102 protein-coding genes and 5 tRNA genes (1 of these 107 only partly in view) are annotated in these 113,634 nt (G+C 63.7%); 31 read left to right on the top strand and 76 right to left on the bottom strand.

All coding sequences use genetic code 11. From position 1 onward, the window contains the following. Positions 1 to 166: 166 nt before the first annotated feature. From AC0Z35_RS13385 to AC0Z35_RS13395, 3 genes are all read left to right on the top strand, one after another. Positions 167 to 412, top strand: a complete 246-nt coding sequence (locus tag AC0Z35_RS13385; protein WP_485132493.1) for a hypothetical protein — start codon at positions 167 to 169, stop codon at positions 410 to 412. Between the two features lie 489 nt (positions 413 to 901). Beyond that, on the top strand, positions 902 to 2,383 hold the full coding sequence (gene rng, locus AC0Z35_RS13390) for a ribonuclease G (protein ID WP_104143317.1): 1,482 nt from the start codon (positions 902 to 904) through the stop codon (positions 2,381 to 2,383). Between the two features lie 196 nt (positions 2,384 to 2,579). Next, complete coding sequence (locus AC0Z35_RS13395; RefSeq protein WP_046807765.1) at positions 2,580 to 3,281, top strand: DUF3053 domain-containing protein; 702 nt, start codon at positions 2,580 to 2,582, stop codon at positions 3,279 to 3,281. 11 nt (positions 3,282 to 3,292) lie between these two features. Here the strand turns inward: AC0Z35_RS13395 and AC0Z35_RS13400 are convergent, their stop codons facing one another. The 3 genes from AC0Z35_RS13400 to msbA form a co-directional block, all read right to left on the bottom strand. Continuing rightward, entirely contained in the window at positions 3,293 to 4,759 is a 1,467-nt protein-coding gene (locus AC0Z35_RS13400) for a sensor domain-containing diguanylate cyclase (protein ID WP_485132492.1), read from the bottom strand. Between the two features lie 493 nt (positions 4,760 to 5,252). Beyond that, positions 5,253 to 7,061 (bottom strand): monovalent cation:proton antiporter-2 (CPA2) family protein, encoded by a 1,809-nt coding sequence (locus tag AC0Z35_RS13405; protein WP_046807763.1) that lies wholly within the window; start codon positions 7,059 to 7,061, stop codon positions 5,253 to 5,255. Between the two features lie 225 nt (positions 7,062 to 7,286). Continuing rightward, a complete protein-coding gene (msbA, locus tag AC0Z35_RS13410) occupies positions 7,287 to 9,062 on the bottom strand; it encodes a lipid A export permease/ATP-binding protein MsbA (RefSeq protein WP_485132491.1) in 1,776 nt (591 codons plus the stop codon). 107 nt (positions 9,063 to 9,169) lie between these two features. Here msbA and AC0Z35_RS13415 point away from each other — a divergent pair, with 107 nt between their 5' ends. From AC0Z35_RS13415 to AC0Z35_RS13425, 3 genes are read left to right on the top strand one after another with little or no spacing between them, the layout of a single operon-like run. Continuing rightward, positions 9,170 to 10,141 (top strand): glycosyltransferase family 9 protein, encoded by a 972-nt coding sequence (locus tag AC0Z35_RS13415; RefSeq protein WP_120154584.1) that lies wholly within the window; start codon positions 9,170 to 9,172, stop codon positions 10,139 to 10,141. A 16-nt stretch (positions 10,142 to 10,157) separates the two neighbouring features. Next, complete coding sequence (locus AC0Z35_RS13420; protein WP_046807760.1) at positions 10,158 to 10,922, top strand: YdcF family protein; 765 nt, start codon at positions 10,158 to 10,160, stop codon at positions 10,920 to 10,922. Further along, on the top strand, positions 10,919 to 11,200 hold the full coding sequence (locus AC0Z35_RS13425; protein ID WP_411266418.1) for a YkgJ family cysteine cluster protein: 282 nt from the start codon (positions 10,919 to 10,921) through the stop codon (positions 11,198 to 11,200). Before AC0Z35_RS13420 ends, AC0Z35_RS13425 begins: the two co-directional genes overlap by 4 nt. Positions 11,201 to 11,291: 91 nt before the next feature. Here the strand turns inward: AC0Z35_RS13425 and AC0Z35_RS13430 are convergent, their stop codons facing one another. From AC0Z35_RS13430 to dnaE, 7 genes are read right to left on the bottom strand one after another with little or no spacing between them, the layout of a single operon-like run. Beyond that, the gene (locus tag AC0Z35_RS13430) at positions 11,292 to 12,446 is read right to left on the bottom strand and encodes a glycosyltransferase family 4 protein (RefSeq protein WP_319307969.1); all 1,155 of its coding nucleotides are present in this window, start codon (positions 12,444 to 12,446) and stop codon (positions 11,292 to 11,294) included. After that, positions 12,421 to 13,146 carry a polysaccharide deacetylase family protein gene (locus AC0Z35_RS13435; protein WP_120154577.1) on the bottom strand — a complete coding sequence of 242 codons (726 nt, stop codon included), beginning with the start codon at positions 13,144 to 13,146 and terminating at the stop codon, positions 12,421 to 12,423. Before AC0Z35_RS13435 ends, AC0Z35_RS13430 begins: the two co-directional genes overlap by 26 nt. A gap of 9 nt (positions 13,147 to 13,155) precedes the next feature. Continuing rightward, positions 13,156 to 14,280 (bottom strand): glycosyltransferase family 4 protein, encoded by a 1,125-nt coding sequence (locus AC0Z35_RS13440; protein ID WP_319307967.1) that lies wholly within the window; start codon positions 14,278 to 14,280, stop codon positions 13,156 to 13,158. After that, positions 14,277 to 15,029 carry a glycosyltransferase family 2 protein gene (locus AC0Z35_RS13445; protein ID WP_046807755.1) on the bottom strand — a complete coding sequence of 251 codons (753 nt, stop codon included), beginning with the start codon at positions 15,027 to 15,029 and terminating at the stop codon, positions 14,277 to 14,279. The genes AC0Z35_RS13440 and AC0Z35_RS13445 overlap by 4 nt, the downstream gene beginning before the upstream one ends. Next, on the bottom strand, positions 15,026 to 15,874 hold the full coding sequence (locus AC0Z35_RS13450) for a polysaccharide deacetylase family protein (RefSeq protein ID WP_485132490.1): 849 nt from the start codon (positions 15,872 to 15,874) through the stop codon (positions 15,026 to 15,028). Before AC0Z35_RS13450 ends, AC0Z35_RS13445 begins: the two co-directional genes overlap by 4 nt. Beyond that, positions 15,871 to 16,971: a glycosyltransferase family 4 protein gene (locus AC0Z35_RS13455; RefSeq protein WP_046807753.1), complete on the bottom strand. Its 1,101-nt coding sequence runs from the start codon at positions 16,969 to 16,971 to the stop codon at positions 15,871 to 15,873. Before AC0Z35_RS13455 ends, AC0Z35_RS13450 begins: the two co-directional genes overlap by 4 nt. Then, positions 16,971 to 20,462, bottom strand: coding sequence for a DNA polymerase III subunit alpha (dnaE, locus tag AC0Z35_RS13460; RefSeq protein ID WP_104143301.1), 3,492 nt, complete (start codon positions 20,460 to 20,462; stop codon positions 16,971 to 16,973). The genes AC0Z35_RS13455 and dnaE overlap by 1 nt, the downstream gene beginning before the upstream one ends. 161 nt (positions 20,463 to 20,623) lie before the next feature. Here dnaE and lpxO point away from each other — a divergent pair, with 161 nt between their 5' ends. Further along, positions 20,624 to 21,523, top strand: coding sequence for a lipid A hydroxylase LpxO (gene lpxO, locus AC0Z35_RS13465; RefSeq protein WP_046807751.1), 900 nt, complete (start codon positions 20,624 to 20,626; stop codon positions 21,521 to 21,523). 65 nt (positions 21,524 to 21,588) lie between these two features. Here the strand turns inward: lpxO and hrpA are convergent, their stop codons facing one another. Further along, the gene (hrpA, locus tag AC0Z35_RS13470; protein WP_485132489.1) at positions 21,589 to 25,620 is read right to left on the bottom strand and encodes an ATP-dependent RNA helicase HrpA; all 4,032 of its coding nucleotides are present in this window, start codon (positions 25,618 to 25,620) and stop codon (positions 21,589 to 21,591) included. A gap of 217 nt (positions 25,621 to 25,837) precedes the next feature. On the opposite strand from hrpA, the gene argA reads away from it, so the two are divergent. The 3 genes from argA to AC0Z35_RS13485 all read left to right on the top strand — a co-directional run bounded on the left by argA (position 25,838) and on the right by AC0Z35_RS13485 (position 29,668). After that, complete coding sequence (argA, locus tag AC0Z35_RS13475) at positions 25,838 to 27,196, top strand: amino-acid N-acetyltransferase (RefSeq protein ID WP_046805463.1); 1,359 nt, start codon at positions 25,838 to 25,840, stop codon at positions 27,194 to 27,196. A gap of 113 nt (positions 27,197 to 27,309) precedes the next feature. Further along, on the top strand, positions 27,310 to 27,582 hold the full coding sequence (locus tag AC0Z35_RS13480) for an oxidative damage protection protein (protein ID WP_006218476.1): 273 nt from the start codon (positions 27,310 to 27,312) through the stop codon (positions 27,580 to 27,582). Between the two features lie 136 nt (positions 27,583 to 27,718). Continuing rightward, the gene (locus tag AC0Z35_RS13485; RefSeq protein WP_485132488.1) at positions 27,719 to 29,668 is read left to right on the top strand and encodes a phosphocholine-specific phospholipase C; all 1,950 of its coding nucleotides are present in this window, start codon (positions 27,719 to 27,721) and stop codon (positions 29,666 to 29,668) included. 107 nt (positions 29,669 to 29,775) lie between these two features. Here the strand turns inward: AC0Z35_RS13485 and phoU are convergent, their stop codons facing one another. The 5 genes from phoU to AC0Z35_RS13510 all read right to left on the bottom strand — a co-directional run bounded on the left by phoU (position 29,776) and on the right by AC0Z35_RS13510 (position 36,151). Then, positions 29,776 to 30,498, bottom strand: a complete 723-nt coding sequence (phoU, locus tag AC0Z35_RS13490; RefSeq protein WP_046805464.1) for a phosphate signaling complex protein PhoU — start codon at positions 30,496 to 30,498, stop codon at positions 29,776 to 29,778. Positions 30,499 to 30,631: 133 nt separating this feature from the next. After that, a complete protein-coding gene (gene rpiA, locus AC0Z35_RS13495) occupies positions 30,632 to 31,312 on the bottom strand; it encodes a ribose-5-phosphate isomerase RpiA (RefSeq protein ID WP_046805465.1) in 681 nt (226 codons plus the stop codon). 39 nt (positions 31,313 to 31,351) lie between these two features. Next, on the bottom strand, positions 31,352 to 33,058 hold the full coding sequence (locus AC0Z35_RS13500; RefSeq protein WP_485132487.1) for an isovaleryl-CoA dehydrogenase: 1,707 nt from the start codon (positions 33,056 to 33,058) through the stop codon (positions 31,352 to 31,354). A gap of 20 nt (positions 33,059 to 33,078) precedes the next feature. Beyond that, on the bottom strand, positions 33,079 to 34,608 hold the full coding sequence (locus AC0Z35_RS13505; protein ID WP_485132486.1) for an amidase: 1,530 nt from the start codon (positions 34,606 to 34,608) through the stop codon (positions 33,079 to 33,081). A 112-nt stretch (positions 34,609 to 34,720) separates the two neighbouring features. Next, complete coding sequence (locus tag AC0Z35_RS13510; RefSeq protein ID WP_223264790.1) at positions 34,721 to 36,151, bottom strand: DNA recombination protein RmuC; 1,431 nt, start codon at positions 36,149 to 36,151, stop codon at positions 34,721 to 34,723. A gap of 134 nt (positions 36,152 to 36,285) precedes the next feature. Here AC0Z35_RS13510 and AC0Z35_RS13515 point away from each other — a divergent pair, with 134 nt between their 5' ends. Continuing rightward, on the top strand, positions 36,286 to 37,014 hold the full coding sequence (locus AC0Z35_RS13515; protein WP_223264789.1) for a PhoP regulatory network YrbL family protein: 729 nt from the start codon (positions 36,286 to 36,288) through the stop codon (positions 37,012 to 37,014). Here the strand turns inward: AC0Z35_RS13515 and AC0Z35_RS13520 are convergent. The 9 genes from AC0Z35_RS13520 to AC0Z35_RS13560 all read right to left on the bottom strand — a co-directional run bounded on the left by AC0Z35_RS13520 (position 37,011) and on the right by AC0Z35_RS13560 (position 45,907). After that, entirely contained in the window at positions 37,011 to 37,766 is a 756-nt protein-coding gene (locus tag AC0Z35_RS13520) for a DNA-3-methyladenine glycosylase (RefSeq protein ID WP_485132485.1), read from the bottom strand. The genes AC0Z35_RS13515 and AC0Z35_RS13520 overlap by 4 nt on opposite strands. A gap of 16 nt (positions 37,767 to 37,782) precedes the next feature. Then, complete coding sequence (locus tag AC0Z35_RS13525; protein ID WP_046805471.1) at positions 37,783 to 38,139, bottom strand: Spx/MgsR family RNA polymerase-binding regulatory protein; 357 nt, start codon at positions 38,137 to 38,139, stop codon at positions 37,783 to 37,785. After that, positions 38,136 to 38,945, bottom strand: a complete 810-nt coding sequence (locus tag AC0Z35_RS13530; protein WP_046805472.1) for an ABC transporter permease subunit — start codon at positions 38,943 to 38,945, stop codon at positions 38,136 to 38,138. The genes AC0Z35_RS13525 and AC0Z35_RS13530 overlap by 4 nt, the downstream gene beginning before the upstream one ends. Beyond that, on the bottom strand, positions 38,942 to 39,862 hold the full coding sequence (locus tag AC0Z35_RS13535) for an ABC transporter permease subunit (protein WP_054428121.1): 921 nt from the start codon (positions 39,860 to 39,862) through the stop codon (positions 38,942 to 38,944). The genes AC0Z35_RS13530 and AC0Z35_RS13535 overlap by 4 nt, the downstream gene beginning before the upstream one ends. Continuing rightward, the gene (locus tag AC0Z35_RS13540) at positions 39,859 to 40,986 is read right to left on the bottom strand and encodes an ABC transporter ATP-binding protein (RefSeq protein ID WP_046805474.1); all 1,128 of its coding nucleotides are present in this window, start codon (positions 40,984 to 40,986) and stop codon (positions 39,859 to 39,861) included. The genes AC0Z35_RS13535 and AC0Z35_RS13540 overlap by 4 nt, the downstream gene beginning before the upstream one ends. A 3-nt stretch (positions 40,987 to 40,989) precedes the next feature. Next, the gene (locus tag AC0Z35_RS13545; protein WP_104143288.1) at positions 40,990 to 42,093 is read right to left on the bottom strand and encodes a polyamine ABC transporter substrate-binding protein; all 1,104 of its coding nucleotides are present in this window, start codon (positions 42,091 to 42,093) and stop codon (positions 40,990 to 40,992) included. Positions 42,094 to 42,232: 139 nt separating this feature from the next. Then, positions 42,233 to 42,964: a 3-deoxy-D-manno-octulosonic acid kinase gene (locus tag AC0Z35_RS13550; protein WP_314364428.1), complete on the bottom strand. Its 732-nt coding sequence runs from the start codon at positions 42,962 to 42,964 to the stop codon at positions 42,233 to 42,235. Beyond that, complete coding sequence (locus tag AC0Z35_RS13555; RefSeq protein ID WP_082134514.1) at positions 42,954 to 43,376, bottom strand: group II truncated hemoglobin; 423 nt, start codon at positions 43,374 to 43,376, stop codon at positions 42,954 to 42,956. The genes AC0Z35_RS13550 and AC0Z35_RS13555 overlap by 11 nt, the downstream gene beginning before the upstream one ends. After that, entirely contained in the window at positions 43,376 to 45,907 is a 2,532-nt protein-coding gene (locus AC0Z35_RS13560) for an ABC transporter permease (RefSeq protein ID WP_104143285.1), read from the bottom strand. Before AC0Z35_RS13560 ends, AC0Z35_RS13555 begins: the two co-directional genes overlap by 1 nt. A 101-nt stretch (positions 45,908 to 46,008) precedes the next feature. Between AC0Z35_RS13560 and AC0Z35_RS13565 the strand changes: the two genes are divergently transcribed. The 3 genes from AC0Z35_RS13565 (at position 46,009) to AC0Z35_RS13575 (ending at position 48,900) form a co-directional block, all read left to right on the top strand. After that, positions 46,009 to 46,983, top strand: coding sequence for a TRAP transporter substrate-binding protein (locus AC0Z35_RS13565; RefSeq protein ID WP_046805478.1), 975 nt, complete (start codon positions 46,009 to 46,011; stop codon positions 46,981 to 46,983). A gap of 103 nt (positions 46,984 to 47,086) precedes the next feature. Further along, the gene (locus AC0Z35_RS13570; RefSeq protein ID WP_046805550.1) at positions 47,087 to 47,587 is read left to right on the top strand and encodes a TRAP transporter small permease; all 501 of its coding nucleotides are present in this window, start codon (positions 47,087 to 47,089) and stop codon (positions 47,585 to 47,587) included. A gap of 35 nt (positions 47,588 to 47,622) precedes the next feature. Further along, positions 47,623 to 48,900, top strand: coding sequence for a TRAP transporter large permease (locus tag AC0Z35_RS13575; protein WP_046805479.1), 1,278 nt, complete (start codon positions 47,623 to 47,625; stop codon positions 48,898 to 48,900). A 71-nt stretch (positions 48,901 to 48,971) separates the two neighbouring features. Here the strand turns inward: AC0Z35_RS13575 and AC0Z35_RS13580 are convergent, their stop codons facing one another. The 8 genes from AC0Z35_RS13580 to AC0Z35_RS13615 form a co-directional block, all read right to left on the bottom strand. Then, positions 48,972 to 49,970, bottom strand: a complete 999-nt coding sequence (locus AC0Z35_RS13580; protein WP_046805480.1) for an ABC transporter ATP-binding protein — start codon at positions 49,968 to 49,970, stop codon at positions 48,972 to 48,974. After that, positions 49,960 to 50,979: an ABC transporter ATP-binding protein gene (locus AC0Z35_RS13585; protein WP_046805481.1), complete on the bottom strand. Its 1,020-nt coding sequence runs from the start codon at positions 50,977 to 50,979 to the stop codon at positions 49,960 to 49,962. Before AC0Z35_RS13585 ends, AC0Z35_RS13580 begins: the two co-directional genes overlap by 11 nt. Next, positions 50,976 to 52,472, bottom strand: a complete 1,497-nt coding sequence (locus tag AC0Z35_RS13590; protein ID WP_485132484.1) for an amidohydrolase family protein — start codon at positions 52,470 to 52,472, stop codon at positions 50,976 to 50,978. Before AC0Z35_RS13590 ends, AC0Z35_RS13585 begins: the two co-directional genes overlap by 4 nt. 20 nt (positions 52,473 to 52,492) lie before the next feature. Continuing rightward, positions 52,493 to 53,686: an amidohydrolase family protein gene (locus tag AC0Z35_RS13595; RefSeq protein WP_485132483.1), complete on the bottom strand. Its 1,194-nt coding sequence runs from the start codon at positions 53,684 to 53,686 to the stop codon at positions 52,493 to 52,495. A gap of 27 nt (positions 53,687 to 53,713) precedes the next feature. After that, a complete protein-coding gene (locus tag AC0Z35_RS13600; protein WP_052946039.1) occupies positions 53,714 to 54,667 on the bottom strand; it encodes an ABC transporter permease in 954 nt (317 codons plus the stop codon). Continuing rightward, the gene (locus tag AC0Z35_RS13605; protein ID WP_046805483.1) at positions 54,657 to 55,649 is read right to left on the bottom strand and encodes an ABC transporter permease; all 993 of its coding nucleotides are present in this window, start codon (positions 55,647 to 55,649) and stop codon (positions 54,657 to 54,659) included. Before AC0Z35_RS13605 ends, AC0Z35_RS13600 begins: the two co-directional genes overlap by 11 nt. Before the next feature lie 83 nt (positions 55,650 to 55,732). Continuing rightward, positions 55,733 to 57,310 carry an ABC transporter substrate-binding protein gene (locus AC0Z35_RS13610; RefSeq protein WP_120154550.1) on the bottom strand — a complete coding sequence of 526 codons (1,578 nt, stop codon included), beginning with the start codon at positions 57,308 to 57,310 and terminating at the stop codon, positions 55,733 to 55,735. A gap of 95 nt (positions 57,311 to 57,405) precedes the next feature. Next, on the bottom strand, positions 57,406 to 58,134 hold the full coding sequence (locus AC0Z35_RS13615) for an aspartate/glutamate racemase family protein (protein WP_485132482.1): 729 nt from the start codon (positions 58,132 to 58,134) through the stop codon (positions 57,406 to 57,408). A gap of 274 nt (positions 58,135 to 58,408) precedes the next feature. Between AC0Z35_RS13615 and AC0Z35_RS13620 the strand changes: the two genes are divergently transcribed. Continuing rightward, positions 58,409 to 59,128, top strand: coding sequence for a GntR family transcriptional regulator (locus AC0Z35_RS13620; protein WP_104143274.1), 720 nt, complete (start codon positions 58,409 to 58,411; stop codon positions 59,126 to 59,128). A 120-nt stretch (positions 59,129 to 59,248) separates the two neighbouring features. Here AC0Z35_RS13620 and AC0Z35_RS13625 read toward each other — a convergent pair whose 3' ends face one another. Then, positions 59,249 to 59,539: a DUF3579 domain-containing protein gene (locus AC0Z35_RS13625; RefSeq protein WP_013392635.1), complete on the bottom strand. Its 291-nt coding sequence runs from the start codon at positions 59,537 to 59,539 to the stop codon at positions 59,249 to 59,251. A 200-nt stretch (positions 59,540 to 59,739) separates the two neighbouring features. On the opposite strand from AC0Z35_RS13625, the gene AC0Z35_RS13630 reads away from it, so the two are divergent. Together AC0Z35_RS13630 and argF are read left to right on the top strand one after the other, a co-directional pair. Next, positions 59,740 to 60,921: an acetylornithine transaminase gene (locus AC0Z35_RS13630; RefSeq protein ID WP_485132481.1), complete on the top strand. Its 1,182-nt coding sequence runs from the start codon at positions 59,740 to 59,742 to the stop codon at positions 60,919 to 60,921. Between the two features lie 56 nt (positions 60,922 to 60,977). Continuing rightward, on the top strand, positions 60,978 to 61,919 hold the full coding sequence (gene argF, locus AC0Z35_RS13635) for an ornithine carbamoyltransferase (RefSeq protein ID WP_046805553.1): 942 nt from the start codon (positions 60,978 to 60,980) through the stop codon (positions 61,917 to 61,919). Positions 61,920 to 62,046: 127 nt separating this feature from the next. On the opposite strand, the gene AC0Z35_RS13640 is transcribed toward argF, so the two are convergent. From AC0Z35_RS13640 to AC0Z35_RS13660, 5 genes are read right to left on the bottom strand one after another with little or no spacing between them, the layout of a single operon-like run. Further along, positions 62,047 to 62,898 carry an alpha/beta fold hydrolase gene (locus AC0Z35_RS13640; protein WP_082134519.1) on the bottom strand — a complete coding sequence of 284 codons (852 nt, stop codon included), beginning with the start codon at positions 62,896 to 62,898 and terminating at the stop codon, positions 62,047 to 62,049. 34 nt (positions 62,899 to 62,932) lie between these two features. Then, complete coding sequence (locus AC0Z35_RS13645; protein WP_082134516.1) at positions 62,933 to 63,496, bottom strand: DUF4286 family protein; 564 nt, start codon at positions 63,494 to 63,496, stop codon at positions 62,933 to 62,935. An 11-nt stretch (positions 63,497 to 63,507) separates the two neighbouring features. Beyond that, the gene (locus tag AC0Z35_RS13650) at positions 63,508 to 64,038 is read right to left on the bottom strand and encodes a carboxymuconolactone decarboxylase family protein (RefSeq protein WP_485132480.1); all 531 of its coding nucleotides are present in this window, start codon (positions 64,036 to 64,038) and stop codon (positions 63,508 to 63,510) included. A 2-nt stretch (positions 64,039 to 64,040) separates the two neighbouring features. Beyond that, on the bottom strand, positions 64,041 to 64,994 hold the full coding sequence (locus AC0Z35_RS13655; protein WP_120154541.1) for a Bug family tripartite tricarboxylate transporter substrate binding protein: 954 nt from the start codon (positions 64,992 to 64,994) through the stop codon (positions 64,041 to 64,043). 52 nt (positions 64,995 to 65,046) lie between these two features. After that, positions 65,047 to 65,913, bottom strand: a complete 867-nt coding sequence (locus AC0Z35_RS13660; RefSeq protein ID WP_485132479.1) for an amidohydrolase family protein — start codon at positions 65,911 to 65,913, stop codon at positions 65,047 to 65,049. A gap of 108 nt (positions 65,914 to 66,021) precedes the next feature. On the opposite strand from AC0Z35_RS13660, the gene AC0Z35_RS13665 reads away from it, so the two are divergent. Further along, entirely contained in the window at positions 66,022 to 66,930 is a 909-nt protein-coding gene (locus AC0Z35_RS13665) for a LysR family transcriptional regulator (protein ID WP_120154537.1), read from the top strand. Between the two features lie 124 nt (positions 66,931 to 67,054). Next, a complete protein-coding gene (argG, locus tag AC0Z35_RS13670) occupies positions 67,055 to 68,395 on the top strand; it encodes an argininosuccinate synthase (RefSeq protein ID WP_046805493.1) in 1,341 nt (446 codons plus the stop codon). A 77-nt stretch (positions 68,396 to 68,472) separates the two neighbouring features. On the opposite strand, the gene AC0Z35_RS13675 is transcribed toward argG, so the two are convergent. The 12 genes from AC0Z35_RS13675 to rnr all read right to left on the bottom strand — a co-directional run bounded on the left by AC0Z35_RS13675 (position 68,473) and on the right by rnr (position 81,148). Continuing rightward, a complete protein-coding gene (locus tag AC0Z35_RS13675; protein ID WP_046805494.1) occupies positions 68,473 to 70,401 on the bottom strand; it encodes a potassium transporter Kup in 1,929 nt (642 codons plus the stop codon). After that, the gene (locus AC0Z35_RS13680) at positions 70,398 to 71,423 is read right to left on the bottom strand and encodes a sensor histidine kinase (RefSeq protein ID WP_104143268.1); all 1,026 of its coding nucleotides are present in this window, start codon (positions 71,421 to 71,423) and stop codon (positions 70,398 to 70,400) included. Before AC0Z35_RS13680 ends, AC0Z35_RS13675 begins: the two co-directional genes overlap by 4 nt. A 156-nt stretch (positions 71,424 to 71,579) precedes the next feature. After that, positions 71,580 to 72,251 (bottom strand): response regulator transcription factor, encoded by a 672-nt coding sequence (locus AC0Z35_RS13685; RefSeq protein ID WP_006218435.1) that lies wholly within the window; start codon positions 72,249 to 72,251, stop codon positions 71,580 to 71,582. A gap of 65 nt (positions 72,252 to 72,316) precedes the next feature. Continuing rightward, positions 72,317 to 72,814, bottom strand: a complete 498-nt coding sequence (locus AC0Z35_RS13690; RefSeq protein ID WP_104143267.1) for an ExbD/TolR family protein — start codon at positions 72,812 to 72,814, stop codon at positions 72,317 to 72,319. Further along, positions 72,814 to 73,752 (bottom strand): MotA/TolQ/ExbB proton channel family protein, encoded by a 939-nt coding sequence (locus AC0Z35_RS13695; RefSeq protein WP_046805497.1) that lies wholly within the window; start codon positions 73,750 to 73,752, stop codon positions 72,814 to 72,816. The genes AC0Z35_RS13690 and AC0Z35_RS13695 overlap by 1 nt, the downstream gene beginning before the upstream one ends. 1 nt (position 73,753) lies before the next feature. Further along, positions 73,754 to 74,554: an energy transducer TonB gene (locus tag AC0Z35_RS13700; protein ID WP_104143265.1), complete on the bottom strand. Its 801-nt coding sequence runs from the start codon at positions 74,552 to 74,554 to the stop codon at positions 73,754 to 73,756. 374 nt (positions 74,555 to 74,928) lie between these two features. Then, positions 74,929 to 75,004: transfer RNA gene (locus AC0Z35_RS13705), tRNA-Val, on the bottom strand. A 169-nt stretch (positions 75,005 to 75,173) separates the two neighbouring features. After that, entirely contained in the window at positions 75,174 to 75,446 is a 273-nt protein-coding gene (locus AC0Z35_RS13710; RefSeq protein ID WP_003812968.1) for an HU family DNA-binding protein, read from the bottom strand. A 359-nt stretch (positions 75,447 to 75,805) separates the two neighbouring features. Further along, a complete protein-coding gene (locus AC0Z35_RS13715) occupies positions 75,806 to 76,486 on the bottom strand; it encodes a Fe2+-dependent dioxygenase (RefSeq protein ID WP_485132478.1) in 681 nt (226 codons plus the stop codon). A gap of 20 nt (positions 76,487 to 76,506) precedes the next feature. Continuing rightward, positions 76,507 to 77,751: a cystathionine gamma-synthase family protein gene (locus AC0Z35_RS13720; protein WP_104143262.1), complete on the bottom strand. Its 1,245-nt coding sequence runs from the start codon at positions 77,749 to 77,751 to the stop codon at positions 76,507 to 76,509. Positions 77,752 to 77,803: 52 nt separating this feature from the next. Then, complete coding sequence (rlmB, locus tag AC0Z35_RS13725; RefSeq protein ID WP_046805500.1) at positions 77,804 to 78,541, bottom strand: 23S rRNA (guanosine(2251)-2'-O)-methyltransferase RlmB; 738 nt, start codon at positions 78,539 to 78,541, stop codon at positions 77,804 to 77,806. A gap of 141 nt (positions 78,542 to 78,682) precedes the next feature. Next, complete coding sequence (gene rnr / locus AC0Z35_RS13730) at positions 78,683 to 81,148, bottom strand: ribonuclease R (protein WP_046805501.1); 2,466 nt, start codon at positions 81,146 to 81,148, stop codon at positions 78,683 to 78,685. A 274-nt stretch (positions 81,149 to 81,422) separates the two neighbouring features. On the opposite strand from rnr, the gene AC0Z35_RS13735 reads away from it, so the two are divergent. Beyond that, positions 81,423 to 81,507: transfer RNA gene (locus AC0Z35_RS13735), tRNA-Leu, on the top strand. A gap of 131 nt (positions 81,508 to 81,638) precedes the next feature. Continuing rightward, positions 81,639 to 81,723: transfer RNA gene (locus AC0Z35_RS13740), tRNA-Leu, on the top strand. 258 nt (positions 81,724 to 81,981) lie between these two features. Here the strand turns inward: AC0Z35_RS13740 and AC0Z35_RS13745 are convergent. Then, positions 81,982 to 82,593, bottom strand: coding sequence for a tRNA-uridine aminocarboxypropyltransferase (locus AC0Z35_RS13745; protein ID WP_485132477.1), 612 nt, complete (start codon positions 82,591 to 82,593; stop codon positions 81,982 to 81,984). Between the two features lie 161 nt (positions 82,594 to 82,754). On the opposite strand from AC0Z35_RS13745, the gene AC0Z35_RS13750 reads away from it, so the two are divergent. After that, positions 82,755 to 82,839: transfer RNA gene (locus tag AC0Z35_RS13750), tRNA-Leu, on the top strand. Between the two features lie 148 nt (positions 82,840 to 82,987). Here the strand turns inward: AC0Z35_RS13750 and AC0Z35_RS13755 are convergent. After that, positions 82,988 to 83,431 carry a GNAT family N-acetyltransferase gene (locus AC0Z35_RS13755; RefSeq protein ID WP_046805555.1) on the bottom strand — a complete coding sequence of 148 codons (444 nt, stop codon included), beginning with the start codon at positions 83,429 to 83,431 and terminating at the stop codon, positions 82,988 to 82,990. A 120-nt stretch (positions 83,432 to 83,551) separates the two neighbouring features. On the opposite strand from AC0Z35_RS13755, the gene AC0Z35_RS13760 reads away from it, so the two are divergent. The 5 genes from AC0Z35_RS13760 to AC0Z35_RS13780 all read left to right on the top strand — a co-directional run bounded on the left by AC0Z35_RS13760 (position 83,552) and on the right by AC0Z35_RS13780 (position 89,863). Further along, positions 83,552 to 84,451 carry a DMT family transporter gene (locus AC0Z35_RS13760; protein WP_485132476.1) on the top strand — a complete coding sequence of 300 codons (900 nt, stop codon included), beginning with the start codon at positions 83,552 to 83,554 and terminating at the stop codon, positions 84,449 to 84,451. A gap of 34 nt (positions 84,452 to 84,485) precedes the next feature. Beyond that, positions 84,486 to 85,430, top strand: coding sequence for an AEC family transporter (locus AC0Z35_RS13765; RefSeq protein ID WP_104143255.1), 945 nt, complete (start codon positions 84,486 to 84,488; stop codon positions 85,428 to 85,430). A gap of 9 nt (positions 85,431 to 85,439) precedes the next feature. After that, entirely contained in the window at positions 85,440 to 86,720 is a 1,281-nt protein-coding gene (locus AC0Z35_RS13770) for an arsenic transporter (protein ID WP_120157412.1), read from the top strand. Positions 86,721 to 86,883: 163 nt separating this feature from the next. Further along, positions 86,884 to 88,107, top strand: a complete 1,224-nt coding sequence (locus AC0Z35_RS13775) for a YeeE/YedE family protein (protein ID WP_485132475.1) — start codon at positions 86,884 to 86,886, stop codon at positions 88,105 to 88,107. Positions 88,108 to 88,222: 115 nt separating this feature from the next. Continuing rightward, entirely contained in the window at positions 88,223 to 89,863 is a 1,641-nt protein-coding gene (locus tag AC0Z35_RS13780) for an FMN-binding glutamate synthase family protein (protein WP_104143252.1), read from the top strand. Between the two features lie 54 nt (positions 89,864 to 89,917). Here AC0Z35_RS13780 and AC0Z35_RS13785 read toward each other — a convergent pair whose 3' ends face one another. Both AC0Z35_RS13785 and AC0Z35_RS13790 read right to left on the bottom strand, forming a co-directional pair. Continuing rightward, complete coding sequence (locus AC0Z35_RS13785) at positions 89,918 to 91,456, bottom strand: phospholipase D-like domain-containing protein (RefSeq protein ID WP_485132474.1); 1,539 nt, start codon at positions 91,454 to 91,456, stop codon at positions 89,918 to 89,920. Between the two features lie 12 nt (positions 91,457 to 91,468). Further along, on the bottom strand, positions 91,469 to 91,801 hold the full coding sequence (locus AC0Z35_RS13790) for an ElaB/YgaM/YqjD family protein (protein ID WP_046805506.1): 333 nt from the start codon (positions 91,799 to 91,801) through the stop codon (positions 91,469 to 91,471). A gap of 343 nt (positions 91,802 to 92,144) precedes the next feature. On the opposite strand from AC0Z35_RS13790, the gene egtD reads away from it, so the two are divergent. The 3 genes from egtD to AC0Z35_RS13805 all read left to right on the top strand — a co-directional run bounded on the left by egtD (position 92,145) and on the right by AC0Z35_RS13805 (position 94,688). Beyond that, on the top strand, positions 92,145 to 93,122 hold the full coding sequence (gene egtD, locus AC0Z35_RS13795) for an L-histidine N(alpha)-methyltransferase (RefSeq protein ID WP_046805507.1): 978 nt from the start codon (positions 92,145 to 92,147) through the stop codon (positions 93,120 to 93,122). Positions 93,123 to 93,157: 35 nt separating this feature from the next. Further along, entirely contained in the window at positions 93,158 to 94,474 is a 1,317-nt protein-coding gene (egtB, locus tag AC0Z35_RS13800) for an ergothioneine biosynthesis protein EgtB (protein ID WP_104143251.1), read from the top strand. A gap of 137 nt (positions 94,475 to 94,611) precedes the next feature. Next, positions 94,612 to 94,688: transfer RNA gene (locus AC0Z35_RS13805), tRNA-Met, on the top strand. 328 nt (positions 94,689 to 95,016) lie between these two features. Here the strand turns inward: AC0Z35_RS13805 and AC0Z35_RS13810 are convergent. Genes AC0Z35_RS13810 through AC0Z35_RS13825 form a run of 4 tightly spaced genes read right to left on the bottom strand, consistent with a single transcriptional unit; the run spans position 95,017 to position 96,806 of the window. Further along, a complete protein-coding gene (locus AC0Z35_RS13810; RefSeq protein WP_485132473.1) occupies positions 95,017 to 95,505 on the bottom strand; it encodes a hypothetical protein in 489 nt (162 codons plus the stop codon). Then, positions 95,502 to 95,963 (bottom strand): hypothetical protein, encoded by a 462-nt coding sequence (locus tag AC0Z35_RS13815; protein WP_485132472.1) that lies wholly within the window; start codon positions 95,961 to 95,963, stop codon positions 95,502 to 95,504. Before AC0Z35_RS13815 ends, AC0Z35_RS13810 begins: the two co-directional genes overlap by 4 nt. Then, on the bottom strand, positions 95,947 to 96,384 hold the full coding sequence (locus AC0Z35_RS13820; RefSeq protein ID WP_485132471.1) for a hypothetical protein: 438 nt from the start codon (positions 96,382 to 96,384) through the stop codon (positions 95,947 to 95,949). The genes AC0Z35_RS13815 and AC0Z35_RS13820 overlap by 17 nt, the downstream gene beginning before the upstream one ends. Next, positions 96,384 to 96,806: a M15 family metallopeptidase gene (locus AC0Z35_RS13825; protein ID WP_485132470.1), complete on the bottom strand. Its 423-nt coding sequence runs from the start codon at positions 96,804 to 96,806 to the stop codon at positions 96,384 to 96,386. The genes AC0Z35_RS13820 and AC0Z35_RS13825 overlap by 1 nt, the downstream gene beginning before the upstream one ends. Before the next feature lie 84 nt (positions 96,807 to 96,890). On the opposite strand from AC0Z35_RS13825, the gene AC0Z35_RS13830 reads away from it, so the two are divergent. Then, positions 96,891 to 97,976 carry an acyltransferase family protein gene (locus AC0Z35_RS13830; protein ID WP_485132469.1) on the top strand — a complete coding sequence of 362 codons (1,086 nt, stop codon included), beginning with the start codon at positions 96,891 to 96,893 and terminating at the stop codon, positions 97,974 to 97,976. A gap of 128 nt (positions 97,977 to 98,104) precedes the next feature. On the opposite strand, the gene AC0Z35_RS13835 is transcribed toward AC0Z35_RS13830, so the two are convergent. The 17 genes from AC0Z35_RS13835 to AC0Z35_RS13915 all read right to left on the bottom strand — a co-directional run. Then, positions 98,105 to 99,127 carry a hypothetical protein gene (locus AC0Z35_RS13835; RefSeq protein ID WP_485132468.1) on the bottom strand — a complete coding sequence of 341 codons (1,023 nt, stop codon included), beginning with the start codon at positions 99,125 to 99,127 and terminating at the stop codon, positions 98,105 to 98,107. 1 nt (position 99,128) lies between these two features. Beyond that, on the bottom strand, positions 99,129 to 103,001 hold the full coding sequence (locus AC0Z35_RS13840) for a TipJ family phage tail tip protein (RefSeq protein WP_485132467.1): 3,873 nt from the start codon (positions 102,999 to 103,001) through the stop codon (positions 99,129 to 99,131). A gap of 373 nt (positions 103,002 to 103,374) precedes the next feature. Further along, complete coding sequence (locus tag AC0Z35_RS13845) at positions 103,375 to 103,851, bottom strand: DUF1833 family protein (protein ID WP_448717267.1); 477 nt, start codon at positions 103,849 to 103,851, stop codon at positions 103,375 to 103,377. A gap of 1 nt (position 103,852) precedes the next feature. Then, positions 103,853 to 104,200 carry a hypothetical protein gene (locus tag AC0Z35_RS13850; protein WP_485132466.1) on the bottom strand — a complete coding sequence of 116 codons (348 nt, stop codon included), beginning with the start codon at positions 104,198 to 104,200 and terminating at the stop codon, positions 103,853 to 103,855. Then, on the bottom strand, positions 104,197 to 106,401 hold the full coding sequence (locus AC0Z35_RS13855) for a phage tail length tape measure family protein (protein WP_485132465.1): 2,205 nt from the start codon (positions 106,399 to 106,401) through the stop codon (positions 104,197 to 104,199). The genes AC0Z35_RS13850 and AC0Z35_RS13855 overlap by 4 nt, the downstream gene beginning before the upstream one ends. A gap of 265 nt (positions 106,402 to 106,666) precedes the next feature. Further along, a complete protein-coding gene (locus AC0Z35_RS13860; protein ID WP_485132464.1) occupies positions 106,667 to 107,032 on the bottom strand; it encodes a phage tail assembly chaperone family protein, TAC in 366 nt (121 codons plus the stop codon). Further along, positions 107,029 to 107,508, bottom strand: coding sequence for a phage tail tube protein (locus tag AC0Z35_RS13865; protein WP_485132463.1), 480 nt, complete (start codon positions 107,506 to 107,508; stop codon positions 107,029 to 107,031). The genes AC0Z35_RS13860 and AC0Z35_RS13865 overlap by 4 nt, the downstream gene beginning before the upstream one ends. A 61-nt stretch (positions 107,509 to 107,569) precedes the next feature. Next, positions 107,570 to 107,932 (bottom strand): DUF3168 domain-containing protein, encoded by a 363-nt coding sequence (locus AC0Z35_RS13870; protein ID WP_485132462.1) that lies wholly within the window; start codon positions 107,930 to 107,932, stop codon positions 107,570 to 107,572. After that, complete coding sequence (locus tag AC0Z35_RS13875) at positions 107,932 to 108,492, bottom strand: hypothetical protein (protein ID WP_485132461.1); 561 nt, start codon at positions 108,490 to 108,492, stop codon at positions 107,932 to 107,934. Before AC0Z35_RS13875 ends, AC0Z35_RS13870 begins: the two co-directional genes overlap by 1 nt. Then, positions 108,489 to 109,103 (bottom strand): class I SAM-dependent methyltransferase, encoded by a 615-nt coding sequence (locus AC0Z35_RS13880; protein ID WP_485133313.1) that lies wholly within the window; start codon positions 109,101 to 109,103, stop codon positions 108,489 to 108,491. The genes AC0Z35_RS13875 and AC0Z35_RS13880 overlap by 4 nt, the downstream gene beginning before the upstream one ends. Continuing rightward, the gene (locus AC0Z35_RS13885) at positions 109,051 to 109,896 is read right to left on the bottom strand and encodes a hypothetical protein (RefSeq protein WP_485132459.1); all 846 of its coding nucleotides are present in this window, start codon (positions 109,894 to 109,896) and stop codon (positions 109,051 to 109,053) included. Before AC0Z35_RS13885 ends, AC0Z35_RS13880 begins: the two co-directional genes overlap by 53 nt. Continuing rightward, positions 109,893 to 110,351 carry a hypothetical protein gene (locus tag AC0Z35_RS13890; protein WP_485132458.1) on the bottom strand — a complete coding sequence of 153 codons (459 nt, stop codon included), beginning with the start codon at positions 110,349 to 110,351 and terminating at the stop codon, positions 109,893 to 109,895. The genes AC0Z35_RS13885 and AC0Z35_RS13890 overlap by 4 nt, the downstream gene beginning before the upstream one ends. 34 nt (positions 110,352 to 110,385) lie before the next feature. Then, complete coding sequence (locus AC0Z35_RS13895) at positions 110,386 to 110,718, bottom strand: phage head closure protein (protein ID WP_485132457.1); 333 nt, start codon at positions 110,716 to 110,718, stop codon at positions 110,386 to 110,388. Beyond that, positions 110,718 to 111,074 (bottom strand): head-tail connector protein, encoded by a 357-nt coding sequence (locus tag AC0Z35_RS13900; RefSeq protein WP_485132456.1) that lies wholly within the window; start codon positions 111,072 to 111,074, stop codon positions 110,718 to 110,720. Before AC0Z35_RS13900 ends, AC0Z35_RS13895 begins: the two co-directional genes overlap by 1 nt. After that, a complete protein-coding gene (locus tag AC0Z35_RS13905) occupies positions 111,071 to 111,865 on the bottom strand; it encodes a FliH/SctL family protein (RefSeq protein WP_485132455.1) in 795 nt (264 codons plus the stop codon). The genes AC0Z35_RS13900 and AC0Z35_RS13905 overlap by 4 nt, the downstream gene beginning before the upstream one ends. Beyond that, positions 111,855 to 113,243: a phage portal protein gene (locus tag AC0Z35_RS13910; RefSeq protein WP_485132454.1), complete on the bottom strand. Its 1,389-nt coding sequence runs from the start codon at positions 113,241 to 113,243 to the stop codon at positions 111,855 to 111,857. Before AC0Z35_RS13910 ends, AC0Z35_RS13905 begins: the two co-directional genes overlap by 11 nt. 261 nt (positions 113,244 to 113,504) lie before the next feature. Further along, on the bottom strand, positions 113,505 to 113,634 hold the end of the coding sequence (locus AC0Z35_RS13915) for a phage major capsid protein (RefSeq protein ID WP_485132453.1). The gene runs 1,910 nt beyond the window's last position; the window shows 130 of its 2,040 coding nt (coding positions 1,911–2,040); its start codon lies off the right edge, out of view; it ends in the stop codon at positions 113,505 to 113,507.

Here is a 113,634-nt window from a genome sequence, read left to right on the forward strand (position 1 = left end):
CTTGTGAAGCAAGCCAAGGTTTAACCCCGGACTTAAATCACAGTGCATCGCATCAAGCGCCCACACTTATCGGTTGTTTAATTGTTAAAGAGCGGCACTGCAAATTCGGTACTACAAACTACTTACTGCTACCTGCTGATCCTGCCAGCGCTGCGCGGCTTTTGCCTTGCGTCGCTTGCTGTTTTCAGCAGCAGAGAGGCGAGATTATGAAGAAGTTTTTATCGCTTGTCAAGTCAGCTTCGTTCGCTTTCGCGCCACCGCTTTCTTGCCTGCGACCTCTTCAGGTCTGCTCTCTTTAGCAGCTATCGAAACATCAGAACCACCCATTCGGGTAAACCCTAAGTTTTCGGCAACTGCCAAGCCTGAAACTATAACACGACTTTTGCAGATTATGCAACTGGCTTTTGCCTAATTTGCATCCTATCTTGCAACCCCGCCACCGGCTTTCGCTAGGGCGACTCTGGAAACCAGAGGTCGGTTACTACTCAGGTGGCTTGCGATTTCGATCCAGGTAAACCCTTACTCGTCATCACCAGCCAAGCCCAAGACTATAGCACGATTTTTGCAGATTGTGCAACTGGCTTTTGCCTGATTTGCACCATTCCTTGCAATCCCACCTGACTGCCATCGCTGGCTACTTGGCGGCAGGCCGGAGCCCGTCGTACTGCTTGGCTTCGCCGTTCAAAAATGTCTGAACCGCGAAGGATCGAGACTATAGCACAGGTTTTTGGGCAGGCCGCCCGGGCTGGCAAGAAAGTTGTGTAAATCTAAATACGCATGAAGTCGGCATCGCAACCGGTGATGCCGCCGTCTATATAGATAGTTGGCGCCCGGGCTTGCCTAGGCGTAGGGTACGTTTACTATTCGCTGTACGCCGCACCTACTTGGAGACGAGCACGCTATGCCCCCCGCCATCGCCCAGCGCGAAGATATTCTGATCAATGTGACCCCGTTTGAAACCCGCGTTGCGCTGGTGGAACAAGGGTCAGTGCAGGAACTGCATGTGGAACGCAGCATCCAGCGTGGCCATGTCGGCAATATCTACCTTGGGCGTGTGGTTCGTGTGTTGCCGGGCATGCAAAGCGCGTTTATCGATATTGGCCTGGAGCGCGCCGCCTTTATTCATATTGCCGACCTACGTGAGAACCGCGGCGAACGTAGCCAGGGTTTGACGCCCACGCCCATCGAAAAGCTGCTCTTTGAGGGACAGACCATCATGGTTCAGGTGGTCAAGGACCCGCTGGGGACCAAGGGCGCGCGTCTGTCGACCCAGATCAGCATGGCGGGACGGATGCTGGTTTATCTGCCCCATGATCCCCATATCGGGATTTCGCAGAAGATCGATGCCGAATCCGAGCGCATTCAGCTGCGTGAGCGGTTGCAGGCGCTGATGCCGGCGGATGAGAAAGGCGGCTTTATCGTGCGGACGCAGGCCGAAGGCGCTAATGATGAAGAACTAACCGCCGACCTGGAATATTTGCGCAAGCTCTGGAGCAGCGTCCAGGCTGCCGCTAGAACCCAGCCCGCCCCCGCGCTTTTGCATCAAGACCTGACGCTGGCGCAACGCGTATTGCGAGACATGGTGGGGCCGACGATTGGCGCCATTCTGGTGGATTCGCGCACGACCAGCGCGGCGATGCTGGAATGGGCACGGGTCTACACCCCGTCGGTTGTCGACCGCATTCAACATTACAGCGGCGACCGCCCCTTGTTCGATACCGCCAACGTCGACGACGAGATCGCGCGTGCGCTGTCTCGCAGGGTGGATCTGAAATCGGGCGGGTATTTGATCATCGACCAGACCGAAGCACTGACGACGGTGGACGTGAATACCGGCGGGTTCGTAGGCGGCCGCAACTTTGACGACACCATATTCAAGACCAACCTGGAGGCGGCCCAGGCAATCGCGCGCCAACTGCGGCTGCGTAACCTGGGCGGCATTGTCATCCTGGACTTCATCGACATGGAAGAGCAGGAACACCGCGACACGGTGCTGGCCGAACTCAAAAAAGCCTTGTCGCGCGACCGCACGCGCATGACGGTTAATGGCTTCACGCAACTGGGGCTGGTGGAAATGACGCGAAAGCGCACGCGGGATTCGCTCGCGCATCAGCTTTGCGAGCCCTGCCCCATGTGCGAATCACGCGGCAATGTCCGCACGCCTCGTACCGTCTGCTACGAGATTCTGCGTGAAATTCTGCGCGAGGCCCGGCAGTTCAATCCCAAGGAGTTTCGGATCTTGGCGTCGCAGGACGTCGTGGATTTATTTTTGGAAGAAGAAAGCCAGCATTTGGCGATGCTCGGCGATTTCGTCGGCAAACGGGTATCCCTGGAAGTCGAGAGCACCTATACGCAGGAAAAATACGACATCATTCTCGTTTAATCTCGCCTGACACGCGCGTATAGCAAAAACCCATCTGACTTTCACATCAATCTTCGCAAATTATGTGACGTAACGATTCGATTGAAATGAAGTTTGAAACGGATGGCGGCGAGTAGCTTCAGCCGATAAGCTCGCGGGCGCTTTGACAGGGTTTACCCTGCCAAGCGCCCTTTTTCATGCTTTCGGAGGTTATTCAATGAAGTCCCTATTCCGTCCGTTCTTGCTGCTGGTTGCGGCGCTGCCGCTGGTGCTGGCCGCTTGCGGCGACAAGGAGCCCGAGCAGCGTGCCGCGTTCATTCAGTACCTGCAGACTCGCATCGTGGACAAGCCCGGCGTGCGCGTGCCCAAGCTGACGGATGAGGAACAGAAGTCGTTCGGCGACTACGCTGCCCATTACGCCGTGATCACCGATTTCAACGCCGGCATGGACGCGTCCGTAAAGCCGTTGTCGGGAATCATCCAAAAAGGCGCCCTGCGTTCGTTGAACGATATCGTGACGCGCCGCGAGGATATGAAAGCCGCGCAACAGTCCTTGAGCGATATGGGCGTTGCACTGAAAGATCAGCAGACCAAGGCGGACGCGGCGCACGCGCAACTTAAACAGCCGGCGGACTTGAAGACGGTTTACGACAAGGCCTATGAAAAGACCGTGAGCCTGCCCGCCGACACGTTCCGCGACGTGCTGCCGCAATTGAATGCCACCTTCGACAGCGGCTTGAAAATCGCCGACTACGTCGAGGCGCACAAAGCGCAGATCGAGATCTCCGGTCCGATCGTCAAGGTGAACGACCCGGCGGTGCAAACCGAGTTGAACCAGCTGCTGCAAAACCTGAATGAACAGGCCAAGAACCTGCAACAGGCGCATACCCGCATGCAGGCGTTGATGCTGGGCCGATAAGTCAGGGACCATCAAGCCGAGGCGATTCGATTGCGCCCGGCTTTTTTTGCGCGATACACGGCGGCGTCGGCGGCCTCAAGCAACATCGATGCCGGTTTTGCATCGGTAGGTCTGGCAGTTGCCACACCGATGCTGACCGTGACGATGCCGCCCACATTGTCTTCATGCGGAATACCAAATTCCGCAATCGCTCCCCGTATGGATTCGGCAATGGCCGTCGCGTCGCCGCGATCGGTATCGGGCAGCAGCAGCACGAACTCTTCGCCACCATAGCGGGCCGCCAGGTCGCGAGGCCGCCGGGCTTTACTCTCGAGCGCCCGCGCCAGCCGTTTCAACAGCTCGTCGCCCTCTTGATGGCCGTAGCGATCGTTGTAGCGCTTGAAGTGATCCGCATCCAGAAAAAGCAGTGAGATCGGCGTGCCATTGCGGCGGGCCGATGCCCACTCGCGTTCAAGCGTTTCGTCAAACGTGCGCCGGTTGGCGATGCCGGTCAGGCCATCCGTCTGTGCGCGCTCTCGCAATTGCTGTTCGAATGCCTGACGCCACCGCATTTCACGACGGAACAACACAATCTGCGCCATCACCGAGAAAAACAATGCCAGGGTAATGGGCACGATCAACGCCGCGCGCCGTTCCCAACGCGCCAGGATGTCGTCCACGGATAGCGCCACGTCGATCACCAGCGGCGTCTTGTCGATGGTGTCGAAGGTGTAAAGACGGTTCACGCCATCAGGCGCCCAGTCGCCCACGAAAGTGCTTTCACGCCGGATCAGGAATTGCTGGAATGCCAGCAGCCCGACCCCGCTACCCGCAACATTCGCAACGGAATAAGGATTACGCACCAGCACCACGCCGTCGTTGCGGAATATCGTGATGGCGTCGTTGTGGCCGATGGATAGCTCTGCGAATCGATCGCGGAAATACGCCATTCGCAACGAACCGGCAACGACTCCGGCGAAACTGCCATCCGCATTCACCAGGCGACGGCTGATTGCGATGCTTTCATCGCCCTGCCGCAGGCGGCTGATATAAGGGCGGCTGACGTACAAGCCCACATCGTGCGCATCGCGGTGCACGCGAAAGTAGTCGCGGTCGGCAAAATTCAACGGCGGGGGATTAATCGAGGTGGAGTCATAACGGATGTTTCCGTCGCGATCCAGCACCACGATGGCGCCCAGGTATTCGGCGGTGGACGACCGGTCAAACAGAAAGCGCTGTAGCGTAGGACGGCTGACGTCCCCGATACCGGGCTCGCCCAGCCGTTCTACGACGCCTTGCAGGGATAAATCGTAGATTTGAAGCGTGCGGCCAATATCAGCGGCAAGCACCCCAGTGATGTTACGTGCCGACTTGTGCGCGGTAGCCCAGGTGGCCTGACGGTCGATCCACAGCAACGCCACTGCCGCCATGCAGATGCCGATGGCCACCAGTCCGGCCAACGCGTACAAGGCGCGGTGCACAAAACTGCGAGACTTCAAACCGGCGCTCCTTGGCGATGCGTGCGGGTGTCGTGGCTGACGTCCTTGTGATATTCAGCAGGATAATGCCGCCGCCTGGCGCGGCGCGCAAGGCGGCAAACCCGAGCAACGCTCCGGGCGCCGTACGCCCGGCCTTAGCCGTCAAGAAACCGCCGCCGCGCCGATTCGGAACGGAAACGCGCCCGCGCCCCGGACCCGGTCCGTCTCGCGGTGTGCGCTGATCGCCCACGCAGGCGCAGCGCTGCCCCCTGGCGTGAGCAGCTGACGCATCGCGTCAGCCGAAAATCCGCACTGCAACGCCAAAGCCTGGCGTCGGGCAAGCTCAACCCCTACAGCGTGCGGTGTCAAAAAACCCCGGTCCGAATGCAGCATGGCAGCCCCCTGGCAAATGCTCTTCGTAAGTGAAGAGTCAGTGCTGATAAATCTACCGCAGCCGGGCCCCGCCGCGCGTGAAATGAACCGAAAAGTTGTGCAACGATGGCGATATACAGCGTTACGCCAGGGGATTGGTAGCCGCCTCGGCGGCTTCTCGATCCGGCTTGTCGTTTCGCCCGTCGGCAGGCCCCGTCATATTGCCGTACAGCAACGACCGGCCCGCGAACAGGCCGCCCGCCACTTCCAGGTCGAAGCGTTCGGTATCGCGCCGGCGCACGTCCTGCACCACCTCGGCGGCCTCGTCCGCCGGCACCCCGATGGCGCGCAATGCGGCTTCGCCGAATACCAGCGCCGATTCCAGCGTTTCGCGCACCTGGTAGTCGACCCCTTCCTTGGCGAGGGCCAGGGAATGAATGCGGTCATACGCCCGGACCACCACGCGCACCAAGGGGAATTCGGACTTGATCAGCTTGACCATGTGATTCACGGCCTGCGGGTTGTCGATACAAATCAGGATCGCGCAGGCATTTTCAGCGCCGGCCGTACGCAACATGTCGATGCGGGTACCGTCGCCGTAGTACACCTTCACGCCCCACTTCGCTGCCGCGCGGATGGCGTCGGTGTCCGTATCCAGAATCGAAACTTTCAGGTCGCGCGCCAGCATCGCCTGGGTGACGATCTGGCCGAAACGGCCAAAACCCACGATCAGTGCGCAGCCGTCCAGATCTTGCGCAACATCGACTCCGTCCATGGAAGGAACCGGCGCGGGTAGCAGCCACCGCAACGACAGTACACATAATGGGGTCAGAGCCATGGAAATAATGACGACTGCGGTCAGCACCGCACCGGTATGCGCGTCGAAAATGCCGGCAGCCGCAGCCGCCCCATAAAGCACGAACGCGAATTCGCCACCCTGCGCCAGCAACGCCGCCCGCGTCACCGCCTCTGCGTGCGAGGCGCGCAGTAAGCGGGCCACCACGTAGACGCCCAGCGATTTCACGACCATGAACGCGACGACAGCCGCCAGGATCAGCGGCCATTCGCGCACCACGGCCGACAGGTCCAGCGACATGCCGACGCCTAGAAAGAAGAGGCCCAGCAATATGCCCCGGAAGGGTTCGACTTCGGCCTCCAGCTGATGTCGAAACGTGGATTCGGACAACAGAACCCCGGCAAGGAACGCGCCCATCGCCATCGACAAGCCGCCAAGTTCCATCAGCAAGGCGGCACCCAGCACGACGAGCAGGGCCGCGGCGGTCATGACTTCGCGGGCGTGGGCGGCGGCCAACAGCCGGAACAACGGGTTCAGCAACCAGCGCCCGGCCGCCAGCAGCGCCAGGATGCAACCCAGGGCGATGGCAGTCTGCGTCCACGGGTTGCCGTGATCCGCCGTCGCGCCGCTGGGCGCCAGCAAGGCCACCAAGGCCAGCAGGGGCACGATGGCCAGATCCTCCAGCAGCAAAATGGAGACGATGCGCTGGCCCTGCGCGCTGGTGCTTTCGTCGCGCTCGCCCAAGATCTGCATCACGATTGCCGTGGACGACAGCACGAACCCCATCGCGGCCATGAAGGCGGCCGCGCCCGACAGGCCCGCCAGCAAGCCCACCACCGTCAGCAGCCCGCCGCAGGCCAGGACCTGGGCCACGCCCAGCCCGAAGATTTCACCCCGCAGCTTCCACAGGCGCGAAGGCTGCATTTCCAGCCCGATGATGAACAGGAACATGACAACGCCCAGTTCCGCCACGTGCAGGATGGACTTGGGGTCGGAAAAGAAACCGATGCCGAAGGGACCGATCGCCAAGCCGGCCGCCAGGTAGCCCAACACGGAACCCAGCCCCAGGCGCTTGAAGATCGGTACGGCGACGACCGCCGCGCCCAGCAGGACGACGACGTTCACAAGTTGATTGCCTTCGATAGGCGAAGCCATAAGGCGCTCCTGGTTATACGATGGGGCCGCCATGCAAGGCAGGGCCCGGCCACAGCAGAGGGGCCTGCGCCATTTTCCGGCTATCCGTCGGATTGGCAATCAGAAACTACGGGGCTTGGGCGGTGGACGGGGCGGCGCCAAGAAGCGCCCGCGCCGTGCCCCGGGCGGCACAAAAAAAAGCCGCCGCGCTGGTTGCGCGGCGGCTCGGGCCGATAAGGGTCGCGTTCAGTCGTCGCGAAATTGCATCTTGTACAGCGACGCGTACAGGCCATTGGCGGCCAGCAGCTCGGCGTGGGGACCCTCTTCGACAATTTTGCCGGCATCCAGCACGATGATCCGGTCGGCGTTCTGAACCGTGGACAGCCGATGCGCAATGACCAGCGTGGTGCGGCCCTTCATCAGGCGTTCCAGCGAGGCCTGCACCTGGCGTTCGGATTCGTTGTCCAGCGCCGAGGTGGCTTCGTCCAGGATCAAAATGGGCGCGTTCTTGATCAGCGCACGCGCAATGGCCAGGCGTTGGCGCTGGCCTCCGGACAGGCGGGCGGCATTCTCGCCGACCTGCGTGTTGATGCCCTGCGGCAGCCCTTCCACGAATTCCAGCAGGTTGGCGGCCGCCAGGGCGTCGCGCACTTTTTGCTCGCTGGACTTGCCCAGCGCGCCGTAACCGACGTTGGCCGCGATGGTGTCGTCAAACAGCACGACATCCTGGCTGACCAGCGACAGATGCGAACGCAGGCTGCGCAGCGTCAGCTCGTTGATGGGGGTGTCATCCACCAAAATCGACCCGGAGTCGGCCAGCACAAAGCGCGGCAGCATGTTGACCAGCGTGGTCTTGCCGCTGCCCGAACGGCCCACCAGCGCGACCGTCTGGCCCGGTTCCACCACGAAGGAAATGTCGTGGACCGTATCGCGGTCGGCATCGGGAAAGCGATGTTTGACATGGCGAAATTCCACCTTGCCGCGCACCGGTTCGGGCAGTTCCTTGGTGCCGGTGTCGATCTCGGGCGTCTGGTCGATCAGCGTGAACACGCTTTCGGCGGACACCAGCATTTTTTGCATGCGGGCGGCCACGTTGGTCAGGCGCTTGATGGGGTCGAAGATCTGCGCCAGCGCCGCCATGAACGACGCAAAACTACCCACCGTCAGCGAGCCGCTGTTGGCCTGGCTGAGGGCCACGGCAATGACCGCGCCCACCGAAACCGAAATGCAGACCTGGGTCAGGGGCGTCAGCGCGGCGTCCGCCGTGGCGGTGCGCATGGCAAACCGGCGCAGGCGGCGGCTGACGAAATCGAAGCGACCGCGTTCGACTTCATAGCCATCGAACAGCTTGATGACGCGCTGGCCGTCGATGCCTTCACCGACCACCCGGGTCAGTTCGGCGTTCATGTTGACCGTATCGCGGTTGATGCGGCGCAGGCGCTTGATGAAAAAGCGCGAGATCAGCACCGACACCGGCAACATGATCAGGATGATCAGCGTCAGCACCCACGACATGTACAGCAGGACGCAGATCAGCGCGATGACCACCAGCGTTTCGCGCACCAGCACCGTGATGACATCGGTGGCATAGCCGGTGACGTTGCCCGCGTCGATGGTGAAGCGGTTCAGCAGGCGCCCCGTGTCGCCGCGCTTGAAGTCGGCGTCGGGCAGGCCCAGCAGGCGCTCGAACATGTCGCGGCGCATGCCCAGCAGCACGTTGTTGGCCACCCAGGCCAGCAGGTAGTCGCTGAAGAAGTTGCAGATGCCGCGCAGCAGGATCAGGCCCACCACCGCCAACGGCAGTGCCCAGACATAATAGGGTTTGTTGCCGGAAAAGCCGCCGTCCAGCAAGGGCTTCATAATGACGGCCAGAACCGGTTGGGTCGCGGCCGCGCCCGCCATCAGCAGGACGGCCAGCAACAAGCCCTTCCAGTAGGAACCCACCCGGCTGTAGATCCGGCTCCAGAGTTCAGCCTTGACGGGGGTGGAGTCCGCGGGTGTGTTGCGTGCGGGAGAATTCAAAGGGAACACTCGCTTTTATACAATTGTGCCCAGGATTGTACTGGCTACGCGCCGCCGCGCTGAGCCGCCCTACCCCTAATAAGACTAATTTGCCTTCCCACCCATCCATGTCCGATATCAGCTGTTTATACGTGCGCCTGCCCAATTGGGTGGGCGACGTCTGCATGAGCCTGCCCAGCTTGCGCGCATTGCAGGCCAGTGGCCTGCCCCTGGTGATCTGCGCGCGGCCATGGGCCCGCGACCTGCTCGATGGCGTGCCGAAGAAGGATTTTGTTCCCATGCGCGGCAAGGTCGGCCCGGACCGGGCCGCCGTCAGCGCCCACCGCCGCTCGCTGGGCGCCATGGGCCGCCGCGCGCGGGGCCTGCTGCTGCCCGATTCGCTATCCAGCGCCCTGGTGTTCCGGCTGGCCGGCCTGCCGTGCGCCGGCTACCGCGACGATGGCCGCAGCTTTCTGCTGCGCTGGCCGGTGACCAAGCCGGATGAATCTTTGCACGCCGTGCAGTCCTGGCACCACCTGACCCGCCAGGCCTTGTCGCTGTGGGGCCTGCCCAGCGGCCCGGCGCAGCCCGGCCCCACGCTGGACCTGCCGCTGACCCCGTCGCACCAGCAGGCCGCCAACCAGGCCATGCAGGCCGCCGGGCTGAGCGCGCAGCGTTTTGTCCTGATTGCTCCCACTGCTACCGGCCTGCACAAGGGCAAGATCAAGGTCTGGCCGGGGTTCGATACACTGACGCGCGCCTTACAGGCGCAAGGCCATACCGTGGTAATGTGCCCCCCTCCGGCCGAAACGGACGAGGCACGGCGCAACGCCCCAACGGCGCAATTGTTGCCCGCCTTGCCGCTGGGCGCGTTTGCCGCGTTGACGGCGCGCGCGGCGCTGGTGATCTGCAACGACTCCGGGGTCTCCCACGTTGCCGCCGCCGCGTCCGCCCGGGAACTTGCGCTGTTTGGCGTGACCCGGCCGGGCCGAACCGGTCCGTGGTCGCCTCGGGCGGTATGCGTCGGGTCGGAGCATGCATGGCCGACCGTCGACGAAGTAGAACAGCAGGCGATGTCCCTGCTGGGCGGGACGATGTAATCAGGATTGTTTTGACATGACCTTTTCCAGCTACCTTACGAATCTGATCATTCCCTACAACTTGTGCGTGACGCTGGTCATCATCGGTCTGGCGCTGGGATGGTTCCGGCTGCGCAAGACCGGCGCGGCCATCATCGCCGCCGGCTTGCTGTGGGCGCTGGCCTGGTCCCTGCCCGCGACCTCGCTGTGGCTGGGCGGCGCGCTTGAAAACCGATATCCGCACTTGCCCCCCGCGGACTCCCCCACCGCCGACGCCATCGTCGTGCTGGGCGGCAATACCGCAAATGGCCGCGCCAACTGGTTCCTGCCCTATGACAAAGACACCGCCGTCGTGCGCGTGGACACGGCCGCCCAGCTGTATCTGGCCGGACGCGCGCCCAAGGTCGTATTGTCCGGTGGCGCGCTGGAAGGCGACGTCAGCGAAGCGCGCGGCATGGCGCATGCCATCCGCCAGCAAGGGGTACCGGAATCGGCGTTGATCCTGGAAAACAGCAGCCGCACCACCTACGAAAATGCGGCCTTGACCGAAGACGCGCTGAAATCGCGCGGCATCGCCAAGGTGCTGCTGGTGACGTCCGCGCTGCACATGCCGCGCGCCATGGCGGCGTTTTCCAAGCAAGGCGTGGAAGCCATCGCCGCGCCCGCGCCGCCGCAAATCGTCGCCCCGGCCGACGGTTCGCTGTCGCCGTGGCTGCCCGACCAGCGCACTTTCGACGCCAGCCGTTCCATCATCAAGGAATACGCCGGCCTGTTCGTCTATTGGCTGCGCGGATGGGTATGAGCCTGACGGCTTCCGACCTGGATTGCCGGGCGGGCTGCGGCGCATGCTGCATCGCCCCGTCTATCACTCGGCCGATTCCCGGCATGCCCCAGGGCAAGCCGGCCGGCGTGCCCTGTATTCAGTTGCTGCCGGACATGCGCTGCGCGATTTTCGGCCAGCCATCCCGCCCCGATTTCTGTGGCGGGCTGCAACCCCAGCAAGAGATGTGCGGCCCGGACCGCGAGCACGCGGTGCGATGGCTGGCGGACCTGGAACGCGCCACCGCGCCCGGCCATTGACCGTCAACGGCCAGCGGTCAATCGCCCGCCGTCAATCGCCCGCCGTCAATCGCCGGCCGTCAATCGCCAACTATCGAACGCATCCCCTGCTTCAAGCCTGTTGCCGCGCTTCAAGCACCTTTTCATATAGCGCCTCGTAGCGCGCAGCCACGGTTTCCCAGCTTTGGTCACGCGCGATCGCCAGGCCGCGCTCGGTCAACGCCGCCCGCAGATCCGGTTCCGAACCCAGCCGTTCCAGCGCCTGTGCAAGCTGTGCGCCGTCGCGCGGGTCTTGCAGGATCAGCGCGTCTTTACCCGCGGACAGGTATTGCGCAAACCCGCAGTAAGCCGGCGAGCTCACCACCACGGGCAAACCGTGCGACATGGCTTCCAAGGGCGCCATGCCGTAGCTGTCGTTCAGGGTGGGATGCGCATAGATATCCGCCGCGCTGAAATACTGGGCCACTTCTGGCGTGGGGTCGATCAACGTTACGCGGTGGGCAATGCCGCCCGCTGCGCGCACGCGGTCGCGGGTCGCGTCATCGGCGCCCACCACCAGCAGCTTGTATTGCGCCGGCAGTTGCGCCAGCGCGTCCAGCAGCGCCGGCAGGCCCTTGCGTAGCGGGTTTCTTGCCACCAGCAGGCAGCCGATGGTGTCGGCATCCCAGCCCAGACGGGCGCGGGTCGCTTCACGGCGAAGCGCCAGATCAGGCGATGGCAGCTTGACGCCCGGCGCGATGATGTCCACCTTCAGCTGTGGGCCATAACTGCGGTGCAGCTGGTCCATGATCAGCCCGGACACGGCCACCACATGACGCGTGGGCGACTGGCGCACGCGCAGCTTCTCCAGCAGCAGATAGGTGGCCAGGCGCGGGCTGAGCCACGCGCGGAACCCCTGCACCGGGTTGACTCGCGCCACGCGGTTATAACGCACCGGCGTCACGTGCATGACCTGGATTTCGCCTGCCCAGCCGTTCATGTGTGAATGCACGATGTCGAACCGGCCGCGCGTCAGCCGATCGGCGCGCCAGGCAAAATACAGCACCCGCATCCAACTGGGCAGCCACCCGGGAAACCGCACGGGCAGAAACTCGAACGGCAGATCGCTATCAAAATCGCGCGCAACGACGGACACGTCGTGACGCTCGCCCAGCACCCGCATCAGCTCCACGCCGTAAGCCTCGGCGCCACCGAAGCGGTTACCGAAACGGTCCACCAGCAGCGCGATGCGAAGCCGCCGCTCAACGGCGCCGGCGGGTGTCTTCATACCGGGTCAGGCACTTCTGCAGGAAACGGATGATGTTGGTGGAACGCGCCACCGTCACACGCGGCAAGCCGAAAGGATCATCCGAGGCCGCGGCCAGGCCGCGTTGGGTCAGCGTGGCGTTGTCGTAGCCGGCCTCGCGCGCCATGGCGCGATGCTCGGGGCCGTGGTCGCCATAGGGGTAGCAAAACGCGGTGACCGGCGCGCCCAGCGCTTGTTCCAGTTCATCCTTGGATTCCACGATCTGGCGGCGCGCCTCGTCGGGCGCAAGCTCGGGCAGATGCACATGGTCCAGCGTGTGCGAGCCCACTTCGTTGCCGGCCTGCGCCCATTCGCGCATTTCGTTCACGGTCATCAGGGCCGAAAAAGGAATGCCTTTTTGCAAGTCCCAGACGTTGCCGCCGTCGAATTGGCGCGCAACAAAATAGTTGGTGGCGGTAAAGCCCAGCTCGCTCAAGATCGGCATCGCGTTCTGATGCACGTTGCGGTAGCCGTCGTCAAAGGTAATGCCGAATACCTTGCCTTGCCGTTCACCGCGCACATAGGGCATCACGTCGCGCATCGACAAGCCGCGATAACCCAGCCGACGCATCCAGCGCATCTGGCGGGCGAAGCTGTCGGGGTGCACCGTCAGCCCACGAAACGGCGTGCCCTTGGGATTGGGCTCGCCGATCTGGTGGTACATGAGAATGGGAATAGACATAGGACCGGATTATAGAGCCCGACGTCCATCCAGCGTACGCTGGTAGACGTCCACTGTGGCCGCCGCGAAACGTTGCAGATTGAAGTCGCGCAAGCTGGTTTCGCGCGCCCGCGCGCCCATCTCGCGCACCGTGTCCGGATGGTCCAGCATGAAACGCAGTTTGGCTGTAATGGCGGGCACGTCCCGCACCGGCACGATCCAGCCGTCGACGCCGTCAGTCACGTTTTCCGGCAGGCCGCCGGCATCGCTCACCAGCGCGGGCAGACCCAGCGCCATGATCTCGCGGCAGGCGAAAGACAGGGCTTCGCGATACGACAAGACGAAGCCGGCGTGGCAAGACGCCAGCGACGCGCGCACGTCGTCCAGCAGGCCCGGAAAGCGCACTTGATCGATCATGCCCAGCTCGCGCACCCGAGCCAGCTTGGCTTCGTTGGGCGGGTCGCCCGCCACCATCAGCAGCACGCGCGCTTTGTCTTCGGGCGGCAACGCGGCCACGGCGGCCACCAGGTCCAGCCAGCCCTTGTCGTAGTCAGTGCCGCCGGCGCTACCCAGCAGCAGCTTGCCCTGCCAGTCTTCCCCGAAGATCAGCGCACGCAGCTTGTCCAGACTTTCGGGCGGTGGCGGTGCGAAGAAGTCAGTGTCAACGCCGTGGCGTATCGTGGTGATGGGGCGCTTGCTGTAGGGCGAGCGCTGCATCAGTCCATGCACGTAATCGCTGACGGCGATGCCGTGGTCCGTGGCCAGCGCCACGCGCAACTTGTGGCCAAAGCTGGAAAGCGGGTGGTCATTGTGCTTGGTAAACACGATGCGAGGCCGGCGCGCCATGCCCAGCGTCGCCAGCATGACCTGCTTGTGATCGGCCGAACCGTTGGCGTGAATGATGTCGAAACGCCCGGTCTTGATCAGGCGGCGCAACTTTGCGCGGTCCTTGAACCAGGACGACGGGCGCGTCGTGTACAGCATGTCCACCACCGTCACGCCGGGAATCGCGCGGGCGTAGCGATACAGCCGGCTGGTGGGCGGCGCCGCCACGGTGATGTCGTGGTCGCGCGCCAACGCCTTCGCCAGATTGATGATGTAGGTGACGTGCCCCCCGCCGTTGTTCGCGTGGAAGTTCGTGTACAGGATCTTCACTTTTGCTTCTCGGCCAGGAACATCAGCTTGGAATAGCGAAAGAAGCTGCCCGCCGCGGCCGTCACCGCCAACACCAGGCCGTGCCGGCCATCCAGGAAACCGCGCCGGATCAGGTAGATGCGCACGAACGTCCAGAAGCCGTGGCCCAGCGCGCCGAACACCGACGTGCGGCGCCCCTTGGCGTACATCATGGCGGCGGCATCCGACGAATAGCGATTGACCTTGTTGATCAGCGCGTCCAGGTTGTCGTAGGGATAGTGGTTGAAATAGCCCTGCAATTTCAAGGGTTGGCCATTGGCCGGCACCACCCGTTCGTGCACGGCGGCATCGGTGAAGCGCGCCGTGCCGCGTTTGAACAGGCGCAGCACGTAATCCGGCCACCAGCCGCTATGTCGAATGTCCTTGCCGCAAAAATTGGACAGACGGGCAATCTCGTACGCATCGGCGCGCGGGTTGGCCAGCACGTCCTGAATCTCGCGGGCGAGTTCGGGGGTCACGCGTTCATCGGCGTCGATCGACAAGACCCAGTCACCCGTGGCCAGGTCCAGCGCGCGGTTTTTCTGCGGGCCGAAGCCGGGCCAATCAGCCGTGACTTCGACGCGCGCGCCCAGCGCCTGCGCCAGCTCGACGGTGCCGTCGGTGCTGCCCGAGTCAACCACGATGAATTCGTCGGCAAAGGACACGGACTTCAGGCAGGCGGCGATGTTGGCCGCTTCGTTCTTGGTGATGATGATGACTGATAGCTTCATCCGCGATTCCTAAGACGCTTTTTCCAGGCTTTCCAGGCGTGGTAACGCGGGCCCCAAAAAGGGTCGCGCGACAACCAGATGCGCCGGTTTAGCCAGCTTCCGCCCTGATTGCGCACGGCGAAGCGATAGATGTGTTCGGGGTCCGCGCCGGGCGTGTTCTGCCCGAAAGGGTCGGTGGTGTACAGGTGCGCAAAACCCGCCTGGCGCGCGGCGGCGACGTAGTCGGCGTCAAAGTAGCCTTGCGGCCAGCACAAGTGGCTGCTGACCGAGCCCAGACGCTGCACCAGCGTCTGGCGGGAATCGTGCAGCTCGCGGGCGATGTGCTCGCACTTGGTGTCCACATCGTTGCCGCAGATTTTGTCCCAGCGCGTGTGCGTATGCGTGTGCGAATGGAATTCGAACGTGCCCGCCGCCTGCATCGCCTCGATTTCGCTCCAGCGCAGCATGGCGTCGTCCGTCCGCCCGGCCGCCACCCATTGCTTGCAGGTGTCGTGGTCGGGCGTGGCCGGCAGCACGCCGCCCTGACCGGCGTGCGCGCGCACAGGGCCGTCGCCGATCCAACCCGTGATGGTGAACAGCACGGCGCGCATGCCGTGGCGCGCCAGAACCGGATGCGCGTGCACCCAGTTGTTCAGATAGCCGTCGTCGAAGGTGATCAGCACCGAGCGCTCAGGCGCCGGCTGCCCCGCCAGGTAGGCGGCAAACTGCGCGGCCGTCAGCGATTGATAACCCGCGCGCGCCAGGCGCGACACCTGCGCTTCAAACACGTCGGGCGTCGCCGCGATCATGCCGCCCGCGGGGGTGACATGGTGGTACATCAGCACGGGGACGTTGGGCGCGTTCATGCGGCGCGTTCCGCCAGCCATTTCAGGTAGACGGCTTCGGTGGTTTCGGCCAGGCGCACGGGCGAAAACACGGCTTCTTCCCAGACCATCTTGCGGCCGGCGTCGCCCATCTGGCGGCGCAGGGCCGGGTCATCGATCAGGCGCTGCAAGGCGTCGACCAGGGCTTGCGGGTTCTTGGGCGGGACCAGGATGCCGGTTTCGCCATTGCGGAACATTTCGGATACGCCGCCTACGTCGGTGCCCACCACCGGCAGGCCGCTGGCCTGGGCTTCGACGTAGACGGTGCCCGAGGCCTCTTGCTGCGTAGCCAGCGCAAACACGTCGAACCCGGCCAGCAGATTGGGCACGTCGCGCCGCATGCCCATCAGGTGGATGCGGTGTTGCAAGCCCAGCTTGGCGACGTATTCCTGCGTTTGCTCAAACACCGGCGAGCCGCCCCCCACAAACACCAGGTGCAGCTTGGGCCGGCTTTGCATCAGCGGCGCCATCGCGTCGATGAGGTCCTTGTGGCCCTTGGTGGCGCGCATGACCGCCACGCAGCCCACGATCACGTCGTCATCGGACAAGCCCAGCTCGTCACGCAACGTGGACCGTTCGACAGGGGCCGGCAGCACGATGGGCGAATAGACGGTGGCGATCTTGTTGGCGGGCACGCCGCGCTGGATCAGGTACTTGCGCACGTGGTCACTCACGGTCGTCACGCGATGCGGCAGCCACGTGTAGGACCACATCGAACCGACCTTGTTCGACAGGTGCCGCGTGCGCACGATCAGCGGCGTACCGACCAGCCGGCCGGCCATTGCCGCAATGACGGTATCGCGCCGGCTGTGCGTATTGAGCACGTCGAACCGCCCCTCGCGCAGGATACGGCGCACGGCCGCCACGCCCTTGAAGTAATTCACCGGCCCGTCCATATCGACTTTATGCACGGTAAAACCGGCATCCGTCAGACGTTCGACCAGCATTGCCCGCGATTGGACGATGGCTTCAACATGGTGACCACGCGCGCGCATGGCCGTCATTTCCTTGAAGATTCGCCCTTCCTGGCCACCGAAACTGGTAGCCGCTTCCGAATGCACGATACGCAGGCTTCGCATCAATAGGTCACCTCAACTCCATCGGGTTTGGTCCAGGCGTTCAGGTTTTCAAGTAGCGTGTCAGCCATGCGGACGCGCCATTCTTCGCCCAGCCGCACTGTGCATAGAAAATTGTTCTTGGTATAGACGATGTCGACGGGCACGCCCGGGATACCGTTTTCCGGTTCGGCGCGGAACGGGTTCAGCATCTGGCGCAAACGCGCCGCGTCCGCCGTGCCGTTCAGCTTGACCCGCAGCGATTTGGCGCGTGCTTCGCGGGCCAGTTGCAAGTCGTACAGTTGTTCGGCAACGATGCGCATGCCGCCTGAGTAATCGTCGTTGCTGACCTTGCCTTGCACGATGACCAGCTGGTCTTCGCGCAAGCGGTTGCGATGCTTTTCGTAGAGCTCGTTGAACACCGAGATCTCGACCTGCGCGGTGCCGTCATCCAGCACGGCAAACACCATCTTGCCTCGCCGCGTCATCATGACCCGCACGCTGGCCAGCACGCCGCACATCCATTGCAGGTCGCGCTGCGGCTCCACCCGCGCCAGCTGCATCGGCACGATGCGGCGCACTTCGTCGCGCCAGGCGTCGAACAAGTGGCCGCTGTAGTAGTAGCCCAGCGCGGATTTTTCTTCCGTCAGCTTCTTGTGCAGGTCCCACGGCGCGACCTTGGCCAGTTCGCCCGCGACCACGTCGCTGCTGTCGTCGCCGAACAGCGATGCCTGGTTGGCGCTGCGGGCGGCCTGTTCGGCCGCTTCCATCGCCGTAGGCACCGAGGCCAGCATCGCCGCGCGGTTCGGTTCGATGGTGTCGAACGCGCCGGCCTTGATCAGCGCTTCGATGGTGCGGCGGTTGACGGCCTGCTTGCCCACACGGCGGCAGAAATCGAACAGGTTCAGGAACGGGCCGCCTTCCTTGCGCGCGCGCAGGATGTCTTCGACGGCGCCCTGCCCCGTGCCCTTGACGGCGCCCAGGCCGTAACGCATGGTGCGCGGCGGCTTGCCTTTTTCGGTGTACTTGTCCTTGACCGGTTCGAAGCGGTAGCCCGAAAAATTGACATCGGGCGGCAGCACTTCAACGCCGTTGTCCTGGGCGTCGCGGCAGAAAATCTGGACCTTGTCCGTGTCGTCCATATCGGATGACATGGTGGCGGCCAAAAACTCCGTCGGGTGATAAGCCTTGAGCCACGCGGTCTGGTACGAGATCAGTGCATAGGCTGCCGAGTGCGACTTGTTAAAGCCGTATCCCGCAAACTTTTCCATCAGGTCGAACAGCTTGACGGCCAGGTCCGGGTCGTGGCCCTTTTCCTTGGCGCCTTGCTCGAACAATTCGCGGTGCTTGGCCATTTCCTCGGGCTTTTTCTTGCCCATGGCGCGGCGCAGCAGGTCGGCGCCGCCCAGCGAATAGCCGCCGATGATCTGCGAGATCAGCATCACCTGTTCTTGGTAGACGATGACCCCGTAGGTGCTTTTCAGCGTGCCTTCCAGATCGTTGTGGAAGTAGTCCACCGCGGCACGGCCGTGCTTGCGGTTGACGAAGTCGTCCACCATGCCCGATTCCAGCGGCCCCGGACGATACAGCGCCAGCATGGCGATGATGTCTTCGAACGTGTTCGGCCGCAGCTTCTTCAGCAGCTCTTTCATGCCGCGCGATTCCAGCTGGAACACGGCGGTGGTGTTGGCGTCGCACAGGATCTTGTAGGCGGCCGGGTCGTCCAGTTCCAGCGCCATGACGTCGAAGTCGCGCTTGTCCTCGTTGAACTGGCGCACATAGCGCACGGCCCAATCCAGGATGGTCAGGTTGCGCAGGCCCAGAAAGTCGAACTTGACCAGGCCGGCGGCTTCGACGTCGTCTTTATCGAACTGCGAGACGGCGCTGTTTTCCTGCCCCGGCTGGCAATACAGCGGGCAGAAATCCGTGAGCTTGCCCGGCGCGATCAACACGCCGCCCGCGTGCATGCCGATGTTGCGGGTCAGGCCTTCCAGCGGCTTGGCCAGATCGACCAGCGCGCGCACTTCCTCTTCCTGTTCGTAGCGGTCCTTGAAGGCCGGTTCGTCCTTCAGGGTGCGTTCCAGGGACCACGGGTCCATCGGGTTGAACGGGATCAGTTTGGACAGCCCGTCGCAGAACATGTAGGGCATATCCAGCACACGGCCGGCGTCGCGCACCACGGCCTTGGCGCCCAGCGTACCGAAGGTGGCGATCTGGCTCACGGCGGCGCGGCCGTATTTTTCCTTGACGTAGTCAATGACGCGTTCGCGGTTGTCCTGGCAGAAGTCGATATCGAAGTCGGGCATGGAGACCCGCTCGGGATTCAGGAAGCGCTCGAACAGCAAGTCATAGCGAATGGGGTCCAGGTCGGTGATGCCCAGCGCGTAGGCCACCAGCGAACCCGCGCCCGAGCCCCGGCCGGGTCCGACGGGCACGCCGTTGTTCTTGCCCCAGTTGATGAAGTCTTGAACGATCAGGAAGTAGCCCGGAAAGCCCATCTGGATGATGGTCTTGCATTCCCAGCGCAGGCGCTCGTAGTACTGCTCGCGCTTGGCTTCGCGTTCGGCTTCGTCGGGAAACAGGAACGCCATGCGCTTTTCCAGGCCCTCTTCCGACAACTGGACCAGGTAGTCGTCCAGCGTCACGCCGTCGGGCGTGGGGAAGTTGGGCAGGCGCGGCTTGCCCAGCACCAGGCTCAGGTTGCAGCGCTTGGCGATTTCAACCGTGTTGGCCAGCGCCGAGGGCACGTCGGCAAAGCGCCGCGCCATTTCTTCCGAACTGAGCAAATATTGCTCTTTGGTGAACCGGCGCACGCGGCGCGGGTTGGCCAGGATTTCGCCTTCGGCGATGCAGACGCGGGCCTCGTGCGCCTGGAATTCATATTCGTCCAGGAATTGCACCGGGTGGGTGGCCACCACGGGCAGCCCGGCTTCGCCCGCCAGGCGCATGGCGGCCTGCGTGTAGGCTTCGTCGCCGTCCATGCCCGCGCGCTGCAATTCAATGTAGTAGCTGCCCGGAAACAGGTGCGCCCACTGGCGCGCCAGCGCCAGCGCCGACACGGCGTTGCCGGCGTCCAGCGCCTGGCCCACGTCGCCCATGCGGCCGCCCGACAGCGCGATCAGGCCCTGCTGGCCTTGCAGCCATTCGCGGCGGATTTCGGCACGCCCCTTGCCCTGGTTCGTCAGAAAGGCCTTGGACAGCAGCTCGCAAAGATTCAGGTAACCCTGATGGTTGCGCACCAGCAACAACAGCCGGAATGGCTTGCCCGGGTCATCGTCGTTGCTTAACCAGACGTCACAGCCGGCGATGGGTTTGACCCCCGCGCCGCGCGCGCCTTTATAGAACTTGATCAGGCCAAAAAGGTTGGACAGATCGGTCAGCGCCACGGCGGGCTGGCCCAGCTTGGCCACGCGCTTGATCAGGTCGGGGATGCGAACAATACCGTCCACCACCGAGAACTCGGAGTGGACGCGCAGGTGCACAAAAGGGGTCGGGTTTGTTACGGCTTCGGACATAGCGGGAATTGTACCCAGGGATCACGGTCCAAGCCCTTGCGTCCGGAATTTTGAGCGTGGCGCCGCATGGAAACTGAAGGGACCCGTCAGGCGAACCTCAGGAAGCTTGTGTAACAATACGAGGTCGATCTGACCTATCTGCCGCAGGACGACGTTCAAGTATGAAATGGTTAATCCCCGGGATCTGGCTCGCCGCCATCCTGTTCGCCCACTTCCGAGGCCGAGTCAAACTGCCGCTGGGCCGGCAGTTGCTTGACCACTCGGTGCTGCTCGCCCCCGTCAATGCCTTCATGGTGCTGGCCTCGCGCGTGCCTCCCACCCCGTACCTGACGACCAGCGAAATTGCCGAGCTGAAGGTGCTGGACGACAACTGGGAGACGATACGCGACGAAGCCGTGCAAATGGCGGAAATGCAGCGCATCCGGGCCGCGGACGCCCATAACGACATCGGCTTCAATTCTTTCTTCAAATACGGCTGGAAGCGGTTCTACCTGAAGTGGTATGACGCCCGCCACCCGTCCGCCGAAGAGCTCTGCCCCAAAACCGTTGCCATCCTGAAAACGCTGCCCAAGGTCAAGGCCGCCATGTTCGCCGAGCTGCCCCCGGGCGGCCAGTTGAACCCGCATCGCGATCCGTTCGCCGGCTCGCTGCGCTATCACCTGGGCCTGGTCACCCCGAACGATGACCGCTGCCACATCATCGTCGACGGCGAATCCTATAGCTGGCGCGACGGCGAAAGCGTCGTGTTCGACGAAACCTACGTGCACGAAGCCTACAACCACTCGGAACAAAACCGCATCATTCTGTTCTGCGACGTCGAACGGCCGCTGAAATGGCGCTGGGCCGAAGCATTCAACCGCTGGTTCGGGCGCGTGGTGATGTCGGCGGCCAGCTCGCCCAACGACGGCGGCGACCAAACCGGCGCCATCAACCGGCTGACGCATGCGCACTGGGTCATCGACCAAAAGCGCAAGGCGTTCAAGAACTGGAACCGCACGGTCTACAAGGCCACCAAGTACGGCTTGATTGCGCTGGTGATCGTGGGCTTTATCGCCCTGTAAGGCCAGACGCTATCGGCGGGTGGCCCGCGCCACCCGCCCCTCTCAAGCCCCCCCTCAAGCCAGCCTCAGCGCTTGAGCGATTCCCAGCTTTTCATCAGCCGCTTTACCGAAACCGGCATCGGCGTGCGCAGCTCTTGGGCAAACAACGCCACCCGCAATTCCTCAAGCAACCACCGGAACTCGTCCAGGCGCGGGTCCGGCGCCCCCTTCAGCGCCGACCGTGCCCGCTGATATTGCGTCAGCAGCGGCGCCATTTCGGCCACCAGCTTGGCGTCGCGCGCCGGGTCGGCACGCAGCTTGTCGATACGCGCCACGGCGGCCTTCAGGTAACGCGGGTAGTGCGACAACTGGGCATAAGGCGTGTCGCGAATGAACCACTTGGGCATCAGCGCGCTTAATTGCTGTTGCAGGTCGGCGTAGGCGGACGCGTGCGGCTTGGCTTGCGGCAGCTTGCGCTGCACGGCGGCGTACTCGGTCAGCACCGCGCCGGCCAGCCGCGCAACCTCCTGGGCCAACAGCCCCAGCCTGCCCTTGCCTTCCGCGCGGCGTGCATCGAACTGCTGCTCGTTCACCGGCCAGGGTTCGGCCAGGCAGGCCTGGCCCAGCGCGCAGTCGATGATCTGGTCGCGCAATTCTTCCTGCGTGCCCAGCGTCATGTACAGCATGCTGATCTTGGTCAGGTCGGCCAGGTTCTTTTCCAGGAACTTGACCTGCTCGCGCAGGCCCAGACGGAACAGCCGCAGCAGGCCGGCGCGGTGATGCTTGCGCGCCTCGTCAGGGTCGTCGAAAACGTCCAGGTCGCAATGCGTGCCGTGATCCACCAGCGCGGGATAGCCGATCACCGACTGGCCACGCCGCTTGATCTCCATGATTTCCGGCAAGGGGCCGAACGACCACGTCGTCAGGTTTTCGTGCGCCAGCGCCTGGGCCACCTGCGTATCGCTGGCGGCCAGTTGCTGGAACGTGGCCTGCGCCTGCTTGCCGAATTCAGCCCGCAACTGCGCCAGGTTGCGCCCGGCCGCCAGCATGCGACCGTGTTCGTCCACCACGCGGAAGTTCATGAACAAGTGCGCGGGCAAGGTTTCCAGCTTGAAGTCGCCCACGGCCGGGCGCACCTGCACCTGGTCCCACATGTCGGCAATGATGGCCTCGACCAAGCCTTGCTGCGGATCGGCCTGGCGTTCAAACCAGCGGTCGTAAAAGCCGGCCGCGTAGTCAGGCAACGGCACGCAATGGCGACGCAGCTTTTGCGGCAACGACTTCAACAGCAGGTGGACCTTTTCCTTGAGCATGCCGGGCACGAGCCATTCGCAGCGCGCCGGGTCGATCTGGTTCAACGCAAACAAGGGCACCGACAGCGTCACGCCGTCGCGCGGGGAACCGGGCTCGAAGTGATAGTCCAGCGCCATCGTCACGCCCTGCCATTCCACCTTTTTGGGGAAGACATCGGTGGTGACGCCCGCGGCTTCGTGGCGCATGAGCTCGTCGCGCGTCAGCATCAGCTTGGCGGCGGCGGCCTTGTCCAGGCTGGACACCCACTTTTCCAGCGTGGCCGTCTGCGAGATATCCGCCGGCAGTTGGCGGTCGTAGAAGGCGAAGATCAGTTCGTCGTCCACCAGAATGTCGGGGCGACGCGTCTGATGTTCCAGCTTTTCGATGCCGGCGATCAGCTTGCGGTTGTGCGCCACGAACGGCAGGCGCGTGTCGATCTCGCCGGGCACCAGCGCCTGGCGGATAAAGAGTTCGCGCGCCTGCGTCGGGTTGACGCGCCCGTATTGAATGCGTCGGCCCGTGTAGATCGTCAGGCCATACAGCGTGGCGCGCTCGTTGGCCACCACCTGCCCGGCCTTCTTTTCCCAGCGCGGGTCCGACCAATTCTTGCGAATCAGGTGGGCACCCACCTTTTCCAGCCACACGGGGTCGATCCGCGCCACGCAGCGCGCATACAGGCGCGTGGTCTCGACCAATTCAGCCGCCATGATCCAGCGGCCGGCCTTCTTGACCAGGCGCGAGCCCGGGTGGATGTGGAAGCGGATTTCGCGCGCGCCCTGATAGTGGCCGCCTTCATCGCTTTTGAAGCCGATATTGCCCAACAGGCCGGACAGCAGCGCCAGATGCAGCTGTTCGTAGGTGGCTTCCGTCTGGTTCACGCGCCAGCCCTGCTCGCCCACCAGCGCGGCCAGCTGCGTGTGCACGTCGTGCCATTCGCGCAGCCGGATCGGCGACAGGAAGTTCTGCCGCAACAAGCCCACCAGCTTGCGCTGGGACGCCTTGTGCTGCACCTGTTCGCCATACCAGCGCCACAACTTCAGGAAAGAAATGAACTCCGATTTGTCATCGGCGAACTTGGCGTGCGCGGCCTCGGCGGCTTCGCGCTCTTGCATGGGACGGTCGCGCGCGTCCTGCACCGACAGGGCCGACGCGATGATCAGCATTTCGGCCAGGCATTGGTGTTCGCGCGCGGCCAGGATCATGCGGCCGATGCGCGGGTCCACCGGCAGCTTGGCCAGTTCATGGCCGGTTTCAGTCAGCACGAACGACGCGCCGGTGCGGGTCGCCTCGCCTTCGCCTTCGTCGTCGGAAGCGGAGGCCAGTTCGATGGCGCCCAGTTCTTGCAACAGATGGTAGCCGTCGGCCACCGCGCGGCCCGGCGGCGCCTCGACGAACGGAAACTGTTCGATATCGTCCAGCTTCAGCGACTTCATCCGCAGGATGACGGACGCCAGCGACGAGCGCAGCACTTCCGGGTCGGTGAACGGCGCCCGGTTATTGAAGTCCAGCTCGTCGTAGAGTCGGATGCACAGGCCCGGCCCCACGCGGCCGCAGCGGCCGGCGCGCTGGTTGGCCGACGCGCGGCTGATGGGCTCGATGCGCAGCTGTTCAACCTTGTTGCGCCACGAATAGCGCTTGATGCGCGCCAGCCCGCTATCGACCACGAAGCGGATGCCGGGCACCGTCAGCGAGGTCTCGGCCACGTTGGTGGCCAGCACGATGCGCCGCGCATTCGTGCGCGGGTGGAAGATCTGTTCCTGCTCGGCCTGCGATAGCCGCGCGTACAGCGGCAGCACTTCGGTGCCAGCCGGATGGCGCTTGCGCAGCGCTTCGGCGGATTCGCGGATCTCGCGCTCGCCGGGCAAGAACACCAGCACGTCGCCCGGGCCGTGCCGTGCGCACTCGTCCACGGCGTCGACTATGGCGTCGATCAGGTCGCGTTCTTCGTCGCCCGACATGCGTTCGCGGTCGCGGCCCGGCTTGGCGGCGGGCGCGGCGGCGTCTTCGGCCGGTTCTTCCCGCACGGGGCGATAGCGCACTTCCACCGGGTACAGCCGGCCCGACACCTCGATGACCGGGGCGGGCTTGTCTTCCGAGGCGGCAAAGTGCTTGGCAAAGCGGTCGGCATCGATGGTGGCCGACGTGATGATCAGTTTCAGGTCCGGGCGGCGCGGCAGCAGCTGCTTCAGATAGCCCAGCAGGAAATCGATGTTCAGGCTACGTTCGTGCGCCTCGTCGATGATGATGGTGTCGTAGCGGCGCAAAAGTGGATCGCGCTGCGACTCGGCCAGCAAGATGCCGTCGGTCATCAGCTTGATGGACGCGTTGGGGCCGGTGCGGTCGTTAAAGCGCACCTGGTAGCCCACCACTTCGCCCATGGGCGTGTTCAGCTCTTCGGCAATGCGCTTGGCGACCGAGGTGGCGGCCAGGCGACGGGGCTGGGTATGGCCGATCATCTTCTGACGGCCCCGGCCCAGCTCCAGGCAGATCTTGGGCAGCTGCGTGGTCTTGCCCGAGCCGGTTTCCCCACTGACGATCACCACCTGATGGCCCGCGATCGCGCGCGCGATCTCCTGCCGCCGCGCACTGACGGGCAGGTCTTCGGGGTAGGTCACGGCAGGAATCGGCCGCTCGGGGCGATCCGCGCGCGGCGGCCGCTCGGGGCGTGCGGGGCGCTCCGCGCGGGCAGGCCGCTCGGGACGTTCGGCGGACGCTGGCCTTGCGGGCCGGCGGGGCGCGCGGGCGGCCTCGGCCGGGGCGGCAGGCGCGTCGGGGGCCCCCGGGGAAGCCGCTTTGGGCGCCCGCGGGCGAGATGAATCAGGCATGTACGATAGTCCGGTTAGCCCGGCATTATAAATTTCTCTGGCGCCCCTGCCGGCGCCCCCTTGGGAACGCATCGAAATCCGGCACTAAATTAGCCTTGATTTTCCGCCTGCGCCCCATCCCGTGGGCCATATAATTTCGCCACGCCGTCATGCGACGGCGCTATGACGCGGCAAGGCGCCGCGTTTTTACCGACTCTCAGGAATCCCTCCGCCCATCATGCCCGACCTGGAACCAGACACCGTCTCCGCCCTTGAAGCCCCGGAATTCGCACCCGCCCAATTCGTCCGATGGTTTCGAGACGTGGCGCCCTATGTGCATGCTTTCCGAGGCAAGACGTTCGTGGTGGCGTTTGGCGGCGAACTGGTTCAGGCCGGCGCGCTCAATGCGCTGGTGCAGGACTTGTCGCTGCTGTCGTCCCTGGGCATCCGGCTGGTGCTGGTGCACGGGTCCCGGCCCCAGGTCAATGAACAGCTGCGCCTGAAGGGCTACACCCAGCAGTTCGACCGTGGCCTGGCCCCCACCGACGCGGCCGCGCTGGAATGCGCCAAGGAAGCCGCGGGCGAAATCCGCCTGGACATCGAAGCCGCGTTCAGCCAGGGGCTGCCCAACACGCCGATGTCGCATGCGCACATCCGCGTCATTTCCGGCAACTTCGTCACCGCCCGCCCCACTGGCGTGCTCGAAGGGGTGGACTACAAGCACACCGGCCAGGTCCGCAAGATCGACGTCGAGGCATTGAAGTTCGCCATCGAAAAAGGCTCGTCCGTGGTGCTGCTGTCGCCCCTGGGCTTCTCGCCGACGGGCGACGCGTTCAACCTGGCCATGGAAGACCTGGCCACCAGCGTCGCCGTGGCCCTGCGCGCTGAAAAACTGATCTTCCTGTCGACCTCGCAAGGCGTGCTGAACGATGACGGCACGCTGGACACCGAACTGGCGCGCGTGGATGCCGACGCGTTGCTGGCCGGCGGCGAACTTGACGAGGAAACGCACGCTTTCCTGCAATACGCGTCGCTGGCGGTCAAGCGCGGCGTGGCGCGCGCCCACTTGCTGCCCTTTGCGCTGGACGGCAGCGTGCTGCTTGAAATCTTCACCCACGACGGCGTGGGCACCATGGTGGTCGAAGACACGCTGGACGATTTGCGCGCCGCCACGATCGACGACGTGGGCGCCATCCTCAGCCTGATCGAACCGCTGGAAGCGGACGGCACGCTGGTGCCGCGCCCGCGCAGCGTGATCGAGCGCGACGTAGAAAACTTCACCGTGCTGGAGCACGACGGCGTCATCTACGGCTGCGCGGCGCTGCACACCTTTGCCGACGAACAGATGGCCGAGATGGCCTGCCTGATCGTGCACCCGGAATGGCAAGGCTCGGGCGAAGGCGAAATCCTGCTGCGCCATATGGAGTCCCGCGCACGCGCTTCCGGCGCCAAGCGCTTGTTCGTGCTGACCACGCGCACGTCGCACTGGTTCATGAAGCGCGGCTTCGTGCAAGGCGGCATTGCCGACCTGCCGCGTGAAAAGCAGAACAACTACAACCGATCGCGCAACAGCCTCGTCTTCATCAAGAAGCTGTAACGCTGCCGGCGGGCCGTTCCCACCGTACCGTCCCCTGCGTTCGAAGGGGCTTGGCGCCCTAGCCGCGCCAAGCCCGCTAAAATACGGCGTTATTCCTTATTCGGCAGCGAACCATGTCCCGTATCGTCAACTGTGTGAAATTGAAGCGTGAAGCCGAAGGGCTGGATTTCCCCCCCTACCCCGGTGAACTCGGCACGAAGATCTGGCAGAGCATTTCCAAGGAAGCCTGGGAAGAATGGAAAGCCATCCAGACGCGCCTGGTCAATGAAAACCGCCTGAACCTGGCTGACGCCCGCGCCCGCAAGTACCTGAAAGAACAGATGGAGCGCTTCCTGTTCGAAGACGGCACCGTCGAAGCCCACGGCTACGTTCCGCCGTCGGCCTGATCCGGCACTCCGCGGCCCATCACGAAGCCCCTCGTTCGCGAGGGGCTTTGCATTTTGGCTCGCTGTCGCGTGATCACGGACACGCAAGCTGAAGCTGCCCTTAAGATCGAAGTTTGCCGGCCGTATTAATGCTGTCATGAAAGAAGAATCGCGCTTGCCTCTCCCCGCCGATCCGCCGTCGTCCATTCAGCGCGCCATGCAGATCGAACCCGATCGCCAGACGGGTACGCTGCGCGATGTCCGGCACGTTGTCATCCTGATGCAGGAAAACCGGTCGTTCGATCATTATTTCGGCACACTGCCTGGCGTGCGAGGCTTTGCCGATCCGCATCCCGTGCCCACCATCGCCGGCAACGTGCTGACGCAGACTGACGGCGCGGCCACCTGCCGGCCTTATTCGCTGCGCGCCGAACATGCCAGCGACACGCCCGTCGGCTATATCACGCCGCACACCTGGATGGATGCGCAAGACGCCTGGAACGACGGCCGCATGGACCACTGGCTGCCGGCCAAGGGCCGCCTGGGGCTGGGCGCCTACACCAGCCAGGACGTCCCGTTCCAGACCGCCCTGGCCAACGCATTCACCGTGTGCGACGCCTACCACTGTTCATTGCACGCGGGCACCAATCCCAACCGCCTGTTCCTGTGGACGGGCACGAATGACCCCACCGGCACCGCCGGCGGCCCGGCGCTGGTGAACACCTACGACCGGCTGGGGCCAGCCACAGAAGGCTATGGCTGGACCACCTACCCCGAACGCCTGCAAGACGCCGGCGTGGACTGGCGCATCTACCAGGACATGGCCGACAACTTTCACGACAATCCGCTGGCAGGCTTCCGGCAGTATCGCCAAGCCTACGCCAGCAGCGCGGAGTCGGCGCCGCTGCGCGACCGCGCCTTGTCCACCCACACGCTGGATGACCTGGCGCGCGACGTGGCCACCGGCCAGTTGCCGGCCGTGTCGTGGATCATCGCGCCCACGGCCGATTCGGAACATCCCGAAGTGTCGTCGCCCAGGCAGGGCGGCGCCTACACCGAGCGCGTGCTGGACATCCTGACCGGCAATCCCGACACCTGGAGCCGCTGCGTTTTCCTCGTTACCTATGACGAAAACGATTGCTTCTTCGACCACGCACCGCCGCCGGCGCCCCCCGCGCGCCACGACGATGGCTATTCGGGCGGCCTGTCCACGGTGGAACTGGACGGCGAATACCACGATGCCCGATGCGGACCCAGCGCCGCGTTGGAAGACCCTGCCGCCCTGCACGGCCGCGCTTTCGGGCTGGGGCCGCGCGTGCCGATGCTGGTGGTTTCGCCCTGGAGCCGAGGCGGCTGGGTCAATTCGCAGGTGTTCGATCACACCTCGGTGATCCGCTTTCTGGAAGCGCGCTTTGGCGTGGCCGAACCCAACATCAGCGCATGGCGGCGGGCCGTGGCGGGCGACCTGACATCCGCTTTCGACTTCAGCGGCGACCGGGGCCCGCATCATCCCGACAGCAACCGCCACGCCTGCGCCCTGCCGTACGCGCTGGAAGCCGTGGGCCGCATGACCGCCGACGCCGAGCACTATCGGCTGACCCTGCGCAACCCCGGCAGCGCGGCGGCTGTGCTGCACGTCTACGATCGCCACGACCTGGCGCGCGCGCCCCGCCGCTACACCATCGGCCCCGGCGCCCGGCTGGACGATGGTTGGCGTCTGGGCACGGGCGGCGCCTACGATCTATGGCTGCTGGGTCCGGACGGCTTCCATCGCCAATTCAAGGGCGATGCGCAAGATGCCGGCATGCTGGAAGCGCAGCTGGTGCCGGTAACTTCCGGCCTGCGCATCCGGCTGGTCAACCACAGCGATACGCCGCAGCCGGTCAAGCTGGAATCGAACATGGGCGACGGTTGGCGCACGATGGCGCACGTGCAAGCGGGCGGCGCATTGGAGCTGAAGTACGTGGGCTGCGAAGGCTGGTACGACGTGCAGGTCAGTGCGCCCGCCCTGCCGGCTTTCGGGCGCAGGCTTGCGGGGCGTATCGACGCCGGCAAGCCCGGCGTGCCCGACCCCCGGCTATGCCAGGGCGCCGTGCTGCCGCTGTAGCGCGGTGCGCCGCAGTGCGATGCAGGCCATAAAAAACCCGGCGCGATGTGCCGGGTTTTGTCTATTCGCCTGCGTGGCCGCAAGCCGTCGGGCCGCAAGCCGTTGGTTTACGCGTCCTCTTCCGACTCTTCTTCACCGCGCGCCAGGCGCTCGGTGTTCTTGACGCCCGTGTGACGCACGTCGGCGCCCTTGACCATGTAGATCACGCGTTCGGACATGTTCTTGGCATGGTCGCCAATGCGTTCCAGCGCACGCGCAATGAAGATCATGTCGATGGCGCGCGAAATGGTGCGCGGGTCTTCGATCATGTAGGTGATGAGGTGGCGCAGCGCGCCCTTCCATTCCTTGTCCACTTCCTTGTCGCTGCGCACGACGGCGGCGGCCTGGATCGGGTCAAGGCGCGCAAACGCGTCCAGCGCCTGATGCAGCATGGTGCGCACCGCGGCGGCCATGTGGCGCAGTTCAATCACCGGGATGTGGCGCAGTTCGGCTTCGTGGATGCGACGCGCCACGGTGGCAACTTTCTCGGCCTCGTCGCCCGAGCGTTCCATGTCGGTCAGCATCTTGGACACGGCCATCAGCATGCGCAGGTCGATCGCGGTGGGCTGGTGGCGGGCCAGGATGCGGCTGATGCTCTCGTCGATCTCGACTTCGTGGCGGTTGACTTCTTTTTCCCGCTCGCGGACTTTTTCCACCAGCGACAGGTCGCCGGTGGCCAGCGCGTCGATCGCTTCCTGGATCATGGCTTCCACCAAGCCGCCCATTTGCAAGAACTGCGAACGGACGCTTTCCAGATCGGCGTCGAACTGCTTGTTTGTATGCTCCGTCATCCGGGCTCCCTGCGTGGTTGATCTCATTGCATTGCCCCGAAATAAGAGAGTTACGAGATGGGCCTGCACAACCGGCAAGGTTATGACCCAAGTGTGACAGGATTATGAATCAAGGCCGGGCAGCCCGCCGACGTTACGCCGCGCGGTCCAGGCGGCGGATGCCCGACTGCGTGGCCAGCAGCGCCACGTCGGCGCCGGCCAGGGCGAATAAACCGCAGGTGACCACGCCGGGCAGGTTGTTGACCCGCGCCTCGAACGCGCGCGCATCCGAGATAGCCAGGCCCGACACATCCAGGATGATGTTGCCGTTGTCGGTGACGAATCCCTCACGCAGGCGCGGCTGCCCGCCCAGGGCCGTCAGGGCGCGGGCCACGGATTCGCGCGCCATCGGAATCACTTCCAGCGGCAGCGGAAACTTGCCCAGCGTCTGGACCAGCTTGGATTCGTCGGCGATGCAGATGAAACGTTCAGCCACCGAGGCCACGATTTTCTCGCGCGTCAGCGCGCCGCCGCCGCCCTTGATCATGGACAGGTCCGCGTCGATTTCGTCGGCGCCGTCCACGTAGATGGGCATGGTCGACACATCATTCAGGTCCAGCACCTTCAGGCCGTGACCCGCGAGGCGGGCCGCGCTGCGCTCCGAGCTGGCGACGGTGCCGCCGATGCGGCCCTTGAAACGCGCCAGGCCGTCGATGAACAGATCGGCCGTAGAGCCCGTGCCCACGCCGATGATGACGTCCGGGCCAGCGACCTGTTCTACGAATTGCAGGGCGGCGTCGGCGGCTTGTTGCTTGAGTTCTTGCTGGGAGAGCATGGCGGGAAGAATGCGGGAAGGTTGTTCAAGCCAGGAAATTTAGCATGCGGCGGCGGGTGGCCAGGCACGCGCCAGGATCGCGGCTGTATCGGTGTCCGGCCCCAGTTCGCCGAACACCCCGCCGCCCGCTTGCAGCCGGCTGGCCACAAAGGCCTCTGCAACGGCCGCGGGCGCATGCTGGATCAGCAAGGCGGCCTGCCACAACCGCGCCAGGCCGCAGGCGATACGGCGTGCCTGGAATTCGGCCTGTGCGGGGTCGGCCAGCAGCGCGCGCCACGCCGACAGAGCGCGCGCAAAGGCCGCATGGCCGGCGGCCGGCGCGAATTCGTGATCCAACGCGGGCAACGCGTCGGGCTCGCGTTGCAAGGCGCGCAGCACATCCAGCGCCATGACATTGCCCGAGCCTTCCCAGATGGAATTGACGGGCGCCTCGCGGTACAGGCGCGGCATCGGCCCTTCTTCCACATAGCCGTTGCCGCCCCACACTTCCATGCATTCCGCGATGGCGTTGATGGCGCGTTTGCACACCCACAGCTTGGCGGCGGGCGTACCCACACGGACCAGCGCTCGGGCCTGCGCGTCAGCGCGTTCGTCCACGGCGCGGGCCAGCCGCAGCGCCAGCACCATCGCCGCCTCGCTTTCCAGCGCCAGGTCGGCCAGCACGTTGCGCATCAGCGGCTGCGCAATCAGCGATTTGCCGAAGGCATGCCGATACTGCGCATGATGCAGCGACTGCACCACGGCCTGACGCAGCAACGCCGCGCTGCCCAGGACGCAATCCAGCCGCGTGGTGGCCGCCATTTCCAGCAGCACCGCCAGGCCGCGCCCCGGCTCGCCCACCATCACGCCCCAGGCATTTTCAAATTCGACTTCGGCGCTGGCGTTGCTGCGATTACCCAGCTTGTCTTTCAAGCGGCGCACCCGAATGGCGTTGCGCGGCCCGTCCGGTATCCAGCGGGGTACGAAAAAGCAGCTGAGCCCTTCGTCCGTCTGCGCCAACACCAGATGGGCGTCCGCTTGCGGCACCGAAAAGAACCACTTGTGGCCCACGAGCTGATACGCATTGCCCCGGCCCGGCGTGCCCAGGGGCGCCGCGCGGGTGGTTGCGGCGCGCAGGTCGGAGCCGCCCTGCTTTTCGGTCAGGCCCATGCCGATCAACGCGCTGCGCTTGGCGGCCAAGGGCGCGTCCGCCGGATCGAAGTCGCGCGAATACAGCGCGGGCAACCATTGCCCGGCGAAGTCCACCGCGCCGGCGGGCTCACGTTGCAGCAGTGGCACGGCGGCGAACGTCATCGTGGTGGGGCATAGCGTGCCGGCTTCAACCTGCCCTTGCATCAGATAGGCGGCGGCGCGCGCCACCTGTGCGCCGGGCGTCGGTTGCGCCCAGGCGCGGCTGTGCAAGCCGCGCGCCAGGATGCCGCTCATGAGCAGGTTCCAGGCCGGGTGAAATTCCACGTGATCGATGCGGTGCCCGCCTCGGTCATAGGCAATCAGCCGGGGCGGGCAGCGGTTGGCTTCGTGCCCGGCCTCCAGGGTTTGCGCGCGCCCCAGCCACGCACCGTGCGCGGCCAGGTCACCGTGCCAGGCCTGCGCGCCTTCGCGCCGCACCGCTTCCTGCAAGGCGGGGTCGGTGTCGTACAGCGAATAGTCTTCCAGCACGGGAACCTGGTTCTGCACGGTGTGCGTGGAAAACGTGGCGGACGAGGCAGACGCGGCCGACGTAACCCGCGTGGCAAAGGAAGACATGGCGGCTCCTGAATAAAAGGCTATCTGGCCATGGGCGCCACCTGTGCCCATGGCCGCAAGACTTCAACCTGCGCCGCCAATTCCAGCAGCAACGCTTCGCTGCCCAAGGGGCCCATAACCTGGATGCCGATGGGCAGGCCGTCGGACGACATGCCGAACGGAATCGAGATGGCGGGCATGCCGGTCAGGTTGGCCAAGGGCGCGAACGGTGAATAGCCGATCACGCCCTTCTTGCCCAGACGGTAGGCCAGGTAGTCGGCGTTGTCCATGGCGTAACGGCCCAGTGGCGCCGGCGGCTGCGCCAACACCGGGCTGAGGAAAAGATCATGCCCCTGGGCGCCATCGCGATGCAGGAAGCGGCCGATGCGGCGAGTGATTTCGTGGCAGGTGTCCACGCACGCCACGTACTGCGCGCCCGAAATGGCCCGGGCGTATTCCCGCGCGCCCAAGGTGGTGGGTTGCAGTTCGTCGGCGGCCAGCCGGCGCCCGCGCGTGGCCACAAAGCCGTCGATGGCGTTGGCGGCGGCGCTGGCAATAAGCGGAAGCATGGGCGAAAGCACCTCTTCCGAGCCCACGGGCGGCAGCGCCGGGACCAGCTCGTGCCCCAGCGACGCAAAAAAGCGCGCGGCTTCATCCACGGTGGCGGCAACCTCGGGGTGGATGGCCCCGCCTTCATAGGTGGTGTTGACGAAGGCGATGCGGCGGCGCGGCGCGTTGTGCGGGTCGGCGGCAACGCGGACAACGACCGCCCGGTACGACGGGGTGGCCAGCGCGGGCGCGGCGTAGGGCGCGCCCACGTCAGCCCCTGCGCTGATGTCCAGCGACGCGGCGCAATCACGCACCGAAATCGTCATCATGTGTTCGGTGGCCAGGCCGCCCCACCCTTCGCCCTTCAACGGCCCCAAGGGCATCAGCCCGCGCGACGGCTTCAAGCCCAGCACGCCGCAGCAAGAAGCGGGGATGCGGATGGAGCCACCGCCGTCGCTGCCGTGCGCGATTCGGACCATGCCGCTGGCCAGCGCCGCGCCCGCGCCGCCGCTGGAACCGCCCGCGCTATGGCCGGCCTTCCAGGGGTTTTGGGTGGCCGGCCCGTAGACGGGGGATTCGGTGGTGGGGCTCAGGCCCAATTCGGCGCTGGTCGTGCGGCCGAACGGAATCAGCCCGGCGCGGCGGTAACGCTTGACGATTTCGGCATCCACATCCCATTGCACGTGCCCGTACAGCACCGACCCCATGGCGCTGGGCAAACCCAGCGCCGCCGTGCCCAGATCCTTGAGCAAAGTCGGCACGCCCAGGAAGGGCCGGGTGTCCAACTGCGCCCGCCGTTGTTCCGGGGACAAGGCGGCAAGCTCGTCGTCCAGCGCCTGGGCCAGCCGCAAGCCGGTCTCGGCCTGGACGCCGCAGGCGGCGTTGATGGAGGGATTGCGCGCCGCCACCCGCTCCACGGCCTGCTGCATTGCAGCAAGCGCGGTAGTGACCCCCTGGGCGATATCGGCGCCCAGCGCCGTCGCGTCGAGGGATGAGGAATCATGGCGGTCAGCGGTGCTCATGCTTGCGATGCTCCGGGGGTTCGACGGCGACATGCCGCACACGCCAGGATATCGACAGTCCGGCTCAGCAACAAGCCGGCGCCGCAAGCGGGGCCGGCGCCATGTCGGCCGACTACGGCTGGCTGGCGCTGGAAGACGGCCGTTGGGCGGCATCGTCGGTGCCGTCGAAGTCAGCGCCGTCGCCGCCGTCCCCGTTGTCTACCCCATCCGCGCCATCCGCGCCATCCGCCAACAAGCGCAACGCATCCGCTTCAGGCAGCGCTTCAACGTTCCGCAGGTTTTTCAGCATGGCGCGGGTACGCACTTCCGTCTGGCCGATCTTGTTGCTGGCCGTGTCCAGCGTCTTCTTCACGCTGGCCAGCGCGTCGCCGAACTTGCCGAATTCGGTTTTGACGGCGCGCAGCACCTGCCACACCTCGGACGAGCGCTGCTCGATCGCCAACGTGCGAAAGCCCATCTGCAAGCTGTTCAGCAGCGCCGCCAGGTTGCTGGGACCGGCGACGTTGATGCGCAGGTCGTGCAGCTTGTCCAGCAAGCCGGGGCGGCGCAGCACCTCGGCGTACAGGCTTTCCGTGGGCAGGAACATGATGGCGAAGTCCGTCGTATGCGGCGGCGACACGTATTTACCGGCAATCAGCCGCGCTTGCAGTTCCACGGCGCGGCCCAACGCGGCGCCCGCGGCCTTCACGCCTTCCGCGTCGGCCGCGTCCTGCGCATCCATCAGGCGTTCGTATTCTTCCTTGGGAAATTTGGCGTCGATCGGCAACCAGACGGGCTCGCCGCCATCGCCACGACCCGGCAAGCGGATGGCGAATTCGACCACCGCGTCGCTGCCCGGCACCGGCTTGATGTTGCTGGCGTATTGGTCGGGCGTCATGTTGTCTTCGATCAGCCGGGCCAACTGCACTTCACCCCAGGTGCCGCGCGACTTCACGTTGGTCAGCACGCGTTTCAGATCGCCCACGCCGGCGGCCAGGGCCTGCATTTCGCCCAGCCCCTTATGCACGGCTTCCAGGCGGTCGGACACCAGCTTGAAGGATTCGCCCAAGCGCTGCTCCAGCGTGGCGTGCAGTTTTTCGTCCACGGTGCGGCGCATCTCGTCCAGCTTGGCGCTGTTGTCGGTTTGCAGGGATTGCAGGCGCTGGTCGACGGTGGCGCGCACCTCCATCAGGCGGCGTTCGTTGATCTGGATCAGCCCTTGCAACTGCTCGCCAAAGCCGGCCGCGAAACGGGCCAGCGACTCGGCCGATTCGGCGCGCGCGGCCTGCGCGTCGCGCGCCAGGCCGGCGCGCAGTTCGCCCTGCGACTGCCCCAGTTCCACTCGCAACGCCCGGGTCGACTCCGAAAATTCGCTGCGCAGGCCACGCTGGCCTTCCGCGATATCCGCGCGCAGCGCGCGTTCGGTTCTTTCCAGGCCTTCCAGCAGCGCATCCAGCCGCGCATGATCGGCCGACGGCCGCAGCCACGCCAACAAGGCCGCCACACAAGCCAGCACCGCGCCACCCGCGGCGACCCAAAGCAGAATGTCATTCAAAACAGGCATCTCCAAAGGCGCAAATTGTAGGCCGCATCATCGTCGCGTTGTAACCAAACGACAAGCGGTGCCGCATGCCGCCCAACGCCGCCGTCCCAACGGGATTAAACTTCCCGAACCCTGAACACAACGTTCGACCCAATTTGAATTCCGCCAACCCCTTCTCCGCTCAGTCCGGTTCAAGCTTCCAATCCGTATTCGGCCCCCTGGACCTGGATACGCAAAAGCCGCTGGTCACCGGCGGTGATCGCCACATTTTCCAGCACCCGAACTTTCCCGCCTTGCTGGTCAAGGTCATGGACATGCAGGCCCGAGCGGTCTACCTGGAAACGCGGCCGTTCAAGCGTTGGTACAAGCAGTACCAGCGGGAAAGCGCCTACCGCGTCTACCTGAACGAGATTGCCGAATACGTCACCACCACGACGCGCCCCTCGGGCGTCTGGCAGGTGCCGATGGCACGCATTCTGGGCGTGGCGCAGACCTCGCTGGGCCTGGGGCTGGTCGTCGAGAAAATCACGGACGCCGACGGCAACATGGCGCCCACCGTGGCGGACCTGGCCAGGCAAGGCCGCGTGGACGCCAAGTTCTTCGAACAGCTGGACGAATTCTTCGACGACCTGGCCGACGCGCACGTCGTGCTGCACGACATATCGGCCAGCAATATCGCCTGTGGCCTGAACGCCGATGGCAAACCGGGCATGTATCTGGTGGACGGCTTCGGCGTGTTGCCGCTGGTGCCGGTCTACGCGTGGAGCAAAAGCCTTAACCGCAAGCGCATCGCCCGCAAGTACGGAAGAATGCGCAAGTCGTTGCAGGCGCGCATCGAGGCGGCAAACAAAGCCCGGGCCGCCTCGGGCACCCCAAGCGCCTAGCGCACTTCGGGCATTCCGGGCGCTTCGGGCAGCACGACGCCCTGGCGATCCACCCACACATAATCATGGCCGGCGCGCTGGCCTCGCCGCAAGGGGTTGCGCGTGCAGAACGCGGCGTACGCCGGGTCCACAAAACGGTAATGCAGATGTTCGTCGCGCCCCGGCGGAATGCCCAGGCGCGTGGTGCAGATCAGCGCGTCGGGCGAATCGCCCACGTCTTGCACATACAACGCCTCGGGATCGAAGCGGCGCGCATCCCATTGCGGCACCTTCAGCCCCAACGACCGGCACAACAGCGTCTGCCCGGCGCACAGCCGCGATGGCGGGCGAGGCTGGCCTTGCGCATCGGGGTTCAACGCCTGCATCCGGGCCAGCGCGTCCGGGCCGGATAGTGCGTCCGTCCAGGGATACCCGGACTTGATCAGCACGGCGTTGCCCGGCCCCCCGGCGCTGAAATTGAGCGAATCGCCCCCCCGCGCGTAATACATATAGATGGCGCCGCCGTCCATGAAGAGTGCGCGGCGTTTGTGGGTGTAGCCCAGGGACGCGTGGCTGCCCTTTTCTTCCAGGTAGTAAGCCTCGGTTTCAATGATGCGCACCGAAAGCCACAGCCCGTCAACCCGATGGCGGATGACCTTGCCCAACAGCTCGCGCGCCAGCGTGCAGGCATCGCGGTCAAAGAACGCATCGGGCAGCGCCTGGCCGGCGCCGCGCGATACCGAGCTGGGGGAAGCCGACTTTGCAGCCGTCATCGCAACCCGCCTGGCGTCAGGCGAAGCGCTCGCCGTAACGCTTTTCGCTGAAGCCCACGGTGACTTCGCCGTCGGGTGTCACGGTGACGGGGCGGCGCACCAGCGCCGGGTATTCGGCGATCAGGTCGCTCCACTGCTTGTCGGTATGGGCCGACTTGCGGTCTTCCGGCAAGTTGCGCCACGTCATCGACGAACGGTTGACCAGCTTTTCCCAGCCGCCGACCTGGTCGGACCACGATTTCAGCGTGGCCGCATCCACGGGGTTGTCCCGGTAGTCCACAAAGGCATGGTCAACGCCATGTTCGGACAGCCAGTCGCGCGCCTTGACGCAGGTGCTGCACTTGGTCAGGCCATACAGGGTGGTTTGCTTCATTTGGATTCAGACTCCTTGCGCCATTGCAGGCGGTTGGCCAGGATCACGCACGTGCCCACGGCCAGGATGAACAAGGTGGCCAGCGCGTTGATCTCGGGCTTGAGCCCCAGCCGCACCCGCGAAAACACTTCCATCGGCAGCGTGCTGGAGCTGGGGCCGGACAGGAACGAGGCCAGCACAACGTCGTCCAGCGACAGCGTGAAAGACAGCAGCCAGGCCGACGCCAACGCCGGTGCGATCAAGGGCAGCGTGATCTTGAAAAACACGGTGATGGGGGTGGCGCCAAGATCCAGCGCGGCTTCTTCCAACGAACGGTCCAGGTCGCGAATACGGGTCTGGATGACCACGGCCACGAACGCCATGCACAGCGTCACATGTCCGACCCAGATGGTGAACACGCCGTTTTCCGACGGCCATCCCAGGCTGCCGCGCAGCTCCACGAACATCAGCAGCAGCGAAATGCCCAGCACGACTTCGGGTATGACAAGCGGCGCGCTCAACATGCCCACGTACAGCGCAAAGCCGCGAAACCGCCCCATGCGGCCCAGCACGTAGCCGGCCCACGTGCCGATGATGACGGCGGCGGTGGCCGTCATCGCGGCGATGCGAAACGACAGCCACGCCGCGCGCAGCAGCGCATCGTCATTGGCCAGCGCGTGATACCAGCGGAAAGAAAAGCCTGCCCACGACGTGACGGTGGGCGACTCGTTGAACGAGAACACCATCAGGCTGATGATGGGCACGTACAGGAAGAAATATCCCAGCCCCAGCACCACGGCGCGCAACGTTTTGTTGGGGCCCTTCATTTGCGGCCTCCGTTGGCCAGTTCCTGCTGCTTGACCTGGTTGTACTGGAAGACGACCAGCGGCACGAGCAAGAGCAACACCATCACGCAGGTCACCGCGGACGCCATCGGCCAATCGGCGTTGTTGAAGAATTCGTTCCACATAACGCGGCCCATCATCAGCGTATTGGCGCCACCCAGCATTTCAGGAATGACGTATTCGCCCACCGCCGGAATGAACACCAGCATGGCCCCGGCGATCACACCCTGGCGCGACAGCGGCACGGTGATCTGCCAGAACGCCTGCCACGGCTTGGCGCCCAGGTCGTAAGCGGCTTCGAGCAGGCGCAGGTCCATCTTCACCAGCGTGGCGTACAGCGGCAGGATGAAGAACGGCAGATAGGCGTAGACCATGCCGATATACACCGCCACGTCGGTGCGATAGATTTCCAGCGGGCTGGAAATGATGCCCAGGCTTTGCAGCAGGTTGTTCAACAGCCCGTCGTTGCGCAGGATGCCGACCCAGGCGTAAACGCGCAGCAGCAGCGACGTCCAGAACGGCAGGATCACGCCCAGCAGCAGCAGGTTGCGCACGCGCGGCGAAGAGCGCGCGATGTAATAGGCGATGGGGTAGCCGATCAGCACGCAGATCAGCGTGGTGATGCCGGCGATCTTCACCGAGCTGAGGTAGGTCTTGAAATACAGGCTGTCGGTGAACAACAGGATGTAGCCGCGCAGGTGCAGGCTGAACTGCACGGCTTCATCCTGGAATTCAGCCAGCGACGTATACGGCGGAATACCGAATTTGACTTCGGCAAAGCTGATCTTCAATACCAGCAGGAAGGGCAGCAGCAGGAACAGCACCAGCCAGGCGAACGGCGGCACCACCGCCAGCGCCCGGCCCGACGGCAACCAGTCGCGGGGCGAAAAACGAATCATGACGCCAGCACCGTCGCGCTGTCGGCGCCCCAGCTGACGAAGATTTCTTCGTCGATGCCCGGGGCGTCCATCTGGGCCAGCAGCAGGCTGGGCACGCTGGCCTCAACCGTCTTGCCGGAATCCAGCCGGATCTGATACAGCGCGTAGCTGCCCATCCAGGCCATGTGGCTGACCATGCCGTGGGCCCAGTTGTATTCGCCGTCGGGTTGGTCGCGCGAGACCAGCAGGCGCTCGGGCCGGATGGACACGTGCACTTCCATGCCCAGCGGTTCGCTGACGCCGTGGTTCACGAAGAGCGGCCGCGTCAGCTCGGCGCATTCGATGGCGACGTGGTCGGGTTCGTCCACCACGATGGTGCCGGTGAACATATTGGTCGACCCGATGAAGCTGGCCACGAAACGCGAATTCGGAAAGGCGTAGACATCCTGCGGCGTGCCGCACTGGACGATCTGGCCTTCGGTCATGACGGCCAGGCGGTGCGCCATGGTCATGGCTTCTTCCTGGTCGTGCGTGACCATGATGCAGGTCACGCCCACCTGCTCAAGGATCTTTACCAGTTCAATCTGCGTCTTCTGGCGAATCTGCTTGTCCAGCGCGGACATCGGTTCGTCCAGCAACAACAGCTTGGGGCGCTTGACCAGACTGCGCGCCAGCGCCACGCGCTGCTGCTGGCCGCCGGACAGCTGGTGCGGCTTGCGGCGCGAATAGCCGGCCATCTGGACCAGGTCCAGCGCTTCGAACACGCGGTCGTGGATTTCGGCGCGGTCCACGCCTTCCTGCTTCAGCCCGAACGCCACGTTGGCCTCGACCGTCATGTGCGGGAACAACGCGTACGACTGGAACATCATGTTCACGGGCCGGCGGTAAGGCGGCACGCTGGTGATGTCCTCGCCGTCCAGCAGGATCTGACCCGAGGTGGCGTCCTCGAAACCGGCCAGCATGCGCAGCAAGGTCGACTTGCCGCTGCCGGAGCTTCCCAGCAGCGCGAAGATCTCGTTGCGCTTGACGGACAGGTTGACGGAACGCACGGCGACCACATCGCCAAAAATCTTGACCACATCGGACACCCGGACGAATTCGTCCGGGTCCACCGTATGCGGCGCCGAGTAACGGCTATCGCTCATGACTTATCTTCCAGACTTCAGCTCGGACCACATCCGGTTTTGCAGGCGTTGAATGTTCAAGGGCAGCGCCTTGATCACATACAAGGTCTTGGAGACCTCAGCCGGCGGATAGATCATGGGGTTGTCGGCCACGTCTTTCACCACGTACTGCCGCGCCTCTTTATTGGCGTTGGGGTAGAACATCGTGTTGGTGATGGCGGCGTGCACCTTCGGCGTTTCGATGTAGTTGATGAACGCCAGGGCTTCTTCGGGATGCGGCGCATCCTTGGGGATGACCATCAGGTCGAACCACGCGGGCGCGCCGCCCTTGGGGATGAAGTAGTTCACTTCATACGACTTCTTAGCTTCTTGCGCGCGCTTGCGGGAAATCATCACGTCGCCCGAAAACCCGTAGACCATGCACAGGTCGCCCACGGCAAGTTCGTCGATATAGCCCGACGAACTGAACTGGCGGATGTACGGGCGGATCTGCTTGAGCACGTCCAGCGCGGCCTTGTAGTCGTCCGCGTTGGTGCTGTTGGGGTCTTTGCCCAGGTACTTGAGCACGGCGGGAAACACCTGCGCGGCTTCGTCCAGCATCGAGATGCCGCACTCTTTCAGCTTGGCGGCGTTCTCGGGCTTGAATATCATGTCCCAGTTGGCCAGGTCGACGTTGTCGCCCATGATCTGCTTGACCTTGGTGACGTTGTAGCCCAGGCCATTGGTGCCGTAGCCCCACGGAATGGCGTACTGGTTGCCGGGATCGACGGAGGCGACCAGCGCCATCACTTCGGGGTCCAGGTATTTCCAGTTGGGGATCTTGGACTTGTCCAGCTTCTGGAACAGCCCTGCCTCGATCTGGCGCGAGGCGTAATGGGTGGACGGTACAACGACGTCGTAACCGGACTTGCCGGCAAGCAGCTTGGCTTGCAGCGTGTCGTTGCTGTCGTAGACGTCATAGCGGACCTTGATGCCGGTTTCTTTTTCGAAACCCGGAATCGTGTCCGGCGCCGTGTACTCGGCCCAGTTGTAGACGTTGACGACCTTGTTCTGCGCGACCGCCGACGATGCCGATGCCGCGACCAACACCGCCCCAAGCGCCCAGCGCATTCCCGCCCTTAGTTCCATTACATGCCCCTTGCCGTATGCCGTGTATGTCAGGACTACCAAAAGGCGAAATGATAAAGCTTTTTAGCGATGACCTGCCCAACTTTACCGGCGAGTTCGCGCAATTAGCGGCCGACCGCGGGCGGGGCCAAGCCCCGGGTCAGGGCTGCACGCCCACGCCCCAGGCGGTCCAGTAGCTGTCGCGCAATTTCATCCAGTAGCGGTCGCCCTCTTCGCCGGCCACCTTGACGAGTGATCGGCGCAGGCGATCCAGGTTGCCCTGGCGCTGGCGCTCGGACAGGGCGCCCTGCGTGCCACGGTCGAAGTCGATCAGCCAGACCTGGTTGTCGGCGCCGATCAGGATGTTGAACGCATTGAGGTCCGCGTGCCAGACGCCCGCGCGATGCATGCGCACGATGGCCTGCCCGACGGCGCCCCACAGCGGCTCGGCCAGCGCATGGGCCAGGGGCCGCACGCCGGGGATGCGTTCCACGATGATGGCCGCGCGGTAGATGGGGCCCTGGCGCCAGTAGGCGGCGGCAAGCGGCGCGGGCACGGCCAGGCCCTGGGCGCGCATCGCGGCCAGCAGGCGGAATTCGCGGAAGCTGCGGGTGCGGTCTTCGCCGTTCCAGAGGTAGGCGTCGCGGCTGATGCGGGCGATCATGCCGCCGCGTCGGTAGCGCCGCAACACGCCCTGCCAGCCCTGCCCTTGCACGAACCAGGCTGCCTGGCGGCCGCCCGCGTCCACGGGCCGGGCGCGGTCGCCATAGTGGCCGGGGTTGAAGATGTCGGGGCCGGCGTTGCCCAGGCGCGCGTCGCTCAGCATGGCGCCGGCCAGCGGCGCGGGCCAGGCCTGGCGCACCGCGCCCGAGCGTGCGCCATCAGCCTTCACGATTGCGCATCCAGTCAGCCACGCCGTAGAACGATTCCAGCAGCCGCTCCACCAGCGCCGGGTCGATGCCCTGGTCTTCCATGGCGCGCCCGATGCACGTCACCCACTGGTCGCGTTCGACCTGGCCGATGGAAAACGGCAGGTGGCGCGCGCGCAAACGGGGGTGGCCGAAGCGTTCGATGTAATGGTCGGGGCCACCAAAGTAGCCGCAGAGGAACCAGAACAGCTTGTTGCGGGCCTCGTCCAGGCTGGGGCCGTGCGCGGCGCGCAGTTCTTTCAGGTCAGGCTCCATGTCCATCAGGTCATAGAAGCGGTCGACCAGCGCGCGCACACCGGGTTCGCCACCCAGAAGGTCAAAGATACTGCGGGAATTTTCCACGGGTTCGCTAATGGTATGGACTCGGGTTGTCATCAGGTTTCTCGAAGGGTGACCAGCGGCGGTGTGCGCAACACGCCGCGCAGGGCCAGGGCGCCGCCGGCCCAGGCGCCCAGCATGCCTGCCCCGATGCCGGCCAGCCACGGCCACAGGCTCAGGGTAATGGTGAAGTCAAACACCTGGGTCGACAGCGCCCAGGCAATGGCGGTGGCGCCGGCGGCCGCCAACAGCCCCGCCAAGCCGCCCACCGCCCACAGCTCGATACGCTGCGACCGGGCCAGTTGCGAGCGCGTGGCGCCCAGCGCGCGCAGCACCGCCGCTTCCCGCATGCGCTCGTCGCGCGTGGCCGTCAGCGCGGCCGACAGCACCAGCACGCCCGCGGCCAGCGTGAACAGGAACAGCAGTTGCACGGCCTTGCCCACTTCGTTCAGCACGGATTGCAGCTGTTGCAGGATGGCGCCCACGTCGAACACGGTCAGGTTGGGAAACTGACGCACCAGGGCGGGCAGCACGGCCGCTTTGTCGGGCGGCAGGTAAAAAGAGGTGATCCAGCTTTGGGGCATGTCGGCCAGCGCCGAGGGGGTCAGGATGGCGAAAAAGTTGACGCGCATCGTATCCCAATCCACCCGCCGGGTGCTGGTGACGGCGGCTTGGACCTGCTGGCCGGCCACGTCAAAGGTCATCTTGTCGCCCAGTTTCAGGCCCAGCGACTTGGCCAGGCCGGATTCCAGCGAGACCTCGGAAGCGCCCGGCTTCAGCCAGCGGCCTTGCTCGATCTTGTTGGACGACGGCATCTGGTCGCCGTACGACAGGTTGAATTCGCGGTCCACCAGGCGCTTGGCGCGCGGTTCTTCGTAGTCGTCGGGGCCGACCGGCTTGCCGTTGATGGCGATCAACCGCCCGCGCACCATCGGTGACAGCGTGATGCCGCCCAGCCCTTCGCGGGTCAGCGCGTCGGTGACGGGCTGACGCTGGTCGGGCTGCACGTTGATCAGGAAACGATTGGGCGCATCCGCCGGCATCGTGCGCTGCCAGCCCTGGATCAGGTCGGTGCGCGTCATGGTCAAGAGCAACAGCGCCATCAGGCCCACCGCCAGCGCGCACACCTGCGTGATCGTCGCGGCGCGACGGCGCACCACGCCCGCCAGCGCAAAGCGCAGCGCGGGCAGGCCCGAGGCCAATCCGCGCACACGCGCCAGGCCCAGGATGCACAGCCAGGCCACCAGCGCGAACACGGCAAAGGCGCCCAGGAAGCCCCCGGCCACCACGGTGCCCAGCTTTGCATCGCCCGCGAACCACCAGATCAGCAAGGCGAAGCCGACCGCGCCCACCGCGTAGCCGACCGCGCTGCGGGCGCTGAGCGTGTCCGCGTCGCGGCGCAGCACCCGGGCGGGCGGCACATGGCGCAGCTGCGCCAGCGCGGGCAAGGCAAAGCCCAGCAACAGCAACAGACCGGTCAGCACCCCTTGCAACGCGGGTATCGCGGACGGCGCGGGCAGGCGCGTGTCGATCAATGAGCCCAGCAGCATCACCAGCACCTGGTGCACGGCAAAGCCCAGCAGGCAACCCGCCGCCGACGCAAACAGGCCCACCAGCGCAAACTCCAGCGTCAGCATGCGCGAGACCTGCGATTGCACCGCCCCCAGGCAGCGCATGACGGCGATGCCGTCGCGGTGCCGCGTCATGTAGCGGCCGGCCGCCAGCGCGACCGCCACGGCCGAAATCAGCACCGCCAGCAAGGCGACCAGCGACAGGAAGCGCTGCGCGCGGTCCAGCGTGCGGCGCACTTCGGGCCGGCCCGATTCCAGCGTGGCCACTTTCTGGCCGCGCTTGATGTTCTGGTTCAGCCAGGTGGCATAACCGGCCACGGCGTCCGGCTGGCCGGCCACCAGCATGGCGTAGCCGATGCGGCTGCCGGGCGCGATCAGGCCCGTGGCGGGCAGGTCGCTGGCGCGCAGCAGCACGCGCGGGGCCACGTTGACGAACTGCATGCCACGGTCCGGCTCGTACGTGATGACGCGGTCCACGCGCAGATGGGCGTCGCCCACGTTCAGCGTGTCGCCCACTTTCAGGTTCAACAGGGCCAGCAACTGGGCATCGACCCACACCGCGCCCTGGGGCGGGATGTCGCGGGTGGGCGCGTCCGGCGCGAACGGGGCGTTGGCCACGCGCAACGCGCCGCGCAGCGGGTAGCCAGGTTCCACGGCCTTGAGCGCGGCCAGCTGGGCGCCGTCGCCCGCCCCCACCATGGACGGAAACTGCCAGGTGCTGGACAGCGTCAGGCCTCGTTCGCGCGCCTGGTCCAGAAACGCGGCAGGCACGGGCTCGTCGGCGTCCAGCACCAGGTCGGCGCCCAGCATCTGGCCCGCATCGCGTTCCAGCGCCCGCCCGACGCGGTCGGCCAGAAAGCCCACGCTGGTCACGGCGGCCACGGCCACCACCAAGGCCAGCACCAACAAGCGCAGTTCGCCCGCCCGGGCGTCGCGCATCATCATCCTGGCGCCCAGGCGCAGGGTGGACCAGAAACCGGGGCGCTTGGCCTGTGACATATCAGGGAAATCCATCATTCATCAATGTTAAAAACCGCTTATTGGCCGTCCGAATCCCGATATCATCCCGGGGCGGGCGGCAACGCCGCCCATAAAGATACCTAATACCGGAGAAGACAATGCGTAAATCCTGGCTTGCGGCCACGATTCTGGCCGCCTGCGCGGCCGCCACCTCCCTGCCCTCGGCAGCCCAGACCACCCTGAAGATGGCCTACGCCCTGTCGACCTCGTCGCACTACGGCGCGGGCGCCGACGCCATGGCCAAGTCCATCGAGGCCTCGTCGAACGGCAAATACAAAGTACAGCAATTCGCCAACAGCGCGCTGGGCGGCGAACGCGAAGTGATCGAAGGCTTGCAGATCGGCACGATCGACCTGGCCATCGTTTCGACAGGGGCCACCCTGAACTTTGTTCCCGAGACGGGGGTTTTCGATATCCCCTTCCTGCTGCGCGACCTGCAACACGCGCGCGCCGTGCTGGACAGCAAGATCGGCCAGGACATGCTGGCCAAGTTTCCCAGCCGCGGCATCATTGCCCTGGCCTGGGGCGAGCAGGGCTTTCGCCATCTGACCAACAACGTGCGCCCGGTCAAGACCCCGGCCGACGCCAAGGGCCTGAAGATCCGCACCACGGAAAACCCGATCCACATCACGGCTTTCCGCCAGATCGGCATCCTGCCCACGCCCATGGCCTGGCCCGAAGTGGCCACCGCCTTGCAGCAAGGCACCATCGACGGCCAGGAAAACCCGTTGTCGGTCATCACGTCGGCCAAGCTGTCGCAAATGCAGAAGTACCTGTCGCTGACCGGCCACGTGTACGGCCCGGCGCTGGTGCTGATGTCGGCCAACGTCTATGACGGCCTGTCGGCCGCCGACAAGGCCAACTTCGACAAGGCCGGCAAGGAATCCGCCATGGCCATGCGCGCCTACGTGGACAACATCGAGAAAACCGGCGTTGAACAGCTGAAGAAAGAAGGCATGCAAGTGTCCGAAGTGGACCGCGCCGCCTTTGCCGCCGCCGTCGAGCCCGCCTACCCCGAGTACTACAAGAAGTTCGACAAGAAGCTGATTGACGCGATCCGCGACACCAAGTAAGCGGCGCGCGCCCCGTGCGGGCGCGGCGCCATCAGGCGGCGGGATGCTGATCCCGCCGCCTGCCGTTTTCCACCCTGTGCGTATCACGCCATCGGGATTCATCATGCGTTTGCTCTGCGCTTTCGACCGCGGCCTGTTCAAGCTGGTCTCGGTTCTTGCCCAACTTCTGCTGGTAGCCGCCGCGGCTGCCGCCTTCTACCAGGTCATTGCCCGCTTCGTCCTGCATTCGCCCGCCGACTGGAGCGAGGTGCTGACCCGCGCCCTGCTGATCTGGACCGTGCTGCTGGGCGTGGCGCTGGCCTTCCGCCACGGCGCGATGATCAGCGTTGAACTGCTGCGCAACCTGCTGGGCGGCGCCAAGCGCCGCGTGCTGGAAACCGTGATCGGCCTGATCTGCGCAAGCTTCCTGGGCTTTCTGGCCTGGATCGGCGGCAACATGACCTACCGCGTGCGCTTCCAGACGGTGCCCAGCCTGGACATCTCGATTTCCTGGATCTACCTGGCGATCCCCGTGGGCGCCACGCTGGCCGCCATCGCCGTGCTGGCCCGCTGGTGCGCCGGCGAAGAAGACGACGTGCCCGTGCGCAACGACGCACAAGGCTAAGCCGCCCCCATCGAACCTACGCAGCAGATATCGCCATGTCCCAATTAATGATTGTCTCGATGCTGATCTTCTTCGGGCTGTCCGTACCGGTCGCCGTGTCGATCGGCCTGGCCAGCCTGGCGGGCGTCGGCAGCTCCGGCCTGCCCTGGGTGGTGGTTGCCCAGCAGCTGTACGCCGCGCTGGACAAGTACCCGCTGGTCGCCATTCCCTTCTTCATCCTGGCCGGCAACCTGATGGAAGCCGGCGGCATTTCCGAGCGCATGGTGGAATTTGCCAAGAGCGTGGTGGGCGGCATCCAGGGCGGCCTGGCCTGCACCTGCGTGCTGACCTGCATGATATTCGCGGCGGTGGCCGGCTCCAGCGTGGCGACCACGTTCGCCGTGGGCGCCATCCTGATCCCCGCCATGGTCCGGCACGGCTACCCGGCGCCGTTTGCCGCGTCGCTACAAGCCAGCGCGGCCGAATTAGGCGTGATCATTCCGCCGTCGATCCCGATGATTCTGTACGCCGTGTCCACCGACACATCCACCGGCGAACTGTTCATTGCCGGCGTGATGCCCGGCATCCTGATCGGCCTGGCGCTGATGTTCTACGTGTGGTTCTACGCCAAGCGCAACAACCTGGGCAAGCGCGACGGCGAAGGCCGCCTGCCGCTGTGGCCCGCGTTCAAGAGCGCCTGGCTGGCGCTGATGATGCCCGTCATCATCCTGGGCGGCATCTACGGCGGCGTGTTCACGCCGACCGAAGCGTCGGTGGTGGCCGTGATGTATGCGGTGGTGGTCGGCAAGTTCATTTACCGCCGCCTGAGCTTCAAGCAGCTGTCCGTTACGCTGCACAAATCCGTGGTGTCCACGGCCGTGATCATGTTCGTGATCGCCAACGCGGGCGTGTTCAGCTTCCTGCTCAATCGCGCCGGCATTCCGGATGCGCTGGGCACGTGGCTGTCGCAGATCTTCGAAACCAAGTTCTCGTTCCTGATGGGCGTGAATGCCGCGCTGTTCCTGATCGGGATGTTCATCGAAACGTCGGCGTCCATCGTCGTGCTGGCCCCGTTGCTGCTGCCCGTGGCGCTGAAGTTTGGCGTGGAACCGGTGCACTTCGGCATCATCATGGTGGTGAACCTGGCGCTGGGCATGATCACCCCGCCCTTCGGCGTGAACCTGTTCGCCGCCTGCGCGGTGGCCAAGCTGCCGCTGGAGCGGATAGTCAAACCGCTGATTCCGTTCGTGGGCGTGGTGATCGTCTGCTTGCTGGTGATTACGTATTGGCCGGGCCTGTCGCTGAGTCTGCGCGACCTGGTCTACGCGAAGTAAAAAAAGGCGGGGTTACCGCCATCACCGCCCATCACCGCCCATCACCGCAGCGTGCGTGATGGGCGGGTCCTTCAGGCCGCCACCGCGCGTTCCCAGCGCACCGCGTGGCAGCGCAATTGCCGGCCACCGGTTTGCCGGCCACCGGTTTGCGTGACCTGCGGCGCTTCGCTGCGGCATTCATCGCGCGCCTCCGGGCATCGCGGATGAAACGTACAGCCCGACGGCGGCCGGATCGGGTTGGGCACCTCGCCACCCATGGGTTCACGGTCGCGGCGGGGCTCGTCCAGGTCGGGAATCGTGTCCAGCAGCATCCGCGTGTAGGGATGCCGCGGCGATTCGAACAATTGATCGGCCGGCGCCTGCTCAACGATTCTGCCCAGGTACATCACCGCCACGCTGTCGGACACGTGCCGCACCACCGACAGGTTGTGGCTGATGAACACATACGTCAGGCCGAATTCCTTTTGCAGGTCGCCCATCAGGTTCAGGATTTGCGCCTGCACCGACACGTCCAGCGCCGAGGTCGGCTCATCGCACACCAGGAATTCCGCCTGGGTCGCCAGCGCCCGTGCAATCGAAATGCGCTGGCGCTGCCCGCCCGAGAACTCGTGCGGAAAGCGGCTGGCGTCGCTGGCGGACAGCCCCACCAGCTCCAGCAGTTCGTCCACGCGTCGGCGCGTGTCGGCGGGCGTGCGGCGCAGGCCCAGGGTGATGATGGGTTCGGCCACGATGTTGCCGACGCGCCAGCGCGGGTTCAGGCTGGCGTAGGGATCCTGAAAAATCATTTGCGGATACAGCACGCCGCCCGCCCGGTTGCGCCCGTATTGCAGCGTGCCGCGCGTGGGCGCGACCAAGCCGACCAGCAGCTTGGCCAACGTAGACTTGCCGCAGCCCGATTCCCCAACGATGCTCAGGGTCGTGCCGCGCGGCACCGCCAGCGACACGCCATCCACCGCCTTCAACGTCTGCATGGGCTGGCGCGACAGCGTGCGTTCCAGCCAGGGTGGCGACACGTCGAACCAGCAGGCCAGGTCGTCGGCCCGCAACAGCACATCATCGTTACGCGGCATGGGCCACTCCTTCCTGGTGCAGCCAGCAGGCGCTGACGGTAGCGCCCGAAGGCGAAGCGGCCAGGGGCGGCCGGGTGTGGGCACAGCGCGGCCCGGCAGACGCGCAACGCGGGTGAAACGCACAGCCATCGGGCATGGCGTGCAGGCGCGGCATGGCGCCGTCGATCTGGTTCAAGCGGGCGGCTCGATGGCGCAGGCCCGGAATGGCGTTCATCAAGCCTTGCGTATAGGGGTGCCCGGGCCGACGCAGCACGTCCAGCACCGGCCCGATCTCGACGATGCGGCCGGCATACATCACCGCCACGCGGTCGGCGGTTTCCGCGATCACGCCCATGTCGTGCGTAACCAGCAGCACAGCCGTGCCCTGCTCGCGGCACAGCCGGCGCAGCAGCGCCGTGATCTGCGCCTGCACCGACACGTCAAGCGCGGTGGTGGGTTCGTCCGCGATGATGAGCTTGGGGCGCGCGGCCAGGGCCAGCGCGATCACCACGCGCTGGCGCATGCCGCCCGAGAACTGGTGAGGATAGTGGTCGATGCGCTTGTCGGCCGCCGGAATGCCCACCGCCAGCAGCAGCTCCAGCGCGCGGGCGCGGGCGGCCGGGGCGGACACCTTGTCGTGATGGCGGATGGTTTCGATCAGTTGGTCACCCACCGTGAACAGCGGGTGCAGGCTGGTCAGCGGGTCTTGAAAAATCGCGCCGATTTCTTTGCCACGCAAACGCTGCCGCGCCTTGGCCGGCAGGTTGTCGATGCGCTTGCCCGCCAGCAGGATTTCTCCGGCGCCCAGGCGGCCGGGCGGCTCCAGCAGGCCGATCACCGCCATGCCGGTCAAGGACTTGCCCGCGCCGGACTCGCCCACCATGCCGAGGATTTCGCCGGGTTGAATGTCAAAGCTGATGTCGCGCGTGGCCACCAGCGTGCCGTGGCGCGTGGGAAATTCCACCGACAGGCCGCGCACCGACAAGGTCGGCACGCCGGCCGGCGCAGCGTTAAGGTCGATTGCCATCATGACGGGCTCCTGCTCCTTGCGGGACGCGGATAGCTGGAAGAAAAAATCTGCTGCACCGGGGGATGGCCCCAGGTGCGGTCGGGGTAGCGCGCAACCAGGCCGTCGAATTGCCGCTGCGCCTGCTCTTGCGCCAGGCGCGCGTCAAAGCCGGGAATGCGTCCGTCCACCATGACGAAACGCCCGTCGATGATCACTTGCGACACATCGCGGCCGCTGCCGCTGATCATCAGCGTCTGGATCGGGTCGATCATCTGGCCGTTGCGGTCATGCGAAAAATCGAAGACGACGATGTCCGCCTTGGCACCCACGGCCAGGCGGCCCAGGTCCGGCCGACCCAAGGCGTCCGCGCCGCCGACGGTGGCCGCGTCGTAGTAGTCTTCGGCGCGCACGGCTTCGGTGGACCCTTCGGCCACGCGGCACAGCATCATGCCCACCTGCATGTTCTGCACCATGTCCGGCGGCCACGTGTCGGTGCCCATGCCGATGTTGATGCCCAGCTTGCGATAACGCGCAAACGAGTCCAGCGTGGCGCCGTGCCGCGCCGACACCAGCGGACAGTGCACGATGCTGGCGCCCGCATCGCGGATGATGTCCAGGTCATTCCCGGGGCGCGGGATGTGGCGCGAACCGGATACATAGGTGCCATGCGGCAGCAAGGCGCGCGGCGACAGGAAGCCCAGGCTTTGCAACCATTCCGGCGGACTCATGCCGTGCTGTTCCAGCACCAGGTCGTATTCCAGGCGCGACTGGCAGCAATGCAGCCGGATGGGAATATCGCGTTCTTGCGCGGCTTGCGCCGATGCGCGCAGCAGGTCCGGCGTGCAGGTTTCGATACGGTCCGGCGCCAGCATGGCGCGCACCCGGCCGTTGTGACGTCCGTCGATCTCATCGCAGAACGCAACGGCGTCGGCCAGCCCCGCCATGCCGCGCGCCTCGTCGTAATGGCAGCGGATATTGCCGTCGGCATCCACATAGGTGTGGCCGCTGCGGTAGGCCGGCCCCAGGTACACGCGCAGGCCGAGTTCGCCCGCCGCGTTGGCGGCCGACAGGAATTCGTCGCGGGTTTCGCCCCACACGCGGTAGAACAGCGACGCAATCGGCAAGGCGGTGGTGATGCCGTTGCGGATCAGTTGCGCAAACGCGTAGCGTTTCTGAAAGGCCAGTTCGGCGGGCGTGTACATCTCGTACGGCCCCTTCTGCATGTACGTCTCGGGCCAGATGCGGCCCTTGCGCCAGGCGGGTGAATTGTCGAAACCCAGGATGGTCGTGTCCAGGTCCGACAAGGCATCCAGGTCCACGAAGCCGGGGCCGATCACCGCGCGGCCGTAGTCATGGCGGCGCGCAACGCTGCCCGGATAGCGATGGCCCACGTACACGATGCGGTCGCCGTCGAACACGACTTCGCCGTTCTCGTAGAGGCAATGGCGGCCGTTTTCATGGCCGACCACCCAGCGCGCGGTCAAGAGGATGGGGCCTTCCCTGTTGGGCATCATCGCGGACATCATCGCGGACATCACGGCGCGCTCGCCAAGGCACGCCCGTCGCGCGCCACCACGTGGCCGCGCTTGACGACCAGCTTGCGTACGGGCCGGGCCACGATGGCCTCGGCCACGGTCTCGGCATCGACCAGCACGAAATCGGCATGGCAGCCCGGCGCCAGGCCATAGTCCTGCAACTGCATCACGCGCGCATTGCCATAGGTGGCTACGTCCAGCGCCATCGCCAGTTCGTCGTCGCGCCGGAAGTTGTTGCGCAGGCCCACCAGCATGGTGCGCTCCAGCATGTCGGGCTTGCCGTACGGGCCCCAGGTATCGCGCATGCCGTCGTTGCCGGTACAGACGGTGACGCCGGCCTGGCGCAGCCGCGCCACATTGGGCACCGGCCGCGACGCGGACCCGGTGGTCATGATGTGAATGCCGGCGGCCAGCAGCCCGTCCGTCAGCGCTTGCACCGCCTGCGTGTCCGGCATGCCCAGGCAGAACGAATGCGACAAGGTGACCTTGCCCTGCATGCCCAGCGCCAACACGCGGTCGATCGTCATCTGCATCGAAAACGCGCCCAGCTCGCCGGCCTCGTGCAGGTGGATGTCGATTGGCTTGCCGTGCTTGTCGGCCAGCCCGAAGATGGCATCCAGATGCCCCTTGGGATCGCGGTCCATGCCCGCCGGGTCCAGCCCGCCCACCACCTCCGCGCCCATGCGCAGCGCCTCGTCCATCAGCGCCAGCGTGCCGGGACGGATCAGCAGTCCGCTTTGCGGAAAGGCCACCAGTTCCACGTCGATCTGGTCGCGGTACTGCTCGCGCGCGCGCATCACGCCTTCGATCGCGCCCAGGCCGATGTCGGTGTCCACGTCCACATGGCTGCGGATGTGGCTGGTGCCGTCGGCAATCGACATTACGATCTGCCGCGCCGATTGCCGATACGGGTCGATACCCAGGCGCTTCTTTTCAGCGCGCTCGTTCTCGATCTTGTCGATCAGGCGCGGGCCGACCTCGTTGCGATACCAGGGCATGCCGTACATCGTCTTGTCCAGATGCGCGTGGGCGTCGATCAGCCCCGGCAGCATCAGCGCACCGCCCCCGTCCACCACCGGCACGCCTGAGGGCGCCTCGCCCCCCAACGCGTGGAAGCGGCCGTCCTTGACCAGCACCGTGGTGATCTCGCCACCCGCCGGGCGGACGTGGGTGTACAGCGTTGCGTTTTCCATGCTTGACCTCTATTGAAGATTGCGCCGTCAGCGCAGACGGGGATTGAGCGCGTCGCGCAGCCAATCGCCCAGCAGGTTCACCACCAGCACGATCAGGCTCAGATACAGCGCGGGGAACACCACCACCCACCACTGCCCCGAAAACAGGAACTGGTTGCCCAGCCGGATCAGCGTGCCCAGCGACGGTTCGGTAGGCGGCATGCCCACGCCCAGGAAGCTGAGCGTGGCCTCGATCAGCACGGCCAGCCCCAGGTTCAGCGTGGCCGTCACCATGACGGGGGTCAGCGTGTTGGGCAGGATGTGCGTCAGCATGATGCGCAGCGAACTGACCCGGATCAGCCGCGCCGCCTGCACATATTCCTTGCCACGCTCGACCAGCGCCGACGCCCGCACCGTGCGCGCGTACTGCACCCAGTTGGTCATGGAGATGGCCAGGATGAGGATCACGGCGGACAAGGTTTCGCGCAGGCCCGGCGGCAGCAGTTGCCGGAACACCGCGGTCACCAGAATGGCGACCAGAATGGTGGGGATACTGAGCAGCGTGTCGCCCACGCGCATCAAGGCGTTGTCGACCCAACCGCCGAAATAGCCCGCCGCCAGGCCCACCAGCAAGCCGATGGCCAGCGACAGCACCACCGTGGCCAGCCCGATCGCCAGCGACATGCGCGAGCCATACAGAATGGCCGACCACACATCGCGGCCCTGCGTGTCGGTGCCCAACAGGAACTGCGGGTCGGCGCCTTCCACCCAGAACGGCGGCAGCTCGGCGTTCAACAGATCCAGCTGCGCCAGGTCATAAGGATTTTGCGGCGCGATCCACGGCGCGAACACCGCCAGCAACACCACCACCAACAGCACGATGCCCGCGCCCATTGCCACATAATCGTGCCGCAGGCTCCACCACAAATCGCTTTGCAAGAAGCGTGACAGCCGGCTGCGCGCACCGCCCGAATACGGCGTAGAGAAAGGTTTAGTGGCCACTGGCGCCTCCTTTGACGTGCTGGCTGCGCAGGCGCGGATCGACCACGCCGTACATCATGTCCACCAACGTGTTCAGCGCCACGAAGATGAAGGACACGATCACCAGATAGGCGGCCATGACGGGAATGTCCACGAACATGACCGATTGGATGAACAGCAAGCCCATGCCCGGCCACTGGAACACGGTTTCGGTAATCAACGCGAAGGCGATCAGGTTGCCGATCTGCATGCCCGTCACGGTAATGACCGGCATCAGGCAATTGCGCAGCGCCAGCCGAAAATGCACGATGCGATCCGGCAGCCCGCGAGCGCGCGCGAACTTGATGAATTCCGTGCGCAGCGTCTCCAGCATTTCGGCCCGCACCAGCCGCATGATCAGCGTGATCTGGAACAGCGCCAGGGTGATCGACGGCAGCACCAGCGCGGCGCGGCCGGACGGCGTCAACAAGCCCGTTGACCACCCGCCGATCTTCACCGTGTCGCCCCGCCCGAAGCCCGGCAGCCAGCCCAGCTGCACCGAAAAAATCAGGATCAGCATGATGCCGACGACGAAGCTGGGCAACGAGATACCCAGGATGGACACGAACTGCAAGGCCTGCGCCATGCGTGACTTGCGATAGATGGCCGTCAGCACGCCCAGCGGCACGCCGATCGCAAGCGACAGCAGCGTGGCCATCATCACCAGTTCGAACGTGGCCGGGAAACGTTCGGCCACCAGCGCGAACACGTCTTGCTGGTTGCGGTAAGAAATGCCGAATTCGCCCTGCGCGGCGTTGGTGACGAAGTGCACGAACTGCATGCCCACCGACGCGTTCAAGCCCAGGCGTTCGCGCAGCTCGTCGCGCTGGGTTTGCGAAGCCTGCTCGTTAAGCATCATGTCGACGGGATCGCCGACAAAACGAAATATCACGAAGGCCAGCAACGCCACCGCCAGCATCACGCCGACTGCGTTAAAGACCCGTCTAACAATGAATGCCAGCATGTGCGGCCTCCTTCAGACCCGATGTCGGACTGTTGCAACCGCCGCCCCCGACCGGGGCGCGGCGGTTGCATGAACCGCGCGTGCTACTGCATGCGCACCGTCCACAGCCGCGCCTTGTTGTCCGGCATTTGCAGCACGTCGCCCACCTTGTCGCCCACGGCCCAGGCCATGGGCTGCTGGTGCAGCGGCAGGAAGCGCACGTCGTCATGCAGCGTCTGCAACACTTCGGCCATCATCTTGATGCGCTTGTCGCGGTCCATCTCGGCGGCGGCCGCGTCGATCTTCGCGTCCAGCGCCGGGTCGCCCCACTGCCCCCAGTTGAAGACGCCCGCCGGGCCGGTGCGGCTATGCATCACTTGCAGCAGGATCGACAGCGCATCGATCTGCGGCTCGTTGGCCCAGCCGTGGATGGTGATGTCAAACTCGCCACGCGAGCGCTTGGGGTTCTGCAACGACCGCGGCCCGCTGGCCAGCGACGCCTTGACGCCAATACGCGCCCACATCGACGCGGCGGCCTGACACAGTTCTTCTTCGTTCACGAACATGTCGTTCGAACACAGGAGCGACAAGGTGAAGCCGTCGGGGTAGCCGGCATCGGCCAACAACTTCTTGGCCTTGGCCGCATCGAACGGCAGGCGCTCTTCCTGCTTGATGTCGTAGCCGGGAATGGACGGGGCCACCAGCGCGCCGGTGGTGCGCGACAGGCCGCGCATGACGCGCTTTTGCAGCAGATCGGGCGACAGCGCCATGTACAGCGCCTGGCGCACGCGCAGGTCTTTCAGCGGGTTCTTGTCGGTGATGTTCGAGCCGACCAGCTTGTCGCCCAGGTTCATGCCGAAGTACAGCGTGCGCAATTCCGTCGCCGCCAGCACCTTCACGTTGGACGCGGCGCGCAGGCGGTCCAGGTCTTGCAGCGGCGCGTTTTCGGTGAAGTTGATGTCGCCGGAAAGCAGCGCGGCCACGCGCGTGGGCGCCGACGCGATGGGCGTGAATTCGATGCGGTCCAGATTGTGGCGGGGCTTGTCCCACCAGTCTTTGTTCACGACCAGCACGGTGCGGGTATCGGGCCGGTATGACTCCACCTTGAAGGGGCCGGTGCCGTTGGCGTTGTGCGTGGCATAGCCTTCGATCTTCTTGGCGGCGTCGGTCGGACGCGTGCTGTTGTTATCGACCAGCCATTGGCGGTTGAAGATGAAGATATTGGTCAGGTCGTTGAGCATCAACGGGTACGGATGCGTCATTTCGATGTCGACGGTCAGGTCGTCTACACGGCGCACGGCCTTGAACGCCGGCAGGTTGCCCTTTAGCGGCGAGGCCTCGTCCGACACGCGCGTCATCGACGCCACGACGTCGTCCGCCGAAAAGGGCGCGCCGTTGTGAAACTTGACTCCCGGGCGCAGCTTGAAGCGCAGCACCGTGGGCGACACCGATTCCCAGGATTCGGCCAGCGCGGGCGTGATGTTGAACTTGTCGTCGTAGCGGATCAACGCTTCGTACACGTGGTTCAGGAAAGCCAGGTTGAAGGTGCTGCCGTAGGAATACGGGTCCAGCGAATCCAGGTCGCGCGCGGCGCCCCACTTAAGCGTGTTGGCGGCCGAAGCCCCCGTGATGGCCGACAGCGCGATCACCGCGCCGGCGGTCCATTTAAGCAACGTCTTCATGGCTGCAACTCTCCCTTGTCTATCGGGCTGATACCCGGTTTGATGTCGCCGGGTCGGGCCCGGCGCGGTAGGCATGGCGATCGGACCCGGCGGGGTCAGTTCAATGCGCACAAGCGCTGCGCGCGGTCCAGTGAGGCCAGGGCCAGCATTTGGGCCAGCGCGGCGCGATAGGAATCGATGATCGGAACGAGGGGCCGGCGCGGCAGCACAGGCAGGTAACCGGCCAGGGCGGCCCCAGCCACGATGACCACGTCGGCGCCCTGCGCCACCGCGGCGTCCAGCGCCAGGCTGACTTGCGCGGCGGATTCGGGCGAGCGCGACACGTAATCCAGCGCGTTGCCGGGCAAGGCGATGATGGCGGCGCAGCGGGCTTCCAGACCTAGTTGGCGGATCTGTTCGCGCAACATGCCGGGCCAGCGCTGCCCAACGGTAACGATGGCGTAGCGGTCGCCGCGCTGCATGGCGGCCATGATCGACGCTTCGGCCATGCCCACCACGGGCACATTCAGGCATTCGCGCACGGCGCCGATGCCGGGTTCGCCGAAACAGGCCAACAGGCAGGCATCGAACGGCGTTTCGGCCCGGGCCACTTCCTGCTCCACGGTTTGCAGCACGGCATGCGCGGCCACGGCGGCCTCGACGCGGCTGGCGATATAGGCGGGTCCGAATACGGCGGTGACGGCGTGTATGTGGGCCGCGCCATCGAAAAACGTGCGCGCCTGGGCGGCCAGGCTGCGGGTCAAGTCGGCCGTGGTGTTGCCGTTGACCACCAGCAGGCGGTATGGCGTGAAGGCGGGCCGGTCGACGGTGACGGCGTGGGGCATTGCTGGCATTGCGGGCAGTGCTGGCATCAAGCAACCTCGGCGGTTTGTATACAAACAATCTGAACGGACTCGTTCAGCGAATTCCGTTTCGTATAAATGTTTGTATACGATTTATGCCGACAATGTACGCGCTTGCGCTCTGGCTTCAAGCTATCGCTAACCCTTAGCGGGCGTTGTAGTATGCTTGCCCACACCCGCAGTGCGCAGCGGCGGCCGGTGCCGCGGCCTATCCCATTACAATGAAAACGCGCACGTCCAGGAGCCAAAGAAGACGATGAAACCTCTCGCGCCGCCGGCCAACGAGCCCGCCAAGAAAGACGTAAACCGCAGCGAAATCGTATACATAAATTTACGCCGCGCCATTATCGAACAGGCCTTGCTGCCGGGCGACAAGCTGCCCGAAGACATCATTGGCGAGCGTTTCGGGGTCAGCCGCACGATTGTGCGCGGCGTGTTGACGCGGCTGTTCAGCGAAGGGCTGGTGGATTTGCGCCCCAATCGCGGCGCGGCGGTGGCGCGGCCCAGCCTGGAAGAAGCGCACGATATCTTCGAGGCCCGGCGCTGCCTGGAACGCGATGTCGCCCGCCGGCTGCTGCAACACATCACCGAAGCCGGGCTGACGCGCCTGGCGCGTCACGTCGAAGAAGAGGAAGCGGCCCGCAAGCGCAACAGCACGAATGAATCCATCCGACTGTCGGGCGAATTCCACATCCTGATGGCCGAGCTATCCGGCAACGCGGTCTATGCCCGCTACGTGAACGAAATCGTGTCGCGCTGCTCGCTGATCCTGGCGCTTTACGGACGGCCGCATTCCAGCGAATGCGCGGTCAGCGAACACATGGACATTGTGGAAGGCCTGCGCGCGCGCGACGAAAAGCACGTGCTGCATCTGCTGGAACATCATCTGGAATCCGTGACGGCGCGCGCGCTGCTCAGCACCGACGGGTCGGGCGTGCGCGACATCCGCAAGATTCTTGACCGCTACGGAACCTGAGCCGCGCGGCCGACCTCGCCGCGCGCAGGCGCGGCGTAGGCGCCGGCCCGCCCGTTCGGGCGTGCCGGTCCGGCACGAATGAGAAAAGCGCCCGGTCGGGGCGCTTTTTCGTTCGGGCACTTAGATTTCGCGTTCTTCCGTCTTGAGGTTGTTGTCGCGAGCGAAATCCACCACGAACTTGTACGCCAGCGGTTCCAGGTCGCGCAAACGCAGGTCGACCACGATTCCGCGCACGCCGTCGATCACGACAGGCAGCACATAGGGCGAATAAGTGAGGTGGTTACCAGCACAGCCGGCGGGCCGGAACTGTGCCATTACGCCAGCGAGCCGCTCCGCCCAATCGCTGGGGCGGAATCGGCTACCGCTTTCGGTAACGCCATGAATTACGAATTGTCTGACGCGAGTTGCCATGAGTTCTTCACTACAGCGCGCCTTTCACGAAAGCCGGATCTTCGGCGTGATCAAACATGCGCCCTGCGCCGCGAATTGTATATGATTGATCCTTTGCCCTCTTCCAAAAGCCGATTCCGCCCCGCTTTCGCCCGGGGTCCATCGAATTGAAGGCGGCTTTTTGAAGGCGGCTTTTTGGTAATCCCCCAGGAGGATCCGCAATGACCTCGCCTCTGGCCAATATCTATGCCCGCCTGCCGGTTGCGTTCACGCACGGCCACGGCGCATGGTTGTGGGATGCCCAAGGGCGCAAATACCTGGACGCACTGGCCGGCATCGGCGTGTCGTGCCTGGGACACGCCCATCCGAAACTGGTGGCGGCCATCAGCGAACAGGCCGCGCGCGTCATCCACACGTCGAACATCTACGAAATTCCCCAGCAGGCCGCGCTTGCCGCCCGCCTGAGCGCTTTGTCGGGCATGCAGGAAGCGCTGTTTTGCAACAGCGGCTCGGAAGCGAACGAGGCGGCCATCAAGCTGGCCCGCTACTACGCCTACCAGCGCGGCAACAAGCACGCCCACATCATCACCATGGATTCGTCCTGGCATGGCCGCACGCTGGCCACGCTGGCGGCCACGGGCAGCGACAAGGCCCGCAAGGGCTTCGAACCGCTGCCCAGCGGCTTCATCCAGGTGCCCTATAACGACCTGGACGCCGTGCGCGCGGCGGGCGACGCCGAGCCGCGCACCACCGCCGTGTTGCTTGAAGTGCTGCAAGGCGAAGGCGGCATCCGCCCATCCGACATCTCGTACCTGCAAGCGGTGCGCGCGCTGTGCACCGAGCGCGGCTGGCTACTGATGATCGACGAAGTGCAGTCCGGCATCGGCCGCACCGGCAAGTGGTTCGCGCATCAATGGGCCGACATCAAGCCTGACGTGATGACGCTGGCCAAGGGGCTGGCGGGCGGCGTGCCGATTGGCGCGATGCTGGCCGCAGGGCCTGCCGCCGGGGTGTTCACGCCCGGCAGCCATGGCACCACGTTCGGCGGCGGGCCGCTGGTCTGCGCCGCCGGCCTGGCCGTGCTGGACACGCTGGAAGACGACAAGCTGCTGGACAACGCCCACACGGTGGGCAACTACCTGAAGGACGCCCTGGCGCAAGCCTTGGCAGACACGGCGGGCGTTACCGAGGTACGCGGGCGGGGCTTGATGCTGGGCATAGAACTGGCGCGCCCCTGCGGCGTGCTGGTGCTGCACGCCCTTGAAGCCGGCCTGCTCATCAACGTCACGCGCGACCGCGTCATCCGCATGCTGCCGCCCCTGATCCTTACCCAACAAGAGGCGGACCAGATCGTCGCCACCCTGGTCCCGCTCATCCAACGCTTCCTGTCCGAAAAACCATAATCAACGTACCGACCGGGCCACCAGCCCGGTCGGGCTCAATGACCTGCGACAACACCATGACTCCTCCCACGACTCAAAACGGCCCGTTGCGGCATTTTCTCCAGTTCAAGGATTTCTCTTCCGCTGAAATCGCCTACGTGCTGGACCGCGCGCGCCTGATCAAGGAAAAGTTCAAACGCTACGAACCCCATATGCCGCTGCACGACCGCACGCTGGCGATGGTGTTTGAAAAGGCCAGCACCCGCACCCGCGTCTCGTTCGAGGCCGGCATGTACCAGATGGGCGGCTCGGTCATCAACCTGACCTCCAACGATTCGCAGCTGGGCCGCTCCGAGCCCATCGAAGACACGGCGCGCGTCATCTCGCGCATGGTCGACATCGTCATGATCCGTACGTTCGAGCAGACCCGCATCGAGCGCTTTGCGTCGCATTCGCGCGTGCCGGTCATCAACGGCCTGACCAACGAATTCCACCCCTGCCAGATCCTGGCCGATATCTTCACCTACATCGAACATCGCGGCCCCATCGCGGGCAAGACGGTGGCCTGGGTGGGCGATGCCAACAACATGGCATACACCTGGCTGCACGCAGCCGAGATGCTGGGCTTTACGCTGCACGTGTCCACGCCTGCGGGCTACGAACTTGAAGCCTCGCGCATCGGCTCGCCGTCGGACAAGGTGCTGCGCCAGTTCAAGGACCCCATGCAGGCGTGCCAGGGCGCGCACCTGGTCACGACCGACGTGTGGACCAGCATGGGCTACGAAGCCGAAAACGAAGAGCGCCGCGCGGCGTTTGCCGACTGGTGCGTTGACGCTGAAATGATGGCGGCGGCCGACCCCGAAGCCGTGTTCATGCACTGCCTGCCCGCCCACCGTGGCGAGGAAGTTACCGGCGAAGTCATCGACGGGCCGCAAAGCGTGGTCTGGGACGAAGCCGAAAACCGCCTGCACGTGCAAAAGGCATTGATGGAATTCCTGCTGCTGGGCCAGATCAACTAAGCCTGCCGGGAAGCGCAAAGGGCCTGGATATCCTCGGATATCCAGGCCCTTTCATTTGGGCTGCCCTGGCGGCAATGCGACGGCTGGGGTTGCGTGGCCGGCCCGCGCCGCATTCAATACACCGCAATCAACGCAGCGTACGTTCCCACGCCGCAATGGCGTCCACCACCGCCTGGGGCTTTTCGGGCACCAACGCGTGGCCCGCGCCGGGAACCACGACGACGGACACGCGGTCACCGAACTCATCGCGGATTTCGTTGCGCGTGGCCGGCGGCTTGAACAGATCCAGCTCCGCTTGCAGGTCCAGCAAGGGCTTGGCCCCGCCCGACCACCAATCGGACTGGCGCGTGGCCTTGCCGGCCAGGCGCTGGCTCTCGCTGACGTCCGGGTACCAGCCGTTCAACCAGACGCGCGCGTCGTTGCCGGGCGCAAAGAACGCGTACTGGATCGACTTCAGGCGTTCGGCGTCGGGCAACGACAGTTCGGCGCTGCGATCCACGTGTTCGCTCAGACCCTTGGGATATTGCTTGGCCGCCGCCGCCACGATCACCACGCCACGCACCAGCTCGGGGTGGTCGACGCCCGTGGCGCGCGCCACCCAGTTGCCGAAGGCATGACCCACCATCACCACCGGTTGGCGCGCCACGGTGCGAATCACGGCGGCCTGGTCGTCCGCCAGATCATGCAGCGTGATGCCCGACATCGGCCCGGTACTGCCGCCGATGCCGCGCGGCTGCGGACGCAGCACGCGATAGCCCGCTTGCACGAAGCGTTCGGCCAGTTCGTCGAAATCCTGCGCGCCGCGTCCCCGTGACGGCAGCAGCACCAGCGCGGGCCCCTGCCCCTGGTCCAGCACCTCAATCGACGCGCCGTTGCCGACCAGCACATTGACGCGTTTGGGTGCATCCGCCAGCACCGGCGTCGACGCCACGACCGCGCAGCTGATCGTCAGCCCCGTCAGCAGCTGTTTCATTTTCATCATGCCTCCTTGCCGGCCCATCGCCGGCCCGCCGTCACAGGATTTTCTTGAACATCGTGCGGCGCGTGTTGCGAAACGAAGGCCGCACGCGGCTGCTCCAGTCGGTGGCGCGCACGGCCAGCCACGGCGGGCTGCCGAAGGTTTCGCGGGTGTGCAGGTCGTAGCACGCCAGGTATCGCGGTGATTCATCGCGACATTCAAAGCGCATCGCGCGCACCGTGCCGGGCACGGACGCCAGCCCCGGCAGATGTTCCTGGTCATACCAGGCGTTCAAGTCCTGCTCGGCCTCGGGCAGCACATCGGTTTCAACGATGTAGTGCCACGGCGCGTCCTGGCCTGCCGACGCCCCCGGCAGGTCCAGCGTTTGATGCAACACGCGGGCGCGAGCGCCAGGGAAGCTCTCGGCCAGACGCGCCTGGATTTCGGCCAGCGCATGGCTTGCGCCGCGCAGGTACACATACGTGTCCGCCTCTTCAACGGCGGCAAACGCGCTGACCTCAACCTTGTCCAGCCCGGCCGTCAGACGCTCTGCCATGTCGGCCGCGCGGGCCTTGTCAAAGCGTTCGCCCAGCGACACCAGCAATACGGATTCCTGCACTGTCATCTCCTTCAATGTCCGACGCGTAGCGCCACCAGGAAGCGCGACACCATGTTGTACGCGCCCACGGTCGCGGCCAGCTCGACCAGTTGCGCGTCATCGTAGCGTGCTCGCACGGGCGCGAACACCGCGTCGGGTACCTCGATGTCGCGCGTCATGGCGTCGGTCAACGCCAGCACCTCGGCTTCGCCGGGGGCCAGCCCTTGCACATCTTGCGGCGCCGGGTTGGAGCGCAAGGCGTCGATCACTTCCTGCGGCATGCCTCCCGCCAAGGCGTGCGGCACATGCGCGTCAAATTCGTAGGGCGCGTTGTTCAGGGTCGCTACGCGCAAGATGATCAGTTCACGCAGACGCGGCGACAGCGACGTCTTCTGGCGGATGGCGGTCAGCATGGCTTCCCAGCCATCCACGACGGCGGGGCTGTTCAGCAGCACCTGGTATAGCGGCGAGATCCGGCCGCGCGCGGCGCTGATACGCGCCTCGATCGTAGCCAGTTCCTGGCGGGTGCCCGGGACCACGGGGGTGACTCGGCTGGCGCTCATGCTTACTCCGGACGGATGTTCTTGCGCTGGATCAGCGCGGTCCACTTGTCGCGGTCGGACGCGATCAGCGCGGCCAGTTCCTGCGGCGAGCTGGGCGCTGCCTGGGCACCAAACTTCTCCAGCTTGGCGCGCACGGCTTCATTGCCCAAGGCGGCGCGCACCGCCTGATTCAGCTTGTCGACAGTGGCGGCGGGCGTGGAGGCAGGCGCGACGATGCCGTACCAGTTATTCGATTCCACGCCGGCAATGCCCTGTTCGGCCAAGGTCTTCACATCGGGCAGGAGCGGGTGGCGCGTGGGCGCGGCGATGCCCAAGGCCTTGAGCTTGCCGCCCTGGATATGGCCGATCAGGCCGGGCACGTCGCCGAAGAAGCCCGACACCTGGTTGCCCATCACATCATTGATGACCGGCGCGGCCCCCTTGTACGGCACATGCAGCACGTTGGCCTTGCTGGCGTCGGCGAACATTTCCATCGTCAGGTGCGGAATGCTGCCTATGCCCGACGAGCCGATCGCCACGGATTGCGACGCCGCCTGCGACTTCTTCACGAAGTCCGCCGCGTCGCTAGCCGGGTTGGACGGGTTCACCACGAACACCGTGGCGTTGTTGACCACCTTGGACACCGGCGCAAAGTCGCGCACGGGGTCGTACGGCAGGTCTTTGTACAGCGCCGGGCTGATCGCCACCGCGCCCACGCTGGTCAGGAACAGCACCGAGCCATCGCCCGGCGCCTTGGCCACATAGGCGGCCGCGATGTTGCCATTGGCGCCCGCCTTGTTTTCGACAATAACGTTTTGCTTGAGCTCTTTGCCCAGCTGTTCGGCCAGCACGCGACCGACCAGGTCCACCGGACCGCCGGGCGGGAACGCAATGATCAGGCGCACCGGGCCGTCGGCATGGGCCGCGCCGAAAGCGGACAGACTCAGCACGGTGGCCGAAAGCAATTTCTTGAACATGGTGTCTCCTCGTTGAATCGAATTTTTTTAAGCGACGCGCAACGTCGGGTGTCTACGCGAATCCGTACAGCTTTGCGGGGTTGTCCACCAGCACCCGCTGGCGTACGGCGGCATCGGGGCAGGCCTGAAAGAAGGTATCCACCAGCTCGCCGTCATCGGGCATATCGCCCGCCACGTTGGGATGTGGCCAGTCGGTGCCCCACAGGCAACGATCGGGCATGGCCTGCACCAACGCGCTCACAAAGGGTATGCCTTCGGCAAACGGGCGCTTGCCCGACGCGATGCGGTCGATGCCCGACACCTTGACCCAGGCCTGCGGCACATCGGCCAACGACAGCAATGCGCGCATCGCGGGCGAATCCAGGCCGTCGGCCGCCTTCAATCGGCCCATGTGATCCACCACGAAAGGCACGGGCAATGCCAACAGGCGCGGCAGCAGTTCGGGCAGCATCGCGCCGTCCACATGCAGGCACAGATGCCAGCCCAGCGGCGCAATCAGCGCCACCACGTGGTCGAACACGGCCGGGTCCGGCGCGCCGCCCAGGTGCGGCACGAAGTTGAAGCGCGCGGCGCGCACGCCGCCGTCGTGCAGTTGCCGGACACGCGCCGCCGTGGCATCCGCGCCCAGCAACGCCACGCCGCGATAGCGGCCACCGCTTTGCGCCAGGGCATCCAGCAGCGCGCTATGGTCCGAGCCGTGGCAGTTGGCCTGCACCACCACCGCGCGCTCGATGCCCAGGTGCGCATGCAGCGCGGCCATGGCGGCATAGGGCGCATCGGGCGGCGTGTAGGAACGGCCCTCGGCATAGGGAAACACGTTGCCGGGCCCGAAGACATGGCAATGCGCGTCGCAGGCGCCGGGCGGCATGGCGTGGCGCGGACGGGTCGGGGACGCAAGCGGTGGGCGGCAATCAGGCACAGTCGGTTCCTGCTGGGAAAACGACATCCTCGCGGATTGCGAGCCGACTAACAATGCTATATCTTTGATTTCAGATATAGAACATATACATAACAGCGCGGGCGCATCGTGGATTTAAAGCAGATCGAATATTTTGTCAGCGTCGCCGAGCGGCGCAGCTTTTCGCGCGCGGCCGAGTTGCTGGACGTTGCCCAGCCCACCCTCAGCCGGCAGGTACGGCTGCTGGAGCTGGAGCTGGGCCAGCATCTGCTCTACCGCAACGGCCGCGGCGCCGAACCCACCGAGGCCGGACTGCGCTTTCTGGAACATGCGCGCGCGCTGCTGACGCTGGCCGAACGCGCCAAGGAAGACCTGCAAACGCTGCGCGCCACGCCAACCGGCAAGGTGGTGGTGGGCCTGCCCCCGCGCATTGCGCGCGTGTTGACGCCACCCTTGGTGCAGGCGTTTCGGCGGGGCTTTCCAGAGGCGTCCATTGCAGTGGCCGAAGGCCTTAGCGCCCAGGTGCGGGAATGGCTCTTGGCCGGCCGGGTCGATCTGGCCCTGCTTTACGATCCCGCGCCCTCGCCCCAGCTTGCGTATGAATCGCTGTTCCGTGAAGACCTGGTGCTGGCCGCTGCCGCCGGCCATCAACCGCCCCTGCCCGCCCGCGTTGCCGTGGCGCAGCTGGGCGACTACCCGCTGGTACTGCCCAGCCTGCCCAACGCGATCCGGACCCTGGTGGAAAGCGTGTGCCGCGCGCAAGGCGTGCGCCTGAAGGTGGCGGCCGAGGTCGACGCCGTGCAGACCATCGTGGAACTGGCGGCGCAAGGCGACGCGTACGCCATTCTGCCGCGCTCGGCCGCGCGCGGACCTGCCGCCGAGCACGCCCTGTCCCTATCGGATATCGGCTCGCCCCGCATCACCAACAACCTGGTGCTGGCCAGCGCCCGCCACCGTCCCGCCACACGCCTGGCCACCGCCACCGCGCAACTGATCCGGCAACTGAAGCTTTCCGAACTGTTTGCCCCGGCCACGTGATGCGCCCGTCGGCCAAAAAGGCGCCGCGTCTGGCCGCGCAAGGCAAAAGAGTTAAAATGCCGGCTACCTTTCTTGTTTGGCGGCTCGTTGCTGTCAAAGTCCTGTTGGCGTCTCACCTCAAACAATGACCACTATCCTCCCGAACCTTCCTACCGGCCAGAAGGTCGGCATCGCCTTTTCCGGCGGTCTCGACACCAGCGCAGCCCTGCTGTGGATGCGCAATAACGGCGCCATCCCCTATGCCTACACGGCAAACCTGGGCCAGCCGGACGAGTCCGACTACGATGAGATCCCCCGCAAGGCCTTGGCCTACGGCGCCGAAAATGCCCGCCTGATCGACTGCCGCGCGCAGTTGGTGGCTGAAGGCATCGCGGCCCTGCAATCGGGCGCGTTCCATATATCGACCGCCGGCATCACGTACTTCAACACGACGCCCATCGGCCGCGCCGTCACCGGCACCATGCTGGTGGCCGCCATGAAGGAAGACGACGTCAACATCTGGGGCGACGGCAGCACGTTCAAGGGCAACGACATCGAGCGTTTCTACCGCTACGGCCTGTTGACCAACCCCGACCTGAAGATCTACAAGCCCTGGCTGGACCAGCGCTTCATCGACGAGCTGGGCGGCCGTTCGGAAATGTCCGAATACATGCGCCAAGCCGGCTTCGACTACAAGATGTCGGCCGAAAAAGCCTACTCGACGGACTCCAACCTGCTGGGCGCCACCCACGAAGCCAAGGACCTGGAACAGCTGAACTCCGGCATCCGCATCGTCAAGCCGATCATGGGCGTGGCGTTCTGGCGCGACGACGTGGCCGTCAAGGCCGAAGAAGTCACCGTGCGCTTCGAGGAAGGCCAGCCGGTCGCCCTGAACGGTGTGGAATACAGCGACCCGGTTGAACTGCTGCTGGAAGCGAACCGCATCGGCGGCCGCCACGGCCTGGGCATGAGCGACCAGATCGAAAACCGCATCATCGAAGCCAAGAGCCGCGGCATCTACGAAGCCCCGGGCCTGGCGCTGCTGTTCATCGCCTACGAACGCCTGGTCACCGGCATTCACAACGAAGACACCATCGAGCAGTACCGCGAAAACGGCCGCAAGCTGGGCCGCCTGCTGTATCAGGGCCGCTGGTTCGACCCGCAAGCCATCATGCTGCGCGAAACCGCCCAGCGCTGGGTGGCCCGCGCCATCACCGGCGAAGTCACCATCGAACTGCGTCGCGGCAATGACTATTCGCTGCTGAACACGGAATCGGCCAACCTGACGTACGCGCCCGAGCGCCTGTCGATGGAAAAGGTCGAGAACGCGCCGTTCACCCCGGCGGACCGTATCGGCCAGCTGACCATGCGCAACCTGGACATCGTCGACACGCGCGAAAAGCTGTTCACCTACGTGAAGACGGGCCTGCTGGCTTCCAGCGGCACGTCGCTGCCGCAGCTGAAAGACGCCGCGAAGAAGAAGTAAGCATTCTTGCAGGCAAGGCAACAAAAAACCCCTCGGTCATCACACCGAGGGGTTTTTTTATGGCGCCGCGCCGGGGCCTAGAGCTCGACCTGCATCCCCATTTCCACCACGCGGTTGGCCGGGATCTTGAAGAACTTGGTGCTGCGCGTGGAGTTCCGGGCCATGAACGAAAACACCGCCCGGCGCCAACGCCATAGCGCCGGCTTGCGCGCCGCCACCACGGTCTGGCGCGACAGGAAGTACGACGTGCGCATCGGCTCCAGGTCCAGCTCCGGATACGCTTCGGCCACCAGGCGCAAGGCCTCGGGCACGTCCGGATCTTCCTTGAAGCCGTAGTTCACGGTGGCGGTCCAGCTGGAGGCCGACAGCTTCTTCACCACGAAGCGTTCTTCAGGCGAAATGTAGGGCACGTCCGCCACCAGGATGGTCAGGAACAGCACGTGGTCGTGCAGCACCTTGTTGTGCTTCAGGTTATGCAGCAACGCGGGGGGCACGTTGCCGGAATTCATCGTCATGAAGATGGCGGTGCCCGGCACGCGCGACGGCGGATATTGTTCCAGCTGCTCCATGAATTCCTTGAGCGGCTGGCGGTCGCGCTGCTGCATGTCGGACAACAGGCGACGGCCACGGCGCCACGTCATCATCAGCGTGAACACAACGATGGCGACCAGCAGCGGCAGCCAGCCGCCCTCGTGGATCTTGAACACGTTGGCCGAAAACAGCAGCACGTCGAACAGCAGCAGAAAGCCCAGCACACCGAACCACAGCATGCGCTTCAGGCCCGTGGACCCGCGCGGCAAGACGGCAAACGCCAGCACCGAGGTGGTCAACATCGTGCCCGTCACCGCGAACCCATAGGCGGCGGCCAGGTTGTCGGAATTGCGGAACAGCAGCACCAGCACCAGCACGGCGCACAGCAGCAGCGCGTTGACCTGCGGCAGATAGATCTGGCCCTTTTCCACCGCCGAGGTATGCAGGATCTGCATGCGCGGCCAGAAGCCCAGCTGCACCGCCTGGCGCGTGACCGAGTACGCGCCCGAGATCACGGCTTGCGATGCGACGATGGTGGCAATGGTGGCCAGCGCCACCAGCGGCACCAGGCCCCAGTCGGGTGCCATCAGGAAGAACGGATTGCGGATGGCCTCGGGGTCGCGCAGCAGCAGCGCGCCCTGGCCGAAGTAGCACAGCGTCAACGCCGGCAGCACCATGCTGAACCACGCGCTGCGAATCGCGGGGCGGCCAAAGTGGCCCATGTCGGCGTACAGCGCCTCGGCGCCCGTCAATGCCAACACCACGGCGCCCAGCAGCACGAAACTGATCAAGGGAAATTCAACGACGAACCGCAGGCCCCACATCGGGTTCAACGCCGCCAGGACTTCGGGCGTCTGCCAGATCTGCCAGCCGCCCAGCGCCGCCAGCGTGCCGAACCACATCAGCATCACGGGGCCAAAGAGCTTGCCCATCAGGCCGGTGCCATGCGACTGGATGGCGAACAGCCCCACCAGCACGACCAGCGCAATGGGCACGACCCACGCGTCCAGGGTGTGGGACACGATGCCGATGCCTTCCAGCGCGGACAGCACCGAGATGGCGGGCGTAATCATGCTGTCGCCGTAGAACAGCGCCGCCCCGAAGATGCCCAGCACGATCAGCACCCACCGCATCTTGCCGTCGCGGTTGCGCACCGCCAGTTCCAACAGCGCCAGCGTGCCGCCTTCGCCCCGGTTATCGGCGCGCAGGACCAGCGTGACGTACTTCAAGGACACCACCACCATCAGCATCCAGAAAAGGATGGACAGCACGCCCAGCAAGTGGGCGGGCTCCAGGTCGGTGTGCACGCTAAGGCCCGTCAGGCAGGCGCGCAGCGTATACAGCGGGCTGGTGCCGATGTCGCCGTACACCACGCCCAACGCGCCCAGGATCAACGCGGCGCGCGACGACGGCGCATGCACGCCCCCCGCGTGGGGGCCGGTGGGAAGCGGGGCACCCGCCGTGGCTTGGCTCATGATGTGGGTTCTTGACGAGTTAGTTGCGCCCCTTTGCGGGGGCCGGGGAACACGACGGAAAGCCGGGTTCCGGAGAAGTCGGGGCGACTGGTCAGCTTCCACCAGGCGCCATGCGCGTGCGCGATCTCGCGCACGATGGCCAGGCCCAATCCCGAGCCGCCCGCCGTGGCGGTGGGCGATCGGTAAAAGGCTTCAAAGACGCGGTCGCGTTCTTCGGAGGGAATGCCGGGCCCGTCGTCCTCGACCGTCAGGGACGGCGGGTTGGCACCCACAATCAACGTGATGCGGCCGGTCTCGTTGCCGTAGCGCAGCGCGTTGTCGATCAGGTTGCCCAGCAGTTCGGCCAGCAGCAAGGGGTCTGCATCGATCCAGATGGGCGCATCGGGCGCCACCAGGTCCAGCTCGTAGCGCGCCTCGCGCACCCGGGGAAACCATTCGGCGCCGTGCACGCGCACCCATTCACACAGGTCGATGCGCACAAAGCTGTCTTGCGGGCGGGCATTGGGGTCGGCGCGCGCCAGCACCAGCAACTGCTGACCCAGGCGGATCATCCGGTCGCTCACGGCCTTGATGCGTTCGGCCCGCGCCCGCACGTCGTCCGGCAGTGGGCGGGCCAACATCAATTCGGATTCCAGCCGCAGGCCGGACAAGGGGGTGCGCAGCTGGTGCGCCGCGTGGCCGATGAATCGGCGCTGGGCCGCCAGCGAGGCGTCCAGGCGCAGCAGCAGGTCGTTGGTGTGCGTGACCAGCGGTTCGATTTCGACCGGCACGCCCGCCACTTCCAACGGCTGCATGTCGTCGATGGAACGCTGCCGGATCTCTTCGGACAGATGGTTCACGGACCGCAATCCGGATCGCACGCCCTGCACGACCACCCAGGTGAACAGCGCAATCAGCGCCACCTGCCCCACCACCATCAGCCAGAAGAAGTCTTCCAGCATCCACAGCGACATATCGATCTTGTGCGTGATCACCCAGGTTGCCGCCAGGTCCAGCAGGACAAGCAGCAGAATGGGCGGCATCAAGCGGATGACCAGATGCCGGGCAAGCGAGCGGGAGGGGAGCAAGGGGCGGGACGCCGTAGGAGCGGAAGGAGTGCGATCGTGCATCATGACGCGATACCCTCGCTTGGGTGCATGCAGAAGCGCAGCCGGCGCATACCGGCGGCGCCCGGGCCGTCAGGCCGTTTCCACATCCAGCATGTAGCCGAAGCCGCGCACCGTCTGGATGCTGGCGCCCGTACCTTCCAGGCGCTTGCGCAGGCGGTACACATAGACTTCGACGGCGTTTTCGCTGAAATCGGCATCCCAGGCGGACAGCGAATTCACGATTTGCCGCTTGGTGACGACGCGGCCCACGCGGGCCATCAACATTTCCAGCACGGAAAGTTCGCGCACCGACAGCGACAGGCGCTGGCCATTGGCGCGGACTTCGCGGCCGACCGTGTCGAACACCAGGGGGCCGACTTCGATCAACGGCTGTGCCTGCCCCGCGCGCCGCCGGCCGAAGGCACGCACGCGCGCCGCCAGCTCGGGCAGTTCAAAGGGTTTGGTGACGTAATCGTCGGCGCCGGCATCCAGGCCCGCAACGCGGTCTTCGATGCCGTCGCGCGCGGTAAGGATCAGGACCGGAACCTGATTGCCGTCTTGGCGCAATTGCCGCAGCACATCAAGCCCGCTCATGCCGGGAAGGTTCAGGTCGAGCAGCATCAGGTCATACGGCTGGCCAGCCAGGGCGCCCAGGACTCGGTCGCCTTCCGTCAGCCAGTCGACCGCATAACCCTGGTCGGCCAGGAATTCCTGGAGCGCATGGCCCAGGGTGGTGTCGTCTTCGATTACCAGAACTCGCATGCCGCGATTCTAGCGCGATCCGAAAAAAAAGGGGCGCGAAATGCGCCCCCTTCCGTGGGATTCGTTCACCGGCCGGACGGCGCCCCGGCGGGAGCCGGGGTTGCGGCGCCCGCGGCGGGTGCCTGGCCGCTCGCTGCGGCGCCCCCCGAAGGCGGCGTCGTGACAAAGCCGATGCGCGACATGCCCGAACGGCGCGCCGAGGCCATGACCTTGGCCAGGGTTTCGTAGCGCGTGTTCTGATCGGCGCGAATGCGGATCTCGGGTTGCGGCTTGGTGCCGGCGATCGACTTGAAGCGGTTGGGCAGGTCATCGATATTGACCGGCTTTTCGTCCCAGAACAATGCGCCGCTGGCGTCAATCGCCAGGTCGACCGTCTTGGGTTCTTCTTCGATCTGCTCGGCTGCCACCTGGGGCATGTTGATCTTGATCGAGTGCGCCAGCAGCGGCGCCGTGATGATGAAGATCACCAACAACACCAGCATGACGTCGATCAGGGGCACCATGTTGATCTCGGAAACCGTATGGCTTCCGGATCCTTTTCCCTCGAAGCTGCCAAAAGCCATTATTCGCTCCCGCGTTGAACCGCGGCGCCGTTACCGTTCTGGCGGCGCAAGGCGCGGACCTTGCCGTCGGACAGCGCAACCTGCTGGCCGGTGGTCAGGAACGCGAACAGGTCGTGCGCAAAGGCGTCCAGGCGCGACAGGAACACGCGGTTGTTGCGCACAAACGTGTTGTACGCCAGCACGGCGGGAATGGCCACGGCCAGACCCAGGCCCGTCATGATCAGCGCTTCGCCCACGGGGCCGGCGATGCGGTTGATGGTCACGCCGTCGGACAAGCCGATGCCGACCAGCGCGTGGTACACGCCCCACACCGTACCGAACAGGCCGACGAACGGCGCCGTGGATCCCACCGAGGCCAACACCGTCAGGCCGTTTTCCAGCTTGGCGGTTTCTTCGTCGATCACCTTGCGCATCGTGCGCGTGACGAAATCGGAATTGCTGCCGGACTCTTCCAGCTTGGTCGCGCCGAACTTGTTGTGGTGCGCCTGCGCGTGCATGGCGTGGCTGGCCAGGTGCGAGAACGGATCGCGCGCGCCGTGCGTGCTGATCTCGTGCTCGACCTGCTCCAGCGAGCTGGCGTTCCAGAACTTGTTCAGGAAATCGGCCGAACGCCTGCGCATGCTGACGTTGCTGGCGGCCTTGACCAGGATCAGGTACCAGGTCACCAGCGACATCAGGATCAGGATAATGAACAGGCTCTTGCCCACGAAGTCGCTCTGCGCGACAAAGTGCAGAAAGCCCATGTCGGGGGTCGCGATGGGCGCGGTCGGCGGCAACGCGGCGGCGGCGTTTTGCAGCGCGTCAGCCGATTGCTGGACGACACCGGCACCGGTCGTGGCGGCTTGTTGGGCTGCGGGCGCAGCGGCGGCGGCAGCCGGAGCAGCCGGGCTGGTAGTCGCCTGCGCCACCAGGGTGGCGCCATGCAGTGCGTTGGACATCTCAGTTCCTCATTACGAAATCGAACGGAATTTTGGCTTTGGCGGGATAGGCCACGCCGTTACGGGTATAGGGCTTGAACTTGGCCTTGCGAGCCGCGGTCAACGCGGATTCGTCCAGCCTCGGAAAGCCCGAGGAGGTGTCGATCGTTGCGCGGTCCACCAGACCCTGCGTGTTGATCTCCACCAGCACCAGCACCCGCCCTTCTTCCCGCATGCGGCGCGAGGCCATCGGGTAGCTGGGCATGGGGCGCGCGCCCTGGAATTCAATGCTGGACACCAAAACGGGCTGGTCGGGCGGCGGGCCTTGTTGCGGGCTTTGCGTCGCCTGCGCGCCATCCACGGCGCCGGCGGGCGGCGTCTGCACGGGCGGCGTCTCGGGTTTGACTTCCTGCTTGGGCTGCGGTTTGGGTTGGGGCTTGGGTTTGGGCTTCGGCTTGGGCTTGGGGGCCGGCATCGGCGGCTTTTCAACCACGGGTTCCGGTTCCGGTTCAGGCTCGGGCTTCATTTCCGGTTCGGGCTCAGGGTCGGGCTCGACCACGGGTTCGGGCTCGGGCGGCGGCGGTTCCACGACGGGTTGCGGCGGCTCGGGCGTGGGCTCGGCCTTGGCCACCTGCGGAACGGGCGCGTCGATGAGGCTGACCATGACAGCCTCGGGCTCCTCAAGCTCAGGACGATTCGCGGGTGCCATGAAAATGGCCCCGATTACCGCCGCGTGTAGGGCGACAACCGCCAGACCGGCGCCAGCGCGTATACCAAATGAAGACGGCGAAGAAGAAGTCCAACCGCGTTGAAAACTAGGCATGAATCAGCCAGGGTGCATTGACTTATCCGGCCAGCTTGACGAAAACGCGCGCCAAAAAAAAGCGGCGTGAGCCAGCCGGTACAAGCCGATCATAATATCTTAAATGCGAATGATTCGCACGTCCTATTTCGTCTGGAATAGCGTAACACTGCCCTACCGGGCTCAACCAGAAAGCACAAGACGGCATCAAGAAAGCTTGCGCCAGCGCAAGGGCGCAGCCCGTGGAGCAGGCGCAGGAACACGCCCAGGCATCACGCCCATGCGCCACACACAGAGAACGCCAAAACAAAAAACCCGCCACGGTAAGGTGTGCGGGTTTTGCGGGTGATCTGCAAGAAGTACGTTCAAATTGGCGAACGCAACGCATGGGCTTTTGGTGGGTGCTACAGGGGTCGAACCTGTGACCTACGCCTTGTAAGGGCGCCGCTCTACCAACTGAGCTAAGCACCCGATCCTGACACTTTCAGCGCCGCCTCAATGCGATGATTCGCTTGAAGCAGTGACTAACTCGCAGCCAACTCGGGGTACTCAAAAGCAATACGCGGGCCGGAGTATACCGGACCGCGTCATTGTCGGCAAATCGCTTCGGGCCGATGCCCCGCGATCGCCGTGCCGTCCATTAGTTGACGGCGTCCTTCAGGGCCTTGCCCGGACGGAACTTCGGCACCTTGGCCTTCTTGATCTTGATCGTTTCGCCCGTACGCGGGTTGCGGCCAGTGCGAGCTGCGCGAGCCGACACGGCAAACGTGCCAAAGCCAACCAGCGTTACCGTACCGCCCTTCTTCAGCGTGGTCTTGACGGCACCGATCAGGGCGTCGAGCGAACGGCCGGCGGCAGCCTTGGAGATATCGGCCTTGCTGGCGATGTGATCGATGAGTTCGGTTTTGTTCATTCAGGAGTACCCCTCACAAGGTATTGAGTCTGGCGAGGCCGTGCGGTTCATGGCTGTCATGCAGGGACGCCACCAACAAAACGCAAGGCCCGGCAAACGACGAACAGACAGTGGATGGACTTTTTTCTTGCGCTGCAAAGCACAACTTTTAAACTGCTGCGCCGCTTAGGATTCGATGGCATAAATGCCTTCAAACCGTCAGCGACGCAGACGTGTATTAGGCCTTGGCGTAGAGCGGCTGTCAAGCAAAAACCTCACCACAACCCGCGCCAATACTAGCTTTTAGCCATTTTCGCAATAAACAAAAACGCGCATTTCGGGGTTTGCGCGACACCGAAAAAAATCACTTCAAGCCTGAATCAAACATCGGCCCAGCGGCGCAGCAAATTGTGATAAATGCCGGTCAGTTGCACGATCGACGCATGTCCCGCCACGTCCTGATTCAAACGCTGGATGGCCACGTCCATGTCAAGCAACAATGCGCGCTGGCTGTCTTCGCGCACCAGGCTCTGCATCCAGAAAAACGAACTGACCCGCGCACCACGTGTCACCGGATTCACCTTGTGCAGGCTGGTGCCGGGATACAGCACCATGTGCCCCGCGGGCAGCTTCACGGCGCGCGGCCCGTAGGTGTCATCGATGACAAGCTCGCCGCCATCGTAGGAATCAGGGTCCGAGAAGAACAACGTGGCCGACAAGTCAGTGCGCACGCGCTCGGCCGTGCCGGTGATGCCGCGCACCGCGTTGTCGACGTGATAGCCAAAGGCTTCGCCGCCTTCATAGCGATTGAACAGCGGCGGGAGTATCTTGCGCGGCAAGGCGGCCGACATGAACAGGTTGTTGGCGGCCAGCCGTTGCAGGATCAGGTTGCCCAGCTCTTGCGCCAACGGATGCTGCTCGGGCAACTGGCGGTTGCGCTTGACCTCGGCGGACTGGTAGCCCGCCGTGATCTTGCCATCCACCCATTCCGAGGCGTCCAGCCGCTGGCGGATATCCGCCGCCTCTTGCGGCGTGAATACATCTGCGATCTGTATAAGCATGTGCCTGATCCTTTGCCGGATTATCCCTTCAGGCAACCATTAAGCGCCTGATCGAAATCAAACAGCAGGTCGGCTTCGTCTTCGATGCCGACGGACACGCGGATCAGGCTGTCCGCGATGCCCATTTGTTTGCGGCGCTCGGCGCCCATCTCGTAATAGATGGTGTGCGCGGCGGGCAATGCCAGGCTGCGCGTGTCACCCAGGTGCGTAGCCATCAGCACGATGCGCAGGCGGTTCAGGAAATCGAAGCAGTCCACGCCTTCGGCAAGCTCCACACCCAACAGGCCGCCGAAACGCGAGCCAAAAAGCGCGGCGGCGCGTGCATGCTGCGCGTGACCGGCCAGGCCGGGATAATGAACCTTGGCCACACCGGGATGCTCATCCAGAAAGCGCGCCAGCGCCAGCGCGTTGGCGCAGTGCTTGGCCATGCGCAGCGCCAGCGTTTCAGCGCCCACGGCGATGCGGTGCGCGGGCTCGGCGGCCAACGTGCCGCCCATGTCGCGCAAGCCCTTCTTCTTGATCTGGGTCAGGCCCCAACTGGTGGACGCCCCCTTGCGGTAGGCGTCGTAGATGTTGGAATAGTTGGCCCAGTCGTACAGGCCCGTATCCGTGACGGCGCCGCCCAGCGCGTTGCCGTGGCCGCCGATGTACTTCGACAGCGAATTCATCACCAGCGATGCATGCACGGTGGACGGGCGGAACATCCACGGCGACGTCAACGTGTTGTCGACGACGTAGACCAGGTTTTTCTCGCGGCAGATTTCACCGATGACCGCCAGGTCGGCCACTTGCGTGCCCGGGTTGGCGATCGTTTCAGTGAAGACCATGCGCGTGCTGGGCTGGATCGCGGCGCGCACTTGCTCGGCGTCTGTTGCATCGACGAAGGTGATTTCGACGCCCAACTCCAGCAGCGTGCCAAGCAGGCTGTTGGTGTTGCCGAACACAAACTGGCTGGACACCAGATGATCGCCGCGACGCAGCAAGGTCGTGAAAATGGCCGACAACGCCGCCATGCCGGTGGCGAAGCTGACGGTGCCCTTGCCGCCTTCCATGTGGTTGATCTTGGCTTCCAGCGCCGTGGTCGTGGGCGTGCCCTGGCGCGCATAGGTAAAGCCCGCCTTGCCCTGGAATACCGCCGCCAGCTCGCGCGCGTCGTCGTAGGCGAATTCCGACGAGGGATGCATCGGCTTGTGCACCGCTCCGTGCTCGACGGATTGTTGGCGGTCGGAATGGAGGATCGTGGTGGTAAAGCCGTTCTGGTGCATGATGGGCAGACGCGTAAAAGGAAGAGCTACAAGGTAGTCGGGTCGGACAAGGTCAGGCTTGACGCTGGCGCACGGTTTCGTACAGGCACACGGCGCTGGCCACGCTGACGTTCAGGCTTTCAACCGAACCCAACATGGGGATGTTGACGAGCTGGTCGCAGGTTTCGCGGGTCAGGCGTCGCATGCCCTCGCCTTCGGCGCCCATGACCCACGCCATCGGCTGGCGGGCGTCAATCTTGTGCATGCTGTCGGTGGCCTGGTCGTCGGTACCCACCAGCCACACGCCACGATCTTTCAGGCTGCGCATGGTGCGCGCCAGGTTCGTGACCATCAGATAAGGCACGGTATCGGCCGCGCCGCACGCCACGCGCTGCACGGTGGCGTTCAAGCCGACGGCGCGGTCGCGCGGGGCAATCACGGCATGCACGCCCGCCGCATCGGCGGTGCGCAGGCAGGCGCCCAGATTGTGGGGATCGGTCACGCCGTCCAGGATCAGCAGCAGCGGCGGGCCCTCGATAACGTCGAGCACTTCGTCCACATCCACCGCCAGTTGGCGCTCGTCGGCCAAGGCGACCACGCCCTGGTGCCGCGTTCCGCGCGACAGACCATCCAGGCGTTCCATCGGCACGGGGTGCACGCGGCGGCCCGCCTTTTCGGCCTGCTCGATGAACGTCTGCATGCGCTTGTCGCGGCGCGAGGCCTCGACATAGATTTCCTTGATTGAGTCGGGCGCGTGGCGCAGCCGCGCGACAACCGCGTGAAACCCGGCTAGAACTTGGGTCGACGCCATAGATGCAATACCTTTAGATAAACGAATACCCGCCCCAGAGGGGGCGGGCCACCGGACCAAGCCGGCCATCTGCGCAATGTTACCCCTTATGGCCCCGCCGCCCTACAGCGGGCGGGCCATAAAGGCGTCACAAAGCGCGTGTCAATGACGCTTGTGCGTCGCCTTTTTGGCGGGCGATGCGCGCTTGGACGCACGGGGCGGCTTGCCGGCCTTCTTGGCGTCGGCGCGGCGTTCCTTGGCGGTCTGGCCCTTCAGCGCGGCCGGCTTCGGGGCTGCCGCCTTCTTCACGCGGCGCACGGGCTCGTCGGGCCCACGGGCCGCCGCCTTGCGCAAGGCGTCGAAGCTGGTGCCCTGCACCAGGCGGAATTCAATGCGGCGCGCTTCGAGGTCGACGCGCGCCACCTGCACCTGGACCTTGTCGGTCAGGCGGTAGCGCATGCCGGTGCGCTCACCGCGCAACTCATGCAGCCCATCATTGAACTGGAAGTATTCGCCGCCCAGCTCCGACACGTGCACCAGGCCTTCGACGTGCAAGGTATCCAGCGTGACGAAGATACCGAAGCTGGCCACGCCGGTGACGGTGCCGCTGAAGTCTTCGCCCACGCGTTCCTTGACGAACCAGCACTTGAGCCAGGCCTCGACGTCGCGCGATGCTTCGTCGGCGCGGCGCTCGGTGGCCGACAACACCAGACCCATCTTTTCCCAGATGGCGTGCTCGTGTTCTTTCTGCGTGCGACCGATGACGACCGCGTGGTCATCCAGGCTGGGCACATAGCGCTGGCCGGCCAGCAAGGCCTTGATGACGCGATGGGTCAACAGATCGGGGTAGCGGCGAATGGGCGACGTGAAGTGGCTGTAGCCGGGGTAGGCCAAACCGAAGTGGCCCATGTTGTCAGGGCTGTAGACGGCCTGCTGCATGGAGCGCAGGCACATCGACTGCAATAGCTGGTAGTCGGGACGGCCGCGCACGGTGTCAAGAAAGTCACCGTAGTCCTTGGCCGTGGGCGTGTCGCCCCCGCCCAGCGACAAGCCCATCGTGCGCAGGAATTCGCGCAGCGATTGCAGGCGTTCCGGCGTGGGCCCTTCGTGGATGCGGTACAGGCCGGGATGCTTGCTGCGCGTCATGAAGTCGGCCGCGCAAGTGTTGGCGGCCAGCATGCACTCTTCGATGAGCTTGTGGGCGTCGTTGCGCACGGACGGCACGATCTGTTCGATACGGCCCAGTTCGTTGCAGACGATCTTGGTTTCGACGGTGTCGAAATCAATGGCGCCGCGCTTCTTGCGGCCTTGCACCAGCAGCTGGAACAGTTCGTACAGATGCTGCACATGCGGCATCACGTTGCGCATGGCCGCGGCGGCGGGCCCGCCCGGCTGCTGCAAGGCGGCCCAGATATTCGTGTACGTGGTGCGGGCATGCGAATGCATCACCGCGTTATAGAACTGGTAAGCGGTAACCGTGCCGGCCTTGGCGCCCGTGGCCGGAATGACCATGTCGCAGACCAGCACCAGGCGGTCGACGTCGGGGTTCAGCGAGCACAGGCCGTTGGACAGCGATTCGGGCAGCATCGGGATGACGCGGCGCGGGAAGTACACGCTGGTGCCGCGCTCGATGGCGTCGTCGTCCAGGGCGTCGCCGGGACGCACGTAATGGCTGACGTCGGCAATGGCGACCAACAGGCGCCAGCCTGGACGCTTGCGCTGGCCGGTGCCCAGTTCGACGGGCTCGCAATACACCGCATCGTCGAAGTCGCGCGCGTCTTCGCCGTCGATGGTGATCAGCGGCACGTCGCGCAGGTCGACGCGGTCTTTCAAGTCGGTTTTGCGGACAGTATCGGGGATGCGCGCGGCTTGCTTGCGAGCGGCTTCCGAGAATTCGACGGGCACGTCGAACTTGCGCACGGCGATCTCGATTTCCATGCCGGGGTCGTCGATTTCGCCCAGCACCTCGGCCACGCGGCCCAGGGGCTGCGTATGGCGCGTGGGCTGTTCCATGATTTCAACCGCAACTACCTGCCCATGCTGGGCGCCGTTGGTGTCGCTGGGCGGAATCAGGATGTCGTGCTTGATGCGTTGATCTTCGGGCACGACGATGGACAGGCCATGCTCGTGCAGAAAACGCCCCACCAGCTTATTGGTGCGGCGTTCAATGACTTCAACGATGGTGCCTTCGGGCTTGCCACGGTATTCGCCCGTGGGCTTGACCAGCACGCGGTCGCCATGCAGGACCTTGAGCATTTCGCGCGGCGACAGGAACAGGTCGGGGCCGCCGTCATCACGCAGCAGGAAACCGAACCCGTCACGGTGACCCAGCACCTTGCCGGCGACAAAATCCAATTTGGTCGCCAGCAACAAAACGCCCTTGCGATTGGGCATCAACTGGCCGTCGCGTTCCATGGCGCCTAGGCGGCGCTCGAAACCCACCATCGTCGCGGCTCGCTCAACGCCCATGCGTTCGGCCAGTTCCACCGGAGACAACGGCGAGCCCGCGGCTCGCAGTGCGGTCAGGATGGCTTCACGGGACGGTACATCGGGATCGAAGTCCGGCGGCGCTTCGGGCAAGGGTGTTGATCTGTTGTTTTTCGATTCGTTATTCGATCGTTTTGCCAAAGCTGAAAGTTCCGTATATAATGCGCAGCTTCTGTGGTTCGCCCAAGGCTGAACACTGAAGCAGAAATGGTCAGAAGGGGTTGAAAACCAAAGCGGTTGCTAACCCCAGGTCGAAAGACCCATTGTAAAACCAAGTGCGCTCAGGACGCATGTTTTAGTTAAGTTTTGGTTAAGTCAGTATGTTGAAAACAACGTACGCGCTTAATAGAACAGAGCTAAAACAATGCAACTAGAGCGGCAGCGTATCACAGTGTTCTGACAAGCATGTCTCAGTGCCCAGGTGGCGGAATTGGTAGACGCGCACGGTTCAGGTCCGTGTGCCGCAAGGTGTGGAGGTTCGAGTCCTCTCCTGGGCACCACGGAATTTAAATCGAACTTGCTTGCCGACTACGGTCGCGAACAAGTTGGATAGTAAAAATGCAGTAAAGACTGCCAAAGCAGTATCAGCAGTACTTGCAGTAAACCTGCTAGAGCTCATGGCTCTTACAGTGCCCAGGTGGCGGAATTGGTAGACGCGCACGGTTCAGGTCCGTGTGCCGAAAGGTGTGGAGGTTCGAGTCCTCTCCTGGGCACCACCCGCATAGATGACGAAGCCGCGTTGCGCGGATTCGATAGCAAGACAGAAAGCCCCGAACATCGGAAGATATTCGGGGCTTTTGCTTTGTTGTCGGTGTTTTTACTTGTCGCCGATTTAACTGCACGCCGGGCTATTTCATTTTTGTTTCGGCTTTATGTTTCCGGTCGCCAACGTGGCCGGTTTAGCTTGTTAATCGCCACGCCGATATGCCGGCTTCGCGGTATTAATCCCCTACCCTTTTTCATACCGCGCCCGCTCAGCGCCACGGCACCTTGCGCTGCAAGTGATGGCGGGCGTACAGATCTTCACCCATGCCCTCGATCTGTCCGTCGATCAGCGCCTCGAAGGGACGCAACAAGGCATCGACGTTCATGGGCGCTTCAATGGCGTTCAAGGCATGCGTGACCGCTTCGATTGTCGACAGTGCACCGGGGATATCGGCATGACGAACGCGATAGCGGGTCACCAAGCCGGCGGGCAACATCACGCGCGGCAGCGCAGCCAGTTCGGGGTTGATATGCAGCAGCTTGCGCGCGTGGCCCCACGTGCCGTCCGGCACGATCAGTTGAATCGGCAGGTCCAGGTCATGCCCATAACCGGGAGTCAGGACGTCGGCGGCCGGCCCCGGAAACAATAGACGCGGCGTGTAGCCGGGCTCAGCCCAATCGCTGGTCGTAAAACGTTCGCCCACCACGCGGCGCGCGCCGACCAAGCCCAGCACGGCCAGCCGGGCCGTGTTCAAGGCGTGGCGCGCTTCGCTTGGATGTTGAAGCACCACGACGCGGGTGCGGCATGACAAGGAAGGAATCAGCGCGCACAGGCAATGGGATTCCGGACGCAGGCAGCGCGTGCAAAGGGTACGTGACATGGGGCGACACTATAGCGAAAGCCGCCAACGCCAGGCGCGCGAAAAAGTGAAAAAAAGGCAGGACACCGGCTTGCACACGCAAAAGAAAGTGTGCATAATCTCGCTTCTCTGCTGCTGAACAAGAAACGACGCGCAAGCGACGCAACACGTGAAGCATCAGCGCCCAGGTGGCGGAATTGGTAGACGCGCACGGTTCAGGTCCGTGTGCCGCAAGGTGTGGAGGTTCGAGTCCTCTCCTGGGCACCAATTATTACATCACGAGGTACCTGTCGTGATGCGCCAAGAAAAACCCCGATCGTGAAAACGACCGGGGTTTTTTCTTTTGCATGCGGCCGGCGTCAAGACAATACTCGCGGCGATACTCCCGGCAATACGCACGGCATTATGCGCCGCACTACTTCAGCTCGCGCGTCATCACGACGTGCGGAATTCCAGCTTCCACGAATTCCTCGCCTTCGACGACAAAGCCGTGCGCCTGATAGAAGCCGGCGGCGTGCGTCTGCGCATGCAACACCAGCATGCGGTGGCCATCGCCATGGCCCTGCTCGATCAGGGCATCCAGCAACAGCCCGCCCACGCCCATGCCGCGCGCCCGCTTCTGCACGGCCATGCGGCCGATGTGCCCGTCGGGCAGCAAGCGCCCCGTACCCATTGGCGTGCCGTCCGGCCCGTACGCCACGGCGTGCACCGATAGCGCGTCGTCGTCATCCAGTTCGACCTCGGGCGGCACCTTTTGCTCGACGACGAATACCTCGTAGCGAACCGCACTGGCGTCTTCGCGCAGCCGGTCCCAGGTGCCCAATGCAATACGCACCGCTGATTTTTTTTGGGTCGACATCTTCATTTCCCTCGCGAGCGGCAATCAACAATAAATATCCTACGCCGCATTCTCAAGCGGGAATGATACCGGCACGAAAAGGGGTACGATCGCGGCTTGCCCCCGTTGCCCGCATCCAACATGACACCCGCCGCTCCGCCCTGGTTGAAAGCCGCTCCCGCGCTTTTCCTGTTGCTGTGGTCCAGCGGTTTCGTCGTGTTGAAAATCGGTCTGGCCTATGCCGACCCGCTGACGTTCCTGGCCGTGCGCTACGCCTGCGTGGTGCTGATCCTGGCGCCGTTCATGCTGGTGCTGCGTCCCGCCCTGCCCCGTGGCGCGCGCGCCTGGGGGCATCTGGCGATGGTGGGCCTGCTGCTGCAAGCCGGCTATTTCTGCTGCACCTATCTATCGCTGAAACTGGGCATGTCAGCCGGCGGGCTGGCCCTGATCGCGTCATTGCAACCCATCCTGATCGGCCTGCTGGCCCCATTGATCGCTCACGAGCGCGTCGACGCGCGGCGCTGGGCGGGGCTGGGACTGGGCGTGGCGGGCGCTGTGCTGGTGATCGTGGCCAAGGCATCCATCGACGTGCTGGCGCCACTGGGGCTGCTGTTCGCCGTTGGCGCGCTGCTTTGCATCACCAGCGGCACGCTTTACGAAAAGCGTTTTGGGGTGGCCACGCATCCGGTCACGTCCAACCTTCTGCAATACGCCGTCGGCCTGGCAGTGACCGCGCCGCTGGCATTCTGGCTGGAACCCATGCGCATCGAATGGACCGGTCCGCTGCTTGCCGCGTTGGCTTATCTCGTAGTGGGCAATTCGCTGGTGGCCATCACCTTGTTGTTGACCATGATCCGCCACGGTGAAGCGTCCCGCGTGTCCGCCCTTTTCTTCATGGTGCCGCCTTGCACCGCCGTGTTTGCGTTGATGGCCCTGGGCGAACCGATACCCATGTTGGCGTGGCCCGGCATGGCGCTGGCCGCCCTTGGCATCCTGCTGGTCACCCGCAACCCGCGCCCGCGCCCGCGCCAAGTAGAATGAGCGCCTTCCCGCGCCCACGCCCCCATCACCACCGATGAACGCCGTCATTACCGCCGCCCTGCCGGTCTTTGCGCTGATCCTGACCGGCTGGCTGGCCGCCCGCGGCAAGGTGCTGGGACCCGGCGCCACCGACGCGCTGAACCGCTATGTCGTCTACCTGTCGCTGCCGGCGCTGCTGTTTCGGGCAATGACGCAGGTAGACCTGACGCACATGGCGCATTGGGGTTTTGTCGCCGCCTTCGCGGGCGGCATCGCCGTGACCTTCCTGGTGTCTTTCCTGCCCGGCCGTGGCGGGCGCCGCGCACTGACCGACCGCAGCATCGAAGGCCTGGCCGCGTCGTATGCCAATGCCGGCTACATGGGCATTCCGCTGTGCGTGGCGCTGTTCGGCGCGGAAAGCCTGGCGCCGGCCGCCTTCACCACCCTGCTGACCGCCAGCGTGCTGTTCGGCTTTGCCATCGCGCTGATCGAATTCGACCGGCAACAAGCCCCGAACCCCGCCGCCACGCTATTGAAGGTAGGCCGCGCCTTGATGCGCAACCCCTTGCTGGCCGCGCCGGTCCTCGGGCTGGCATGGGCCGCCACCGGGCTGACCCTGCCCGAAGGCATAGACCGCTACGTCGCGCTGCTGGGCGCGTCCGCCAGCCCCTGCGCGCTGGTCACCATCGGCCTGTTCCTGGCGCAGACTGAAACCGCCACCGCCGGCCCCGGCGTGCTGCGCCTGGTGACCGGGAAGTTGTTGCTGCAACCGGCCGTCACCGCGGTGCTGGCCTTTTATGTTTTTTCGATGCCACCGCTGTGGGCATGGACGGCCGTGCTGATGAGCGCGCTGCCCATCGGCACCGGCCCCTTCATGCTGGCCAAGATGTACGGGCGCGATGCCCGCCTGACTTCGCGCGCCATCCTGGTTTCCACCGTCGCCTCCGTGTTGACCGTCAGCCTGCTGGTCGCGTGGATCAGTGCCCACCCCATTTCTTGATTGATCGTCATGCTGCTTGCCGCCGCCATCTTCATTCTTACCATCACGCTGGTCATCTGGCAGCCGAGAGGCTTGTCCATAGGCTGGAGCGCCGTCATCGGCGCTGGCCTGGCGCTGGCCACGGGCGTGGTGCACCTGGCCGACATCGCGGACGTCTGGCGCATTGTCTGGAACGCCACCGCCACCTTTATCGCTATCATCGTCACCAGCCTGATCCTGGACGAAGCCGGCTTCTTTGAATGGTCGGCCTTGCACGTCGCGCGTTGGGGCGGCGGGCGCGGACGGCTGCTGTTCGTGTTGATCGTGCTGCTGGGCGCGGCGGTGTCGGCGCTGTTCGCCAATGACGGCGCAGCGCTGATCCTGACGCCTATCGTCATGGAAATGCTGCTTGCGCTGGGCTTCGGGCCGGGCGCGTCATTGGCCTTTGTGATGGCGGCGGGGTTTATTGCCGACACGGGCAGCATCGCGCTCATTGTCTCGAATCTGGTGAACATCGTGTCGGCCGATTTCTTCGGCATCGGCTTTGGCGAATATGCGTCGGTGATGCTGCCCGTCAACCTGATGGCCGTGGGCTCCACGCTGGTGGTGCTGCTGCTGTTTTTCCGCAAGAGCATTCCGCCGCGCTACGACGTCAGCCAATTGCCGAGCCCGGCGTCCGCCATTCGCGACCCCATCACCTTTCGTGCCGGCTGGATCGTGCTGGCCTTGCTGCTTGCCGGCTTCTTCGTGCTGGAGCCCATGGGCATTCCGGTCAGCGCCATTGCCGCGGCCGGTGCGCTGGGCCTGCTGGTCATCGCCGGCCGCCAGCACATCGTGGGCACGCGCAAGATCATGCGCGAGGCGCCCTGGCACATCGTGATTTTTTCCTTGGGCATGTACCTGGTCGTCTACGGCCTGCGCAACGCCGGCCTGACCGCGCACCTGGCGCAGGTGCTGGACCGCTGCGCCGAATACGGACTGTGGGGCGCGGCGATGGGCACGGGCCTGATCACCGCGTTCCTGTCGTCCGTCATGAACAACCTGCCCACGGTGCTGGTGGGCGCGCTGTCCATTGCGGACACCAGCGCCACCGGTCCGCTGAAAGACGCCATGATCTACGCCAACATCATCGGCAGCGACCTGGGGCCGAAAATCACGCCGATCGGCAGCCTGGCGACGCTGCTCTGGCTGCATGTGCTGGCGCGCAAAGGGCTGCGGATCACGTGGGGCTATTACTTCAAGGTGGGCATTGTGCTGACGTTGCCGGTGCTGCTGCTGACGCTGGCCGCGCTGGTGTGGCGGCTGCAATAGCGCGGCGACCGTCCCTCTGCTTTTAATAACTTTTAGTTATTACGCAAGCACAAATAGATGGTTTGAGCCATTAAACCGCCGCCGTAAACTTTCAAGCATCTCCACGGGCGCCCCTACACGCGCCCGTTTGCTTTGAACCGATTCAATCCCCCCGGGATGCCCCATGAGTTCCAACGCCTCGACCTTGCCCCTGCCCTCGGCCCTGCCGCCGCTGCACATCAACCGCAAGCCCTTGTGGATTGCGCTGCTGCTGTTGCTGGCCGGCGCGCTCTATCTGCTTCAAACCGTCAGCTGGCGCCAGGGCGCACTGTGGGTGATTGGCGCTCTGCTGGGCGTCACGCTGTATCACGCATCTTTCGGCTTTACGCAGGCCTGGCGCGTGTTCGTGTCCGACCGCCGCGGCGCGGGCCTGCGTGCGCAGATGCTGATGTTGGGCGTGGGCGTGCTGCTGTTCTTCCCGTTCCTGGCCGCCGGCACGCTGTTCGGCCAACCCGTCACCGGCTTCGTATCGCCCCCGGGCGTGTCCGTGGTGCTGGGCGCGTTCCTGTTCGGCATCGGCATGCAGCTGGGCGGCGGTTGCGCGTCGGGCACGCTGTTCGCCGTGGGCGGCGGCAACACGCGCATGCTGGTCACGCTGCTGTTCTTCATTGTGGGCTCGGTCGTTGCCACGGCCAATTTCAGCTGGTGGTCGACGCTGCCCGCCTTGGCGCCCACATCGTTGATCAAGACCTGGGGCCTGGCGCCCGCGTTGATCGCCAACCTGGTGGTTTTTGCCCTGATCGCCTGGGGTACCACCGCGCTTGAAAAGCGTCGCCACGGCCACGTGATTTCCTTTGCCTCGCGCACCGCGCGCCCCGTTTCCCTGCTGCAAGGCCCGTGGCCGCTGATCTGGGGCGGCGTTGCGCTGGTCGTGTTGAACTTCGCCACGCTGGCGCTGGCCGGCCGCCCGTGGGGCATCACATCCGCCTTTGCCTTGTGGGGCGCCAAAGCCTTGAACGCCGTCAGCGGCGATGTGGCCGGCTGGACGTACTGGAGCAAGCAGCCTTCGCTGGGCGCGCCGCTGCGCCAGGACGTCACCACCGTCATGGACATCGGCCTGATGCTGGGCGCGCTGGCCGCCGCCAGCGCCGCCGGTAAATTCGCCCCCGTCTGGAAGGTGCCCGCACGCTCGCTGGCCGGCGCCGTCATCGGCGGCCTGTTGCTGGGATATGGCGCTCGCTTGGCCTTCGGTTGCAACATCGGCGCGTACTTCAGCGGCATCCTGTCGGGCAGCCTGCATGCCTGGCTGTGGCTGCCGGCCGCCTTCGCGGGCAGCGCGCTGGGCGTGCGCTTGCGCCCCGCCTTCGGCCTGGCCGTCGAGAAAACGCCCCCGGCTTCCAGCTGCTGACGGCCCGCTGCTGAAAAACTGTGTTCCACGCATCGCCCCCTTTTCAGGGGGCTTTTCTTTTTTCGGCCGCGCCGGCTGGTGTATGGTGGCGTCACTTGCGCACCCCGGAGAGAACATGAGCTGGATGCTTGGCCGTTACACGGCCTTTTTATTGACCCTTGCCGGCGCTGCCGTCACCGCTTTCCTGGCGGCTACCGATTCACTGTGGTGGCTATGGGCCGCCGTTCCGCTGGCGATGCTGGGCGCGCTTGGCGTCTACGACCTGATCCAGACGCGCCACGCCATCCGGCGCAACTATCCCGTCATCGGCAACCTGCGCTTTCTGTTCGAGTTCATCCGCCCCGAGATCCGCCAGTATTTCCTGGAAGACGACACGCAGGCCGCGCCCTTCTCGCGCGCGCAACGTTCCATTGTTTATCAGCGCGCCAAGCGCGAAATCGACAAGCGCCCCTTCGGCACGCAGGAAGACGTGTACGGCGACCGCTACGAATGGATCAACCATTCCATGTCGCCCTCGCACATCAATGACACGGACTTTCGTGTCACGGTGGGCGGCCCGGACTGCACGCAGCCCTATTCGATGTCTGCCTTCAACGTGTCGGCCATGAGCTTTGGCGCGCTGTCGGCCAACGCCGTGCTGGCATTGAACGAAGGCGCGCGCCAAGGGGATTTTGCGCACGACACTGGCGAAGGCGGCATCAGCCGCTACCACCGCCAGCCGGGGGGCAGCCTGGTGTGGAACATCGGGTCGGGTTACTTCGGATGCCGCGACGAACAGGGGGCATTCTCCGAAGAAGCCTTCATCAAGAACGCCTGTACGCCGCAGGTGAAGATGATTGAAATCAAGCTGTCGCAGGGCGCCAAGCCCGGCCATGGCGGTATCTTGCCCGCCAGCAAGGTCACGCTGGAAATCGCCGAAGCGCGCGGCGTGGCCGCGTGGCAGGATTGCAACTCCCCAGCCAGCCATTCGGCTTTCGACACGCCTATCGGCTTGATGAAATTCGTGGCGCGGCTACGAGAACTGTCGGGCGGCAAACCGGTAGGATTCAAGTTCTGCGTGGGCCACCCCTGGGAATGGTTCGCCATCGTCAAGGCCATGCTGGAAACCGGCATCACGCCGGACTTCATCGTGGTGGACGGCGCGGAAGGCGGCACGGGCGCGGCGCCGGTTGAATTCGTGGACCACGTAGGCACACCGCTGCGCGAAGCGCTGCGCCTGGTGCACAACACCTTGATCGGCGTGAACCTGCGCGACCGCATCAAGATCGGCGCATCCGGAAAAATCATTACGGCCTTCGACATGGCGCGCGTCATGGCGATGGGCGCCGACTGGTGCAATGCGGCGCGCGGTTTCATGTTCGCCATCGGTTGCATCCAGGCTCAGGCCTGCCATACCGGCAAATGCCCCACCGGCGTCACCACACAAGACCCGCTGCGCCAGCGCGCCCTGGTGGTGCCCGACAAGGCCCAGCGCGTGGCCAACTTTCATCGCAATACGCTGCACGCGCTGGCCGAGCTTCTGGCGGCGGCGGGCCTGACGCACCCGGGCCAACTGCGCCCGCATCACATCGCACGCCGCATCTCGTCCAGCGAAATCCGTTTGTTGTCGGCGCTGTTTCCGGAGTTGGCGCCAGGTGAACTGCTGCGAGGCGAATTCCGGCATCAGGTGTTTCGCGTGGGCTGGGCCATGGCCCAGGCGCAATCGTTCCAACCCACGCAAGACATCACCACGGCGCTGGCCGAGCACCGCGCCTAGCCACGCAGCGCTGACCGCTTGAGACAGCTTGGGGCGGATGGTCGGACGCGGGCGCTACAGCCAGCGTTCGAACATCCGCGAAAAGAACTCCATGAACCGATCGTCCACCCCACGCTGCCGCCAGGTTGCCGGGGTGATGGGCACGGAATCGGCAACGTCGCGCTGGAACAGCGCTTCCATTTCGCCGGCGAATTCCGGGCCCAGCACGACCGCGTTGATCTCGTAGTTCAGCGCGAAACTGCGCCAGTCCATATTGCTGGACCCCACCGTGGACCAGACGCCGTCCACCACCGCCGTCTTGGCATGCAACAAGGCATCGCGGCGCTCGTAGAGCTTGACGCCGGCTTCCAGCAGATCGGTGTAATGCGAGCGGCCGGCGTTAAAGACCAGCGACGAATCGCTGAACCCGGGCAACACCAACACCACATCGACACCGCGCCGCGCGGCGGCCGATAGCACGTCGATAAAGGCCGGGTCGGGCACGAAGTACGCCATGGTGATGTGGATGGATTTCTGCGCGCTTTCAAATGCCGACATCAGCGTCAGATAGACGGTATAGCCGTCGCTGCGATCGGGTTGATTCGCCAGGATGCGCACGGTGGTCGACCCCGTCGGCGGCGCGACATGCGTGCCGCCGCCCTTGATCGGTTCATCCGATTGCGACGCCCATCCGGCCTGAATCACCTGTTCCAGCTGCGCCACGGCCGGCCCTTCGATGCGCAAGTGCGTATCGCGCCATGGCGCGGCCTTGGCATCGCCCTTGGCCTTCGGGCCGTCTTGTTTTTCATCGTCCGGCTTGGCATCAGCCTCTTTGCCCGCGCCGCTGCCCGAGCCGCCACTGGATTTACCACCCGACCCGGGGGTCGAGCCCGAGGCCGACCCCGGCGACGACTCATAAACGCTGCTGACATTGATGCCGCCCAGGTAGCCGACCTTGCCATCAACCACCAGCACCTTGCGGTGATTACGCTGGTTCGGTGACCACCCCGCGCGCGCGGCGACCGGGTTGACGGGGTTGAACACCGCCACCTGAACGCCTGCGTCGCGCAAGCGTTGAAACAAGGCGTCGGGCGTCTTGATGGTGCCCACCGCGTCGACCATCAAAGACACTTCGGCGCCGCGATTGCGCGCGGCGATAAGCGCCTCGGCAAAGCGCGCGCCTTCGGCATCGTCTTCAAAAATATAGGTCTCCATGTGCACATAGCGGCGCGCCTGTGCAATGGATTTCAGCATCGCTTGATAGGTCGTGGGCCCGTCGGCCAGCAATTTGACCTGATTGCCGGGCGACAGAGGCGCGCCGCTGACGGCTTGCTCGACCGCCAGGTGACGCGCCAGGAAATCATCCTTCGGCGTGTTGGGGTCGGCAACAATGCCTTGGCCGCGCCGGTAGCTTTCGCGTGCGGCCTCGGCGGACAGCCCGGCCTGTTCTTTACGGGCCTGGCGTTCATCGGCGTCCGGCACCCGGGCGCAGGCCGCCAGCAGCGTGGCCGCGCACGCCAGCACCAATGCGTGCGCCCAACGACGCGCGCCGGGCAGCCACGAAGGCGCGCCCGGCGCGCGTACTACCCGGCCCAAGGCCGGTGGTGGTCTCATGGCGACTTCGGCTTAACGCCGGCCGCTGGCCACCAGGCAGCCCAGCAAGGCGCCTACCAATGCCGCCACGCCCACCGACTTCCAGGCATGTTCGTGCACGTATTCATCGGCGTAGGCCTTGGCGCGATAAGCACGTTCGCGTGCCGCGCCTTCCCAATCACCCGCATGGTGGCGCGCTTCGGCAAGTTGCGACTTCAGCCGAGCACGGGCGGATTCAATCTCGGAGCCCGTATAAGAAGCCGTCGAACGCAAGAGGTCTTCGGTTCCAGAGAGCAGATCGCGGAAGCTGTCGTTGACCCGGTCACGGTGCAGAGCCATCTCGGCGCGTTGGTGCTTTCGATTCATAGTCGCTCCTTTGAAGATTGGGGTCGCAAGGGGGGAGAGCCACGCCGCGTTGCCGCAACGTCAACGACGCCACCCCGTTGACCATGTCCCCATTGTGCCGATCATTTGGCGGCGCCGCTCCAGCTTTCGCAACCAGCCGTAATCCGATATTTCAGCGGCCCGAAACTTGCTGTAGGGCTACCGCGAAGCGCCGGGCGGGCGGCATCCCTGGTTCGGCCCGCTGCTTCGATTTCGTAAAAGTCCATTGCATTCAGCGGCTTAGCGCTTGACACCGCAGCCCCCCTGGCCGCCACAATAACCCCCTTGCAATGCGCTTCAACTGCCTCAAAAAAGGAATGAACGCATGGTTTCCCCTTCCGCAATGCTTGCCCCCGCAGCGCCGTCTTTCGTGGCGCACGAGGCCCAGGCCCCCCGTCCCGAACAGGCAGAGCTGCGGGACGGCCTGCTGGATGATCCGGCGCATATCGACCCCAAGTTTCTGTACGACGCGCTGGGTTCGTCGCTGTTCACGGCCATTACCCAACTGCCCGAGTACTACCCGACGCGCTGCGAAGCCGAGATTTTTCAGAATCACGCCCACGACATCGCACGCCACATCGGGCCGGTGCAGTCGATGATCGATCTGGGCGCGGGCGATTGCGTCAAGGCCGAGCGCCTGTTCGCGCGCTTACGCCCCCAGCACTACATCCCCATCGATATCTCGGCCGATTATCTTCAAGCCGCCGTGGAACGCCTGCGCTTGTCGTACCCCGACCTGGAAGTGACTCCGGTGGGCCAGGATTTCTCACAAATTCTTGCGTTGCCGGCGGGCGTTCCGCCAGCGCAGCGCCTGTTCTTCTACCCCGGTTCCAGCATTGGCAACCTGAATCCGGACAGTGCGCTTGCCATGCTCAAGCGCATCCGCGCGCAATGCGCCGGTGGCGGACTGCTGGTGGGGGTAGACCGGGTCAAGCCCAAGCAGGTGCTTGAGCCTGCCTATGACGATGCACTACACCTGACCGCGGCGTTCAATCTGAACTTGCTACGGCACGTGAACAACGTGCTGGACAGCGATTTCGACGTGGCCGACTGGCGCCACGTCGCCCTGTTCAACAGCGCCCGGTCGCGCGTGGAAATGCATCTTGAAGCGCTACGCGCGGTGCGTGTGTCGTGGCCCGGGGGCCAGCGCGAATTTCGCGAAGGCGAACGCATCCATACCGAAAATTCCTACAAGTTCACGCCGCAAGCGTTCTCGGACCTGCTGCAACGCGCCGGCTTTGGCGACATTGCCCACTGGTCGGATTCGCGCGGCTGGTTTTCGGTTTTCAGCGCCCGTGCATGACGCGGGCAGTTCATCAACGCCACTGGAGGATCGCCATGGAACCTGCCTGCCTGCTGACTCACCCCGCCACCGGACCCTACGCAAGCGGGCAGGCCGGCCAGCATGACCGCTACGACGCGGTGCGGTCCACCAGCACCGCGCTTGCAGCGCCGCTCAGTCCTGAAGACTGCCAAGTGCAGTCCATGCCGGACTGTAGCCCCGTCAAGTGGCACCTGGCGCACACCACCTGGTTTTTCGAGACCTTCCTGCTGACGCATTTCCACCCGGCCTACAGCGTGTTTCACCCGCAGTACAGGATGCTGTTCAATTCCTACTACAACGCCATCGGCGCCAAGCATCCGCGACCGCAGCGTGGGCTGTTGTCGCGCCCTGCCCTGTCCGAGGTCCAGCAATATCGGCAGCATGTCGACGCGGCCATGCACGACCTGATTTCGCGGCTGGGCGGCAATGATCCTGCGTTTGATGCCCTGCTTGAACTGGGCTTGAACCATGAACAGCAACATCAGGAATTGATCCTGACTGACCTTAAGCACATGCTGTCCTTCAATCCCCTCAAGCCCGCGTACGTGGCGCCGGGCTCGCCCGCACTGCCGCCGGCCACGCCGGCCGGGTGGACGCGCTATGGCGGCGGCATTACGCGCATCGGCCACGACGGCCGCGGTTTTGGTTTTGACAATGAAGGCCCGGCGCATGAGGTGCTGCTGGGGCCTTACTACCTGGCCGACCGCCTGGTCACCCAACACGAGTTTCTGGAATTCATCCGCGACGGCGGCTATAAGCGGCCCGAACTGTGGCTGTCGGCAGGTTGGGACCGCGTGTGCGCCGAGGGCTGGCGCGCGCCGCTTTATTGGCAAGGCCAACGCGACGACTGGCAGGTCTTCACGCTACGCGGCCTGCGGGAAGTGGAATTGCAGGCGCCCGTCACGCACGTCAGCTACTACGAAGCCGATGCCTATGCGCGCTGGGCCCGGGTGCGCTTGCCGCGCGAGGCGGAATGGGAACACGCCGCGCGCCAGCAGACCGACCCCGTGTTTCCCGGCCGCGCCAACATGCTGGAAAACGGCCACCTGGACCCGCGTCCCGCGCCCGCGCGCAATGCGTCCGGCGGACCGGTCCAGCTGTTTGGCGACGCCTGGGAATGGACCGCAAGTTCGTACGAAGCCTATCCCGGCTACAAGCCCGACGCAGGCGCGGTGGGCGAATACAACGGCAAGTTCATGTGCAACCAATACGTGTTGCGCGGCGGCTCGTGCGTGACGCCGCGCGACCATGTCCGGGCCAGCTACCGCAACTTTTTTCCACCGGAAGCGCGCTGGCAGTTTTCGGGTATTCGGCTGGCCAGGGATGCGTGAAAAGGCACGCTGATTTTTCGCTTGCCGCCCGCTTGCACGCGAAAAAAGTTTTATGCTAGAATTTCGTTCTTCGTTGATCAGCGACACGGATTTGGAAACAAACCGGGCACTGAAAAACGGGGAAAGCAGGACAAGTTGGCGCATTAGCTCAGCCGGTTAGAGCGACGGAATCATAATCCGCAGGTCCCCTGTTCGAATCAGGGATGCGCCACCAAGAATACCAAGGCCCGCACACTGTTGCGGGCCTTTTGCTTTGCTCCGCAATTACCCTTGCGCTCCGCAAAATAGGTCATATACTGGATGCATAAACAGCAATCGGATATGTCGTACCTCAAGCCCATGCCCCCAAAGCTCGGCGGGTGCTGGACCTGTACCCACTGGCACGGCGAAACAACCGACCAGGGACGCAGGCCGTACTGCCGCCGCGATCCTGGCCACCGCATCGCCCCTGTCTACCCAGATGAGGGGTGCGGATCATGGGTGCGCGAGATCGGGGCGGACGATGAGATCAAGCTGGTGAAGGACCGGGGGCCGCGGGAGACTTAACGTTTGGCTTTGGCTACCGCGCTTGCCCAGGCGTGGCCAGCCCTCAATCCGTCGATGGTTCGGTCAGCATCTGCTGCCAGCGCTGCATATTCGTCCGTGCACGTTTTGAGAACATCCCAGGCTCGGGTAGCGGCTTGTTCAGAGACTCCGGCGCGGGCGGCAGCTTGGGCGGCTCGGGCACGCTGGGCAGCGATGGCGTCCCGCAGGCCGTCAGCGCTAGCAGCAAGAAGATCGCGATCAGCGATAGATAGACGAGTTGCTTCATTGGCTTCCTCTAGGCGAGCCGCATAATCGGTCGCCAACTCCTGTTCCTGGCGCCGGTACTGCGCCTCGATCTGGCGGGCATTGGCTGCCGCCTCCAGTTGCGTGCGCGTGACACCCTCTGCTTCCCGATGCGACCCGTACCAAGCCACACCAAGGCCCAGGGCCAGCAGCGCCCCGGCACCGATCAGATAGGGAAGCGCGGCCCGCAGCAGCGGGTTCATGGCGTGTTCAACCATTCCGGGACTTGGGCTGGGGCAGCAGGTGCTGGCGCAAGTACTTCTTCCACCTTCCTGACTGCCGTGCTGGCCGACTTGGCCGCGGCCGTGGCTTTCGTCGCAGCGGTGCCGGCCTTGGTCGCGGCTCCTTTGGCAGCCTTGATGGCGCCTTCGGCAGCATCTGCGGCCTTATCCACCTTGTCCGCGGCCTGCTCTGCCGTGCCCGCCGCGCGGCTCACGGTTGCCGACATGGCAGCCAGCGCTTGGCGGTAGTCTTCGCGCTGCTGGTGGTTCGCATCCACCTGCTCGGCAATGGCAACGATGGCCGTTTTCCACGTCAGCAGGCTGCCCAGCGCGTAGCCCCCGCCGAAGATCGCCGCGACAAGCAAAACTGCGTAAATATTACGCAGCACGCGTGCCAGCTTCGGGTGCCGGCATAGACACCATTCATGCAGCTTTTCCACGGACTTCCTCCTTGAGTGCGGTCACCTGGGATTTGAGGTCGGCGATGGTCTGCGCTTGAAATTCCGCCCGCTCAGTCAGCGCAGCGACCTGGGCCTGGAACTTCGCCAGCTCCAGGTAGATTTCGTTGCGCTGCTTGTGCGCCTCATTGGCGGAAATGCGCGCGGCCTCAGCGGCCTGGCGCTCGACTGCCAACTGGCCTTCTAGTCGTTCAATAGCGTCCTTTTCCGACTTGGCACCGGCCAGCGACACGCCAAGCCGTGCCGTTAGGATCGGGAGCACCTTCCATACAGCACCACCCCCGATAAGAGTCGCCACCAGATATCCGACGATCTGGGAAAGCGTCAGCGGCTCGCCGGCCGCCGCTGCGCTCACCGCATCCGCACCCACCACGGACAGCATGAATCCCAGGTTCTCCTGCATCACGCCTCCGTGGCCGTGCGCGACTTCCATTCACGCGGGATCTGGAAATGGGGGCCGTCCTTGAACGTCTTCCAATTGCCGCCCCACTCCACCGGCACGCCTAGCTCGGACGCGCACGAGTTCACGACGTCGGCCAGGTCCTTGAACTTGGACCAGTCGTCCCACGGGATGGCCCCGCCGATCAGCGGCGCCAGGTCCACGGCGTGGCCCAGCCCGTCCGCCTGCGGCAGGTGGTGGCTATTCATGGTCTGGCTGGCACCCTTGGCGACGTATTCGCGCTGCTGCGCGACCGTGCGCACGCCCTCCACCACCGTGAAATCCACGGGCGTGCGCTGAATCGCCAGCTTCACCACGTCGACCAGATCGGGATGCACGCCGACAAGCCGCGTCAGGCTGCGCTGCGAAAGTTGGAACTTGCTCATTACAGTCGCCTCCAGGCGTAAAAAAACCCGCCGGAGCGGGTCGGATTAATTGGTCCTACAATCACCCAAAAAACCGGTGACAAAATGCGTGAGACATACCTGGATGGTCTAAGGGGCTGGGCGTCCCTATTCGTAGTCTTTGGCCACCTCGGCCCGGTATTTCTGTTGGCAGGACATTCATTCCCGCCTCTCCCATTTTTCCTAGATGCCCGGCTGGCCGTGTTTGTTTTCTTCGTCCTGTCTGGGTACGTCCTTTCCATCGGCTACTTCCAGACCGGAAACCGGATAGACGTTTTGTCCCTGGCGCTACGTCGATATCCTCGGCTCACCATTCCCATCGCCGCCTCCGTGGTTATCGCGTATCTGGTCAGCATGTCTGGGCTTGCGCACAACCATACCGCTGGCTTGGCAGCGGGGAGCCCTTGGCTTTCACTCGGCTTTAGCACCGCGCCCAGCGGCCTTGACGTCTTGCGGTTCGCCTTCCTGGACGTGTACCGGTTTCCGCCCGTAGACGCGATTTTCCTTAACGCCGCCCTATGGACGATGCCTTTTGAATTGCTAGGGTCGTTTCTCATATTTGCAGTGCTGCTGGCTTGCGGCTCATCACGAGTTGTGCAGGTCGCGGCCGTCTGCACCTTCTGCGCGTTCACATGGTGGGCCAATTCCTACTTGCTTCCATTCGCCCTCGGCATGGGGATCGCGCTCATGAAATCCGCGATGCGGCCCAGACCAACACGCGCCGCAAACCTTTTTGCGCTGGCCTGCTTGGCATTGACACTGGTGGCGGCCGGGCTTCGCTTCCCTGCTGACGGCACCATCCCACTTTCGGTTACCTCGGCGGCGATTCTCGGTTCCTGTATCCTGTCGCCCACCGCCCAGCACTTCCTAGACCTGCCGATTTCTCAATGGCTCGCGCGCATTTCCTTTCCGCTCTACCTGACCCATCTGACCGCCTTCTACACCGTGGGGGCCGGTATGTATCTCTGGTTGGGGGATGGCGGCCAAGTCAGCGCAGAGGGCGCGGTTGCAGTCGCTGGCGCGGCCACGATTACCGCGCTAGCCCTCGCAGCCGCGTTCCTACCCGTGGAGAAATTTTCGGTATCAGCCGGGCGAACTTTCAGCCGCTTCGTTATCCGGCTGGTCACCAAGCCCTTGCGCGCTGGGGCCTGATTCCGGCGTGTTTCCAGCATCTATCCAAGCAAGATACGCCTGATAGTCGGCGTTCTCAGGATGCACAGGAATGGAAGTGGAATCGGTTGTCCGGTAAATGGTCGTGCTGTCGATAATTCGGTACATAGTCAGAGCTCCGCAGAAATGGTGATGGTGGCACCCACAGCGTTGCCGATGAGCTTCGACGAACTTCCCTGCACCAAGGCGGCAGAGTTTGCAGTTGCGCCGATGCCGGCAGAGGAATCGCTAATGGCGTTGAATATCAGTGAAGACAGTCCGACAGCGCCACCACCCGACGCTGTTACAGCGATTGCCCCGCTATTCGTAATCGAGGGGGGGGCACGCATCGGGCCAAACTCAAGAAGCCCTTCAGCGACTGTGGTGCTGACAACTTGGCACATGCCGTAAATACGGGCAGATGCGACAGTGCGTAGAACCCGCGTATACCAGACGCACAGATCCATTTCGGCTTTCGTTGGACGATTCTCAAACGTGGTTGGGTTGAGACCCGCTTCAAACTGAGGTAGCGAGAGCGTACCGGTACCAAACTCAATATTGGTGTTCGTGCCCCCGGTCACCGTGCCGGTCACGGGGCTTGTTGCGAAGCCGCCCGCGGCAATTCGCCCCGTCGCGGTGCCGGTCCAAGAAAGCGCATGGTCACCCGACCGAAGATTGTTCCCTTCGACGACTTGGACGAGCGTACCCGCCGAGATCGTTAGCGTCGTCACTCCTGCGGACGTGGAGAACGTATAGGTGCATCCACCGCTACCAGCCTTCCAGCGGTCATGCCCATAGGCACCAGCGGCGAGCGTAACGGTTCCGGAAACGGCGCGCTGATTGATGTTGAACTTGCCGTTAATGAGCAAGTTCTTGAACCCGCCAGTCGGGATCAGACCGCTTGCTGCATCGCTCTGGTAGAAAGGTCGCTCAAACACCCGTCCAACCTCCACCCAAGCTGTTCCAGCCGCATTGCGGCGGTAGACGACTCCAGTGGACGTGTTGGCCCAGGTCATGAACGGCGCCGCCAGAGCTGCTGGGTCCGTATCTCCCGCGAAGTCCGTGGCAACGGTTGCGATTGCAGCATTGGCTTGCTGCACCATCTGGAGACCGGGGAGCGGAGGCGTAGTAGAAATCGCGATAGTTTCTTGCATATCAATACCCTTGTGCTAGCCAATTGACCACGCGCTCCACCGGAGTCGCATTGTTAAACATCTGAATGTTGAAACCCTCTTCGGGATCCACATCTTGGAGAACGGACGACCAATCGCCGTCCACGGCGTCAATCGTCGTGACCTGAAGATTCGGCTTCATGTGGAAGTGCTTCGGAAAATTGACCCTTAGGCCACCAGCCGGGACCGTAACGCCGGTGCCAGACTGAACTAGGTCTGGAACGTCGATGGTCCAAGAGAAGTGACGGACAAACGGAACGATCAGCGGCTGATCCGTTTCCAGGACAAGGCGCACGTTGAAATAACGAGCGTTGATCGTCCCGGGGATGTAGTCCTGCCACTCGCCAAACACACCGTCGTCCAGCGCCGACTGGATCTGAGGCCGGACTCGGTAGTGCTGGCGGTTGGAGTCATTGAGAACGTCCACTTCGCTCAGAACGTCGGCTAGGGCAAGGAAGTCTTCGCCGAAATTCAACGCGTATTCGTCGATCTCAAAATCCACGCGAACGGGCGCGACGTAGCCAAGATCCACGATGTTGGATGCGTTCGTGGTGTAGGTTCCGGAGGTTCCAACCCCGCCGAACCACAGGACATCTTCCAACCCAAGTACATTAGGTGCGGACAAAATGTCGCCCACGCCCACAAGGGTAAGTTCACCATCATGGACGTATGCACCTCCTGAGAGGGTTCCGCTCCACGCCGGATCCTCTTGCACGGTGACCAGAACGTTCCGTACCAGAACGGCGCCGGAGATTTGGACGCTGTCCGCCGGCCCATAGATCGTCACGCCACGTGTCTGGAACCGGGCTGCCACGAAGTACGTACCATTTCCGACAGCCAACATGTCCAAGTTGCGCGTCGTTCCAACGGTTCGGGAATTAGCCCACGAACTGCCCAGCCGAACCTCATAGTCCGGCTGGCGAATATCGACGACAGGGTTCCAGACGAGAGTGGTAAGCCCATCTCTGAAGACGCTTGTCAGCCCAGTCAGTGCAGGCAGCGGAGAAAGCAGACCTTGAACCGTATAAGTCGCGGTGAATGGCTGCCCCGTTCCGACTGCGTTGATGGGCCGAATAGCCGCGACAAGGACATCACCGGTCTTCGCCGAAATGGTCGCCTGTCGTGCTTCAGTCGTGAACGGCTGCTGCGCAATACCATTGATCGAATAGTTGATCTGGACCCGGCTAGAAATGGAGATGGTCCAGTCAATTTGCACATCAATGGAGTCGTTCTGTACGCTGCGAATTGCTTCATTGAAACGTACGGAAAAGATCACCCCACCGAGCAAAGCCCCATCCCTGGGCGGTGTGTAGATGTAGGGATTGTTTTCGCTTGCGTAGTACCCAGGGTCATCGTCTATGGCCGAGAATTTCACCCCTTCCGCTGACGGCTCCACACTGGTGATCTTGAACCGCCTTCCGGGCATCTCCAGCGGTCCGAACTGCCACACCCAATCCAGGGGAGTCACGTCCTCGTAAGGCGCGTCGCCGGGCATCTTGAAGCCGCCCAAATCGGTGACTATCTGAAACTCTGTCACCTCTCCCACAGCAGACGTCACAGACACCACTTTCATATTCCCTGCCGGATCTCGCAACAGGGCGATCCCATTGCCATCGGACGGAACCTGGCTGTCGAGAACAACCTTGGGCAGAACGGAGCCGGAGCCACTTGAGCTTCCTGGCATCATGCGGCCCGAGTAACCCCACACTGTTAGATCGTGGGTAAGACGGATGACGTCGCCTTTAGTCGCAACGAATCCTTCAATGTCTGTCTCAAACGTCGCACGTCTACGGTGCCAGACCTGAGAAGCAGCAATAAGATTCGCCTCTCGCCCCGCCATATCAACGTTGGTGCAACCGTCAAGATCTAACTGCAAAGGATTGTTGGTTGCCGCCGCGCCAGGCACGATTACCCGAACTTCATTGAGAGTCCAATTTCTCGCTTCATCCACAAAACTGAGGACGATTTCGTCCACAGTGGATTCGTTGGTGTATGCCAACTGGAACGACCCAGCCCTGATATTGAAGGGGCCGAAGGTGGCCACTTCTGGCAAATTCTCAGCGTTCCAAACTACGCCCAACTTGCCAGTCTGTTGCGTCTTGGCAGCGCGACCCGCTCTGGCGATGGTGTCGAGAGCATCGGCCGAACTGACCTTACGGTCCAGCACATAGTTAAACGTCAAACGGTTCGCATCACACCATGCAGCCCATGCTTTGATACCTTCTATGTCGATGTCGGAATCCGCTAGGCCAACTCCATACATGCGGCGTCCGGAAGGGTCTCGGCGGCCCCTGGCAAACCATAGAAACCACCACGCCGGATTGGACGTCTCCTGATTCACCCAACTGCTGCCGTTCCAAACGGGGCATGTTGCGCTACCGATCGCGCTAAATTCGTCTACGGCGCCGTTCAACTGCCCGGTCGCCTTTATTCGCAGAGCGATCCGAGCTTGGCCAGTGTAGTCAGCGGGATCTCCTTGATATGCGAGGATTTGACTCACCGCAGTCTCATTTGACTCTCGGCTGTCGTTGACGTCCGGAGTCACCTTCATCACTCGCACTTCGAACTGCCGGCCTTGCGCACCAGGGACATCCCAGTTTATTTGGGCGCGTGTGGGCTCTTGCCTATTTCCCCAAAGCCGATATCCAGGACTACCAGGGGTAACCATAGGGTCAGGCGCGATACCCTGCCAGGGCTGACCCAGTTGGTAAGGATGCGGAACCCACATCCATTGACCCGTGTAGACCTGGCCTGTTACGGGATCAGCTTGCATGAAGATCTCGCCTTCAGTGTGATCCCCGTAGTTGGTCGTGCCCATCATCACCTGAGTCGTGCCACCCGGAAACAAACGGGCCGACCAATAATGTGTGGCATACACCGCATTGATATAGCCGAGTTCTAGCCAATCGGTCGTGCCCACCTGGCGATACTGAATCCGGAAGTCCACGCGCCGGCTTTCCATCGAACCGTCATCCGCCACTCTGAATAGGCGAGACGCCAATTCAACGGTGATGGAGTAAACGGAAGGAGGCGTTGTGCGGGTCTGCCAGCCGTCAGTAGCATTCAGCGAGAAGCCCTGAAGCGTATCCACATTCCCAGGGAACATCGACAGGACTCCGTCGGGTCCCGCACGCTGCATCTGAACACCGTCATACGACTCAATCGGGGTGTTCCCAATCTTGAAATCACGAAGGTTCAGATCCATCCCTTGCAGGCCAAAATTGAAGACCTGATTCAGAAACTGATCATCGCCGAGCTGATTCGTCCACGTATTCGCGCCTAGGTCGGGAACAATCCGATGGCGCCCCATGATTATTGGTAGCGGCTCCCAAGGGCGGGGTCGGTTGCGTCCTCCCTGGATCGCGTACGTCGGACTCGACTCGTATTTCTGGCCAGCGCCCAACTTGGCGGCGGTAGGCAGGGGCATCGGAAGAAGCGCATTGATCAAGACCGTTCCAGCCAACATGATCACGCTACTACCAATCGCTCCCGCTGTAGCACCCGTAAACCCAAGTGCCCCTCCTAAAGCCGCGCCATAACCAGCGCTGACGATGACCAGAGCGACGAGCGCCACCGTGCGCAAGATCTTGCCACCACCGCCGCCGCCTTCCATCTTGGCGCGAACAATGATCTGGTCGCCCTGCCGAGGGATGAGTCGGCGCCAGAGAGCAGAGGGCACTCGCCTTCCGTTCTGCCAGACATCCATCGGAGCTTCGACCACCCTCAGCCCGATACGGTCTAAGTAAGCTCCCAAAGTCTCGCCGGGCAGAAACGCCGCGTAGCAGAGGCTCTTTCCATTGGCAGTCACCGGATGCGGAAGGTGGACAAGCGACGGGGTAGACTTTACGACTTCCACCGGTAATACCCCTCAAGCTTGAAGTGAATGCGCGTCATGTCTCGTAAGCGCTGACGGATGACTGAGCCGGCCGATTTGTCCGCGTGCAGGACCCACCATTCGTGAGCGATCCAACACATGACGCCGATGTGGCAGAGCCGTCCTCGACCTATAAACAATGCCGGGCATCCGTCCGTCGCGTTCTCGACGCGCTCGGCCAGATCCTCCCGGCATTCGATGATTTGTGCCGACTGATCGCGCAGAGATTGAGCATGCGAAACCGGGAGATGCGGCCGAACACCGAATACTTCGGCCGACACTCTGGCGGCAAGGGCCGCACAATCTCCAGTCTCCGGAACGTAAGGCAACCCGACGTACTTATCTGACCAGTGCATCACCACAGACCCGGCGCCGTCTTGGGGTCGTAGCGCACGGCCACAGCGCTTTGCCCCAATGTGTTCTGGTACCCCAGGACTCCGCTTACCACCAAGTTGTTCACGACCAGACCCGTAAGGTCCATCGTCATGTCGAATTCAATAAGGTTCGGGTCACTGCGCAGTACCTGAATAATTCTGCAACGTGCCCCCTTCCCGCCTCTGCTGAACTCAAGCCATTGCGTTAGCTCGCGCCCAACGTTGTCAACCTCAAGACGTGCTTGAGGTAGCTGCTGCTCTTTGTCATCCGGCAACGCTACGCGGAACGCGGTGGCGAAGTACTCGTCGCCCTGGATAGTTATGTTCTGGCTGTCGTTGACAAATCGAGCAGGGACTACCAGATCAGGGTGCAGGATCTCTACGGCAACAAGGAACGGCTCGTCCGCGCTCGTAGCAAGTAAGTTCTGCTGGGCAGCATCCGAATAATTGACCGGCATATCAGCCCACCGTCTCTATCTGCCCGGACGCGCGCCAGACCTTTCCGGGGCTCGACCATTGGAGCGTTCCATCAACGATCCGCGTTTGCTTGGTTATGCCGTCCAAAGGATCGACCCAATCAAACCAGCCAGTACTGCCAGCAAGATCCACCCGCCGCCACTGGTCAAATGCAATCTTGTCGGCCACTGAATCCACGTGAATGGTCACGGTGCGACGAACAATCGCCAACGATCGTGTTGGACGTTGCTTAGCAATCCCGCTATCCATCTCGGTCCGTAGAACTCCATAATCAGCCTCTTCAGTAAAGCCGGACAGAAGGATCTTTGCGTACGCGGGGAACACGCTCATGCTGGCATCCCCTTGATAGCCTTAGCCGTATCACCGTTGCGTTGGATATCACGCACTACGATGCGGATCACTTCGCCTTGCGCATCAAAGGACCGGTTGGCACTGGAAACTTGCTGCGGAGTGCCGTTGTTCACGATCTCAACGCGGGTGTTGGAGCCCGCCACGGACGGCATCGAACCGGCGCCCACATAGCCGCCATCCGCATATCCCTTCAGGCGGTCCAGAAACCCAACACCGAGCCTACGGGTGGCATCAGCTGGGATCACATATTCGCCAGCGTGGACAATTCCTGCTGGGTCGTACTTGCCTCCGGCGCCGGTATAACCGCCACTCGCAAAAGTTCGAGTCATGCCGTCAAAGCTTCCAACCGCAGTGCCCCCAGACGTGTAGTTGGGAGATGCCGAGATAGAACTTCCGAACAACGAGGCAGCAATACCCCCGACCAAACCGCCGATCTGACCCGTTTTCCCATAATCGCCGAACAGCACTCCAGCCAGGTTTGCAGCAGCCGCATCGGCTGCCATGCGGGTCAACGTATCGGCGAACTTCTGACCGATGTCATCAAAGTTTCCAGATAGGATGCTGTACAAGCCATCACCGAGAGAATTTTGGATGCTGCGCGCCGCTTCACGGGCGAACTCGTCCATTTCAGATGCCGTGTCCTGAGACACCTTAGACATCTTCTCGAGATGGGCCTGAGTCTCTGCATAGGCCTTGTTCTGCTCGTTGATGAAGTCGAGCGTTTGTGCCGACGCCAAGGCCTCATCTTTTTGGGCCTGGGTCTTGAAGGTCACAGACCCAATACGAACTTGCTCTAGGAGCTTTTCGTACTCGGTCTCCTTCCCGACTAGGGCGATGCGCTGGTTCATCTGATCGATCAGCTTCTGACCTTGATCAATCTTTTCCTTGCTGCTTCCTCCGCCACCACCAGCAGATGACGCGGTAGCTCGGATCGGATCTAGCGTTGGGGTCGGAGCGCCGGTCTCGTCGACACCGGAAAGGCCCTCCATCAACTTCTTGTCTTGGGCGCCTAAACGTCCCTGCGCGAACACTAGCCGCGCCTCTCCCGCCTTGATCGCCTCCTGAATGGCGTTGATGCGCTGCTGATAGTTCTCGTTTTGCTCAAAGCCAAACATGTTCTCCGACTTGCCGGAAGGATTGGCCGCCTGCGCCGCCCTGAGCTTCTCGACTGCCTCACGGTTCTCGTTCAACCGCCTTGTAATATTTTCGACTTCCTTTGCCGGATCCGAGTCGCCAAAGATGGTATCGGCGACCTTGACATTGATCGCTTCTAGCCAGCTATCCGCTGCCCTAGCCGCCTTGGTGAACTCATTGATTACCGTAACCAGGCCGGTCGCGACTTCTGCCAGGAACTGCGTGAATGCTGCAAACGTCGCCTTGGTTTCGGACGATCCGAGAAGATCTGTAAAGTCGTTCACTGCCGACGTAAGGCCATTGACACTGCCGTCATCGCCGGTCATGAGATCGTCAATCTGGTTCTGCAACGCTTGCAGCGCACCGCCGAGGGTGTTCCTCGCGGCTTCCGCAGCCCCACCGTAGGACGACTCCAAAGCCTTAAGGACAACATCCTGAGCTTCTGCTACGCGCCCGGTATCTTCCAGAGACTTGACCAACTTCTTCTGCTCTTCCGTAAACCGGAAGCCCTGCTTCGAAAGAGCATCCAAGCCCTTGCTTGGCACATCAAGGGCCTTGCCCACAGTTTCTGCCGACTGCTCAACCGTCATGCCCAAGCGAACGGACATATCGATGGCGGCCTGGAGCGCCCTCGGGAATTCTTCCCCTACAACTCCCGTATAGGAAAGCAACCGGGTTTGAGCGCGGTTAATGTCGCCTTCGCTAACAAACCCGGCCATACCACTGGCCATCTTGTTCAGTTCAGACGCGGTAAAGCCTGCTGCATTGCCCGTGGATTTGAGAACGGCCGCCAACTGAGCCTGTTCATTTTGGGCGTTCTTCGTCTCCTCGATGAACTTGCCGAAGATCGTACCCACCCCGACACCCAGCAATGCACCGCTCAGCAGCCCGGTGAATGCGCCGCTAACTGAGGTGGCCGCATCCTTCGCCTGCTTCTCGATCTCCTTGAATCGCTTCTCGGAAATCTTGGACGCACGTTGGGCATCCGTCTCAAACGAACCCGTCTTCATGAGCAGGTCTACGACGATGCTGCCGGCTGTTGCCATTAGGTATCCTGAGGTTTAAAGCCAAACGCCTTCAACGTGCGCAAATCGGCGTCTGTGTGTTCTTTGACGAGGGGGTGGGCCAGCCAGTCAATCAACGGTCCAACGTCGCTTCCGCCCATGCTCCTGGCAACCAGAGCAGCTGGTCGGTGATACCGGTGCATGTCGTCGAATGGGAATCGCTCGTAAAAGTGCATCCACCGTTCGAATTCCATCCGAGACATGCTTGCCTGTAGCTCGGCAATCGTGCGACCGCCGAGCGCCAGCGCTAGGACGTGCCAGAACCATTCGTCGCTTCCGGCCCGGATGCTTTTCCCGCTTCATCCTTTCCATATCCGTTTGCCTCCAACGCGGCACGGAAAATGGCGTTCATCGGCGCCGGCTTCAGCTCGCAGGCCTGGTCGAACGTCAAAGCCGGTTGACCGTCTTCTTTGCACAGGCTCGCGGCGATGAGAATCGCCATTGCCTTTGATCGCTGCTCAAGGTCTTCCGAACGCGCGGCGACGGCGTACTTGGCAAACACGACACCTGAGTACTCCCGGAAATGCAGCTTGTGCTTGGTACCGTCAGCCAACTCGACTTCGCGTTCGTGAACGTTAGGAGTTACGAATAGGGACTTATCCAGCATGCTCATGCCTTCGGCGTCAGGATGACCGGGCCGGAACGCTGAATCGTCAGCGTGCCGCGCACAATCTCATTGGTGGCAATGTCCAGATTCAAGTCGGCGATGTAGCCTTCGAACTTGATGCTGGATCGTCCTGCCGGAGGGTCGATCTCGTCGTTCGAATCCAGCGTCGGGGCGGCCGTGCCGTCAGACAGCAGGACGATCCAGTCCAGCACATCGCGGCGAGCCTTCATGTCGAACAGATCCTGTTGCGACGCGTTCGTCGGGATGAAGTTGAAGGGGACCGAAACCTGGCCAGGGTTGCCGAGGCCGCCCGTGTATTCCTTGTCGTCCTGCGTGTCCAGGCAGGTGGTTTCCAACTGATCTGCGGCGCCACCCAGGCCGGTAATGCCGGTAGGGCAAGCCATCTTCACCAACACAGGCGTCGAGTCGGCAGTCTTGAAGTACAGCTCGGTACCTTGGGTTTTTACGATTCCAGCGGTCATTGCGGGCTCCAAAAGAAAAAGCCCGCTCGAGGCGGGCAAGGCAAAACTAGGTAGTAGGGATCTATCGGGAGTTAATGAAGTCGGCCTGAAGGCCAATTCGAAATAGCTTTGTGTCTGGGTCGCGCTGGTTGACGGCCAATCGGTTAGAAAACCCTGCGGCGTCTATGGCGTCACGCACAGCTGTGGCCAAAGCGTCGACCTGGGCATCGTCCATGGACCAACAATCAATCTGCACGCTATCAAAATCGCCGCACGGAACGCCGCTGATCTGGTCGAACGGCTGTCCGCTAACTTCAAACCAAGTCACGTACGGCCTGTCTGTATCTTGCGGCGCGGCGCCGTGGCGGAATATGCGCACAGGGTCGCCACCTACGATTGCGAGCACAGCGGCTGTCTTGAGGGTTTGAAATACGGCTGGCAGCATTACTTGTTCCGGTTCTTGGCGCCCATTTCGGACACTACCTTTTCGATACGTTTGTTCAGATCCTGAGTGATCACGTTGATCGCGGCTGCTCCATGTTGTGTTACAGCAGGGCGGAGCCAGGGAGTCGCGGCCTGCTTGCTCGTTCCGTACTCCATCATGAATGCGATGTCATTAGCACGGATCTCTTGCAAAGTCCGTTTACGGATCCTCCGCTTAGAATCGGCCATTCTTCTGGTAGCTCGCCGTCGCTGATTTCCCGCAGGGTGTTTTTCGTACTTCACCGTGACGATATATCGCTCGCCCTTCGTGCCATCGCGCAGATTCTTGCGCATGGCTACTACGTTCTTTTCAGTGAAGCCAGTCGTCGTGGTTATGCCTGTCTTTCCTGGCATGGCAATTGCTCTTCGCAAGTTCTTCTTGGCCTCGTCCCGAATCAGCCTGGCACCTTTGGCCAGAGCCAGCTTCACCGGGCCGCCACGCTTCGATACGATCTCGGCAGGCAAGCTTTTGAGCGTGGCCAGAACGCCGTCGACGCCGGAAAGCTTGACCTCGACCTTCATTTTATCCTCATGAACGCGTAGCTGCGGATGCCTTCGCGGCTGAGTTCCGTCTCAGCGTCGTTGTGTTCCATGCAGACAAAGCCCTGGGCCTTCATCCAGTCGATTAGGCCGCGATGGGAGAAATACCAAATGTGCTCGCCGGGCTTGTAGTGGCGGCTTGCCGGAACGCCATCGCCATCTTCGAAGATAGGGATGGCAACGAACGCCCATTCGCGAACTTGGGCCAGCAGTGCAGCCGGGTCGGGGATGTGTTCGAGGCTGTCCCAGCACGTGATCGCATCCACCGGACGGCTGTACGGGTCGCAGTATGCGTCCCGCTGGCGCAACCACTCGTTGGCCTCTGCGTTGACGTCATAGCCCTGCGCGGCCGCGTACTCCACGAATCGACCACCACCGATACCAATGTCCACGACCTGGCCAGCGTAATGCCGACGCACCAGGCACAATCGCGCTTCCGTCAGCAGTTCACCCATCGGCGACGAGTCACGCTGGCGGAACTCTTCCCAATAGCTGGTCGTGTAGTCCATCGCGGGACGGGGATGGAACCCCATGCCCAACTCAGGCCACCAGATCAGGGAGTCTTCGCAGCCAGTCGGCAAAGTCACTTGCATGGTTCTTGATTCGCTTGTCGCAGTTGTGTTGTCTCTGCCGGCACCGGCAAAGGTTGTCCGGGACCGAGAACCGAATCCGGCTCAGGTCCATGTACTTCTCGTCCGCAATTAGTTCTGGGGCGTTGAATCCGCCCTGCCCGCCGCAGATGATCCAGGCAGGCACCTTCATAGCGATGGCGGCCGGCAGAATCCAGCCGATGCCGCCTATCACCGCCGCAGCCCCTCGGACCAATGCCATAAGCTGCCGGACACTGAACTCACCGCCGTGATAAACCTTGTCAGCCGGTGGCAACTTGCCCACAGCCCACTCCTTGCCTGGCTCCAGATCGGCCACCGAAATGACCCTATATCCAGCCGCCCGAGCCACTTCAGCGGCCTCGGCGATGTACATGGTCAGCGGGTTGCGCGCTTCTGCCACCCATTCCGCTCTAACCGTCGCTGGTCGCACCACCATGTACCGCCCTGCAATTGGTGACGGGCCGAAGTCAGGTAGGTCAAATTCCCCAGGCGTTACCCCAAAGCACCGGCGCATCCCGGTAACGATGCCCGCTGTCCCATACTGGACAGAGACCGTCGTATCCCTCGGGGCCTTCACCCAACGAGCCTCGTCCTGCCTCGCCATATTCTTGGATTGAGTCCGCAACGCCGTTTCAGAACGAACGAACTTCACATCGGGCAGGTCTTCATACAACTCCGGCCAGGGCGTTTCAAGATAGACCGGGTCTTGCAACTTCTTCACGAAGGCGCGTTGGTAAATGTTGTCGCCTAATCCCTTCATGCCACGAACGATCAAGCTGCCCCCATTGGGAAGCAATCCAGCGCCGAGCCCGGCGTACAGTTCACAACCTCAATCCCGCTGTTGGCTCGTGCCCAGTCTCGAAACTGGTGCAGATGCACAGCGCGCCGGAACGGCTTCGTATTCACCAAACCGTTTGTGTATTCACCGAAGAAATGCGACCCGTGCATATCAAAGCCATACAGTCGGATCCGACTTGCGCCGAGATTCACCGCAACCTGCAACGCTAGAACCCCGCTAGCCCACTGCGTATTGCCAGGCCGACAGCGTTCCACGCCATGCATCTCGCTGCTGGAGAACCGCCGTCCGGCAAAGTTCATTGCCTCGGGGTAGGCTCTCCACCAGGCGCGATCATTCGCAGCCAGGAAGTTCGCCCAAGGCGCCAGTTCAAACACGTTGCTGACCACCCCTACACGCTTACCGCGCAGCGATTCAGCCAGGTCACGGCTCATGCTCGGACCCGGTGCCAGCAACACAAACTCCAATTCAGCCCTCGTTCAACCCGGCCGCGACCGGCAGAGTCAGGTATTCGAGCCCACTATCCTTGTCGGCAAGCACGCCTCGGATGTTGTAGACAGTGCCACGATGGATGATGCGATCAGTGGCCAGGATCTCGCGAGCACGGATCGTGATTCGCGCCGTCACTTCGGACTGACCCGCCGCCGACTGCACAAACTCCCGAGCAGACAGCGGCTCGACGGCTGCCCAAACCTTGGCGATTTCCGCCCAGGTCTCGACCATCGCTCCGGTCGTGGTGTCTTGCACGTACGAGACGCGCTCAATCGAAACGCGGTGGCGCAGCTTTCCAGAGTCGAGCATCAGACCACCGTAGGCTTGCGCAGGCTGTAGATCAATGCGGTGGCCGCCTTGGGCAACGCATATCCGTATCCCCACTGGTCGCCAACAGAGAACTCCTGCGATCCATCACGCTCTCGGTACAGATACGCCACCGTCAAGATAGTGGCCTGCTGTACCCGGGCAGGCACACCCACCGGGTCGCCGTTTGAATCCACCTCTACGAGTCCGGAGGAATCCGTAAACGTGGCACCGTACTCGCCCAGATAGTCCATCACGGCATCGCTGGCGGCTTCGATCTTCATTGCCAGATCGGCGTCGTCAGCATCCGTATCAGAACGGATGTTGTCCCGGCACTGTTGCAACGTAACGAGCTTCATAGCTTCACCGGGGCTGTCTTGTCGACGCCGTTCCGGCCGTCCTTCCCATCCCGGCCCTTCTTAACGGCCAAGCGCCATCCGCTTTCGGGGCTGTCAGGCTTCGCGCCGGTGTCCTTTTGGGCAATCCAATACGACCCGGCCCATGTCACGGAATCGCCGGGCGTGTACACGTGGCCTTCTTTGAATATCCCGCAGTCGACCACGACCGGCATGGTCAGATCGAATTGCTTCGTCAGATCACCACGAACGAGCTTGAATGTCACCGTCTTTACGCCGTCGAATTCGACCTCAAGGTCTTCGAATCCAAGCCCGTCACGGCCATCAGTTCCATCTTTCGGCACCGGAATTTTGTCGATTGCCTTCTGTAGCGTGTCCTGGGCTCGCCGTTCGAACTCCAACGCCCACTTGGCCACCTGCATTTCCAGAACCGGCGCTACGTCTTCGGCCGTGACGGACTTGCCGTCAGACGGTCGAGGTAGTTTCGCCACCAATTCCGAAAGATGCTCACGCAGGGCTTCCATATCCGCCGGCGCGCCATCTTTTGGCTGGGGGAGCGCGCCCACCGCCTTTGCAACCAGGTCTTCGACCTGCTCCATGTCGGCGTCTCGACCGTCCTTAGGCTTCGGAATGCTGTCCACCGCTGCCTTGACGGCGGCTGCAATTTCCTCGGAGAGGTCGGGCCGTTCGGCAAGCTTCTCCGTCAGTTCAGCGATCTGCTTCTGCAACGGCTCGACGGCTTGGCGGATAGCCTCGCCCATCGCTTGGCCGAACTTCTCGGGGTCAAACAACATGGGCTGGCTCCGGTTTGGCGGCTTTTCGCATGGCTTCAATTGCCTTCTGGGTCGCGATTAAGGATTTGGCTTCCAAGATCAGCGACTTGTCTTCATCCGAAACTTCGGCCGGTGACGGAACCGGGGCCGGCTCCTGGGAAGGCTGAACGATCTTGTTCTGCCGGACCTGATCCAGCGGGAAGTCCTGCTGTTGCATGTAGACGGTATCGCCACCGTCCAGCGGCGGCAGGTTGACTTGCTTGCGACCTTCGTTCGGCGCGATGATCCCGGCGTCCACGCCAATCTTCAGCGCTTCCATCTGGGTCTTAGTGTCCATACGCATCAAGCCGTCCAGATCCAGGTCAACTCCCTTGCTCACTCCATCCAAACCCAGGCCATCGTCAAGACACGCCTCCATCTCTTCAATGGGAGACTGTAGGCAGCCAGAGTAGTAGCCGCGGTCAAGCGCTTCGATGTTGTTGTAGCTGGGGGCTTGACCAACGCCGACCTTGTATCCGGGTACATGAAACACGGAACAAATGCGCTCGTCAGACCAATTCAAAATCTGAATGAGCTGAGAGTCGGTTGCGTTGCGGCTCATCGGCTCGAATTTCATGCCATCGCCCAGCACAGCCACCTTCCCGGCATTCACTCCGGAATACCCAGTCTCCCAAGCTGCTTTGATCGCGGCAGCGTTCTCGGCAGTGATATTGCCAGGCGCAACGAGAATCCCACCTGGATTCGCGTTGTTGCCGAAGAATGTCGCGGTGTTGCGTTGTATCTTGATCCCAATACCCGCCGCTATGGCAGCTGCGAAAAGGGGCGAGATGCCGACCAACGGGTGGTATAGGCAGTTCATCCGGTCATGGATGATCTCGCTGGCAGGGACCGTTTCGCTGGCAGTGCGCACGCCAGCAAGGTTGTCTTGGCTCAACTGGTAGTAAACCGACCCATCATCCGAAACGAGGGGCGTTACCCGGCAAGGGTCCAAGACGTGAAGGCGCATGACCACACCCCGCGCGTCACGCTCCTTCAAGACATAGGTGTTTCCATGTCGAAGCTTCGACATGATCCACCACTGCTTGAACTGGATGTGGTTCTGATAACGGTTCGGATGGCGCAGAACCGGCCAAAATGGAGAGTTCCCTTCTACCTCTGACCAAATTCCGTTTGAATCCTTCGCTACGAGTCTCGTGCGCAGCTTTCCGATATCGTTCGAAATCAGGGTTATGCAGGCATATACGATGGGCGAACACAGCAAGTCTTCAGCCGTCCACTCGTCATTCTTCTGCCAGCCACCGGGGTACGGCTCACGGACAAACGGCCACCAGCCGCCTCTTCCACGACCGTCCACAGGAGCTAGCCACTTGGACAGAAGCGAACGCACCCCGAGCTTCATCCCATAACCTTTTGTTGGCGCGTGTATTTGCGCTTCGGTTTGGCGTCAGACGCATTCTCGCTCGGCGCCACTGTACGATCCGCGACCAAATCACGAGTCATATAAACGCCGTGGCCCAAGGCCTTGAGAATTTCTGCGTCGCGCTTGGACATAACGCGTTCACGACCATTCTTATAGGTGAATGTGACTCTGTTCATTGTTATCCCTTTCCATCTTGTAGAAGGGGCCTCCCTTCGAAGGCCCCTTGAACCAGAAGGCTAGTTAGGCGCCCCAGCTCACGCCCGTCAGATAGGCCACACCCGAGGCACGGCGGCGCGCCCAGTTGATGTAGCGCTCAGCGCGGAATGCCGTGCTGTTGGTCTGGAACATCGAAACCAACGACGTGGCCGTA

The organism is Achromobacter sp. 1L-A-4-B-C2 (assembly GCF_057291955.1).

Coding starts and splice junctions, on each gene's coding strand:
- AC0Z35_RS13405 (WP_046807763.1), bottom strand. CDS start 7,061: ATGGCTTCGCCTATCGAAGGCAATCAACTTGTGAACGTCGTCGTCCTG.
- AC0Z35_RS13900 (WP_485132456.1), bottom strand. CDS start 111,074: ATGAAGCTCGTTACGTTGCAACAGTGCCGGGACAACATCCGTTCTGAT.
- AC0Z35_RS13560 (WP_104143285.1), bottom strand. CDS start 45,907: ATGATGGATTTCCCTGATATGTCACAGGCCAAGCGCCCCGGTTTCTGG.
- AC0Z35_RS13640 (WP_082134519.1), bottom strand. CDS start 62,898: ATGAAAATGAAACAGCTGCTGACGGGGCTGACGATCAGCTGCGCGGTC.
- AC0Z35_RS13450 (WP_485132490.1), bottom strand. CDS start 15,874: ATGAACGCGCCCAACGTCCCCGTGCTGATGTACCACCATGTCACCCCC.
- argA (WP_046805463.1), top strand. CDS start 25,838: ATGCCCGACCTGGAACCAGACACCGTCTCCGCCCTTGAAGCCCCGGAA.
- AC0Z35_RS13675 (WP_046805494.1), bottom strand. CDS start 70,401: ATGAGCCAAGCCACGGCGGGTGCCCCGCTTCCCACCGGCCCCCACGCG.
- AC0Z35_RS13890 (WP_485132458.1), bottom strand. CDS start 110,351: ATGAGCCGTGACCTGGCTGAATCGCTGCGCGGTAAGCGTGTAGGGGTG.
- AC0Z35_RS13785 (WP_485132474.1), bottom strand. CDS start 91,456: ATGAGACCACCACCGGCCTTGGGCCGGGTAGTACGCGCGCCGGGCGCG.
- AC0Z35_RS13835 (WP_485132468.1), bottom strand. CDS start 99,127: ATGCAAGAAACTATCGCGATTTCTACTACGCCTCCGCTCCCCGGTCTC.
- AC0Z35_RS13500 (WP_485132487.1), bottom strand. CDS start 33,058: ATGTCTTCCTTTGCCACGCGGGTTACGTCGGCCGCGTCTGCCTCGTCC.
- AC0Z35_RS13430 (WP_319307969.1), bottom strand. CDS start 12,446: ATGAAGACACCCGCCGGCGCCGTTGAGCGGCGGCTTCGCATCGCGCTG.
- AC0Z35_RS13860 (WP_485132464.1), bottom strand. CDS start 107,032: ATGAGCATGCTGGATAAGTCCCTATTCGTAACTCCTAACGTTCACGAA.
- AC0Z35_RS13880 (WP_485133313.1), bottom strand. CDS start 109,103: ATGCAAGTGACTTTGCCGACTGGCTGCGAAGACTCCCTGATCTGGTGG.
- AC0Z35_RS13415 (WP_120154584.1), top strand. CDS start 9,170: ATGTCCGATATCAGCTGTTTATACGTGCGCCTGCCCAATTGGGTGGGC.
- AC0Z35_RS13875 (WP_485132461.1), bottom strand. CDS start 108,492: ATGAAGGTCGAGGTCAAGCTTTCCGGCGTCGACGGCGTTCTGGCCACG.
- AC0Z35_RS13690 (WP_104143267.1), bottom strand. CDS start 72,814: ATGGCTTTTGGCAGCTTCGAGGGAAAAGGATCCGGAAGCCATACGGTT.
- AC0Z35_RS13590 (WP_485132484.1), bottom strand. CDS start 52,472: ATGATGCCCAACAGGGAAGGCCCCATCCTCTTGACCGCGCGCTGGGTG.
- AC0Z35_RS13765 (WP_104143255.1), top strand. CDS start 84,486: ATGAACGCCGTCATTACCGCCGCCCTGCCGGTCTTTGCGCTGATCCTG.
- AC0Z35_RS13905 (WP_485132455.1), bottom strand. CDS start 111,865: ATGTTGTTTGACCCCGAGAAGTTCGGCCAAGCGATGGGCGAGGCTATC.
- AC0Z35_RS13695 (WP_046805497.1), bottom strand. CDS start 73,752: ATGTCCAACGCACTGCATGGCGCCACCCTGGTGGCGCAGGCGACTACC.
- AC0Z35_RS13700 (WP_104143265.1), bottom strand. CDS start 74,554: ATGCCTAGTTTTCAACGCGGTTGGACTTCTTCTTCGCCGTCTTCATTT.
- AC0Z35_RS13615 (WP_485132482.1), bottom strand. CDS start 58,134: ATGCCCCACGCCGTCACCGTCGACCGGCCCGCCTTCACGCCATACCGC.
- AC0Z35_RS13810 (WP_485132473.1), bottom strand. CDS start 95,505: ATGAACCCGCTGCTGCGGGCCGCGCTTCCCTATCTGATCGGTGCCGGG.
- rng (WP_104143317.1), top strand. CDS start 902: ATGCCCCCCGCCATCGCCCAGCGCGAAGATATTCTGATCAATGTGACC.
- AC0Z35_RS13480 (WP_006218476.1), top strand. CDS start 27,310: ATGTCCCGTATCGTCAACTGTGTGAAATTGAAGCGTGAAGCCGAAGGG.
- AC0Z35_RS13780 (WP_104143252.1), top strand. CDS start 88,223: ATGAGCTGGATGCTTGGCCGTTACACGGCCTTTTTATTGACCCTTGCC.
- AC0Z35_RS13425 (WP_411266418.1), top strand. CDS start 10,919: ATGAGCCTGACGGCTTCCGACCTGGATTGCCGGGCGGGCTGCGGCGCA.
- phoU (WP_046805464.1), bottom strand. CDS start 30,498: ATGACGGAGCATACAAACAAGCAGTTCGACGCCGATCTGGAAAGCGTC.
- AC0Z35_RS13620 (WP_104143274.1), top strand. CDS start 58,409: ATGAAACCTCTCGCGCCGCCGGCCAACGAGCCCGCCAAGAAAGACGTA.
- AC0Z35_RS13535 (WP_054428121.1), bottom strand. CDS start 39,862: ATGATTCGTTTTTCGCCCCGCGACTGGTTGCCGTCGGGCCGGGCGCTG.
- AC0Z35_RS13595 (WP_485132483.1), bottom strand. CDS start 53,686: ATGGAAAACGCAACGCTGTACACCCACGTCCGCCCGGCGGGTGGCGAG.
- AC0Z35_RS13565 (WP_046805478.1), top strand. CDS start 46,009: ATGCGTAAATCCTGGCTTGCGGCCACGATTCTGGCCGCCTGCGCGGCC.
- AC0Z35_RS13455 (WP_046807753.1), bottom strand. CDS start 16,971: ATGCGAAGCCTGCGTATCGTGCATTCGGAAGCGGCTACCAGTTTCGGT.
- AC0Z35_RS13755 (WP_046805555.1), bottom strand. CDS start 83,431: ATGTCGACCCAAAAAAAATCAGCGGTGCGTATTGCATTGGGCACCTGG.
- AC0Z35_RS13435 (WP_120154577.1), bottom strand. CDS start 13,146: ATGTCTATTCCCATTCTCATGTACCACCAGATCGGCGAGCCCAATCCC.
- AC0Z35_RS13395 (WP_046807765.1), top strand. CDS start 2,580: ATGAAGTCCCTATTCCGTCCGTTCTTGCTGCTGGTTGCGGCGCTGCCG.
- AC0Z35_RS13650 (WP_485132480.1), bottom strand. CDS start 64,038: ATGAGCGCCAGCCGAGTCACCCCCGTGGTCCCGGGCACCCGCCAGGAA.
- AC0Z35_RS13540 (WP_046805474.1), bottom strand. CDS start 40,986: ATGAGCGATAGCCGTTACTCGGCGCCGCATACGGTGGACCCGGACGAA.
- AC0Z35_RS13720 (WP_104143262.1), bottom strand. CDS start 77,751: ATGCACCAGAACGGCTTTACCACCACGATCCTCCATTCCGACCGCCAA.
- AC0Z35_RS13575 (WP_046805479.1), top strand. CDS start 47,623: ATGTCCCAATTAATGATTGTCTCGATGCTGATCTTCTTCGGGCTGTCC.
- AC0Z35_RS13790 (WP_046805506.1), bottom strand. CDS start 91,801: ATGAATCGAAAGCACCAACGCGCCGAGATGGCTCTGCACCGTGACCGG.
- AC0Z35_RS13485 (WP_485132488.1), top strand. CDS start 27,719: ATGAAAGAAGAATCGCGCTTGCCTCTCCCCGCCGATCCGCCGTCGTCC.
- AC0Z35_RS13510 (WP_223264790.1), bottom strand. CDS start 36,151: ATGCCTGTTTTGAATGACATTCTGCTTTGGGTCGCCGCGGGTGGCGCG.
- dnaE (WP_104143301.1), bottom strand. CDS start 20,462: ATGTCCGAAGCCGTAACAAACCCGACCCCTTTTGTGCACCTGCGCGTC.
- AC0Z35_RS13825 (WP_485132470.1), bottom strand. CDS start 96,806: ATGAGCAAGTTCCAACTTTCGCAGCGCAGCCTGACGCGGCTTGTCGGC.
- AC0Z35_RS13680 (WP_104143268.1), bottom strand. CDS start 71,423: ATGCCGCCCATTCTGCTGCTTGTCCTGCTGGACCTGGCGGCAACCTGG.
- AC0Z35_RS13625 (WP_013392635.1), bottom strand. CDS start 59,539: ATGGCAACTCGCGTCAGACAATTCGTAATTCATGGCGTTACCGAAAGC.
- AC0Z35_RS13850 (WP_485132466.1), bottom strand. CDS start 104,200: ATGAGCGTGTTCCCCGCGTACGCAAAGATCCTTCTGTCCGGCTTTACT.
- AC0Z35_RS13445 (WP_046807755.1), bottom strand. CDS start 15,029: ATGAAGCTATCAGTCATCATCATCACCAAGAACGAAGCGGCCAACATC.
- AC0Z35_RS13530 (WP_046805472.1), bottom strand. CDS start 38,945: ATGAAGGGCCCCAACAAAACGTTGCGCGCCGTGGTGCTGGGGCTGGGA.
- AC0Z35_RS13855 (WP_485132465.1), bottom strand. CDS start 106,401: ATGGCAACAGCCGGCAGCATCGTCGTAGACCTGCTCATGAAGACGGGT.
- argF (WP_046805553.1), top strand. CDS start 60,978: ATGACTCCTCCCACGACTCAAAACGGCCCGTTGCGGCATTTTCTCCAG.
- AC0Z35_RS13630 (WP_485132481.1), top strand. CDS start 59,740: ATGACCTCGCCTCTGGCCAATATCTATGCCCGCCTGCCGGTTGCGTTC.
- AC0Z35_RS13760 (WP_485132476.1), top strand. CDS start 83,552: ATGACACCCGCCGCTCCGCCCTGGTTGAAAGCCGCTCCCGCGCTTTTC.
- hrpA (WP_485132489.1), bottom strand. CDS start 25,620: ATGCCTGATTCATCTCGCCCGCGGGCGCCCAAAGCGGCTTCCCCGGGG.
- rlmB (WP_046805500.1), bottom strand. CDS start 78,541: ATGGCGTCGACCCAAGTTCTAGCCGGGTTTCACGCGGTTGTCGCGCGG.
- AC0Z35_RS13545 (WP_104143288.1), bottom strand. CDS start 42,093: ATGGAACTAAGGGCGGGAATGCGCTGGGCGCTTGGGGCGGTGTTGGTC.
- AC0Z35_RS13685 (WP_006218435.1), bottom strand. CDS start 72,251: ATGCGAGTTCTGGTAATCGAAGACGACACCACCCTGGGCCATGCGCTC.
- AC0Z35_RS13715 (WP_485132478.1), bottom strand. CDS start 76,486: ATGCTTATACAGATCGCAGATGTATTCACGCCGCAAGAGGCGGCGGAT.
- AC0Z35_RS13895 (WP_485132457.1), bottom strand. CDS start 110,718: ATGCTCGACTCTGGAAAGCTGCGCCACCGCGTTTCGATTGAGCGCGTC.
- AC0Z35_RS13830 (WP_485132469.1), top strand. CDS start 96,891: ATGCGTGAGACATACCTGGATGGTCTAAGGGGCTGGGCGTCCCTATTC.
- AC0Z35_RS13610 (WP_120154550.1), bottom strand. CDS start 57,310: ATGAAGACGTTGCTTAAATGGACCGCCGGCGCGGTGATCGCGCTGTCG.
- AC0Z35_RS13910 (WP_485132454.1), bottom strand. CDS start 113,243: ATGAAGCTCGGGGTGCGTTCGCTTCTGTCCAAGTGGCTAGCTCCTGTG.
- AC0Z35_RS13770 (WP_120157412.1), top strand. CDS start 85,440: ATGCTGCTTGCCGCCGCCATCTTCATTCTTACCATCACGCTGGTCATC.
- AC0Z35_RS13555 (WP_082134514.1), bottom strand. CDS start 43,376: ATGACAACCCGAGTCCATACCATTAGCGAACCCGTGGAAAATTCCCGC.
- AC0Z35_RS13505 (WP_485132486.1), bottom strand. CDS start 34,608: ATGAGCACCGCTGACCGCCATGATTCCTCATCCCTCGACGCGACGGCG.
- argG (WP_046805493.1), top strand. CDS start 67,055: ATGACCACTATCCTCCCGAACCTTCCTACCGGCCAGAAGGTCGGCATC.
- AC0Z35_RS13570 (WP_046805550.1), top strand. CDS start 47,087: ATGCGTTTGCTCTGCGCTTTCGACCGCGGCCTGTTCAAGCTGGTCTCG.
- AC0Z35_RS13580 (WP_046805480.1), bottom strand. CDS start 49,970: ATGCCGCGTAACGATGATGTGCTGTTGCGGGCCGACGACCTGGCCTGC.
- AC0Z35_RS13775 (WP_485132475.1), top strand. CDS start 86,884: ATGAGTTCCAACGCCTCGACCTTGCCCCTGCCCTCGGCCCTGCCGCCG.
- egtD (WP_046805507.1), top strand. CDS start 92,145: ATGGTTTCCCCTTCCGCAATGCTTGCCCCCGCAGCGCCGTCTTTCGTG.
- rpiA (WP_046805465.1), bottom strand. CDS start 31,312: ATGCTCTCCCAGCAAGAACTCAAGCAACAAGCCGCCGACGCCGCCCTG.
- AC0Z35_RS13710 (WP_003812968.1), bottom strand. CDS start 75,446: ATGAACAAAACCGAACTCATCGATCACATCGCCAGCAAGGCCGATATC.
- AC0Z35_RS13745 (WP_485132477.1), bottom strand. CDS start 82,593: ATGTCACGTACCCTTTGCACGCGCTGCCTGCGTCCGGAATCCCATTGC.
- AC0Z35_RS13520 (WP_485132485.1), bottom strand. CDS start 37,766: ATGACGGCTGCAAAGTCGGCTTCCCCCAGCTCGGTATCGCGCGGCGCC.
- AC0Z35_RS13845 (WP_448717267.1), bottom strand. CDS start 103,851: ATGCCGGTCAATTATTCGGATGCTGCCCAGCAGAACTTACTTGCTACG.
- AC0Z35_RS13525 (WP_046805471.1), bottom strand. CDS start 38,139: ATGAAGCAAACCACCCTGTATGGCCTGACCAAGTGCAGCACCTGCGTC.
- lpxO (WP_046807751.1), top strand. CDS start 20,624: ATGAAATGGTTAATCCCCGGGATCTGGCTCGCCGCCATCCTGTTCGCC.
- AC0Z35_RS13820 (WP_485132471.1), bottom strand. CDS start 96,384: ATGCAGGAGAACCTGGGATTCATGCTGTCCGTGGTGGGTGCGGATGCG.
- AC0Z35_RS13870 (WP_485132462.1), bottom strand. CDS start 107,932: ATGCTGCCAGCCGTATTTCAAACCCTCAAGACAGCCGCTGTGCTCGCA.
- AC0Z35_RS13865 (WP_485132463.1), bottom strand. CDS start 107,508: ATGACCGCTGGAATCGTAAAAACCCAAGGTACCGAGCTGTACTTCAAG.
- AC0Z35_RS13585 (WP_046805481.1), bottom strand. CDS start 50,979: ATGATGGCAATCGACCTTAACGCTGCGCCGGCCGGCGTGCCGACCTTG.
- AC0Z35_RS13420 (WP_046807760.1), top strand. CDS start 10,158: ATGACCTTTTCCAGCTACCTTACGAATCTGATCATTCCCTACAACTTG.
- AC0Z35_RS13655 (WP_120154541.1), bottom strand. CDS start 64,994: ATGTTCAAGAAATTGCTTTCGGCCACCGTGCTGAGTCTGTCCGCTTTC.
- egtB (WP_104143251.1), top strand. CDS start 93,158: ATGGAACCTGCCTGCCTGCTGACTCACCCCGCCACCGGACCCTACGCA.
- AC0Z35_RS13605 (WP_046805483.1), bottom strand. CDS start 55,649: ATGCTGGCATTCATTGTTAGACGGGTCTTTAACGCAGTCGGCGTGATG.